The organism is Burkholderia sp. NLJ2, assembly GCF_049487195.1.
Classification (GTDB): domain Bacteria; phylum Pseudomonadota; class Gammaproteobacteria; order Burkholderiales; family Burkholderiaceae; genus Burkholderia; species Burkholderia pyrrocinia.
The window spans coordinates 1,089,745-1,205,087 of the sequence record NZ_CP137809.1 but is presented as its reverse complement, the minus strand read 5'-3'; the positions used below and the strand labels follow the sequence as shown (position 1 = coordinate 1,205,087).

The following is a 115,343-nucleotide window of genomic DNA, read 5'->3' as shown; positions in this document are numbered from 1 at the left end:
GACACCCAGCATGCCGATCGCATCGAGCCGGTCGGCATCCTGCAGCGTTTTTGCTTCCAGCGTCACCGGCGCGACACCGGCCGAAAAACTATGCGCTTCGACCGCATGCGCGACAGCGTCGATCTTCGCGTCCGGCCAACCCAGCGACTTCAACACCAACCGGGCCTTGTCCGCCGACAGACGCGATGCCTGCGCCCGAAGCGGAGCGTTCTTCTCTACCGACACGCAGTCGTGCAGCAGTGTCGCCGCAAACAGCACTTCAGCGTCTCCGCCCTCCTCGGCATGGATCGCCGCCGCGTTCTTCCACACGCGTTGCAGATGCGATGTGTCATGGGAGCCATCGCCATTGGCGTCGTTCCAGTGAGCCAGCAGGGTCTCGGCCAAATCCTGAAAGGGGGCAAACGCGGGTGTCGTCACGGCTGCGGGTGTTTAAAGAGGGGATGCCGATTATCGCCTCAAGCGCGACGAGGCACACGGTTTGCGGTCTATCCGGCGTATCGAGCAAACCGTTACCTCCGGCGGAACCCGATTGGCTTATAGTGCGGAGTTCCCATGCGACGAGGAGATCCGCGATGAAACTGCAGGCCAACGGTCCGTTCGAAGTCAAGCTGAATCCCGAATCCCTGAGCAGCGTCGCGGAAAATACCGGGCTCGGCCGCATGTCGCTCGACAAGCAATTTCACGGCGACCTGGAAGCCGTCAGCCACGGCGAGATGCTCGCGTTTCGAAGCAGTGTTCAGGGGTCCGCGGGCTACGTCGCGATGGAAACCGTGCAAGGCACGCTGGGTGGCCGCCAAGGCAGTTTTGTGCTGCAGCACAGCTCCACCATGACCCGCGGGCAGCCGAAACAATCGATCACCGTCGTACCCGATTCCGGGACGGGGGAATTGCTGGGGCTCTCCGGCTCGATGATCATCAACATCGACAACGGCCAGCACGCGTACACCTTCGACTACGAGTTGCCGGAATCGCCGCAGTAAATCGACACACCATGGGGCCGCCAGACGGTAACGTGTTCCGGCCTCTCGCTTGCCATACGGAAAGCGGCTTCGTTCGTCAGCACGTCACGAAAGCATTCGACATCGACAATCCGGCTGCGGTCGCACGCACCAATACGTCACGCGACAGCCTCGTCACGCAGCCGAAACTGCGCGACCGCCGCGCTCAGCCGTGAACCCTGTTCGTCGAGCGACAGCGCCACGGCCGCCGCCTCCTCGACCAGCGCGGCATTGCGTTGCATCGTCTGCTCCATCTGGATGACCGCGGCGTTCACCTGCTCGATGCCCGACGACTGTTCCTCGAAGGCGTTGCTGGTTTCGCTCATGATCGCGTTCACGCGCTCGACCGCGCCAACGAGTTCGGCCATCGCCGAGCCGGCCAGCGTGACGAGGCCGCTGCCGTCTTCGACGCGTCGCGCGGAATTGCCGATCAGATCCTTGATTTCCTTCGCCGCCGACGCGCAACGCTGCGCGAGCCCGCGCACTTCCGTCGCGACAACCGCGAAACCGCGCCCCTGCTCGCCGGCACGCGCGGCTTCGACGGCAGCGTTCAATGCGAGGATGTTCGTCTGGAACGCGATGCTCTCGATCACGCCGACGATGCCGGAGATCCGCGCAGAGCTGCGCGAAATCTCGGACATCGTCTCGACGACGCGCTGCATCGCATCACCGCCGCGCGACGCGATGCCGGCCGTGCCCTCCACGTACGTGCGTGCATCGCGCGCGTTGTCCGCATTCTGGCGCACCGCCGCCGTCAGCTGCTCGACGCTCGCCGCCGCCTGCTGCAGCGACACGGCCTGCTGCTCGGTGCGCTCGGACAGGTCGACGTTGCCGCTCGCGATCGTGCGCACGTCGCCGACGATCGTCTCGGTGCTCGCGCGCACCTGACTGACGGTGTCGACGAGACCGTCCTGCATCCGCTTCAGCGCATTCAGCAGATAGGCCATCTCGTTTGCGCCGGGAATGACGACCGTTCCGGTCAGGTCGCCTTTCGAGATTTTTTCGAACTGATCGACCGCGAGATTGATCGGTTCGATGATCGCCTTCGCAAGCACGCGCTGCGCAAAGAAGCCGACGACGAGCGCAAGTACGGCGACCGCCGCCATCCCCCACACGATCCGGTGGAAATGAACGCCGGCCGCATCGTAACGGGCTTTTTCGCGCGCGACCTGGAACGATTCGAGCGCGTCGATCGCATCCTGGTACGCGGCGAACAGCGCGGGTGGCGCGGTGCGCTGCGTGTCGAGGAAGTTGAACGCGTCGTCGCCGTCGAGTTGCGACAGCGCCTTCAGGAACACACGCTCGAGCAACGCACGACGGCGACTCTGCAGCGTATCGAACAGCGCCTGCTCGTCGGCGTCGCGCGCGTGCAGGCGCGTGTAGCCGTCCAGTTCGTCGTTGCTCTGCTTGAGGAGCGCATGGAGTTGCGCGAGTTCCGCCTTGCCCGACTGGCCGGCGCTGATGATCTGCGCGACGTCGCTCATCCGTTCGCGCAGCACGAGCATCCGCTCGGAACTGGTCTTCAGGTGTAGCAGCGACGCGGTGTCGTCGCGGTACATCGCCTCGAGCGAACCATTGCTCACGTAGAGGCCGGCGATGGATGCGCCGACCACCAGCACGAGCAGCACGGTATAGCCGGCGATGGTCGCGACGAGTCCGCCACGGATGGTGAATTGTTTTCGCATGACGTTCCCTTGCGCAGGCCACGCGCGGCCTGCGGCGGATGTGGATTCCGGATCACGAAAGACGAGCGCTGCGTCGCAACATGCGCAACATGCGGCACGTGGGCTACGAACGGGTTAACGGCGGGGTCGGCGGGAAGGTTTTATCTGCACGCGACGCGAATCTTGACGATTGCGACAGATTGGGGAGCGGAAGATGCATGTAGCCGGCGCGTTCGCTGTCGGGCGCAGCCGTGCCGGCGGGGCCCGGTGGGTGGAATTCGGGCAACTGCGGACGGAAAGCGCAACCTCCGGGTCGTGCCCTGCGCCGCAATCATCGGCTATCCGTCGTTGGCGAGCCTTGAACGGATCTCGTCAACCGGGAGGTCGCGCTGGTGTGTGGCAATCTGCCATGTGTTTCCCCACGGATCCCTTACCATCGCGCGCCTGTCGCCGTAGGGCATGTCGGCTGGAACTTCGAGCGAGATCGCGTTCGCTGCAATCGCTCGCCGATAAGTCGAATCGGCATCTTCGACATAGACGTACAGAAATGCCGGCATCGGATCGCGCAGGCCGTCTCCGCCGCTGACCATCACGACAGAATCGCCGATCCGGATTTCGGCGGGCAGCCCGGCGCGGAATTCGCCCTGTGCGTGAAACACCGTCCGGATGAATTCGATCAGGTTTTCCGGATCCCGGACGACGATTCGGGGCGTGACGGTATGCCATCCATCGGGCTGAAATGTGGCCATGATGCACATCCTCCGACGAGATTTCCGGGGGTATTGTCCTCCGGGTACCGGAGGTCTGCAAAGGGGCGGCGGCGGTCGATTGCGTTTGTCGGCGACCGGCTGCGGATTCAACCGGGCGATGCAGTGGCTCGACATCTTATGCTGCACTCCTTAGCGAAGTGCAGCAGCAACCGCCTCGTCGACTTGCTGCGCAAAGCGCGCATCGACATCGGGCACCGTGAAGCCAATCGATAGTTCCAGATACGCGTCGCCTAGCACCAACTGAACGAATGTCGCTGCACGCAATGCAGCAGTCGATTCGTCAAATCTCTTTCGCAGAATTTTCGCGGCGAAGGCACGCACGACCTTTGCGCCATTTTCGTAAAACACCTGACCGAGTTCCGGAAGACGCTCGGCCTCCGCAACGATGGCCCGGTAAAGCCGCAGATTGTCCTGCGCGATGAGGATTTGGGCCAATGCCCATCCCAGTTCGCGCAACTCGTCTTCGGGTGAGCCATCGGATTGCGCGTCCAGAGCGCCGGCAAGAACGCCACCCACCTGAGCGCACATCGAGGTCACCAGACCAACGAAGAGTGCCTCCTTCGACTTGAAGTGGCGGTAGACCGTCTGTTTGCCGACGCCAGCGGCCGTAGCGACGTCGTCCATTGTTGCCAGGCCGAAACCCTGGCTTAAAAACACGGTTTTCGCACCATCGAGGATGGCGGACCGCTTGCGGCGTTGCAGCGGGCTCAAGTCGGGGACAGTGGAAGTGTTCATGCCCGATAAATAACAGATCGCTGAATCGTTGACAAGACTGACCAGTCTCGTCTACATTGGCCAAAACGAGACTTATGAGTCTCGTTTTGTGACCTGTCGACTTCGTGGGCACTCATCGAGGAAAACACTATGGAACTGTTCATTACAGGTGGTACGGGCTACATCGGGCAAGCGGTCGTGCGCAAGGCAATCAGCCTCGGCCATCAAGTGACAGCGCTGGTGCGCGACGACAGGTCGGCGGTCGCGAGCGCGCTGGCACGTCTCGGCGTGAAACTGCATGCGGGAGACTTGCGTCAGCCACAGTCCTTTGCTGCGACTGCCGGGGCCGCTCATGGCGTTGTGCACATGGCGTCGACCAACGATGCTTCCGCCGCCGCTGCTGACGAGGCCGCGGTTGACGCGATGCTTGCCCATTTGCATCCGGGAGCGGCGTTCGTTTACACATCGGGCACGTGGGTCTACGGCAATACGGAGGGTAAGCCCGCGACTGAAGCATCGGCGCTGAACCCGACACCACTCGTAGCCTGGCGGCCCGCAGTGGAGCAACGCGTGCAGGCGCTGGCCGCGCGCCGTTCGATTGCCGCGGTGATCCTCAGGCCGGCGATGGTCCACGGCTACGGCGGCGGCATCTTCGGCATGCTTGCCGGCATGGTCCGTCAGACCGGCAATGTGAGCGTCGTCGGCGATGGTCGCAATCATTGGCCTGCCGTGCACGTCGATGATCTCGCCACGGCCTATCTGAGCGCGGTGGAGCGGTTGGCACGCAGGGACGATCGAGTCAACGGACAGATCTTCAACGTGGTCGCGGAAGATGCCATTGCGGTTGCCGAAATGGGCGAAGCGATTCGTGCCTCGGTCGGCGCCGACCGCGTCGAATTCTGGCCGCTCGACGACGCTCGCAAATCGCTTGGCCCATTTGCCGACGCACTGGCGCTCGACCAGACGGTAAGCGGCCAGCATGCCCGGCAAGTACTTGCATGGGAACCCCACGGCCCAGGCCTGATTGCGGACCTCTCTGCACAGAAGCACTTTCAGCAACGCAACGGAGCATGACGATGGCGTTAAACCCTGCATCTTTTGAATCGATTCTCGCGACGATCGTAGCGGTGCTGTTCGTGGTTGCTGGAGTGGTCAATCTCGCAGGACGCGGCACGGTGAAGCGCAACTTTGCACGCTGGGGTTACCCGGCATGGTTTCGGTTGCTCTGTGGCGCGCTCGAGCTGTTCGGTGCAGCACTTCTTTTGGGACAACAAACCAGAGTCTTTGGCCTGACGCTGGCCGGTGCGATCATGATCGGCGTGCTATTCACGTTGCTACGAAATCGGGAGCCATTCCGGCATCTCGCCCCGGCGCTGATCTTCTCGGCTCTCATTGTGATTACGGTGGCAATCCGCAGTTGAAGCGTTCTCGCCATCAGGTGAGCGAGCCCGGGACGCCAGGCCTGCAACGCACATTACGTTTGGCAAAGGTCCGTTGTTGAGAGCGACGACCGTCGTTTGTGGGTCGGCAGCCAGGAACGGTCGGTCGACAGTGGTGCCTGAATTGCACTACCGATTTCTAAAGGGCTAGGAGGTCGGCGTCTTGCCAAACGTTCCCGCAATCTTCCACAAGGAGGAAACGCCAACCGGCCGGCGATGCCAGCCCATTGATTGCGATGCTTTCCGTGCAGCGGCACGAAGAAGTTGGGACCTTCGGAAAATATTTCGCCAGCCCAGATGAATCAGCCGGTAGTTCCTGGATCTGTGTTGACGCGCATAGCATTTATTGGACGGACGCCATCTTTCACGTTTAGCAACACACTCACTTTCAGGCGCATGTCGCAATCAGCAAAGGGAGCGTTGAATCGCCAACATACGGCGCGTTGCTCTTCAATTGATGGTCGATGCATTTGATGGCAGTACAGCCAGGATCCGTAGGTTACTGTGCGTCGCGGTCGAAATTGACGCCGCGCAGTTGAAGTGTTTTACATACTCGGTCCAGCACGGCGTCGTTATCGCGCGAACCAACGAAGTAGCGCTCATTGCCCAGTGCGTCCAAACCGGACTGGAATGCATATATTGGGGAAGTTTCGTTCGTCACTGTTCCTTCGAGGTAGTAGCTGTACTCGTTATCTCGATCTTTGACGGAATAGATACATGGGTTGTCGTCGAGCCATAAGGCAAGAGCTTGCGAGACACGATAAAGCGATGGATATAGCCTTCTCAGGGAACTTGTTCGGAAATGTATTTCGCCAACAGTCCATAACGCTTCGCGTGCGATACGAGGGTGAACGACCGTAACGATTGGCGATTTCTCGGCATCGACGGATCCGTCGGTCGCATGACGCAGCTCGCCAAGGTGAGAAAAGTACAACACCGTATGGAGCGCAGTGGCCACTTCGAACGGCGGTTCCTTCAACGCCCTGAACCAATTCAGCACCGCAGCGCCATCGGCCGGGTTGGCAATGAAACGATAGGACGTACCCATATAGTGTCACGTCGGGAAGAAAGGCCGATGTTATCAAACGCGACACCAATTCACGATCAAGACCGGCGAATATCTCCTTTCGAGCGATACAATTGACCGCTCCGGATCGGAAGCAACGTTGCAATGATCCGACGTCGACCGACTGCTCCAGGCCGTTCAGAACCATCGACCAGTTCAGGCACGGCCCAACCTGCACACCATGCCAGGTATGGCACACAGCCATGCAGGGCCACATCGCTTCGCCCACAAAACCGCCCGCCCGGTGAAACAGTTACAAGTTAACCATTGACGCTGACACTACCCGGCGGTTAGTGTACGGCCCTGAAGTTCAAGAAGTTCGATTGCTGTTCATCAATTGATCGCCCCTCAGCGGTATTCGTTGTCCTCTCCCTCCTTGATGCTTCTCCCGCTCTTGAACAGAGCAAATTTTCTTATTTTTTTCTCAAGGATTCTTCATGGATACCGGTATCGTCAAGTGGTTCAACGACAGCAAAGGCTTTGGCTTCATCACTCCGGACAAGGGCGGCGACGACCTGTTCGCTCACTTCTCCGAAATTCGGGCCGACGGTTTCAAGACGCTGGCTGAAAATCAGAAGGTGAGCTTCGAAACGAAGCAAGGCCCGAAGGGTCTGCAAGCGGCCAACATCAAGCCGCTGTAAAGTTTGAAGGACCCGGCCTCCCGAAACGGACGCCGGGTTGCAGCGACATCCTCGCGGAGCGTTGTCTCCCAAAGTTGGCGCGATCGCTCATAGCTGCATCGGTTTGTTCAGCAGCCTGCCAAGCGCCACACGCCTCGTTGCACTTCATTCTCCCCTCTGGCTGCAAGGCCCTTTTTTCGCATTCCGACTGCTTCAGATTCGGCTCGCAATGGCTTTGAATCGGCGCATCCGTGCACATTTCGCACGGCACGCGCGCATTCGCACATCATTAAAATTAAAATGCACACCAAACGAATTCAACAATACAACGGCTATGCCGTCCAACCCTCGGCGCATCGTTTGCCCGACGGTAGTTTTTCATCCAACCTGCTGCTCGAACGCACCGACAGCTCGCGCGCCGAAGGCCGCTACCAGTTCTATTCGCTCGATTACTTCAAGAGTGAAGCGCAGGCGCTGCAGCACTCGACACGCTGGGCACGCAACTGGGTCGACACGCGCGGTTAAACGCAACGCCCCGGTACCGGACGCCCAACGCAGATGAGGCACCCGGGCGCGCACGACACAGCGCGCCCGAACGTCGCGCGCGATCGATTCGTTACCTTCCGATTCGATCCGCGCGCTCGGTTCGAACTTCCCAACCTTCCCTTTCGACGTCGCCGGCGACGATTCGGCTGCGCACGTGCCCCGGAAAATCGACCTAAAGAACGCGCTCCAGCGCGTCGGCGAACCGGGTAACCGCACCATCGACGTCATGCAGTTTTTCCAGACCGAACAATCCGATGCGGAAGGTCTTGAAGTCTTCAGGCTCGTCGCATTGCAGCGGAACGCCGGCGGCGATCTGCAAGCCGACATCGGCGAATTTCTTGCCGGATCGAATGCCGTCGTCGTCCGTGTAGCAGACCACGACACCCGGCGCCTGAAAACCTTCAGCCGCCACGCTCCTGAAACCTTTGTCGGCCAGCAGCGCGCGAACGCGCGTGCCGAGCTCGAGCTGTTCCGCTCTCACCTTGTCGAAGCCGTATGCGTCGGTTTCCTTGATCACGTCGCGCAGCGTCGCGAGACTATCCGTGGGCATCGTCGCGTGATACGCGAACCCGCCGTTCTCGTACGCTTCCATGATCTGCAGCCATTTGCGAAGATCGCACGCGAAGCTGGTGCTGGTGGTCGCATCGATTCGTTCGCGGGCGAGCGGGCTGAGCATGACCAGTGCGCAGCAGGGTGACGCGCTCCAGCCCTTTTGCGGCGCGCTGATCAGCACATCGACGCCGCTGGCCTGCATGTCGACCCACACCGTGCCGGACGCGATGCAATCCAGTACGAACATGCCGCCGACCGCATGCACGGCGTCGGCCACCGCGCGCAGATACGCATCGGGCAGCATCATCCCGGATGCGGTTTCGACATGCGGCGCAAAGACCAGATCCGGCTTCTGTTCCCTGATTGCGGCGACCACTTCCTCGATCGGAGCCGGTGCGTAGGCGGCCTGCCTTCCCGGTTCGACCGGACGCGCCTTCAGCACCGTCGTTTCAGACGGAATGCTGCCCATGTCGAAAATCTGCGACCAGCGGAAACTGAACCAGCCATTGCGGATGACCAGACACTTCCTGTTCGTCGCGAACTGCCGGGCGACGGCCTCCATGCCGAACGTCCCGCTGCCCGGGACGACGACGACCGCCTTCGCGTTGTAGACCTTTTTCAGGGAAGCGGAAATGTCGCGCATGACGCCCTGAAAGAGCTGCGACATGTGATTGATCGATCGGTCGGTGTAGACCACGGAATATTCGAGGAGCCCGTCGCGGTCAACGTCGGGAAGTAGGCCTGGCATGGTCGTCTCCGGTTAAAGATGAACAATGGCGTCAGGGCGAGCAGTATCCGTGACGGGGTACCGCTGCACCGATGCAAATTCGTTTTTTTCTTGACGAAAGCCGATTCTAACGAAGGCCGCCCGCAACCTGGCGCATATTTTGTCCGCTCTCCGGCACGCGCATGACGTTGCGCGGCCGCCGGCCTGAGCGAAGCGCCGGCGGCAAACCGGTCGTGCAGTCACGACGCCAGGCTACGCGCCGACGGCCCCCGTCTCGTCATACGCCACGATACTCAACCCTTCCGTCGCATCCGGCGCGACGAAGTACCGTGTGATCTGCTCGAACTCGGCATCGGACGCCTGGAACGGATGCTTCCCTTGCGCATTGCGCACGCGCAGACGCGCCTTGCAAACCGCATCGCCGACATCGAGGTAATGCAGTCGATGGCCACAGCCGGCGGCCTGCGAAAGCGCGTGCCCCCATGCGCGCGCAGCGACGGTATTGAACGGAAGATCGAGAACCACCGAGACGCCGGCCTGCAGCAAAGCGCGGACGTGATCGACGATCACATCCTTGATGCGCGTTGCGCAGCGGACATAGTCGTCGATCGACAGAATCTCGCCCGGATAGAGGCGAGCAAGCCAATCGTCTTCGCTGATCAGGATGGTCCGTTCGGCGCTCGCGAGCGTCGCGGTCAGCGTCGATTTTCCGGATGCGATCTTGCCGCATACCATGTGGAGCATGACCGCATCGTTCGATGCTGTCGCGTGATGCGTCGTTTCAGTCTGCAATTCCAGGCGCTCCATCGATTGCCCAGAAAGCAAAAACCCGCCTTCCGGGCGGGTTGTGATCACATGCATTCAGTCGATGGCTACCCCGCCGGCAAAAGTTCGGCGCGAATAATCGAACGGGTGTGCAATCGGTTCATGCGAACCAGCATAGCCAACTGCCCGATCGCGAGCAAGCGGGTTCGAGGCCACGGCCGCGCGACAACGTGATCACGTCATTCTCCCAACGCGTCCGCGTCACGCCGCGTCATCGCCCTCCTTCGGAAACACCCCCTTGCTCATCGCATCCAGTTGCCGGACGATCTCCGAGCGCAGCTCGGCCGACACCTCCACACTGTCGAGCAGTTCCGAAATCCACAGCCCGTCGGCCGCGAGCCGGCAGATCATCAGCGTCGCCGCCCGCTCCAGCGGCACGGGATCGGGCCGCGACCATTCCCGCATCGGCACCGACCAGCGTGCGCGCGTTTCCTGCTCGGTAATCATCGACGCGACCAGCACGCGCAGCACATCGGTACTCGCCGCCGGATTGGCCGCGTCGAGCACCGCATGCATATACGCGCGCGCCGCCGCGCCGTCGCCGTCGGAATCCGCCGCCGTCCGTGCGGCCATCTGCGCGGCGAACCGCTCGGTCGCCTGCCCGAACAGCGCATCCAGCAGCCCCTGCTTGTTCGCAAAGTGATACTGCAGCGCGCCTTTCGTCACGCCGGCACGCTCGGCCACCGCGTCGAGCGTCAACGCGGCCACGCCGTGATGCATCGCAATCTCGGATGCAGCCGCCAGCAACTGCGCACGCACCTGATCCGGCGCTTTTTTTCGCCGCACGCCGGCAGCGGCGGCAGCCACCGGCGCCGATGATCCTTCGGACGCCCGTGCGGCGGCCGTTCCAGCCGGTTCGACAGGCGCGGACGCGTCGTGCGGCGCGGGTTCAAGGCGTTTTTTCATGGTGCGGATGTTAGCACCCGGGGTCTCGATATAAACATTCCGGCTGGATGGTATGATCCGCCGCATGAACAAACCCACCCCATCCCCCTGGTCCGCGCTCGACACCGCCATCGCCCGTGGACGCGACGCGCTCGTGCGTCTTCAGCAGCCCGACGGCAGCTGGTGTTTCGAACTCGAATCCGACGCGACGATCACCGCGGAATACATCCTGATGATGCATTTCATGGACAGGATCGACGACGTCCGCCAGGAGAAGATGGCGCGCTACCTGCGCGCGAACCAGCGGCTCGACACGCATGGCGGATGGGCGCTGTACGTCGACGGCGCGCCGGACGTGTCGTGCAGCGTGAAGGCGTATTTCGCGCTGAAGGCGGCCGGCGACAGCGAACACGCGCCGCATATGGTCCGCGCGCGCGACGCGATCCTGACGCTCGGCGGCGCGGCGCGCTCGAACGTGTTCACGCGCATCCTGCTCGCGACGTTCGGCCAGGTGCCGTGGCGCGCGGCGCCGTTCATGCCGATCGAATTCGTGCTGTTCCCGAAGTGGGTGCCGATCTCGATGTACAAGGTCGCGTACTGGGCGCGCACGACGATGGTGCCGCTGCTCGTGCTGTGCTCGCTGAAGGCGCGCGCCCGCAATCCGCGCAACGTGTCGATCCGCGAGCTGTTCGTCACGCCGCCGGACCAGGAACGTCGCTACTTCCCGCCCGCGCGCGGCATGCGCAAGCTGTTCCTCGCGCTCGACCGCACGGTCCGCCATATCGAGCCGCTGATGCCGAAACGCCTGCGCCAGCGCGCGATCCGCCATGCAGAGGCATGGTGCGCGGAACGCATGAACGGCGAGGACGGGCTCGGCGGCATCTTCCCGCCGATCGTGTACAGCTACCAAATGATGGAAGTGCTCGGCTACCCGGACGATCATCCGCTGCGGCGCGATTGCGAAAACGCGCTGGACAAGCTGCTGGTCACGCGGCCCGACGGCAGCGTGTATTGCCAGCCGTGCCTGTCGCCGGTGTGGGACACCGCATGGAGCACGATGGCGCTCGAGCAGGCGCGCGGCGTGGCGGCGCCGGAAGCCGGCGAGCCGGCCGGCGCGCTGCGCGAACTCGATGAACGCATCGCGCGCGCGTACGACTGGCTGGCCGAGCGCCAGGTAAACGACCTGCGCGGCGACTGGATCGAGAACGCACCGGCCGATACGGAGCCGGGCGGATGGGCATTCCAGTACGCGAACCCGTACTACCCCGACATCGACGACAGCGCGCTCGTCGTCGCGATGCTCGATCGCCGCGGCCGCACGCATCGCAACGCGGACGGCACGAACCCGTATGCGCCGCGCGTCGCGCGCGCGCTCGACTGGATGCGCGGGCTGCAGTCGCGCAACGGCGGCTTCGCGGCCTTCGACGCCGACTGCGACCGCATGTACCTGAACGCGATCCCGTTCGCCGATCACGGCGCGCTGCTCGATCCGCCGACCGAAGACGTGTCGGGCCGCGTGCTGCTGTGCTTCGGCGTGACGCAGCGCGCGGACGACCGCGCGTCGCTCGTGCGCTGCATCGACTACGTGAAGCGCACGCAGCAGCCCGACGGCAGCTGGTGGGGCCGCTGGGGCACGAACTACCTGTACGGCACCTGGAGCGTGCTGGCCGGCCTCGCGCTCGCCGGCGAGGACAAGTCGCAGCCGTACATCGCCCGCGCGCTCGACTGGTTGCGTGCACGGCAACATGCGGACGGCGGCTGGGGCGAGACGAACGACAGCTATATCGACCCGATGCTCGCCGGCACGAATTCCGGCGAAAGCACGTCGAACTGCACCGCATGGGCGCTGCTCGCGCAGATGGCATTCGGTGACTGCGAATCCGATTCGGTGAAGCGCGGCATCGCGTATCTGCAGTCGGTGCAGCAGGACGACGGCTTCTGGTGGCACCGCTCGCACAATGCGCCGGGTTTTCCGCGCATCTTCTATCTGAAGTATCACGGCTATACCGCGTACTTCCCGCTGTGGGCGCTCGCGCGTTATCGGCGGCTTGCGGGCGCTGCGTCGTTACCGGGCTCGACCGCGCGCGGTGCGATGGCAGTGGAGGCAACCGACACGGCGGTCGCCTGAGCGACGCCGCGCTCGACAGGATGACGCTCCCGAAACCGCGCTCGTATGAGATCGCGCGACTCGAGAACCGGCTCCGGCAACAATCGAAATCCGGCAGCTGACCGGGCCGGCCCGTCGATCTGCGAAGATGTCGGATGCAGGACCGTTTGTCGCCATGGAATCGCCCGGGCGCGCCGCCGGCGCGCCCCACTCCACCCAACTCGACGAAGCATGCCCATCATGATCGACGTTTCATCCATCACCGACGCGCTCGCCCCGAGTGGCGAGCCGACGCAGTACCGCGTGTCGCCCGAGAAGCTGATTTCGGGCGATCCGCTGCAAACGCTCACGCCCGGCTTCGCGAGCCCGTGGGGCCGTTTCTCGACCGGCATCTGGGAAAGCACGCCGGGCTGCTGGCACGTCGCGTACACCGAAGCGGAATACTGCGAGATCCTGGAAGGCACGTCCGTGATCACCGACCTGGAAGGAAACCGCAAGACCCTGCGTGCCGGTCATCGTTTCGTGATTCCGCCGGGTTTTCGCGGCACCTGGGAAGTCGTCGAGCGCACGCGCAAGATCTTCGTCGCGTACGACGAGCAACCGCCCGAGTAAGCGGCGGCGCATCGTCCGCCGACGAAAATTTACCGCGCTCCGAGCGACTCGAGAATCCCGTACGCGGCCTTCACGCGGTCCTCGATCGGGAAGCTGCGGTTCGCGAGCATCACGATCGCGATCCGCTTCGCGGGAACGAACGCGACATACGTGCTGAAGCCGTTGGTCGAGCCCGTCTTGTTGATCCACGTGTCCGGGTTCGGCGCGAGCGGCGGTTTGATTGCGCTGGCCGGCGTCGCATTGAACAGCATCTTCGGCGCGTTGCCTTCGAGCAGCGTCGGCAGTGCGACCGGATACGGATACTGCTCCCAGATCAGGTCCTGCGTCATCGGCCCTGCGCGGAAATAGCCGGTGTGCGTGCGCGCGATCGCGCGCTGCAGCCGCGGCGCCGTGTCAACCAGCCCCATGTTCGCCTGCACGAAACGCAGCAGGTCGGCCGCCGTGGTCCGCACGCCGTACGCCGGCTGCCACAGCATGCCGCCCGTCATCCGGATCGGCTTGCCATCCTGCGTATAGCCCTGCGCATAGTCGGCCGTGCGCGCGTCGGGCACGTTGATGTACGTGTGCGTCATCCCGAGCGCGGGAAAGAGCCGCTGCTCCATCAGCACCGAAAAATCGCGGTTCATCGCTTTCGCGGTGAGCCACCCGAGCATCCCGATCGCGACGTTCGAATACGTGCGGCGCGTGCCCGGCGCATACGCGGGCTGCCACGCGTCGAGATAGCGGATCAGGCCCGCGTCGTCGCGAATGCTGTCCGGCACCTGCAGCGGCATGCCGCCGGGCGTGTGCGTCCCGAGCTCGAGCAGCGTCACGCCGCCGAACGGCTTGCCCTGCAGCGCGGGCAGGTACTTGGCCGCAGGATCCGCGAGCGACAGCTCGCCGCCTTCCTGCGCGTCGGACGCGAGCGTCGCGGTCAGCGTCTTGCTGACGGAGCCGATTTCGAACAGCGTGTCGCCGGTGACGGGCTTGCCGGTTTGCGTCGACATCACGCCGTAGTCAAACACGTAGGGCTTGCCGTCGGCGACGACGCCGATCGCCATGCCGGGAATGGCGAACTGCTTCATCAGCGGCGCGACGTGGCGGGTCACGGTGTCGTGGATGTCGTCCTGCGTGACGGCTGCCGCGCGGCCGGCCGTGGCGGTGGCGCACGCGGCGACGAACAGGGTCGCGGCGAAGCGTGTCGCGTTGAATCGCATGGTTGCGGTTCCTTTGATATCGGATGGTTGCATGAGCAACAGGCTCGTCCGCACCGCGCGAAGATCGCGGCGCGGACGAGCCTGTCGAAGCAGAACTATCCGCTGCAAGCCGTTCGTCAACAATCGACGATATGTTGCGAGAGCCTAAAGAAAAACTTATGCGATACGCAGCGCGACGGATCGCCCGCTGCAATCGCGGGCCGTTCGCATATCAGCCCGCCAGCCGGTCGAGGAAAGCCAGCATCGCCGTGTTGAATCGCGCGGGCCGCTGCAGCGGCGCGAAATGGCTTACGCCGGGCAGGATCGTCAGCGTCGCACCGGGAATCGTGCGCGCCAGATATGCCGCATGCTCGGGCCGGATGAATTCGTCGTGCTCGCCCTGCACGATCGTCACCGGCACGGCGATCGCCGCGAGATCCTGTGCACTGTAATCCGGTTGCGTGCGCATCATTTCGCTGACGGCCGCGACGAATGCGTCGAGCTGGTCCGGCGTCGCGGACAGTTGCGCGTAGTCCTTCCGGTGCCGCGCGAAGCAGCGGTCGATCAGCGGGCCCGGCACCATCTCCTTCGTGCCGCCCGGGTCCATGTTGCACGCGAAGAAGAACACGCCGGCCACGCGCTCCGGCGCGCGGGCCGCCAGCACGAGCGCGATGCACGCGCCGTCGCTCCAGCCGACGAAGCGCGCGCGGTCGACGTGCAGCGCATCCAGGACCGCGAGCACGTCCGACGCCATGCGTTCGTAGGAATAGGGTTGGTCGTCGCGCGTGCTGCGGCCGTGGCCGCGGCTGTCGACCAGGATCGCGCGGTAGCCGGCCGCGAGCAGCGCCGGCACCTGGTTGCCCCAGTTGCCGCCGTGGCCGAGGCCGCCGTGCAGCAGCACGACCGGCGGGCCGTGGCCGAACGACGCGTGCCAGATGCGCGCACCGTCGTGTTCCAGCCATCCTTCGGTATCGGCCGCCGGCAGCGGCGTGCCGCCGTGCGCATCGAAGCGGACGAGTTCATCGTCGTCGAGTTCCGCATTCATCGTTCTGCCGTCCTTTCGAGGGAGACAAGCTTGCGATTGTAATGCGTGCGGCCGACGCGACCATGACGGCCGAGCGCGGCCGGAAACCGTCAGGCCTGCGTCGACACCAGCCCGCCTGCCGACGAACCGCCTGCCTTCTCGATCGCCGCGGCGAGCTGCGAGATCGCCGTCGCCAGTGCCCCCGAAATCGCGCCGGCTTCCGCGCTCAGCGATTGCTGCTCGATCGCCGCGGCCGGGTCGTCCTTCGCGCGCTGCGCGGCGCTCGCCATCTGTCGCTCGATCGTGGCGAGCTGCTTCTGCAGCCGCTCGATCAGCGCCTTCAGCTGGCTGACCGCCGGGTTCTCCGACGATGCGCCCGATGCGCCGAGCGTTTCGCCGGTACCGCCGGCCGAACCCTTCGTGCCGGCGGTGCTGGTCGTGCTGGTCGTGCCGCCGGTGCCCGTAGTATCCGTTGCGCCGTCGGCGGACGCTGTCGCAGCGGGCGTGGCCGATGCGGCGCCCTGCGTGTTTGCGGTGACGCTGCCGTCCGCCAGCGGGGATCGCGCGGTCGTGGAAAAATCGATCTGCATCGTGTCGGTCCGTGTGTCGGTAAACGAATCGTGACGGGGTGGCGTGAAATGCCTTCCAACTCGTTTACGGCATTCGTCACACGAAACTTGAGTATCGGGGTCGGACGGATTCTGCGGTCAATCGCAGCATTCAAGTCGCGAAAGGGCCAGATTGTCAGCATGGCGGCGCTGGTAAAATTGTTGCTTCGCCGGCCGGATTCGCGCGTCGACAGCGCCTCACGGCACGATCGCGCAGGCCGCCGGTTTCGACTCCTGCCCTTCCGGGTGCGGCACGTGACGCGTGCCGGGCCGAGGTCGCGGCTTCGCGGGTCACTCTCTCCGTCCGCCTTCGTGCACCGCTCGCCGGGTCGAGCGGCGAACGCCGTGCGGCGCGCTTACTTCATACGCATTCGAGGAACACACGATGGCCCGCATCGGCGCCTTCTGCATTACGACGTGGCTTGCCGCCGCGATTCTCTACTTCGGCCAGCACTCCGTCGCGATGATCGCGCTCAGCGGTGTCGTCGTATTCGGCGGGTTCGATCTGCTGCGTCCGTAAGTACGCATCGCGACGACGGCACGCACGCTGCTCGCCCGACATCACGGGCTTGAATTCGGGTCGTTCAGTCCGGCGCGGCACGTCGTCTTCGATCGCGCGGCGACACCGCGCCGGCTTGCCGGATTTCCGACTACGTAACGGGTGGCAGGCCATCCGGCAAGAAACGCCCGCGGCGCGTCGAGCGGCCGGCATCCGGAGACCGGCCGGCCCGAATCCACCGCGGCGCACGCACGGTGCGGAACCGTGCGTGCGCCCGGCCGCGTTCATCGCGCGCCGGCCTGGCGTATCCGCATCGCGTCGGACGAACCGCTGGCCGTCATGCGTGTGTAGTCCGCGTTCGGCCCGGACGGCGGCGTCAGGTTGTCGGCGGCCGCCCATTGCGTCGGTGTCGCGGACAGCGCGTAGCGCATCGTTCCGCCATTGGCGATCGTGCCCAGCGGCAGCCACGAACCCGCGTAGTCCGCGCCGTTGACCTTCAGCGACTGGATATACGCGAACGTCGGGCGCCCCGAGCCGTCCATCGCCACCTGCTTGTCGCTGTCGAGCCGCAGCGTCTTGCCGTTGCCGAGCCAGACGGTGATCCCGCTGAACTGCGGCGTGGACAACGCGAGCCCGGCTTCCGACGGAATGACCGGGAACATGCCGAGCGCCGCCCACACGTACCAGCTCGACGTCGCGCCCATGTCGTCGTTGCCCGGCAGCCCGTCGCGGCCGGTCGTGAACGCCTTCGACATGATGATCGGGAGAACGTACTGTGCGCCGCTCGGTTGCCCGGCCCAGTTGTACCCCCACTGCGACTGGAACGACGGCTCGTTGCCGATGTACAGGTTGGTGGACGATTCGCCGCCGTTCAGATCGCCGGAGCTCGGCACGGTCGAGAACGGCGTCGCGATCGCAAGCAGGTTGTTCAGCCGCGCGACGGCCGCCTGCTTGCCACCGATCGCGTCGATCAACGCGGTCCAGTCCTGCGCGAAGGTCCAGAAGTAGTTCGGCTCCGTCGATTCATGGAACGAACCCGGCACGAGCGTGCCCAGCGTGCCGGGCGCCGAACCGGCCGGCGGCGCGTTGCGCGCGGCGATCACCTTGTTCGTGTAGTCGAAGATGTTGCGCCACCACCCCGCCCGCGTGTACAGCGTGCCAATGTTGTCCGGCGTCACACCGACCGACGGCGCGTTCAGCACGTCGGCCGGCAGCGCCTGCAGGAACGCGGCCGCCGAGCGGTCGCTCAGCACGCGCTCGATGGTCGCGGACGACGAGTGACCGTCGTCGCTTTGCGACAGGTAGTGGGCCGTCAGGAAACTGGCGAGCCCCGCCGCGCTCGTGCGGTCGTTGCATGCGCTCGACGGATCGAACACGGACTGCTTCGTCAGCCGTGCGGCCGACACCAGATCGAAATCGGTCGCGCCGAACTTGTACGCGCCTGCAATCACGTTCAGCGCGTTGTCGCCCGCCATCGGCGTCGAGTCGTCGCTGCCATCGACCCAGTGCGGGAAGGCGCCGCACTGCAACGCGTCGACGACGAGCGATTGCATCATGTCGCTCGATTCCTTCGGCGCGAGCATCGCCAGCAGTTGCGCCTGCGACCGGTATGTGTCCCACAGCGAGAAGCCCGTGTAGTGATTGCCGGTGCCGCCGACGGATCCGTCGGCGCGCCGGAACGCGTAGTCGCCGACCCTGGCCGTCGCACGCGGCGGGATAGTTCCGGTCTGGTCGACCGACGTCGGATAGCTGCCGTCCGCGTTCCTCGGCTGGCGCATGCTGCGGAATTCGCCGTTCGAGTCGCTGTACAGCGTCGGCGTACCGAACACGCGATAGAGCGCGGTGTAGAACTTCGTGAGGTTCGCCTTCTGCGTTGCGTCCAGCGATGCGGGATTCGCGGCCTGGTCGACCTGGATCGTGTTGAGGCGGTCGTTCCACAAGCCGGAAGCATTCGTGCGCGCATCGTCGAACGCGAGTTTCTCGCCTTCGTCGCGCAGGTTGCGCTGCGCGTTCCCGACGCTGACCGACGAGACCGCGACCTTCACGGTCACCGTCCGGTCCGCGTCGGTCAGGTCGAACTGCAGCGTCGCCGCGCCGTTGCTGGCGGTATTCACCGACGACGTGCCCGTCTGCCTGCGCAGCGGCTTGTCGAAGGTCGCGTAGAAATACACGGGCGCATTCCACACCGTGCCGTACGGCGTGCAGAACGCCGGCGCCACAGCCTGCCCGCTCATCGACTTGCCGTCGCTGGCAATCGCCAGCGCGACGTTGTTGGCGGTGACCTTCGTGCTGCCCGAATCGCTGTTGCCGTTCAGCTTCGCATCGATCGAGAAGAAGCCCTTGTCCTTGTTCGTGTACGTGAATCGCGCGATGCCGGAGCGTGGCGTTGCGCTCAACTCTGTCACGATGCCGTTCGCGAGGCGGACCTTGTAATACCCGGGTTGGGCCGTTTCATCCGCATAGTTGTACCCGACGCCGATCGGCCGGCCGCCCGACGCAACCGCCGTCGCCGCATCGGTCGGCAGCATCGCGACCGCACCCTGCCCCGGACAGCCGACGCCGCTCAGGTGCGTCACGCTGAAGAAGTCGATCGTGCCACCCGACCCGCCCGACGACAGGTAGCCGCCCGAGCCGTTGAAGTTGTAGCGCGGCGTGTTCGGCCCGAAGTTCACCATGCCGAACGGCACCATCGCACCGGGGCTCACATTGCCCGCGTAGCCGGAGTCCGCATTGACCTGCGTGCCGATGAGCGGGTCGACGAACTGCGTCAACTGCATGTTGGTGCGCTTGGGCGGCGCCGGTTGATCGGGCCGAGACGGTTGAGACGGCCCCGAAGTCGATGGCGGCACGGTCGACGGTGTATCTCCCGCGCCATTGCTGGTTGTCGTAACACTGTTCACGTCGTCGCCGCCACACGCGGCAAGCGCTGCACAAGTCAGTGCGGCGACGAGCAAGAATCGTGGATTTTTCATTTTTTCGATTAGTACCGTTAATTAAAACGATTAATCCGTCGCCGACGACATTCCGGTCCGCCGCCAGCCTTGCGGCCCTGCGCAGCACATCGACGCGGCTCGGCGCAGGCTGCCCCAATCGACGTCGCGCTGACTTTCACATGCGAACACCTGGCGACGATCGTTGCTTTCGCAACCGTCTCCATCTCCTCCTGTATCCGGGATACGTCACAAGCTTCCCAGTGGCTTACAGTGCCGCAACGACTGTTTATTCACCACAAGAAGTTTCCCGAATTTTCAGTTTGTTTAACTAAACAAATCGGAGTTAAGTGGCCGTGGGTATCAATTGCGCCACTTGCTGCGTTGCAGCGGCGTCGAAGAGGGTCGCGCATCGACAGGCGCCCGGAAAATCCGGGCGCCACATGAACTCACGAGATGTAAGCGACCAGGCGCCCCGCGCGTCAGCGCGGCAGCGTCCTCAACGAAGACGGCCCGCCGGTCAGCGCAATACGCTTGCCCGTATCGCGCAGCTTGCCGCCTTCCACCGCATAAAGCGCCAGTTGCCGTTCGACGTTGAACTGCACGATCACGTGCCGGCTGTCGGCGGTAAACACGATGCCCTGCGCGGCTTCGCCGCCGGGCAACTCGCTGGTCTTCACGGCCTGCCCGTCGCGGATCTCGAACAGCAGCACCTTGCCGAGCTTGTGGCGGCCCGGATTGTCGGGCGTCAGGTTCGAGCCGTCCATCGCCTGCACGGCGATCCACTTCCCGTTCGGCGAAATCGCGACGCCTTCCGGCAGCGACGGCACCGTCAGGTACTGGACCGCGCGGAACGGCACGCGCGACACGTCGATCAGCGCGACCGTATCGGCATCGCCCGCAAGCGTGCCCGTATAGCCCGGCAGCCCCGCGAGCCCGACGTTGCTGACGACGGCCCAGCGGTTGTCGCTCGACACGTCGATCGTGTAAGGCGCGACGCCCGTGCTCAGGCGCGTGCCGCTGTCGGTCACCTTGCCGTCGTCAACGTTCAGCACCGCGACACCCTGCTCGTCGCGCAGCGACACGAGCGCATGCTTGCCGTCGTGCGTGAAGCTGATCCCCGCGAGCCGTTTCTTGCCGATCTTCAGGCTGCCGTCGAGCGTTGCTTGCGTGCCGTCGATGCGCAGGATCGATACGCTGCCGTCGACATTGGCAACGAGCGCGAGCCGGCCCGAGCGGTCGATCGCAATCCCTTGCGGATGCGTGCCGAGTTCGATGCGCGTGATCTCGGGCGGTGCGGCGTCGAGCTTCACGACCTGCAGGAACGTGTCGTACACGAGCTGCTTCGCGGCCGTGTCGTAGCGCGTCGGCGCGCCGACCAACGCGAGCTTCGCGTCGGGCGTGATCGCGACGGCCTGCGGCGGCCCCTGGATGCCGTTCTCGACGTCGACCTGAAGTGCGACCTTCGGCGGGAACGTGCTGGCGTCGAGCAACGTCAGCGTGTCGGCGGGCGGTGAAGCGAGGAACGTGTCGCGGCCCTCGACGCGCTGGTACTTGCCGTCGTTGCCGGACACGATCCAGTCGGCGGCGTGCACGGCGACGGCCATCGTGGCGAGGGTCAGCGCGGCGAGCAGGCGCGCGCTGCGCAGGCGGAAAGGATTCGAATGCATGAGCGGTCGGTTCTCCGGATCGGTTGCGGACGCAATGGATTGCACCACCCTGCTGCTCGACGGGTCGATGCCATCGCATGATGCCCGAAAGCGCGCCAATCCGGCGTCTCGCACCCCGTTCCGTCAGGCCGCCAGTTACGTGCCCCGCTCCCACCGATCGACGACATCGAGCGGATACACGGGCCGCGCAAGCCGCTCGTAGCGAAACAGCCCGTAGTCCGAGCCCGTCACGCCGCGGCTGTCGCATTCGACCAGCGCGGCTGCGATGGGTACGAACACCGGCCGGCAATACATCCGCGATTTCAGCAGCAGGAAGCGCGCGCGACGCGGATCGACGCCGACGCTCTCGAACACGCCGAGATCCCATGGCTCCTGCGTGCGCTCGGTGACGACGAGCGTCGCCGCGCCGATGTCGAGCACGGCCGTGCGGCCCATGTAGGCGCGTTGCCCCGTGTACGTCGGCCCCGTGATCACGTATTCGCCGTCGGTGAGCGCGCGCACGACACCTGTCGCGCGGAATGGCTCACGCCGCACGCCGCCGTGCGACGGCAGCCGGTTGCCGACCGGCACCGTGACGGTTGCGCCGACGCCCGCATCGATCAACGCCGCGACGGCTTGCGGATCGCACAGCGGCCCGCTGACGATGCCGTCGAGCCCCTGCGCGAGCGCTGCTTCGAGCAGGTCCATCGTGTCGCACGGGCCGCCCGACATGCAGTTGTCGCCGTGATCGAGCATCAGCACCGGGCGATCCGCGCCGCGCGCGAGCGCCGCGGCCTGCGCGACCGATTCCGCGAGCGGCGCGCTGCGGTACACGAACGCGTCGCGCGCATCCCAGATCTGCCGCGCGATGCGCTCGGCCACCGCATCGGCCGCGGCCCGGTCGCCGTCGGCGACCACGACGACGCTGATGCATGGCGCGGGAATATCCGCGAGCGAAAAGCCGGGCAGCACCGATACCGCGAGCATCCCGTCGGCCTCGGCCGCGCGCGCGGCCTCCACCGCGCGCCGCATCGCGCCTTCGGCGCTCGCGCTGAGCAGCGTCGACGTCATCAGCGGCGGTCGCCGCCATGCGAGCACCGGCCGTGCACGACCATGAAGCCGGTCGAGCAGCACGCGCGCCGCGTGCTCGCCCGTCTCGTACATGTCGACGTGCGGATAGGTCTTGAAGCTGACGATCACGTCCGCGTGGTCGATCATCTTCTGCGTGACGTTCGCGTGCAGGTCGAGCGCGACCGCGATCGGCGCGTCGGGCAGCGCCGCGCGCACGCGCGCGAGCAGGTCGCCCTCGCCGTCCGCGCTCTGCTCGGCGACCATCGCGCCGTGCAGGTCGAGCATCACCGCGTCGCAGCCGGGCGCGGCCGCGACGATCGCCTCGCAGATCGCCGCATACGCATCGGCCGCGACGGGCCCGCTCGGGTTCGCGGCCGCCGACACCGGCGTCACGATTTCAGCGCCTTCACGCGCGGCCGCATCGAGGAACGCGGCCATCGCGGTACGCATCCCGTGGTTCGCGCGATACGCGTCGTCGCCCCAGTCGGGGCCGTTGCGGCCGAACGCGGCGAGCGGCGTCGGCACCGGCGAGAACGTGTTGGTCTCGTGGTTCATCCGGGCGATCAGGATCTTCATCGCGCGTCACCTTCCGCGATCCCGGCAGCGCCCAGCATCGCCTGCAGCAGCACGTTGCAGCCGGCTTCCAGATGCACCGGATCGGCGTCCTCGATCTCGTTGTGGCTGATCCCGTCCTTGCACGGCACGAAGATCATCGCGGTCGGCGCAACGCGCGCGAGATACACGGCGTCGTGGCCCGCGCCGCTGATCACGTTCATCGACGACAGCCCGAGCGCGCTCGCGCCGGCGCGAACCTGCTCGACCAGCGTCGTGTCGAACGGCTGCGGCGGGAAGTACACGACCTGCTCGACGTCGATCCGCATGTCGGCCGACGCGCCCAGGTCGGCGCACGTCGCGCGCAGTTGCGCATCCATCGCCGCCAGCGTCGCGTCGTCGGCCGCGCGCAGGTCGACGGTCAGCGTCACGCGGCCCGGAATCACGTTGCGCGAATTCGGATGCACGTCAACCCAGCCGACCGTGCCGCGTCCGTGCGGCGGATGTGCGCACGCGATGCCGTTCACCGCGCGCACGAGATCGGCCGCAACCAGCAGCGCGTCGCGTCGCAACGCCATCGGCGTCGGGCCGGCGTGCGCCTCCATCCCGTGTACGGTCACGTCATACCAGCGCTGCCCGAGCGCACCCTCGACCACGCCGATCGTCGTATCGTGCGCCTCCAGCACCGGCCCCTGCTCGATATGCGCTTCGAAATACGCGCCGACCGGATGCGCATCGCGCCCATCGCCCGCATAACCGATCGCGACCAGCGCGTCGCGTACCGACACGCCATCGCGGTCGCACTGCGCAAGTGCATGGTCGAGCGTGAACGCGCCCGCGAACACGCCGGAGCCCATCATCACGGGCACGAAGCGCGAGCCTTCCTCGTTGGTCCAGACGGCGACCTCGAGCGGCGCACGCGTGCGCACGCCCGCGTCGTCGAGCGTGCGCAGCACTTCGAGGCCCGCGAGCACGCCGTAGTTGCCGTCGAACTTGCCGCCGGTCGGCTGCGTGTCGATATGGCTGCCCGTCGTCACCGGCGGCAGGTCGTCGCGTTCGCCCGCACGCCGCGCGAAGATGTTGCCGATCGCATCGACCCGCACCGTGCAGCCGGTTTCCTTCGCCCATGCGACGAACAGGTCGCGCGCATCGCGATCGAGTTCGGTGAGCGCGAGGCGGCACACGCCCCCCTTGTCGGTCGCGCCGATCCGCGCGAGACGCATCAGGCTGTCGCACAGCCGCGCGCCGTCGACGCGCAAGCCGGACGCCGCGACGGCCGGTGTCGAATCCTGAACTTGCATCGATGGAATTCCTCGCATTGAAAGGGTACGGCGCTTACGCGACGCCGACGCCCAGGTAACGGTCCTTCACCTCGTGATCGGCGGCGAACGCCGCGTTGCTGCCTTCGTAGACGATCACGCCCTGTTCGATCACGAAGTGGCGGTCCGCGAGCTGCGTGCACACTTCGAGGTTCTGTTCGACGAGCAGGATCGCGACGCCGGCCGCCTTGATCCGCTTCAACTGCTCGACGATCTCCTCGACGATCACCGGTGCGAGCCCCTCGACCGGCTCGTCGAGCATCAGCAGCCGCGGGTGGTTCATCAGCGCGCGGCCGATCGCGAGCATCTGCTGTTCCCCGCCCGACAGCTGCGCGCCGCCGTTGCGGCGGCGCTCCTTCAGGCGCGGAAAGATCCGGTAGATGTCGTCGAGCTGCCATGGCGAATCGCGGCGCGCGCCGAGCCGCAGGTTTTCCTCGACCGACAGCAGCCGGAAAATCCCGCGATGCTCGGGCACGAAGCACAAGCCGCGCGCGGCGATCCGGTGCGCGGGCTGCCCGGACACCAGCCGGCCCGCGAACGTCACCGTGCCGCCGCTCGGCGCGACGACGCCCGCGATCGTCTTGAGCGTCGTCGACTTGCCCGCGCCGTTGCGGCCGAGCAGCGTCACCGTCTCGCCTTCGTTCACGTTCAGCGAAAGGCCCTGCAGGACGTGGCTCTTGCCGTAGCAGGCATGGACCTCCTTCACGTCGAGCATCATGCGCGGCCTCCGGTGATCATGTTGCCGAGATACGCACTGCGCACGCGCTCGTCGCCGCGAATCGCGTCAGGCTTGCCCTCGACCAGCACGCGGCCCTGCTGCATCACCGTGATCGTGTCCGAGATGTCCATCACGATTCCCATGTTGTGTTCGATCAGCACGACCGTGTAGTCGTCGCGCAGGCCGCGGATCAGCGCCTTCATGTCGTCGAGATCGTCGATCCCCATGCCCGACGTCGGCTCGTCGAGAAAAATCGCGCGCGGCCGCGCCGCCAGCGCCATCCCGACCTCGAGCCGGCGCTGCTGGCCGTGCGACAGCACGCCGGCCGCCGTGTCGGCGAAGCGCTGCAGGCCGAGCCGCTCGAGCACGTCGTCGACGATTCCGTCGTGCGCGAGCGGGCCGCGCGGCGGCGTCCACGGATTCAGCGCACGCCGCGATTCGACGCCCTGTGCGGCAACCCGCAGGTTCTCGCGCACGCTCAGGTTCGGAAACAGGCTCGTCACCTGGAACGAGCGTGCGATGCCGCGCCGCACGCGCTTGTGATCGGGTTCGCGCGACACGTCGTGACCGTCGAACAGGATCGAGCCCGACGTGATCGGCAGCGTGCCCGTCAGCGTATGGAACAGCGTCGTCTTGCCCGCACCGTTCGGACCGATCACCGAATGCACGGTGCGCGGCATGATCCGCAGATCGACGCCGCCCAGCGCCGTGAACTTGCCGTAGCGCTTGACGACGCCGCGCGCCTCGAGAATCGCTTCGCTCATTGCTGCTCCCTGGCATCAGTCGCCGTGCCTTCGGTGCGCCGCAGCTTCGCCGCGACGCGTTCGCCCAGCCCCCACAAGCCGCGCTGCATGAACAGGCTGACCGCGATCAGCACGAGGCCGAGCAGCAACAGCCAGCGCGGCCACAGCGTCGACAGCCAGTCCGCGAACAGCACGTAGAACGCCGCGCCGAGCACCGACGCGAACAGGTTGCCCGTGCCGCCGATCACCGTCATCACGAGGATCATCTCGCTCGTGTGGTAGTCGATGTTCGACAGCGGCGCGATGCCCGTCATCAACGCGTGCAGCGCACCCGCGAGACCCGTGACCGCGCCCGAGATCACGAACGCCGCGAGCTTGAAGCGCTTCACGTCGTAGCCAGCCGCCGCCGCGCGTGCCTCGTTGTCGCGGATCGCGAGCAGCGTACGGCCGAACACCGAGCGCGACACGCGCAACAGCAGCCAGAACACCGCGACGAACAGCACCGCGACGAAGCCGTAGTAGCGCCACGGCGAATCGAGCGAGACGAGCGGATGCCCGAACGCGGCGAGCGCGGGACGCGGGATGTCGAGCAGCCCGTTGTCGCCGCCCGTGACGTCCGGCGTCGTATAGGCGAGAAAGTAGAACAGCTGCCCGAACGCGAGCGTCAGCATCACGAAGTAGGTGCCGCGCTGCCGGATCGAGAACCAGCCGACGAGCGCCGCCGCGACGGCGCCGAGCACGGCGGCCGAGAGCAGCGCGACGCTCACCGACGCGACGCCGCGCGTCAGCACGAGCCCCGCTGCATAGCTGCCGAGCCCGAAGAAGATGCCCTGCCCGAACGACAGCAGCCCCGTATAGCCGAGTAGCAGGTTGCAGCCGAGCGCGGCGAGCGCGAACACCAGCACCTCGGTCGCGAGCGAGCCCGAGCTCAGTGCGATCGGCAGCACGCACACGACGGCCACCGCGAGCCAGCCCTCCGGGCGTTGCAACGCAGCGCGCAATGCCGGCGCGCGCTGCGAGGCTGCCGCCCCCGGCGGCAGCGGTTTCGACGATTCGATCATGCGGCCCTCCCCAGCAACCCGTTCGGACGCAGCAGCAGCACGGCTGCCATCGCGACGTAGATCATCAATCGCGCGCCTTCCGGCCACAGCGTGCTCATCAGGCTCTGCACGATGCCGACCAGCAGCCCGCCGACCAGCGCCCCGAGAAAATTCCCCATCCCGCCGACGACGACCACGACGAACGCGACGCCGAGCGCCTCGATGCCCATGAACGGATCGACGCCGCGGATCGGCGCGGCAAGCACGCCCGCAAGCGCCGCCGTCGCCGCGCCGAGCGCGAACACGAGGCTGAACACGCGCGTCACGTTGATGCCGAGCAGCGATACCATCTCCGTCGATTCGCTGCCCGCGCGCACCGTACTGCCGAGCCGCGTGCCTTCGAGCACCCACCACAGCAATGCGGCGAGCACGGCAGTGAAGCCGATCACGAACAGCCGGTATTTCGGGTAGACGAAGCCGCCCCAGATCACGACGCCGTTCAGCGCGTCGGGCGGCGGCACGTTGTCGCCGAGCGGGCCCCATGCGAGGATCGCGCACTCTTGCAGCACCAGTGCGAGCCCGACCGTCGCCAGGATGTGGAATTCATGCTGCTGCGCGTACACATGACGCAGCACGAGTTTTTCGACGCCCCATGCGAACGCGCCGACGACGAGCGGCACGACCGCGAGCGCGACCCAGAAATTCGCCGACCATTGCAGCGCCTGGTAGCAGAGATACGCGCCGAGCAGGTAGAACGCGCCGTGAGCGAAATTCACGAAGCGCAGCAGGCCGAACACGATCGACAGGCCGACGGCGAGCAGGAAATACAGCATGCCCACGCCGATGCCGTTGACGATCTGCAGCAGATAGACGTTCATGGCTTCCGTGTCGGAAAGGAAGGTAACGGACGTCCGCGGCGCACGACGGCCGCGGACACATACACTACGTCACGCGAGCTTGCAGCCCGTCTTGTCGACCGGCAGGAACGACTGGCCCGAGCTGACGATGTCGGCATAGTCGTCCGCGCTCTTCATCCTGCCCTTCGGCTTGCCCTTCAGCAGGTAATAGTTCTTCAGCACCTGGTGGTCGGCCTTGCGGATTTCTTCCGGGCCCGTGAGGCCGTCGTACTTCATGCCCTCCATCGCCGCGACGACCTTCTTCGGATCGGCACTGCCGGCCTTCACCATCGCGTCGAGCAGGATCTTCGAGCAGATGTACGAACCCGCGAGGCTGTAGTTCGGGTTCGCCTTGAACACGGCGTTCGTGCGCTTCACCAGGTCGCGGTTCAGCGGCGAATCGATGCCGTGCCAGTACTGCGCGCCGAAATACACGCCGTCGCAGATGTCGGGCCCGAGCGCCTCGAACTGTTCGAGGCCCGATGCCCACGCGAGCAGGATCGTGCAGTTGCGCTTCATCCCGAAGCTGACGGCCTGGCGCAGCGTGTCCGACGATTGCGAGCCGAAGTTCAGGATCAGCAGCACATCCGGCTGCGCGGCCGCCGCGTTCGTCAGGTAACCGCTGAACTCCTTCTCCGCGAGCGAGTGGTAGCTGTTGCCGACATGCTCGATGCCCTTCTCCTTGAAGATCGCTTTCGCGGCCGACAGCAGGCCGTCGCCGAACACGTATTGCGGCGTGATCGTGTACCAGCGCTTCGCCTTCGGCAGCATCTGGATCAACGGGCGCACCGTCTGCTCGATTGCGCCGAAGGTCGGCACCGACCAGCGGAACGTCGCGGCGTTGCAATCCTTGCCGGTGATCTCGTCCGCGCCGGCCGTCGTGATGAACACGCCGTCCGCCTTCTGGATTTCCTTGCCCATCGCCAGCGATTCGGACGACAGGATGCCGCCCGCGAAAAAGCGCACGCCCTTCTGCTGCGCGATCTCCTGCACGCGCCGCACGGCGGTCGCGGGCTTGCCCTCGGTGTCGAGCGCCGTATAGGCAAGCGGCGCGCCGAGCACCTTGCCGTATTGCTTGACGGCGAGCTGCATGCCGAGATCGGCGTACTTGCCGTTGGCGGCGAACGGCCCCGACATCGGCACCGGGCATGCGAGCTGGATGGTCGAACCCTGCGCGAACGCGGCACGGGACGACATGCTGCCGAGCGCACCCGGCACGGCCGACAGTGCGGCCAGTTTCAACAGTTCTCGGCGATTCAAGTTGACGCTCCTGATAAAGGGGGACACACGCGATGCGACCGACTGCCAAACCGTGCCCACGCCCTGCAGGATGCGCGCCTCCGGTTGATCCTATTTATCATGATAAATAGAATGAACCTGATGCTAGAGTTGATCAAAATTGGTGTCAATCAGGCAAAATTCCGTACCCCGCGCCGGAACGGATCGTCGACGATGACGTGGCGCGCAGTCAGACAAAGGAGTCGTGAAGATGGTCATGGACCGAGCCAGGGCGGGCCTCGCGGTCGAAATCAAGCAGCCGAAGCGGGCCGACCTCGTCGCCGAGGAGATCAAGCGGCTGATCACCGAGAAGGACCTGAAGCCGGGCGACCGCCTGCCGCGCGAAGCCGAGCTGCAGCAGCTCTATGCCGTCAGCAAGAGCACGATCCGCGAGGCGCTGAAGTCGCTCGAGGTGCAGGGGCTCATCAAGGTCACGACGGGGCCGTCGGGCGGCGGGATGGTCGTCGAGGTGCCGCTCGACCGCACGCTGCAGCTCCTGCAGAACTACCTGTTCTTCAAGGACGTGACGATCGACGACATCTATACGGTGCGAAAGCTGCTCGAACCCGAGCTGGCGGCGGGCGCCGTGCCGCACCTGACCGAGCGCGACTTCGCGGCGCTGGAGTCGAACATCGCGTGTTGCGACGGCGCGTCGGGCGTGCACGACCGCGGCCACATGCTGCGCCAGCGGCAGGAGGACACGACGTTCCACGACATCCTCGCGGCCGCGAACCCGAACCCGTTCCTGCGATTCAGCTGCGAGCTGATCAACGAGATGATCCGGCAGTTGATCGAATTCCGAAACGATACGCCGCTCGTCGAGCACAAGCGCTTCGGCGAAGCGAACGTGTCGATCCACAAGGCGATCCTGCAGGCGGCACGCGAGCGCGATGCCGAGCGCGTCCGTGCGCTGATGGTCGAGCACATGACCGAGGCGCCCAAGCATGTGAAGCGGATGAAAGGCAAGCTGCGCGGGCGCCTGATCCTCGACTCGGAGATCCGCAGGCGGGCCGCCGCTCACGTTGCGGGATCCGATGCGGCTGCAACGGATCCCGAAGAGGGCTGATCGTCGGCAAACGCGGCGTTGATTCAAGGCCGACCGCTTCGCGGCGGCCTGGATACCGCTACCGCGCGATGAATGCCGATGACGCTCCGCTCCGGGCCGTAGCGGCCGAACGCCACGAGCGGCGTCGGCACCGGCTGGAACGTATTCGTCTCGTGGTGCCCCCGGGCGATCGGGGTCTTCAGCGCGCGCCGCTCAAGCGTACCCCGTCGTGCCCTTCGTCTCCAGATACTCGACGAGGCCGAACTCCGCATACTCGCGCCCGTTGCCCGAGCGCTTGTAGCCGCCGAACGGCGCGGCCGGGTTCCATACCGGGTAGTTGATATGGACATTGCCGACGCGCAGCCGCGCCGCGATCCGGCGCGCGCGTTCGAGATCCTTCGACTGCACGTAGGCCGCGAGCCCGTACACCGACTCGTTCGCGAGCGCGACGGCCTCGTCCTCGGTCCGGTAGGTCATGATCGACAGCACCGGCCCGAAGATTTCCTCGGTCGCAATCGTCATGTGCGGCGCGACGTTCGAGAACACCGTCGGCCGCGCGTAGAAGCCGTCGCCGAGCCCGTCCGGCCGCCCGGGGCCGCCGGCGACGAGCGTCGCGCCCTCTTCGATCCCGAGCCGGATGAAGTGCTGGATGCGGTCGAACTGCGTGCGGCTGACCACCGGCCCGATGCCCGTCTCCGGCGAACGCGGATCGCCGACGACGGTACGCTCCGCCTCGCGGCGCGCGGCCTGCTCGGCCAGCGCCAGATGATCGGCATGCACGAGCATGCGCGTCGGCGCATTGCACGACTGGCCGCTGTTGCTGAAGCAGCTGCGTACGCCGCGCGTGACCGCATCGTCGATATCGGCGTCGGGCAGGATCAGGTTCGGGCTCTTGCTGCCGAGCTCCTGGTGCACGCGCTTCACCGTATCGGCGGCCGCCTTCGCGACCTCGACGCCCGCGCGTGTCGAGCCCGTGAACGACACCATGTCGACATCCGGGTGCCGCGACAGCGCGTCGCCCACTTCATGCCCGTAACCGTGCACGAGGTTGAACACGCCGGGCGGCACGCCGGCTTCGTGCAGGATCTCCGCGAACAGGATCGCGCTGAACGGCGCGATCTCGCTCGGCTTGAGCACCATCGTGCAGCCGGCCGCGAGCGCCGGCGCGACCTTGCACACGATCTGGTTGATCGGCCAGTTCCACGGCGTGATCAGCGCGCATACGCCGATCGGCTCGTGCGACACCAGCAGCGAATCAGTCTGCGTGCTGAAGCGGAACGACTGCAGCGCGCGGATCGTCTGCTCGAGGTGTGCGGTGCCGACCGCGGCCTGCATCGCGCGCGCGAACGCGATCGGCGCGCCCATCTCCTGGCTGATCGTTTGCGCGACTTCTTCGTACCGGCGTCGATAGATCTCGAGCACGCGCTGCAGCAGCGCGACGCGCTCGGCCACCGACCAGCGCGAGTACGTGTCGAAGGCCTGCTTCGCGGCATCGACCGCGCGGTCGACGTCGGCCGCGCCGCCGATCCTGAGCTGCGCATACGGCCGCGCGGTGGCCGGGTCGATCACGTCGATCGACCGCGCATCGATCGGATCGAGCCACTGGCCATCGATATAGGACTGTTGTGACGTTCGCATCGAATGCTCCTGTTATGAGGATGCCGGCTCAGCGCATCGCACGCGCATAGGTGTCGACGAGGATGTCGCGAATCTGCGCGACGAACCACACGATCTCGTCGCGCGACATCACGAGCGGCGGCGAGAACTGCACGATCGGCGTGCCTTCGTGATCGACGCCCGCACGGCACAGCAGCCCCGCGTCGAAGATCGCGGGCGCGAGCAGCGTCGACACGAACGCCTGCGCGCTGATGCCCGCCGCCCAGCGGCGCGCGACTTTGTCGGTCACGAGTTCGAGCGAGTAGTGGTAGCCGTCGCCGCGCACGTCGCCGACGCACGGCAGTTCGAGCAGGCCGTCGAGCGTCTGGCGGAACACCGCTTCGTTGGTGCGGACGTTCTCGAGCACGCCTTCGCGTTCCATGATCGCGAGGTTCGCGAGCGCGGCCGTGCATGCGACCGGATGGCCGCCGTACGTCGCGCCGTGCAGGAACATTTGCTGCGGGCCGTCGAGCACCGTGTCGACGACCGCGTCGCTCGCGATCACGCCGCCGAGCGGCACATAGCCCGACGCGATGCCTTTCGCGAACGTGATGATGTCCGGCTTCAGTCCGTAGCGCGCCGACCCGAAATATTCGCCGAGCCGCCCGAACCCGCAGATCACTTCATCCGCGACGAGCAGCACGCCGTGCCGGTCGCAGATATCGCGCAGCCCGGCCGCGTAGCCCGCCGGCGGCGTCAGGCTGCCGCCCGCGTTCTGCAGCGGCTCGACGACGATCGCGGCGACCGTGTCCGGCCCTTCCTGCACGATCAGCGATTCGATCTCGTCGAGCAGGTGACGCGTGAACTGCGCTTCCGTCTCGCCCGCCGGGCGGCCGTAGCGCTTCGTGTTGCCGACATGTCGCACGCCCGACATCAGCGGCTCGAAATGCTTGCGGAAGTTCGTCATTCCGTTCAGCGCGAGCGCGCCGAACGACGTGCCGTGATACGCGACGCGCCGCGCGATGAACTTGCGCCGCTGCGGCTCGCCGCGCGACTGGTGATACTGGCGCACCAGCTTGATCGCCGATTCGTTCGACTCCGAGCCGCTCGACGTGAAGAACACGCGGTTCAGGCCGTCCGGCGCGAGCGCCGCGAGCTTGTGCGCGAGCCGGATCGCCGGTTCGTGCCCATAACCCCAGTTGGTTGCGAACGGCAGCCGGACCATCTGCTCGCGGATCGCATCGCCGATCTCCGCGCCGTGGTTGTAGCCGACCTGCACGCAGTACAGCCCGGCCAGCGCATCGAAATAACGCTTGCCGTTGCGGTCGACGAGCCAGCAGCCTTCGCCGCGGTCGAACACGGTCAGCGCGTGGTCGCGATACGCATCGGCATGCGTGAAGTGCATCAGCAGGTGGCGCTTGCCGAGCGCCTGCAGGTCCGCATCGAGATTGACGTCAACAGCGTTCATGGGTCGTTCCTCCTTCAGGGTTTCAAAACCGGCAGTGCGCGGCCAGTCATTCAATTCATCGACAGCGTCGGCGCGGGGCGCGTGAAGCCGCGCGTCAGCCACACGAGCTGGCAGAGCCCGAGCGCGAGCCAGCCGATGCCGACGTAGAACGTCTGGCGCGACAGTCCCGACCAGAGCCACACGTTCATTGCGAAACCCATTGCAGGCATCACGCCGAACGTGATCCAGCCCGCGACATGGCGGTGCTCGGGCCGGCACAGATAGCTGCGCATCACGCACAGGTTCACGATCGCGAACGCGACGAGCGCACCGAAGCTGATCATCGTCGACGCGAGATCGAGCGAGATGAACAACGCGGACAGCGACACCACGCCGACCGCGAGCGTCGCGCGCACCGGCGTGCGCAGCCGCGCATGCAGGTGGCCGAACACGCGCTCGGGCAGCACCTGGTCGCGGCCCATCGCGAACAGCACGCGCGTCACGCTCGCCTGCCCGGCCATCGCGCTCGCGAAGCAGCCGGCCACGTACACCGCGACGAACAGCGCCGACAGCGTGCCGCCGCCGATGCGCCGCATCAGGTCGATGCTGGCCGAATCGAGATCCTTGAATGCGTGCCAGTCGGGGAACACCACTTGCCCGATGTATGCGATCAGCATGAACAGCAGGCCGCTCGCCAGCGTGCAGAGCAGAATCGCGCGCGGGACCGTGCGCCGCGGCTCACGCGTTTCCTCGGACAGCGTGGTGACCGCATCGAAGCCGAGAAACGACAGGCACAGGATCGCGGACCCGGCGAAGATCGCGCGCGCATCGCCCGACGACGGCAACGCGACGGCCATCGACAGTCCTTCGCCGCTCGCCACCCGCGCCGATGCGACGACGAAGATCGCGATGAACACGAGTTGGCTCGCGATCAGGATCAGGTTCACGCGATTGACGAGCCGGATGCCGACGATGTTCAGCCCGGTGATCAGCGCGATGCTCGCGACGATCCACACGCTGGCCGGCACCGCCGGAAAAATCTGCTTCATGTAGATGCCGATCGCGAGGTAGCTGATCATCGGGATGAACAGGTAATCCATCAGCAACGCCCAGCCGACCATGAAGCCGGCCGACGTGCCGAAGTTGCGGCTCGCGAACGTATAGGCCGACCCGGCGCTCGGCATCAGCCGCGCCATGTGGCCGTAGCTGCGCGCGGTGAACAGCATCGCGACCAGCGTGACCGCATACGCGGCCGTCAGGTGCCCGTTCGTCTCGCTCGTGACGATCCCGTAGGTCGTGAACACCGTCATCGGCAGCATGTACGCGAGGCCGAAGATCACCAGCGTCGACAGTCCGAGCAGATGCGGCTTGCGGCGTCCGTCCGCGTCGTCTCGATGCACGCGCGGCCCGATGTCATTCATCGCGGCGACTGATGCGGATCGACCTGGCCTGTCGTTGTCCATGCTGTCCTCACGTGGGTGGCTTCCATGACTTCAACGCTCGTTCGCGCGGTACTGCCGGCGTGTCACGATTCGAAGAAAGTGTGGTGCGCCAAAAAATCGAGGACGAATGAGAAAAGCGGACGTAATCGGGGGATATTTCCGGACGTGTTGCCGCGCATCGCGCCGCCCGGTCGTCAAGGATGCTGTGCCGCACTGGCGTTTTGCGGACATTCCGGCTATGTTCTACACGAACCCGTCGCCCCGTCAGCACCATGGATAGCAGGTCTCATCGAAACCAGAGCAGGGCCGAGCACAGCCTGCGTTCGTCGCTCGGCCTCGCGCGTCCGGCCGGACGCCAGGAAGACATTCCGGCCACCGTCCACGCGATCGCGGTCGCGCTGGACGAGTGCCGCGTGCGGCATATCGACAGCGCCGCGCTGCTCGAAGGCACGGGTCTCGGCGCGGACGAAGTCGCGTCGCCGAACCTGCACGTGAATCGCGGCCAGGAACAGCGCTGTTTCAGCAACCTGCTGCGCTGCAGCGGCGTGCCGTCGATCGGGCTGTCGATCGGCGCGCGACTGCATGTGTCGACGCTCGGGCTCGCCGGTTACGCGATGCTGATCAGCGGCTCCGTGATGCAGGCGTTCCGCTGCATGAGCCAGTTTCCGCTGTTCATGGGGCTGTACTTCGATGTGCGTATCGACGCGCACGCGGACGGCATGAGCGTGACGATCGGCCGCTACAACGGCGAACCCGATCTCGAGGTGTTTCAGGTCGACATGTGCCTGGCCAGCCTGCGCCTGATCGTGTCCGATCTCGTCGGCAAGCCGGTCTGGCCCGAGCAGTTGCAGCTCGCGCGCCGCACGCCGCGCAACGCGGCCGACTACACGCGTCACTTCGGCTGCAAGGTCGCGTTCAATGCGGGCGACAACCGTCTCGTGTTCACGTCCGTGAACGGCACGGAAGCGCCGCGTCTCGCGAACGAAGTCAGCTTCAATGCACTGCACGGCCAGTGCGAGGCACTCGAACGGCAGTGGGCCGCGTCGGTCGGCACGCGCTTCGCCGATCGCGCGAAGGAGCTGATGGCGCGCGACCTCGCGCGCTTCAAGTCGATGACGGCGCTCGCGGACGCACTGCACCTGACGGAGCGCACGCTGCGCAGACGGCTCGACAAGGACGGCATCACGTTTCAGTCGCTGCTCGATGAAGTGCGCCACGACGAAGCGGTGCGGATGCTCGACGATCACACGCTGACAGTTGCGGCGATCGCCGAACGTCTCGGCTACAGCGAACCGCGCAGCTTCCGTCACGCGTATCGGCGCTGGACGGGCAAGACACCGCGCGCCGAGTCGGACAGGGATGCGTGAGCCGGACCGGTTATGGCTTCATTGCCGGCATCAGGACTTTTTGCACACCTAATCCATGACCAGCGTCTGAATGGAATCGGGCCGACATTTCGGTCAATCGACAACCCGGAAACGCGTATTGATCGCTTGTCGAAAAATCCGAAACCCGGGATGAATATCGCATTGAATCGACTCGCGTAGAATGCCCGCAACAATCAACCCGAACGGGGCCACGCTCGAATTCCGCCCGCACCGGCGCAATGCGAAAGCAACCCGTGGCATCCGCTGACGTTGCGGCGCAATCGGCCGAGCGTAACCGCGACGATCGTCGACCGACGAAGCCTCCATGAGTAAACCGATCCTGTACCTCCTCGCCGGCAACGGCAGCGCGGCCGACTGGTGGGACGATGCACTGCCCCACTTCCGGCGCTACCGACCCGTGCCGCTGGAGCTGCCGGGTTTTGGCGACAACCCCGCGCCGCCGTGCGAAGACCTCGCCGCCTACGCGCAAGCGCTGCTGGACGCGACCGAGCCGGGCCACGCGATCATGGCGGTCGGCGTGAATGCGCTGCTGGTGCTGCACGCGTTGCAGCGGCGCCCCGGCCACTTCAGCCGCAGCGTGCTGCTCGCGCCCGTCGGTGCATTCCTGTGGGAACGGCGCCTGCCAAAACTGATGGCGCCGAAGCCGCTGCGCAAGACCATCCACTGGCTGCTCGCGCACTACCCGACGCTGTTCGCACGCAAGTTCTCGAACCAGGCCTGGACGCGCGCGCAGTACCGCCGCATGGGCGCCGGCTACGCGCGCTGCCGCGCGTTCCTGCCGCACTGGGATCTCGTGCGCGCCGATACCGCGCTGCCGCTGCTCGAATGGGTTACCGATCGCATCGAACTCGTGTGGGGCGACCAGGACAACGTGCTCGGCGTGCGCCAGGCCGCTGCGTGGTCGGCCATCCTTGCGCGCGCCGATCTCACCGTCACGCTGCAGGCTGGCTGGGGACACTATCCGTGGATCGATGCGCCGGCAACCTTCGCGCAGTGGCTCGAAGCAGGCGACATGGGCTTCGTCGCGCACACGAAAGGCGGACGCCTGACGCTGGCCACGATGGCCGGGCTGCCGGTGCCGCCCGCGCTGTCGCTGACCCGCGCCGACGACCCGCGCCTGCCCGGTTTTCTCGCGAGCCAGCCCGATGCCGAGTGGGCGATCCGCTCGTCGAGTCATGGCGAAGACCAGGCCGATGCGGCCAATGCCGGCCTGCACACGACGTTCCTGCGCGTACCGGCGTCGCAGGCGGCCGCGCGCGTGGCCGAGCTGCTCGACGGCGGGCTCGAGGAAGCGGTCGTGCAGCGCTTCGTCACGCCCGTGCTGTCCGGCATCGCGTTCGTGCGTCATCTCGCGGTCGAAGTCGAATGGGTGCAGGGCCACCTCGAAACGCTCGCCGACGGACAGGCGAGCCCGCAGCGCGCGATCCTGTCGCGGCTCGGCGAGCCTTGGCAGAGCGGCACGTTCCCGACCGCGCACGGGTTGAGCGCGACGCAACTATGGACCTTCCTGCAACGCGTGCTGCGCGCGTTCCATTACGTGCCGGGCGATGTCGAATGGGCATGGGATGGCACGCGACTGTGGCTGCTGCAGTACCGTCCGATCAGCAGCTACGGCTGGCACCGGCACCTGACCTCGGCCAACATCGCCGAGATCCTGCCGCCGCAGCCGAGCCGGCTGGTCGAGTATGCGCAACGCCGCGCGGCCGGCAGCATCCCGGCCATCATGGCGCGCTGGGATACACGCGTGCTGCGCGACAACGAACCGTTCACCGCGCTCTATGGCGGCGCGTCGTACATCAACAATGACCTGTTCCTGGCGCGACTGGCCGACTGGGGCGTATCGGCCGGCAACTACAGCGGCGAGATCGGCGGCGCGACGCCGCCGCTACGCTGGCGACCGCTGCGCCTGCTGCGTTCGCTGCCGGTGTTCTGGCGCATGCTGCGCGTCGCGCGCGGGCATCTGCCGACGCTCGAGCGCGGCTTGCGGCGCTTCGACCGGGAACTCGCAACGCTCGTCGAGCAGCGCGCCGACGGCCGGCAACTGGCCGACTGGTTCACGCGCTTCTACGTGTTCGTCGTGCAGGGCAACCTGTGCATCGCGGCATCGCTCGCCAGCAGCGGCGGCGCACTGTGGGGGCGCCCGCCGACCGTATATGGCCGGCTCGACGACAGCCCGCACCGCTTGCCGTGGGAAACCGATCCGGGCACCGCGCGGCCGGCGGCCACGGACCTGCCGCTGCAGGCGTTTCCCGACTGGCCGCTGCCGGTCCGCGTGCTCCACACGCTCGGCGCACCGGGCATGCGCGGCTGGTATCTGCAGGTGCGCGAGTGGTATCGCGACAACCTGATGCGCGTGTTCTTCCGCCTGCATCATGCGATGCCGGCCGCCGATCGCGACGCGTGGTTCGCGCCCCATCCCGAGCGCCGCGAACGCAACGGCAGTTTCTGGCAGGACGGCAGCGAAGGCACCGACGAGGCGACCGGCTTCATGATCTATCCGGGCGACACGCAGGGCGTGCTCGGCCACGACATCCTGCTGGAAGACACGCTCGACCCCGGCCGGCACGCGCAGTATCAGGCCGCGCGCGCCGTGATCGCGCGGATGGGCGGCCGGCTGTCGCACGGCGCGACGCTGCTGCGCGAACTGCGCAAGCCGTCGGCCGTGCTGCCGCGCGTCGACGCGGCGTGGGTCGGGCGCGAAGTGCGGCTCAGCGACGGCCGGCTGACGCTGGTCGAACAAGCGTAGCGCGCGCCGCCCGCCGTCGTGTTGAAGGGGTTGGCGCCGGACGCACTGGAACAGGCGATTGCGGGGATGGAAGCGCTGTCGCGGAACGGGCTGCGCTACCCGCTCGCGCAGTACGGCATCCCGCAGGACGTGCGCGCGGGAATGGAAGTCAGCTATCCGAAACGACGTGACGCGTGACGCGTCGCGGCTGACGAAAGCCGGAATCGACGCTCAGCGCTGCGGCGTGCGGACTTTTCCGTCGACCTTCAATATGCGCCGGTCGTGCGCGGCCTCGTATTCGACCGTCTGCGCGGGCGTGACGGCGCCGTACGACCGGCCGTTCACATAAACGGTGCCGTCCCGCAGTTCGACCCGATCTCCGTCGACCGTCGCGGTGGCCCGCTCACCCTGCAACACCGCGCCCGAGCAACCGGCGGTCGAAAAGCTGCGGACCGACGTGCCCGGCGTCGGGGCGTTCCCGCCCTGGTCCGCCGCATGCGCCGCGCTGCAGGGTGGCGCATCCATGCTGCCGGCAGCGTGGAGCGATCCGCCACTGATGCCGCATCCGGCAAGCAACGCAATCGTCATCGGCAACAGCTTGTTCATGGTGGTCTCCGTGGTCCGTAGACCTGGATCGACAACGATGCATCATGTCCGGTTAATGGCCCGCGGTTGCGCAACCGGATCGACGATCGGTCGCCCCCCCTGCCCGCAGGTCGACCAGATGCGCCAAGTATGCCTCCACGTCACGGCACTCCGCCATCCGCCATCCGCGTCATACCACGCACGACCCAAAACTGCCGGCTCGTTCAGGCCCCTTGAGCGGCTTCGACGCCTCCCCCCGAAGGCGACTCAGGTGCCACCGCTTCACCGAAAATCCGCCTTGATCAAGTTGCGACCCGCAACTATTATTGATTGCGACACGCAACCTTTTCGGGCAGACACCATGGATCTCATCGACGCTCCCGCCAAGCCTCGCGAAGCGACCATCCTCGAGCTTCGCGACTTCTCCCGCAAACTGGTTCGCGAGCTCGGCTTCATGCGCGCCACGCTGGCCGACAGCGACTGGGCGCCATCGGCCGTCCACGCGATCCTCGAGATCGGGATGGCGCCCGGCATCAACGCCAGGGATCTCGGCAATATCCTGCGCCTGGACAAATCGAACACGAGCCGGCAACTCGCGCGGCTCGAAGCCGCCGGTATCGTGGAGCGCCGCGTGTCGAGCGAGGATGCGCGCGCGACCGAGCTGACCCTCACCGCCGAAGGCAAAAAGCTCCGGAAACGAATCGACCAGTTCGCGACGGACCAGGTGTCGAATGCGCTGCGTCGCATGATTCCGGCCGACCAGCAGGCGCTGCTGCGTTCGCTCGCACTGTATGCCGATGCGCTCGCGCAAGACAACGCCGCCAAGGCGCCCGCTACGGCGCCCGATGCGCCGCAGATTCGCGAAGGCTACCAACCGGGCTGCATCGGCGACATCGCGAGCCTCCACGCGCGCTTCTATGCGGAGCACTGGGGGTTCGGCGCCTTTTTCGAAAAGCGCGTCGCAACCGAGCTTGCCGAGTTCGCGGGCGCGCTGCCGGCCGACGGCAAGGCGCTTTGGCTCTGCCAGGAAGACGGGCGGACGCTCGCGTCGCTCGCAATCGACGGAGACACGGCGACCGGCGTCGCGCATCTGCGCTGGTTCATCGTGAACGACGCGTTGCGCGGGTCGGGCATCGGGCGCCAACTCATGACGCAAGCCATGCGCTTCGTCGATGAGCGGCGGTTTCGCGAGACTTACCTGTGGACGTTCAAGGGCCTCGATTCGGCGCGCCATCTGTACGAGTCGTTCGGCTTTACGCTGACCAGCGAGTCCGCGGGCACGCATTGGGGAACCGAGGTGGTCGAGCAGCGTTTCAGCCGGCTCGCGCCAGGGTGCTGATTTTCAACGGCGGTTTGCGCTCAGGCTACGCTTGAGCACCTGATCGGACACCTCCCACCGGCATGTCGCGCTCGACTACGGCTGCAACGACCGCGATCGTGTCGCCGATCTTTACGAGTCCGGGAAAATGCCGTGCCGCCACGATCCCATCCCGCCCGGCCCGGTACTCCACCGGCGGAACGCCGGTCCGACCCGTGTGATAAATGCGAGCCAGGATGTCACCGCACGCAACCGTATCGCCAAGGTCGCGGCTCATCTCCAGCAGGCCGTCGTGCTCGCTGGTCGTGTAACACGATCCGTCCGGCATATCGAGGAGTGTCGTCGTGCGCATGTCCTTACCCGATTCCCCATCACCCTCGAGAACGCCCGCACAGCGCAAAAAGCCACGCACGCCCCGGTCGGCAATAGCCACGCTTTTCGCAGTCGATGCACCGCCGCCGCCGAGTTCTGTCGACACGAACACCTTGCCGGCCTCTTCGACTGCGGTGTCAAACATCCCGACACTGTCAAGTTCAAGAAGCCGCATCGAATATGGGGCCCCGAATGCGTGCATCGCGGCTTCGCAGCGTGCCTGCTGCGCCTTGTCTTCGAGCACGTGAATCGCTGCAAAAGGCACGAAATCGAGCGTGCGCCCGCCAGCATGAATATCGAGCACGTAATCGGCAAGCGGGAGCAAATAGCGCTGAAAGTAGTCGGCGATTTTCTCCGTTACCGTGCCGTCAGGCTTGCCGGGAAAACTGCGGTTCAGGTTCCCCGCGTCGATCGGCGACGTACGTGTACCAGCCCGAAATGCCGGATAGTTCATGAACGGTACGATAATGACTCGCCCGCAAACGTCTCGCGCCTGAAGCTCGCTTGCCAGCTTTGCCAACGCAACCGGACCTTCGTATTCGTCACCATGGTTACCGCCCGTGAGAAGGACGGTTGGTCCTGTGCCCCGCTTCACGACCGTGACCGGGATCATGACTGCACCCCACGCGGAATCGTCTCGTGAGTACGGCAGCCTCAAGAACCCATGTTGCTCGCCATCGGCGTTGAAATCCACAGTGGGGGTAATTGGCGAAGCCCGCATCGGGTTGCTCCTTGATCAAACGTTTGTACGGCGTCTTACGGTAGATCGAGACTCCGTAGACGGTAAGTTGAATGCTGTGCGAAATGGCACGCTTCCGGCTTGCAGCGTTATTCAACGAACACAAGGTGCCTGGATACCGTTGCATCGACGGTGCCCGGGCGGCCCTCGTTCGCACAGCAGTCGACTCACGATGCTGGGGGAAGTCGATGGGGCGTGAATAGCCCCATCGACTTCCCCCAAGCACGCGTCAACCCGGAATAAATCAGTCCTTGACGAAGAGCTTTCGCGGAACATCGCACAGACAGGACGAGCCTGTCGGCGTAATTACGATGCTCTCGGTAATTTCCAGCCCCCAGTCCTCGAACCACAGGCCCGGCATGAAGTGGAAGGTCATGCCGGGTTCCAGCACTGTTTTATCCCCGACGCGCAGGCTCGTCGTGCGCTCGCCCCAGTCCGGGGGATAGCTCATCCCGATCGGATATCCAACGCGCCCGCCCTTCTGAATGCCATGCCGGTTCATTACGGCAAAGAAGGCTTTTGCGATGTCCTCGCACGTATTCCCCGGCTTGGCTGCGTCAAGCCCGGCCTCAATGCCTTCGAGCACCGCCTTTTCTGCGTCCAGGAATTTCTGCGGAGGCCGGCCGATATAGACCGTTCGCGACAGCGGGCAGTGGTATCTCCTGTACACCCCGGCAATTTCGAAGAAGGTACCTGCACCGCGCTCGAACTTCGCATCGTCCCACGTCAAGTGCGGAGTGGCAGCTTCGATTCCGGTCGGCACGAGCGGCACAATCGACGGATAGTCTCCACCGAAATCGTCGACCCCGCGAATCGCCGTCGCATAAATTTCGGCGACCAGATCGTTCTTGCGCACCCCCGGTTCGATCAAATCGAGGATTCGAGCGTACATCTTCTCCAGGATGCGCCCGCCGATCCGCATGTATTCGAGCTCCGTTTCCGACTTGACCGCCCGTTGACGGTTAACCAGTCCCGTCGCGTCCAGCCATGTATTCCTCGGAAGATTCTGCTGCAGCGCCGCCAGCGAGGCCGCGGAAAAGTAAAAGCTGTCCATTTCAAGCCCAACAGCCAAACCTTCCCACTGACGCTTCGCAATCACCTCTCGGGCAAAGTATTCCATCGGATGCAAGTCACGCTGGACATACTCCTCCGGATACGCGACCAGTGAAGAATCGGTCATGTAGGTGGTCGCTTTGGCGCCGTTCAGATCGATCCCTCGACCGAACCAGACGGGTTCGCTATCCATCGACACAACCACACACTGATGGTTGTAGAACGAATAGCCGTCGTACCCCGAGAGCCAACCGATGTTGGCGGGGTCGGCAACGATCAGCAAGTCCATGCCAATCGCGGCCATCGCGGCGCGCACTTTTGCCAAGCGAGCCAAATATTCCGTGCGATCGAAATACTTCCGAAGTTTTGGAAATCCGGCGCCGCCAGAGATCTCGCTCATTGATAAACCCTCATAAGAATTCATTCGTCGCCTCGATATTCGCCACCGAAAAACCGACTGCGCGAACGCCCCCTCCTCATGCCATGCTTCAGGATTGACAACCAATGTCCGGGAGTGCGTCCCTCCCCCCTCGCGGACAGGACCACTTACATCGTCACTTGATCGGCGAACGTCTTCTTTCCGCCTTGATACCGGAAGATCGAGATCACGCCGTTCCGAAGGTCTCCCTTCGCATCGAACCTGATTTGCCCCGTGACACCCTGGTAATCCGTGGCCGGCATCGCACTCGTAATCTTGGCAGCGTCGGTCGAATTCGCGCGACGCATCGCGTCAACGATCATATACACGGCGTCGTACGTGAACGGTGCGTAGATCTCCATGCCGTGCCCAAAGCGCTTTTGATACTTGGCCTTGAACGCACCGCCGCCCGGCATCTTCTCAGGCGCCGTGCCCGGTTGAGAGCACACGACGCGGTCAACCGCGCTCCCTGCCAGTGCGCCCAGCCGGTCGGAGCATACGCCGTCGCCGGAAAGAATCGTCGCGCTCAACCCCAGTTGCGCCGACTGTTTCGTGAACGGCCCGCCCGTTGCGTCGAGTCCGCCGAACATGATTGCATCAGGTTTCTCACCCTTGATCTTCGTCAGAATCGAGCGAAAATCGACGGCCTTATCGTTGGTTGCGTCTCTAGACAGCACGGCGATACCGAGACCTTTAGCGGCCTTCTCGAACTCGTCAGCCAAGCCCTGGCCATACGCCGTCGCATCGTCTACGATCGCGACCGTCTTGATATTCAACGCCTTGCTTGCATAGTTTGCCAGCGCGGGACCTTGTTGCGCGTCGGTCGCCACCAGGCGGAAGACGTCCTTGAAGCCCTGTCGCGTCAGCGCAGGATTGGTCGCCGACGGCGTAATCATCGTGATTCCGGCATCGCTGTAGATTTTCGATGCCGGAATGGTCGTACCGGACTCCATGTGGCCGACGACCGCCACGACCTTTTCGTCGACGAGTTTCTGCGCCACCTGAGTCGCCGTTCTCGGGTCTGCACCGTCGTCTTCGCTGTCGAGCTTCAGGATGACCTTCTTGCCTCCGATGACGAGACCTTTCGCATTGATCTCCTCGACCGCGAGCCTCGCACCGTTCTCGTTATCCTTGCCCAACTGAGCGACCGGCCCGGTCAAGGGAGCGACGTGGCCAATCACTACGGTTTCATCGGCCAGCGCCGGTGACGAATAAATCGCTGCGATGGCGGACGACGCCAGCGAAAGTGCCATGACGCACGAAATGGATTCGATTTTGCGCATAATTACCACCCGTTATTAACCTGACTAACCAAGAAACAGCGTTGCCGACGCACATACAAGGCAGGCATCACTGCATCACCCAATTGAAGGCGTTTGATCTGAACGCAATCAAAATCAAACGACCAACTCACAACTGATATTTTTTATATTGGCGACAATATTTACGCGGCCTCGAAATATCTACGCCACCTGGACACCTTCCTTGTTTCACTCGTCCGCGACATGACCTGCCGCGGCTCAATCGGCTTCATCAAGCTTTCGGCTGCCGGACACCCCGTGTGAAGATGAACCATCCAATCGAAGGTGGTCGATTGCCGAGAAAGCAGAAAGGCCATGACCTCCCCTTCCGACACGCGGATTGCGTGCCAGCATCCCGGGCGCACACAGGTTCCCTTGCCGATTGGAATTTCAAAAGCCCTGATTGAATCGATGTCGGGCCCGCCGGCGTCATTGCTCGTAGCGACGATCTGGATCAGCGGTCCAGTCAGCGGCACCACCGCCTGCTGAGTCAGCAAGCGCGTCTCCATAGTGCGCACGATCGCGCCGTCATCGCTGAAGTTGCTCCAGACGATTTCCGTCTCGTGCGGCGCTCCCGTATCGAACAGATGCTCCCGCCACATCGACATCGTCGCGTCTTTGAAGAAAGGCACGTCGGCAGTCGAATCCATTGCTTTTCCCAACACCCAGCCAAACGGCGAAAACGACTCGGGTGTCAGTTCCTCGACAGTAAGCGGCGATGCTGCGCTCATTCTTGCTCGTTGAATTCCCGGACCACGTGTCGTCGGCCGGTTTGATTGAAACGGCACTGCAGTGAAGTGCCATCGGAACGAGACACCAAACTGAACGGTTTGGCGACGCGAGGAACCACCCTCACTTCTTCGTCTCCCTTGATCGAGTTGATATCGAATGGAGAGAGTGTCCATCGGCAATAAAAGCGCAATACCGCATTTGATCGCTACGCCGCGCAGAGAAGCTGCAAATTTCCTAGCAACACGCACAAATTCTGCGGCCGCTCGATTTCGAGAAAATTGTCGGAAGTTTGACTGGCACGGCGCCGTGCACGCCTAGCCGGAGGACGCGAATCGTACGAAAAAACGGATGTCAGCCAACCACTTCGAGCGGAAAGCGCCGCCGCCGCCCCGCCGTGGTGAAAAGCTGCATGACGGCAGGAACATCGCCGGAATTCAGCGTCGCGATTAAATCAAATGCGCTTTTTCGGCGACACACCGACGCTACGATGCATACATCGTTTGACGAGCTTATGGAGACACGTCGTGAAAGAGTTGGCAAGAAATGCCCTGGCTTCGCTGAGCCGCCCGGACCTGGTGGAGCACCGGTCCTACGTAAACGGTTCGTGGAAAACGGGTCAATCGAAGCTGAACGTTATTGATCCGGCCACCAGCGAGATCATCGCTCAGGTGGATCTGTTGCCTGTCGACGCAGTCGACGCTGCCATCGCCGCGGCGCAAGCTGCGTTTGATGGCTGGCGCGACCTGGTTCCGACCGCACGTGGCGCGATTCTTCGCAAGTGGGCCGCCCTTCTGCGCAGCAATTCCGAAGACCTTTCGACCATCATGACGTCGGAGCAAGGCAAGCCGATCAAGGAATCGCGTGGAGAGATCGAGTATGCCGCGAATTTTCTCGACTGGTTCGCGGCAGAAGGCGAACGCACCTATGGCGAGACGATTCCGAGTCATCTCGTGGGTAGTCGGCTGACGGTAACTTGGCAGCCGATCGGGGTGACGGCAGCGGTCACGCCGTGGAACTTTCCGATCGCGATGATTACGCGGAAGGCAGGCGCCGCACTCGCCGCAGGTTGCCCGATGATCGTCAAGCCGGCACCGGAAACGCCGCTGTGCGCATTGGCCATCGCCAGGCTGGCTGACGAAGCGGACGTGCCGGCGGGCGTGTTTCAAGTCCTCAATGGCGACGCCTCCGACATGTCCAAGCGTCTCCTCGAAGCGCCAGAAATCCGCGCCTTCAGCTTCACGGGCTCGACCAACGTGGGACGAATTCTGCTGCGTCAATCGGCAGAAACGGTCAAGAAGGTTTCGATGGAACTGGGCGGCCACGCACCGTTCATCGTCTTTGATGACGCATCCATCGGCGCCGCGGTGAAGGGCTGCATCGATGCGAAGTTTGCGACGTCCGGTCAGGATTGCCTCGCGGCGAACCGGATCTATGTTCAGCGCCCCGTCTACGATCAGTTCGTCCAGGCGTTCTCGGCCGCTACCCGCGAGTTGACGGTCGGCCATGGACTCGACCCCGCCTCCGACATCGGCCCGATGACTCGTCCGACCGTGTCCGCGAAATGTCGCGACCAGATCGGACAGGCAGTCAGTGCGGGCGCCCGCATTGTCGCGGGTGGCGGCTCTTCTCCGCTAGGGCACCAGTTCGTTCCTCCGACGGTTCTCGCCGACGTTGCGGACGACATGGATATCGCAAAGGAAGAAACGTTCGGCCCGGTAGCGGCAATCCTGCCGTTCGACACCGAAGCCGAGGTACTGCAACGTGCAAACCATTCCGAGTACGGGCTCGCCGCCTATGTCTACACGACCAGCCTGAATCGAGCGATGCGAATGTCCGACCGACTCGAGTACGGCATGGTGGCAATCAATACACCGAAATTCACGGGGGCGCCGATTCCGTTTGGCGGGTGGAAGCAATCTGGCCTCGGGCGCGAAGGATCGCGCTACGGGTTGGCCGACTACATGGAGCAGAAGTACACCTGCTTCGGCAACTTGAAGGACTAAGGAGATAGTTATGGATATCAAGAAAATTTCGGAGATGGATCGCAATTCGGTCCTTCATCCGTTCACGCAACTTCACGACTTCGCTGCCGGCAAGGCCGGGGATCCCACGATCGTTGAAGGCGGCAAGGGGATTCGCATTCGTGACGCCGAAGGCCGCGAATACATCGACGGATTTGCGGGTCTCTACTGCGTCAACGTCGGATACGGTCGCGACGAAGTTGCCGAGGCAATTGCCCGGCAAGCGTACAAGCTTGCCTACTACCACACCTACGCCGCACATACGACCGAAGAGCTTGCCAAACTGTCCGACCGCCTCGTCAAGATGGCGCCGGGCAAGATGAGCAAGGTGTTCTACGGCCTTTCCGGCTCCGACGCCAACGAAACGCAGGCGAAGCTGGTGTGGTACTACAACAATCTTCGCGGGCTGCCGAAGAAGAAGAAGATCATCGCGCGCGACCGCGGATATCACGGCTGCTCGGTCGTGTCCGGCTCGATGACGGGCATGAGCTTTTACCACGACTACATGGACCTGCCGGTCTCCGGCATTCTCCGTACCGGTGTGCCCCATCATTACTGGGGTGCCAATCCGGGCGAAATGGAGCTCGAATTCTCGGCGCGCCGTGCTCGCGAACTGGAAGAACTGATTCTTCGTGAAGGCCCGGAAACGGTTGGCGCGTTCATCGCTGAACCCGTCCTGGGCACGGGTGGCATCACCCCGCCGCCGGAGGGCTATTGGACGGCCATCCAGCAGGTTCTCGCAAAGTATGACGTGCTGCTGATCGCAGACGAGGTCATCACGGGCTTCGGTCGCACCGGCGCGATGTTCGGTTCGCAGAAGTACGGGATCGAGCCGGACCTCATCACTGTCGCGAAGGGCCTCACATCGGCGTACGCACCGCTGTCGGCATGTATCGTCGGCGAGAAAGTCTACGACGTGCTCGACGCAGGTGCACAGAAGGTTGGCGCGTTCTCGCATGGCTATACGTATTCGGGCCATCCGATCGGCATCGCAGCCGCGAATGCGGTGCTCGATATCGTCGAACGCGAGGACATCCCCGGCAATGCCGCGACCGTCGGCGAGTATTTCCAGACAGCGCTGAAGGAAGCGTTCAGCGATTCGCCGATTGTCGGCGAAGTGCGTGGTGTCGGCCTCATGGCTGCGGTGGAATTCGTCGCCGCCCCGGCGACGAAGCAACGCTTCGATGCGCAACTTAAGGTCGGCGCACGCGTGTCGAAGGCGGCGCGCGACCGCGGTCTGATTGCTCGTGCGATGCCGCACGGCGACATCCTCGGCTTTGCTCCCCCGCTCACGATTACCAAGTCGGAGATCGACGACATCGTTGGCATTGCGCGTCAGGCCGTCGGGCAGATTGCAAACGAACTGGCCAAAGAGTCGACGCACGTCTAAATCCCACTGACGGAAAAGCTCCTTTACATCTCGTGATGTGGAGGAGTTTTCTTTTATACCGCGAGCCGCCGGCATCGGCTCGCGCGCCATCTCACGTCCTCACGGTTCATCGAATCTCTGATACCCGCGGGCGAAAAGCGGCCGTCGACAAGATTCCTGGCTTCTGTTCTCACAGTTGCGGAAGTCTCACACTTCAAGCGAACCGAATCGAGTTCGCATCAGAACAAATTCAATTTTATAGAAGCAACAGGAGGCATTTAATGAGAGATGAGACAAGGAGCGAGCTTGATCACCCGAATCCTGTCATCGACAATTACTCGATCAAAGACGACTGGTTCAGTTCACACGAAACCGGTTACGAAAAGAAGCTGAAGCCTAGACACATCCAGATGATAGCGATGGGCGGGGCAATCGGTACCGGGTTGTTCCTGGGTGCCGGCGGCCGCCTGCAAAGCGCCGGCCCCGCTCTGGCAGTGGTCTATCTCGTTTGCGGAGTGTTCGCCTTCTTCATCATGCGTGCACTCGGGGAACTGGTCATGTATCGGCCGACCACCGGAAGCTTCGCGTCCTACACTCGCGAGTTCATGGGCGAGCATGCGTCATTCGTTGCCGGCTGGATGTACTACGTGATCTGGGCGGCCACCGGAATTGCGGACATTACTGCCATCGCGATATACGTCAAATACTGGTCGGTCTTTTCAGACGTCCCTCAGTGGTCAATTGCCCTGGCAGCGCTTACTTTTGTGTCCATCACGAACATGATCGGCGTAAAAGTGTTCGGTGAGATGGAATTCTGGTTCTCCATCATCAAGGTTAGCGCAATCGTCCTGTTTCTTGTCGTTGGAACCGTCTTTCTCGCAAGCGGCCATCCTGTCGGTGGACATGCACCCGGGCTCAACCTCATCGCCGGGAACGGTGGCATTTTCCCTCATGGCATTGTGCCGGCCGTATTGATTGTTCAGGGTGTCGTGTTCGCCTATGCCAGTATCGAACTGGTCGGCGTCGCAGCCGGTGAGACAGAAGATCCTCGCAAGGTTCTCCCCAAGGCGATCAACAGCGTGATGTGGCGGATCGCGCTCTTTTATGTCGGATCAGTTGTGCTGCTCGTCACCCTTCTGCCCTGGACTGCCTACAACGCGCATGAGAGCCCGTTCGTCACGTTCTTCAGCAAACTCGGCGTGCCGTATGCCGATAGCATGATGAATGTGGTCGTGCTCACTGCGGCACTATCGAGCCTGAACTCCGGCTTGTACTCGACCGGTCGGGTTCTGCGGTCTCTGGCAATGGGCGGATCCGCGCCTCGTTTCGTCGCGAGAATGAGCACCAAAGGCGTGCCTTACGGCGGCATCGTGATGACAGTCGGGCTCATCGCGATCGGCATTCCTCTGAACTATATCGTCCCGGCGCAGGCGTTCGAAATCGTCCTCAACATCGCGTCCATCGGCGTCCTCACGACCTGGGCCTCGATCGTGGTGTGTCAGATCCTGTTCCGACGCGCCGTCAATCGTGGGGAGCTTTCCGGCGTCTCATTCCGCATGCCCGGCGCACCGTTCACTTCGTGGATGACCCTGGCATTCCTTGCGGCCGTGCTGGTCTTGATGGCGTTCGACTATCCCGACGGCACGATGACGATCGCGTTGATCCCCGTACTCGCCATCGGCCTGGCATTCGGTTGGCGCGTCGCCAAGCGACGTGCGAAACCCTCGACGAGCCAACACGTAAAACTGAGGATCCAAGGTCAGGATAGCGTCTGAATATTTGCACCGCGCTGTCATACCCGAGATCAATCGATCCCGGTTTCGCCGGTTCCGTCGCGCCGCCTCGCCTCTGCGTGGCGGCGCATCTTTCAGTCCGGCGCAAGTGAAGGCATCGGCAGAGTAAAGCCTGCTTTAACTCGATCCATCACGACCATCGTCTTGAACGACTTTATGTCCGGGTTTTCGTAGAAAAACCGTCGGGTGAAGAGCTCGTAGTCTTCCATATTGTTCGCCGTCAACACCAGGACGAAGTCCGCATCTCCGGTAACGTAGAAGCCGCTCATCACTTCTGTCGTGTTGCAGATTGCCTGCTTGAAACGATCGACTATATCGGCCCGTTCGCGCTCCAAAGAAACGAGCACCAGCATCGTCACGTTCCGGCCGATCGCCTTGGGCGACACGATGGATACGTCCGCTTCGATCACCCCGTCCGATCGCAACCGCTTCAGGCGACGCTGGACCCCTGTCGCAGACAACCCGACCTTTTCCCCAAGCTCTTCGCTCGTCAAGCGATTGTTACGTTGTACGAGGTCGAGAATGCGAGCGTCGATTTTGTCGAGATCCATGGTCATCACGATGCAGCCATTAAGCGGCCCACAGAATACAGGAAGCGCCGTGGTGCTTCCAGCACGCCAGTCGATCCGGCACACCTGCCCAGGTGTCGCGGATCCGTTGCCAGTAAGCAGAGACGGGCAACTGCCGCTCCTCGACCGTTTCGGCGATGACGCCGTCAGCGCTCCGCGTCATCATCGCCCATTTTGGCGGGATTGGTCGGTGCAATGGTTTGTCGCCCACAACCATGCGACGCGGCAACGGGCCAACGCCGAATCCACACTCGCCGACTTGAGGCGGACCACACAAAATGAAACGCCTGACAGCAATCCGCGCGACGGTCCTTCGCAAGACGCACGTGCACACCACCGGCATCGCGCAGATACACGCGCAGCGCATCGATCATGCCGGAGCATGCGTCGCACCCGTTCACTGGATCAGATGAAGTCAATGTGCTTTACCAACCCCAGGAATCCAGCCTGAGCCAGGAACCGCCGTTCTGATCGATAAAACCCAGGAAGCAATTGCCTCGACAATCGCTGACCATACGAGGGGAAAGACTGCATTCACAAGGCGATTTTGGCAACGCGCGCGCAGTCCCATCTGAAAACTGCGCGCAGCGCCGCCTTGCCGCACTCTTCAATGAGCAGGGCGCAAGTCATGCCGATCTGCACCCTTGCCATAGCATGGCATCGGTCGTCGTCCGTCGAAGCTCATAGAAATTTGAACGCTCTGTATCATTGCCCCGCTTCCAATCGCAACTCGAGTTGGCTCGTCACCGACGTCACGCCGGATACCTGGCGAGCCGCGTCCACGGCGACTTTCTCTTGCGACTCGTCCGTTATCAATCCGGTCAGTGTAACTTCGCCCGTCTTTGCCTTGGCAAATACAGTGATTGCCGCGCCGCCGATACCACGCGCCCTAAAAATTGCCTGACGGACCGTCTTTGCGAACGCGCGGTTCGCTGCGCGCTCGGCCTTCTTTGCTGCGTGAGGCGACATTGCCGATTGAGTCGTTTGCGGGGCAGGCGTATCGGATTGCGCATCGCACATAGCAGATGAAAGCGCAACGAACCCTGCAACAACGATCATGAAACGCGTCTTCATTATCTTCTCCTCGACGAAAGCGAAACGGAAACTGCAGATTGGTGAACGCTGGAGTGCTGCGTTCGGTATTGCGCTTGAATGGTTCCCTCGAAATCCGGCCGACAGGCATCACTGCCTTGCACTTGAATCGAATCCAGTTCCATCTCGTCAGCTCCTGGTACAAGTGAAAACGTCATACTCAATTGATCAAGAAACGTCCTGATCTTCGCGTCCACGAACTGCCTCGACACATACATTGCATAAACGCCAAGCATCCTCTGGTGATATTCCGGAAAAACCCTGATAAGTCGGCCGCTTCGAAGGTCGTCGATGACCGCATGGATTGCCAATGATCCGATACTGCGGACGATGCTCAGCAACCAGGCACGTGCATCAACACCCTGAAACCCATCGATAAACCTGAATGCCATGACATACGTCCTCTGAACGACGTTCTGTGCATCCTGGTCGTTGTGGGTCAACCATCTGGCGCCACCGCATGCGGAATTCATATGAGGCATTACCAAGCTTTCAAAACGCCTTACATTAGTCTGTTCATTCATGTTGAACTCGAATTGTCAAAGCATCACGAGCCGTGCCCGACCGTTAGATGACCATCGGTGCACGCCTTTTATTCCGCACTACCGGTTGTGCACTGCGCGCTTTGGTATTCCCACGTGCAACGTCAAGCCACGAGCTTCCTCGAGCGTCGCCTGGTATGCGGGTATGGACCGACTACACGACCGCGCCGGGGATGCAAGCTGCCATTCGCATCGCCTTTCCTGCCCTTGCGAGGATTCCTTTCTGTATGACAACAGGAATCCCGGTACAGGCTACGATTCCTGAATCGCCGCCGAGTTATACAGCTATGCCACGTGCTCTGCGGCGACACTGCATTCTCCCTACTGCCGCCTGCCTCCGACCGTGTCCACTCACGACCGGTTCGCGGCAGTGACGCGCCTTACGCGCTCTGACTCCGTGGCAGGTACTTACGCGCAGTCGTGACGACCAAGCATCTGGAGACCAACAACCTACCGGTGTACATGCGTCGTTCGAGCATCATCTTCAGAACCCGAAGTTCTCGTGATCGCCAGCGTAAACTCCGGCACGGAGCGCACCACCGCGCCCGCAGCAGTTCAGCCACTTCGAGATGATCGGTGGGAATAAATACGCCACAAAGCCAGTCTCCCGTTCGTCGCATCGCAGTTCACGTTACAAACTGATCTGGTGAGCGAGATTCCCCCATCGCATTATTCTCAAAATAGTGAGGCTCTCATGTCCCGTACCATCAATCGCGCTTACGGACGATTTGCCGTCGTCATGCACTGGTCCATTGCGGTATTGATCCTGTTGAACTTGTCGATCGGACTCTATATGGACACATTCCCGCACAACTCGACGCGCTTCAACAGCATCTTGTTCTATCACGCATCGATCGGCAGCCTGATCTTCATGCTAACGGTACCGCGTCTACTATGGCGCCTGACACATACACCGCCATCACTCCCTTCCAGCATTCCGAAGTGGCAAGCCCAATCTGCGAACGTACTGCATTGGGTGTTGTATCTGCTACTGTTCCTTGTGCCTCTGGCAGGTTACGTGCACCGCTTAGCAGGCGCGCATGCGGTAAGCTTCTTTGGTTTGGTGAATTTGCCAGTCTTCATCGGTCGCGACGAGCCCTTGCGATTGTTGACCGACACGTTGCACCGCGCGTTGGTACTCACGCTTGCTCTCTTGCTGGTTTCGCATATTGCCGCAGCCATGAAACACAAGTTCGTAGACCAGGACGGGGTTGCCGAACGCATGGGAATTTGATCCACATGTGCTGGATCGGGTGGCCCTCCGTTCCCGGCATAACCCTATCTTCATCGCCGTCGAAATTGACGAATCATCCAGTCCAGCCAACTGATAGATTGTGCCGTGATGGCCACTACCGCCAGTGCTTTCGTGAAATGCCGATGATGGAGATGACCCGCTTTCGCGGACACGATCTATCCTGTCAAGGAGGAGGTACTGATCCGCTTGGATTTCTCGGACAGTGCCGTTCGCCGGTTACGTGCGCAGACTGGCGAGCGCACATCCGGTCAGGTCTTTTAGTTTGATGGAATTGCTGATCTTCATCGACCTGACGTACTTTTGCGTTTGCTGACTGACACGCCGCACCGCAGGCGGGTCCTGACGTTTGCGCTCTTGCCGATTGCACATATCCCTCCGTTGAAACACACGTTCATTGAACGCGACGAAGTTGCTGCGCGCATGGAAATTTGATCTACGGAAACTTCGCGGGAGGCACTCCCTCGCACCTTATATCCAGTGTTTGCTGAAAACGGCAGTTCCATCCCTTGGCCACGGATGAACCCGATTCCTCGATCGCATTGAGAACGCCAACGAGATCCCGCTACGACTCCCCCTGACCCTTCCTGGCTCTCCTCCCATCGTCGTCCATCCGCGTATCCCTCCGGTCTCCTGTTGTCTGACTAAAATACCGCCGAGTCGGCCTGTTCATCCCAACGATATGCTGAATTCTGCGCACGAAATTGGTGCCACAAGCGTTCTTCTTTTTATACGTACGCGCCGACACTTTGAATCGAACTGATCAGAGGACGTCACTTCGCTGACGTTGAACGTCGCCTCCATACCATGCGGCTGGGACGAATGTGTGGCAGAGGATGGAGTGACCAGTGCCGTTGATCTGCTCCAGCAACTTGCCAGACGACCCGATCGCCAACTGCTTCATTTTGACCTGCGTCGTTGGCAACTTTGGGAATAAGAGGCACCCGCTCCCGGTATACCGTGGTGTGAGCACGCCAATGACGACTACGGCGTTTCTGGCCCCTCACATTGAAGTGAACAGAGAAAAGAGAAGCCGGTTAATTTCTCCCGGCGCTTCATGATACGAACCCGCAACTTTCATAACGTTAAATCGGAGTCCGAAATGAATAAGCGAACTATGAGTATCGCCCTGATTCTCGCCGCAGCAGCGGGTATTTCGATCAATGCTCACGCTCAGGAAAAGACCCGAGCGCAGGTACGGCAGGAGTTGATTGCAGCCGAACGCAATGGTCTGAATTTCGTGAGCGACACGTCGTACCCCGACGTTGCGCCGATCTTTGAACGGCAAGTCGCTCGGCTCAAGCAGCAAAACAGCGACAGTGGAATGGGTGTCGCAACAACAGGCACAAGCAATGCCGGCCGCATCAAACGGGAGACACCTCCTTCATCTCTGTCAGCCTGCGTTGGACCTGTCAGCTTCTGCACTATTTATTCCGGATCCTGAGCCACGCGGCAACGTTCTTCACCAGTTCCCCGGCAAACCGGGTCCCTTGTTGGAAGGAGTCAAGATCATGAAAAAGCTCGCCTTGCTGGCGTTGACGCTCACCGCGCTCGTCAGCTCTTCAGTGACTTTTGCGCAGTCCACGTCCGCTCCACTCACCCGAGCGCAGGTACGTGCCGACCTCATCAGGATCGAACAGGCTGGATACAATCCGTCGGCTAACGACGACTCAACCTATCCTGCGGATATTCAAGCTGCGGAGGCGAAAGTGGCCGCGCAAGACGCTGAACAGCAAGCCGCCACCCCCCAGCAGCAAAAAAGCGACAGTGGCATGGGCGCCGAAATGAACGGCGCAAGCGATTCCGGCCGCATCAAACAAAAAATGACTCCCCCGGATCCGTCGACCTGTGTCGGACCTGCTAGCTTCTGCAATGTTTATTTCGGCTCGTGAGCCACACGTCACAGAGCCTCGTCAGAAGCAGTTTCATACGCACCGCGTGCCAACCTCTCGTGTGCCGTGTCAGCTTGCCGGGCATGGCACGACGAGGAAAATTCGTCGAAGTGCAAGCTCGTGGACAATGCAGATGACCATGATCCTTCACTTGCCGTGCACACGTTTTCTGCTGTACCGATACGAAGTTGCCGTTGTCGACGGTACCGTTGGCCTACTCTGGAGCCATACGAAACTGGGCAGCATGGCGAGTGTCTTCTACAGGGGTTCTTGAGTCCGTATCGCTGATCGGCTGCCTTTCATTCGAGCATCATCGATGCATGCCCGGCAGCCGTTCGAATCCAGGAATATCTGAACCCAACCGACAGTCCTGCAAACAAGAACGCACGAAAAAAAGGGGCGAATAGGACATCAGCGGCATAGCCCGAGCATCGGGAATGTCAGTTATCCTCGACGGCAAGATCGGCCAAGAGGAATACCGGAGCGTTTGCGGTTCATTATCGGTGTTGCAGCGATTTGCCGAGGCAGTATGTCACTCCAAGGCGAGCTCGAAAGGTAATCCGGAGTGTGTACGACAGTCCGACTGCCACGCATGAGAAAAGCTGTGCAATGCTCACAGTATGGCAGGGCGGTTCTCGCCACTCGGTAGCTGCCGTACTACGCATGCGACAAGCAGGACGTCGGCGGCAAGACGTTGGATGCATGACTAGACACGCGCCGCCACAACCTCGGGCTGTCCCCGAATTGACACTCAACGAATTGCACCTGATCGAGAGGGTTAAAAGCGGAATATGTCGCGCTTTCCCAGTTTTCATAGATTGCGACCGACGGGGGTGCGATCAGTTCGGCTCGCTAGCGGATTGGTACTGTTTACCTATGTCGGGACGCATCTCCTGAATCACTCGCTGGGCAACATCTCACTTGCGTGGCTGGAGCGTGGTCTGCTCGTGCAGAAGTTCATCTGGCAGGGATGGCTTGGAACGGGTGTGCTGTACAGCGCACTGGTGACACATTTCTTCCTGGGTCTGTGGGCTCTGTATGAGCGGCGCTCTGTGCACTGGAATCGGGGTGAGGCAGCGCAACTCGTCCTCGGATTGTGTATTCCGCCGTTGCTGGCGAACCATCTCGTCAATACGCGGGTCGCATTTGCCGCGTTCGGCCTGAACAAGGGATACGCGCAATTGTTGTACTCGTTCTGGATCACTTCGCCGTTCTTCGGCCAGGTGCAACTGATGCTGCTGGTGGTCGCCTGGTCGCATGGGTGTTTTGGTGTCTGGTATTGGTTGCGGTTGAAGCCGTGGTTTGGGGCGTGGCGGAGCGTGCTACTGAGCATCGCCGTACTGCTCCCGGTACTCGCCCTGCTAGGCTTCCTGCAAGGCGGACGCGAAGTGATCGCACTCGCTCAGGATCCCGTCTGGCGCGCAGCAGCGACCCGATCGACGATTGTCGGGACAGGATTGCAAAATCTCTGGCTCGCCGATCTGCGCAGCGACTTTTTGCTTTTCGATGGTGGCGCGCTGCTATTGGTATTTGGAGCGCGGCTGCTGCGCACAGTCCGGGAGCGCCGGCGCGGACGACTCTGCATCTTGTATCCGGACGGGCGCAAGGTATTCACGCCGCTCGGATTTTCGGTGCTGGAAGCCAGTCGGATGGCCGGCATTCCCCATGCCAGCACATGCGGTGGCCGTGCCCGATGCACGTTGTGCAGAGTACGTGTGCTCAGCGATCTGCCGCTGCCCACGCCATCCGCGGCGGAGCGGCGCGTCCTGGAGCGACTGGGAGCTGACTCGCAGACAGTGCGGCTCGCTTGCCAGCTACGGCCAATCCACGATCTCTCAGTGTGGCCCCTCGTCCCGCCGGCCGCGTCCACGGCTTTCCTGCCGCAGCGTCAGCAGGACGTCACGCCGCAAGAGCGCTTCGCGGCGTTCATGTTCGTGGACATGCGGGGCTCCACACAGCTTGCTGCGGCACAACTACCGTTCGACAGCATATTCGTAGTCAGCCGCTTCCTGAGCGCTGTCTGTGCCGCGGTGGTCCAGGCGGGCGGAATGCCGAATCAGTTCATGGGGGACGCCGTGCTCGCGATCTTCGGCTTACACTGCGAGCCAGCCATTGCTTGTCGCCAGGCGCTCCGTGCGGTGCCGTTGGTGGCAGCCAACATTGATCAGCTCAACGCTGTGCTCGAGCAGCAATTGCAAACACCCATACGGTTTGGCATTGGATTGCATTGTGGTAAAGCGGTAATGGGTGAGATCGGCTTTCGCGAACACGCGACATTCACGGCAATTGGCGACCCACTGAACGTGGCTTCAAGACTCGAGGAACTGACAAAAGAACTCGGTTGCGATGCTATCGTCTCCGAACAGGTATTCCAGCGTGCCGGTGTTTCGGCGGCAGACCTGCCGCGACTTGATGCACAACTGAAGGGGCGCGACGACCCGGTGCCTGTCCGCGTGCTGTCCAAGGCGTCCCAGATGCCCCAGGCCTGACAACCCTTCTCGACATTGCGCGGCACGCTGGCGAATGACGATGCATGAGCGTCACCCGGATAGTCCACAGTGCGCGTGCCGCGTTGTGCCGGCTAGGAAGCGGGATGCGCTCGCAGGTCCGAGATGAAGCCGTTCAGTTCCATGTCCCCGGCATCGGTAATTGCCCAGTAATTCATTCCTCCAGTACTCCAGTGCGCGAGGTGATAGCCCTGCCGCTGGTAGATATGAGGCATGGCGCCCGCGTCGTCGCCCGGCCATACATAGAGATTGATCGGATGCAGCTTGTACCGGTACACCATCACGGCCACCGGCCGCCCATTCAAGTAATCCAGCCGCCCACCGACCAGCGGATATCCCTGCTGCGCCAGATCGACCACTGGCGGCGCAAAGTCCAGCTTGCCGTCAAACCACGGCTTGACCGTGTGCCGGTCGGTTGAAATCACATCAGACAGATGATTGAACTGCAACGAGCGGATATGGTTGTCCACGAGTTCCTGACTCAGACGCGTCTCGCCCGACGGCACCGAAAGGAACAACCCTGCGCTCCACGTCAACGCGACCACACTCATCACCATCGCGCCGACCGGCGCCCAGCCCAATGCCCCGCCGCCACTGCGCGAACCGAATCGCTCAACCAGTCGTTGCCAGAGCGATGGCCGTCCCGGCAACGCGGCCTTGATACGCTTAGCCAGTTCCGCGGGCGCCTCAAAACGCAAATCCGCCTGCCTTAGCTGCACACTCACCTGGCGCTGTTGCGAGTAGTCCCGCTGACACTGCTCGCAGCCTGCCATATGGCGCTCGAATTCAAGCGCCTCGGACAGGCTCAATTCCTGGTCGATATAGCCGGGCAGCAGTTCGAAGGCCTGGTCGTGATCCATCACGCCTCCTGATCCGTCGGGGCGAGAAGCGCCGCAAGTTGCTGGCGCCCGCGTCCGAGGCGCGACATCACCGTCCCCATCGGGATGTCCACAATCGCGGCAATTTCTTTGTACGACAATTCCTCCAGCTCCCGCAGCACGATTACCTCCCGGTATTCCAGACGCAGACTCTGCAACGCCCTGTGCACCCGCTTCCGGCTCTGGCTGCGTATGAGCATTGCTTCAGGACCATTGTCGTGATCAGCGGTACTCGTCTCAAGGCTATGCATATCTTCCTCAAACTCCAGCGTGTCCGGTGCGTGGCCCCGGTTCTGCTGATACCAGGTGTAGAACGTATTGCGCACAATGCGCAACAACCAGGCCCGGGCATCGTCGCCGTGGAATCCACCAAAAAACCGAAACGCGCGCAGATACGCCTCCTGCACCACGTCCTGGGCATCCTGGTCGTTGTGCGTCAGCCATCGCGCAACATTGAAGGCCGAATTCATGTGAGGTAACAGAAGCTTCTCAAAGCGCTGCGCGCTGACTGGATCAGCCATTGTGAAATTCCTGCAGTAACCACATTCCGTGACCGACAGTAATCTAACCGTCAGTACGTCGTTTTTATTCCCCGACGGCCACAATCACCTCGTATTACTCTGGCGTAGCGCGCGGAGGTCATGTGATCGATAAACATGCGCGGACAAATCTTGGGGAAAAGCCTCAGCTGACGCAGATTCATCGAGCTAACCAAGCTTGCCGCCCCGAATTATCTCCGGCTTGAGCCGCCAGTCAAGTGCTCCCTCTGCTCGATCAGGTGCACTATCCAACACCCCTCGCTCAGCCCCCCCCATACCGGCTGGCGGTACCCTAGAGCGCGGGCAGACAGATGAGTGATTGCATAGACTTCTGCATCCGCGCCGAAGGTCACAGTCCCCTCGGCGAGAGCCGGGATTCGCGAGTGGTCCGATGTTAGAGACGTCTTGGTGAACGACGCCTTACCAACCAGTAGCCAAACCGAATCCGCCACGGCCCCCGCAAACCGACCACGCCTGGCTTCGAGAAACCGCGGGTGACCTGTACACGCTACCCGTTACTGTCATGGCGCGGGCTTCGTCTGCACTTTCGGGTTTCTTCCGGTCAGCGCATCCCGTTCCGCTTGATGTTTGACCGCCAGTCTTTGTTCCGCCGCCTGAATGTCATCCGGGTAGTAGAAGTCATTGGGAACGGGGCGATATCCCACTGCCTCCAGTTCCTTGAGTTCCTGACGCACTTCTGCGCGGGTGATCTGATGGATACCGGGCTCCGTCGATGTTTGCGCGTACACACAGGCTGACGTTGCCATCAGCGCCGCGCTCACTATGAATGAACCACGCGCGGATTGGCCAACAAGCCAATTAAGCGAATTCGATTTCATGTCGCTACTCCTTCGTTTTCGAGCGCGTGATGTCCACAGTCGACTTGACTCCAGCGCACGACGCTCTACACGGGTAAACCATTGAACCGGGATCCTTATTCCCCTACTCTCCTACACAGCCCGCGGGAATATCCAGCGACGGAACAGAGTCTGCTCATTGCATATCGAAAGACTGTACGAGGCCGGCAGCGAAGGAACCTGACATGCAAGACGTTTTCGCGAGAGCAGGCGCGTCGCGAGTGCTGACGGCGTAGTCTGCGCGATGGAGTTCATAAACGGTGTGCCCGAACCACAGGAAACCCGGCATGGCACAGTCTGCATTCGTGGTCACGGTTCCCGAAGCGGAATCGCTTGTCGCGCCGCTGCGCGAACGTTTCGACGCAAGCGCCGCGCTTGGCGTGCCTGCCCACATCACAGTACTGTTCCCGTTCATGCCCCCCGACGACATCACACCGTCCGTGCTCGCCGATGCGCAAGCGTCGTTAAGCACGGTCGCCGCGTTCTCGTTCACGCTGGCAGATATCGGACGCTTTCCGCAAAGTACCTATCTGTCGCCGACACCAGCCGAACCGTTCATCTCGTTGACCGCCGCTCTTGCCGAATGCTTTCCGTCGTTCCCGCCGTACGTAGGCGAGCATCGAAGCGTGATACCCCACCTCACGGTTGCGCATGGCGATGCGCGGCATGCGCAAACCGCTGCGGATGAACTCGAAAAACGGATGCGCGCATCATCGCCGCTGCGCGCAATGTGTCGTTCTGTCACCCTGCTCGAGAACGCTGGCGGCCGGTGGAAAGCGTTGCACACGTTCCCACTCCCATCCATGCCGTTCTAGGCTGTCGACGCAAAATTCCCGCCCCGTAAACAAGGACGCCCGGCATGCTCGAACGTCTCGCGGCCATCGCGCGCTGCGCGGCTGTCACAGCACCTGCCGCCGTTGCCGCAAATTCCGGATAATGTCGGCCCCGAACATTTCACATGACAATGGATCGCCTCATGACCCGCGGAGTCTCCATCACCGGCCGCACGCTGGATCGCGCCGAATTGCTGCTGCTCGTCGAAGGCTCGCCGACGCCTCTCCATCTGGAGGACTGCGACCTCGAAGGTGCGGACCTGTCGCGCCTGGATTTGCGAGGCGCGCGATTCGAACGATGCGTGCTCGCGGAAGCGTCGTTCGTCGGCGCGACGCTGGCGCAGACATCGTGGATCCGGTGCCGGGCCCGCCAGGCCAGCTTTGCGTCGTCGGACCTCGAGGACGCCGTGTTCCAGTCGTGCGATCTCAACAATACGAGTTGGCGACGCAGCAAGCTCGGCTCGGCGCGCTTCAACGAATGCCGGCTGACCGGGGCCGATTTCGAGGAATGCAAGTCGCTCGGCCTCGAATTCGAGAACACGTTGCTGGTCGGTGCAAGCCTGCGGCGCTTCTCGTTCCGGAAGACCCGGCTCGTGTCACTCGATTTCTCGAACGCCGATCTCGCCGGGGCGGACTTTCGCGACGCCGTTTTCGAAGGCGGCAGCCTGCGCAATGCGCATCTGAACGATGTGAAGTTCGAGGGTGCCGACCTGCGCGACGTGGATCTGAGCGGCACGCCCAAACTGCTCGCGTCCGGCGCCCTCCGCGGCGCGACCGTCTCCTACGACCAGGCGGCCATGCTGATCGAGAATCTCGGGATTCGGGTCGCGTAACGGTCGCGTAACGGGCAGGCAGACACGTTCGCGCCCAGTGGATCGCCGCTCGGCGGCAAAGGGCACAAACCGTCGAATATTCTCATCACTTCCGAAGCACGGCGGCCGCCGAAAGCCATCTCGCGAGCGCGATACGCGTGCCGTCGCCCCTCCCCATCGGCATTCGAATCACTAGGGAAAATCCGGAGACATCCTTACAGCGATTTACCTGATGATTCACGGGAGCGTCATGTTTCGGCGATTCCGCTCGATGCAGAGCTTTCAATTCGCGTCATGAAGCCGTTGCCGCCGCGCGGCAAACGCGATGACCGAAGCTTGCAACGGCGGCCGTCGGCGAATCGTCAGGTGTTCAATACTTTCAACAACCCGGTCGAGAGTAATCGTGAGAATCCGTGGCCCGCTGGTGCGGTGGAGACGAGGCGATGCGCGAAACCTGCGCGCCGCGATCTCGTCTTCCGACGACAGTGACGGCTGGCAAAGTCCTCGCCTGCCTCTGTCGATCTACACCATCCTGTCCCGCCGTTCCGTTCGCCGTCACAACGCCGTCGCCGCACGCGCGTACGTCGCGATCCATACCGACGACGTCGCATCGCTGCTGCCGTAGCGCTTCGCCTCCTTTCCCTTTGTCCGTTGAACCCGCTCGCCGTGTCGCCTGACCGGTGAAGGGATCGGCTCGCGCGTCGTTTTCGTGCGAGCCGATCCATGTTCAAACGGACTCCTGATCGTCGTGCAGCGCCATCGCTCGCTCCCAGTGCCGGTTACGCACGCCTGCTCCATCCGATGAACCGTCGCGCAACGCCCCGCGAAATGCGGATCGACACGCGCACCGATATGGAAAACGTCATCATGAGGATCCCGATGCCTCGCCGCGCCCTTGCAACCGCCGCCGTCCTGTCGGCCGCCGCGTTCGCCGACGCGAACGCCCACGCAGCCGGCGAACTGAACATCTACAACTGGTCCGACTACATCGCGCCGGACACGATCCCCAACTTCCAGAAGCAGACGGGCCTTCACGTCCACTACGACAACTACGACAGCGACGACACGCTGCAGGCGAAACTGCTGTCGGGGAACTCCGGCTACGACATCGTCGTACCGACGTCGAACTACATGGCCAAGCAGATCCAGGCGAGCGTCTACCAGCCGCTCGACAAGTCGAAGCTGCCGAACCTGTCGAACCTCGATCCGCTGCTGATGAAGATGGTTGCCGACGCCGATCCGGGCAACCGGTATGGCGTGCCGTGGGCATACGGCACCGACGGCATCGGCTACAACGTGCAGGCCGTGAAGAAGGCGCTCGGCGACAAGGCACCTGTCGATAGCTGGGCGCTGGTGTTCGATCCGGCCAACATGGCGAAACTGAAGAGCTGCGGCGTGTCGTTCCTCGACCAGGCCGTCGACGTGTTCGCCGCGACGCTGCAGTACATGGGCAAGGACCCGAACAGCACGAACCCGGCCGACTACCGCGCCGCGTACGAGGTGCTCAAGAAGGTGCGCCCGTATATCACGCAGTTCAACTCGTCGGGCTATATCAACGATCTCGTGAACAACGACCTGTGCGTATCGTTCGGCTACTCGGGCGACGTCGGCATCGCGCACCGTCGCGCCGCCGAAGCGAAACGCCCGTACGAGATCCGCTTCGCGAATCCGAAGGAAGGCGGCCTGCTGTGGTTCGACATGATGGTGATCCCGAAGGACGCGCCGAACCGCGACGCCGCGCTGAAGTGGATCAACTACCTGCAGGATCCGAAGGTCAACGCGGGCATCACCAACGCGGTCTTCTATCCGACCGCGAACAAGGCCGCGCGCCAGTACGTGAAGCCCGCGATCGCGCGTGACCCGTCGGTGTATCCGGCCGACGAGGTGCTGAGCAAAATGACGCTGCTCAAGCCAATGCCGCCCGAGATTTGCCGGCTGCAGAACCGGCTGTGGGCGCAGTTGAAGACCGGGCGCTGAGCGGCGCAGTACTGAACGGTGCCTCCGGTGGCTTGCTCGCGCCGGAGGCACGCTTGCATCCGAACCGGTGATATTGCGCGCCAAAGGCCGACAACGCGGAACACGTTTCGCAGCGGGAGAGAATCCGTCGAAGCCGATCGCGCGAACTATCGCAGCGCCTGCGCCACCTGCGCCTGCTCCGGCGCAAACGCGTCTTCCACGAACCGGATCACGTCATCGAGCGACGACGTGCATGCGGCGCCGACAGCGAGTTCCCGAAAAGCGCCGTCCGGCCCGAAGCAGACAAGAGGCTTGTCCCAGCGCCGTGCGAGCGAAATCTCCTCGGCCGTGCCGTGCCCGCCCGGCAGCGCGACGATCAGGTCGCTGCTCAGCACGTTCACGTAGTTGCGGTTGATCGTCTGCGGATCGGCGCCCGGTTCACGGCGCGGCAGCGGCGTGAGGATCGGGATCTCGACGAACGGATGCGGATAGCCGTCGAGCGGCACGAAGCCCGCGAGCGGATCGGCCTGCGTCGGCAGGATGCCGATCGATCGCCCGGCCCGCCCCGGCACGCCGGCGAACGCGCGCGCGACCGCCAGCATCACGCCCTGCCCGCCGCCCGTCAGCAGGTTGAAGCCGGCCTGCGCGAGCCACGCGCCGAGCGGTTCCGAAAACGCGAGCCACGGTTCCTTGCCCGAGCCCATCACGCCGATCGTTCTGTTCCTTGGTTGCATCGTGGTTTCCGGTGAAGTCGTTGCAGGGTGTGCGATCGCATCGGGTTCCGACCGCAAAGGGCCCGCGCCCGCCGCGCTCATTCGAGCTCGACGCCCTTGAGCTCGGGAATCAGGAACAGCGTCGCGACCATGTCGAGCACGTAGAGGCCGGCGAGCATCGCGATGGCCGTCTGGAACGAGTAGTGCGCGGCCAGTGCGCCGACCGCGACCGGACCGAAGCCGCCGACCGCGCGGCCGATATTCCACAGCACGTTCTGCGCGGTCGCGCGTGCGGCCGTCGGATAGCCTTCGGACATCAGCGTCCCGTAGCCGCCGACCATCCCGTTGACGAACATCCCCATCAGCGCGCCGGCCCACAGCATCGCCGTCGGGTCCGACAGCCGCGCGTATGCGATGACCGTGACGACCGAGCCGAGCTGGTACAGCAGGAACGTCGGCTTGCGCCCGATGCGGTCAGCGAGTTGCCCGAACACCCATACGCCGATCATCATCCCGACGACGGTCGCCGCCGTCCACAGCCCCGACTTCGTCAGCGAGAAGCCCATCTGCTTCGACAGGAAGGTCGGCAGCCAGATCATGATCCCGTAGTAGCCGAAGTTCTGGACCGAACACAGGATCACGATGCCGAGGCTCGTGCGCGCGGTGCGGCCGTTGGCGACGAGCATGCGGAACGCGTTGGACGTCGGCTGCGCCGCGCGCTGCACGAACGCTTCCGGCTCGTGCAGCCGGTTGCGCATGACCCATGCGAGCAGCGCGGGCAGCACACCGACCACGAACATGCCGCGCCAGCCGATGTGGAGCAGCAGGAACGGCGTCAGCAGCGCGGCCAGCAGCACGCCGGCCTGCCAGCCGAGCGCGACGTAGCACGACACGCGTGCGCGCTTGCTCGCCGGCCATGCTTCGGCCGCGAGCGCCATGCCGATCCCGAACTCGCCGCCCAGCCCGATGCCCGCAATGGTGCGGTAGACGAGCAGATCCTGGAAGCCGCGCGCGAACGCGCACAGGCCGGTGAAGATCGCGAACAGCAGGATCGTCCAGGTCAGCACGCGCACGCGCCCGTAGCGGTCGCTCAGCGCGCCGAACACGATGCCGCCCGCGACGGCGCCGATCAGCGTCCACGTGACCAGCGCGCCGCCCTGCCCGGGCGTCAGGTGCAGCGCCGCCGTGATCGCGGGCAGCATGAAACCGAGGATCAGCAGGTCGAAGCCGTCCATCGCATAGCCGATCGCCGACCCGGCCAGCGCTTTCCACGCGTACGGGCCGACCTGCTCCACGCGCGGCGCCGACGGGCCGCCGAGCGCCGAGGATTTGATGTTTGCTGCCATGGTGTCCTGCCACGAAAGTCCGGCGACATTCTAAGGCCTGTGCCCGCGCGCGACGGGCTGGCGAACGTGCCGGTGCGCGGCGCGGTACCGGCTTGCGTCGGCGCCCGTTCCGGTCCGTCAGGCGCGCGTTGCCGACGATGGTTCAGGATGCGCCGCGCGCCCGCTTCCGGGACGGAGAGCGGGAATCGGCGGGCAATGAACGGGAAAGCGGCGATCGGGTGTCGGCGGCAAGGCGGCGATGTCGCGATCAGGCCGGAAACCGAACGAAAGACATTGTGCTGGCGGGGTGGTGCCGGCCGGCCCGCGAGCGCGAACCGGACGGCGCCGGGCGGCCGCGCGGCGCGGCGGGCTTCAGCCCTGATCGTCCCCGGGCCACCAGGTCTTGGCCTCGCGGTCGACGATGAGCGCGTCGAGATCCTTGCCTTCGAGCCATTTCGGCCGCGGGCCGCGGCCCGACCACGAGCGGCCGGTCGTCGGATCGTAGTACTTGGCAGGCGCCTTGCGTTTTCGCTGGACGATATAGCCGAGCGCGCTCAGCACTTCCTGCTGCGTAATTCCCAAAAGCTCGACCTGCTCCTTGAAGGCCGCGAGCGCGGCCTGCTTCTCCTTTTGCTTCGCGTCCGACAGCTTGATGTTCAGGTCCCGAAGTTGTGCTTCGAGTTCCTGCAGGGCCTGGGTCATGTATTCATCCTCTTTGGGCATGTTTTTGCAAATAGCTCCGATGCGCGAACCTACCACGAAGTTCCGCCGATCGGTGCTGTCACATATGCGAATCGTTTGCCTGAGCCGGCACCGTTTGCGCGACGCGCACGAAACGACGTCGCGCGTCAAAAACAGACAGGGCCGGGCCGGCAACGCGCGGCACGCCGCATGCGAACGCACGGCGAACGGCTGCGGCAAGTCATGCGCCGCGCCATGGCACTGGCGCGGCATGGCGCGAATGATAACAGTGCGCGGCTTCGCGTTGCAGGAGTTGCAGCCCGGAGCCTGAACGACGTGCCGTTTGCCCGCCGAAGCCGATGCCTGCCCGAGCACCTTAATGCCCGACGCCCTCGACGTCCCACGCGACCCGGTCGAACAGCGCGCGCAGCTTCGCGCCGCGCGCCGCGTTCAGCGCGGCCGCATGCGCGACGCGTCCGGCCAGATGCGCGCGGAAATCCGGATGCGCGTCGCGGTTCTGCGACACTGTGCCGTTAAGCATAAAGTGGCCTGAAAATAAGGCATAACTTGTCCGTCAGGACACGTTTTCCGATTGTCTACGCTTGATGTAAAAAGCATAAACTGACCTAACGAGAAAAAATAAAGCATAAAATGAAAAAACGCACATTTCCTTTATAATCAATACATTACACACAACCACTTCAGCGAAGCGGCTCGTGCCAACAAGGGTTAACCAATATTCGCTTGACTTCAGAGCTCGACGAAACTGCCTGCCAATGGAGACTTACGGTGATCTGGATTCGCATCCATTCTTGAGAGAGAAAACCGTGAAGTGCAAAATCATTCAGGTTGGAAAGCGACGCGACGGTGGCTACCGCTATTGGTGTTTGGCGCATCATGCAAACGCAACAGCAAAGTACGGCGTTCCTGCCCCTGTTTACGTTGCGGCAAACGATCGACCAATCCCAAAATCTGCCACGCTCGACCTTGACCTGTCGCACTTTTCCGGGGGTGTTGCCCTATGGGGATCCGTTCCGGCCGTGTATGACACGACACGCTGTCCGACCGACCGAGGTATCCATGTGCATGCCAGACGTGCGCAAGGCGATATGAAGGAGATTGACCGGACCTACCGGAAGCTGCGCCTCCGGTTTGCCACCGACCTCATCTCGGGCGAGTGGACGGAAGTCGACGAGGTGGACGCCATCAACTACATGGTCTCCTGCGTATTTGGTTACGCTACCCGTCCAGTCTTCTGCGCGCATTGTGGCTTCGCACATTTGGACAGGGATTGGTTCGCAGTCCCCCCCCATCGGCGCCACCAATGTCATGGATGCGGCCTTCAATTCTCCGACGTGGTTGCTCGTGGACATCGGGGACTACGTACGCGCCAATGCGCTCGATGAAGCGAATGCCGAAATGCTGCGGGCACTACCCAGCCACATGCGACCGACAGACGGAGCCACCGCGTTTGACTGGATTTCTGCTCAGCTGGCAATGAAAGGAATGACGGAAGAACTCGAATTCGCACGGCGGGACGGCGAGGTCTGCGGCGACAGTGCGCTCGATGCGTTGCACTGCCTTGAGGAAGCTGCAGTCGGGCGGCATGTCGAGAGGACCGGGACGCTCGTCGCTCGGGTGTATCGCGACGCCGCCATGAAGGACCATGCCGCTCACTGAGCGGCCAGGACGCTGGGCTCAACACATCCTCTGGAAACCACACACGGAAGGGCCGCCACCAGGGCAGGAACGCTGGTGGCGCGTACCCACTCCGGCTCGCCTAAGTCTGGTTGCCTGACTCGCACAGATATGTTCTGAAGCCACCAAATTCGTACGGATTGCAACAGCAACGAGTGACCTGTGCCCTCTTTGGTTCGCTGCAGTTGTCCCACCGACAGCTGCCCTGGCTCACGAAAAGTGCAATCCGCACCCCTTTTTACTTTACTGATTCGCCGACCACGCCCGTCAGCGCCAATCGTCTCGACCGTTGCGTCACTGATCAACCGGCCGCCCCATCAGGTTAGCAGCACACCACGTCGATTATTCGGCATCCGACGCCTGTCCTCGTCCGCTGCGCGCTTAATCGCGATTGCCAGTTCAACGATCGACAACTGATAGGCATCGTTCCGATGACGCTTCAGCAATTGATAAATGCCCCAGCCCACGGCACACACTGCTGCCACCCCGGCTGACGCGGTGCCGATCAACGAAGCCGTCTGGATGCCATGATTGATCACGTATTGCCCGACCACCGCCGGATCGAATTGATGTTTCAATAGGAACCCACCGCCCACCGAGATCAGCGGCCCCCAAACCCGACCGATCTTGGCCAGCCCCGCCAACCCTCGAACCCGATGCGTCAGATACAGGCGCACGTCTACCAGAGCGACCTCCGAATAGCCGACCAGTTCTCTGGCGTGCCGTGCATCCTGTTCCGCCTTGCGCCGGTAAATGTCCGAGCGCGGTGCCCGCGTCAGGCCGCGCTTTTGCTCCCACCTCTCGATCCATTGCGCGCGAATCTGGCAGAGCAGCCACGGCAGCGACAAGATTTGACTCAGCGAGCCGACGATAAACCCGGTCCATCCAAACGTGCGAGTCGTCGGCAAACCACATGTTTTCCACGCCAACATGACGCACATCACCCCTAAGCTTACGGCAATGCCAATGGCGATCCGGGTCGCCCAACGCTCCCACCACAATTGACGCGTGCTCTTGTCCTGATCACGGTGATACGGACTGAAAACGACCAAGCGCTCCAGAATTGCTTCGAATTCTTGCATGGCAACCTCGTCAGACCGGCGAATTAAATCAGCTTTCCGACATCATCGAATCGAACGTCGAGCATCCAAATTAAGCGATTGGGGGATCGACCGTAAATCGATTCTGGCGGCCCGTGAGACCGGACGTTCATAGCTCGTTCTGAATATCCGGAAAATTTTCGGCGACGCAAATCTCTGTCGCATCGTGCCGTCGGTGGATAACTCAGAGAACAACGCTGTAAGGTTACAACAGCGGTGTCGAGCATGACGCCTAGGCATTCTGACAAAACATTGCGGTAAGCCGTGCACGTGGCGTGCTGAGAGGAATTAAACGCGGAAGTTGTCCACCGGCGGAAAGTTCGTGACCGAGCAGCTTGTCCAATAACCCCAGTGTGCCCTCCACACATCGATCAGGTCGATTCCGAGTGCATAGTCTACGTTCGCGTAGAGCCCGCCGGGCATCGCCGATGCATTCGTGTAGCGGATGCGCGTCACTTGCGCCCAACCGCGATGGCTGACCGCACCGACGGACTGGCGGGCCCGCTGCATCTCCGCCGCAAACTGGTCCTGCTTGATGCGAGCCTTCACGAACGCGGCCGCATCGCTCCACACCGCGCCGTACTGGCCGGCGTCGAGCTGCTTGAACACGGCATCCGAGTCGCGCAGCAGGGTGTCGGCCGATTCGCCGGCGGATTGCGCGTGCGCGCCGATCGCGATCGAAGCGGCGGCGCAGCCGATCAGCCATTTGGCGCGGGTGACGGGCGTGCGTGCGTTCATGTTGGAGTCCGGAAAGGGCCGCGCGTCACGCGTCGCGATAGAGGGTGGCAATCGCGTCGGTATAGGCGGCGACGTTCTCGGGGTTATAGATGCTGACCGAACTGAGCACGTGCTTCGATTGCTCGCGGTAGGCTTCCAGGTTCGCGTCGTGCTCGGCGAATGCCTGCAGCAACGCGCGGCCGCCGGCCTGACAGTCGAAGTCCGGATAGAAATACCCGGCCTTGCCGAGGAACGGCGAGTTGTGGATCAGCGGATAGTCGCCGTACAGCAGCTCGTAATACAGGTAGTTCTGCGCGTTTTCCCACGTGTGCGACACCACCGCATCGCCGTACGCGGCCATGAACTCGTACACCGCATAACGGCTTTCGAACGTCGTGATGCCGTGGTTCACGATATCGAGGCTCTTCGCGAAGTGGACGAACGTTGCGTGCTCCTTGATGTGGATCGTGTTGCACACGCGCACGAATTCGAGGAATTGCGGATTGGCACGGTATGCCTCTTCCGTGACCAGCATCGGGATGATGCTCGTCTTCACCATGCAGATGTTCGGCCCGAACATCGTCACGCGCCAGCGCGGCTTGCCGGGCTGATAACCGAACGACAAACCGGCACCGAGCGTCGCGCGCGCCTTGTCGAACAGCATCGGATGCCAGATGTGCGGCACGATCGTGACCGGCGCACGCAGGCCCGTCTGGTAATAGTGCAGGCACGAGCGCTCGAATTCGGGAATCGTCCACACCGCGTCGTACGGTGCGCCTGAGAACAGGAAGCCCGACGGCTTGTCGAACATCGCGCGTTCGATGTCGATCACGTAGTCGTTGCCGACCCGCATCGTGACGACCTTGCCGCCGTGGTCGCGGAACGCGCGCAGGTAGTCCGCGCCGAACTGCGCGCTCATTTCGATCAGCACGTCGCAGCGTTGCAGCGCGTCGTCCATCGACAGCAGCGGCACGTCCCATTCGCCGAGCATCATCTGCGGATCGGCGACCTGTTCGCCGCCGTTCACCATCACCGCTTCCGCGACGAGCGGCGACTGGCGCAGCAGCAGGATCAGCAGCAGGCAGTTCTGGAAGATGCCGTTTTCCCACAGCGACTGGCCGGCGCCGCGCACGAACAGCGACACGCCGACGACGAGGCGTTGCCCTGAACCTGGTGCCGGGCGAGCGTTTAACCTTGCCATGTATTCCTCAAGTTTGAGCGACTTCACGTGAATGAAATATTCGACATCGATGGCGCCGCCCGCCTTGTCACGAAGAGGCTCCTGATCCGAATGAACCGGCCATTGTCTGGCCATTGAGTCGCCCAAGTACCACAAAACACTGAAGGAACTTCACCGATATATTCGTATGACCGGAATTCATTCGCATCACGTCGGTCAGGCCATCGTGCAAGCCCGTGGCGATTGCGGAATGTCTTCCATACAACGCGCTTGACAGCCCAAACGCATAGGCAAGCCTCGCATCGTCACGGGTCATTTTTTCGTCCCGCCGATCCATCAATGCATCCGCGATACGCTCGAACTGCTGCATCGATTTTTCTATCGATCCGACGGTAGGGCACTCCGCCATTCGTAATCGCCCCGGCCTGCCAGTGTGGTAACCCTGCACCCATTGCGCCCCGGACAACGCGGCCGTGCGCAACCCGTCAACGCCTTCTATGCCTTCCACCACCACCTGTCTTGCATGGTCTCGGGCGCGGGCCACCATTTTTTCGAACCGATTGCGCTGCACCAGGTCACAGCCGTCGGTCGGCAACATGCGACCGGCGATCTTGATGATGTCCGGCGAAGCGATCCGGGCGCCATTCTCGACGCTGAATCCATCGCCGAAATCGTCCACGGCAATGCTGCAGCCCATGCGCTGCAGGCGCTCGACGAACACACGCCCCGACACGGGCGACAGTTGCGTGGTCTCGGTAATCTCCACGACGAGGCGACACGCAATATCGGGCCTGCTCTCGAGCAGCAGGAGAATCGATTCCCACCACTGAATTTCATTCGCGCTCTGCGCGGAAATATTGACGCCCAGGCGCAGGTCGACGTTCGACTCTATGAACTCGATAGCCATGCCAACGACGTAGCGGTCGAGGAAACGCATCAGTTCTAGTCGTTCAAGACTGGGAATGAACGCCGACGGATACGCGATCGGATGATCGTCCGCGCCGAAAATCCGCACCAGACATTCGTGATACAACACCTGTTCACCGTCCTGCACGCTCACGATCGGCTGAGCACACAGCATCACCCTGCCTCGAGCGATCGCCGCCAGCACCATGCCGGCGGCCCTCATGTCCGAATCCGCGTGAAGCCTCGCATCTTGATCGAGAGCAGGTTGCATCAGCACCTTTACGCAGTAGCTCATGCCGCCTCCATACGGCCGCATGATGACGATCTGCCTACCTCGCCGGGCGCTTGACCGGCATTGGAATCCGACACGCATGTGCTCCGGTTCAGGCAACGAGGCGCGCGACGAACGCGTCCAGGTTCGCCGGGTTATCGATCGAGACCGACTGCAACAACCGGTCGGCTTTCGCGCGATAGTCGTCGAGCCGCTCGTCATGATGCAGCCAAGCATCGTGCAGCGCGTGGGCGCCTGCGACGGAATCGAAGTCCGGGTAGTAGTAACCGGCGTCGCCGAGCAGCGTCGAGTTATGAATCAGCGGATAGCCTCCGTACAGCACGTCGTAATAGAGGTAGTTCTGCGGATTTTCCCAGTGATGCGACACGACCGCATCCGCGTGACGCGCCATGAAGCCCGGCAGGTCCATGCGTGGCTCGAACGTCGCCTTGTGCTGGCGCACCAGATCGAGGCTATTCGCGAAGTGCACGAAGGTCGGATGCGCCTTCATGTGCATGGAGTTAACGACAAACAGATGTTGTACCGCATCCGGATGCGCGCGATAGAACTCGTCGCACGCAAGCATCGGGTAGTGGCACGACTTCACGACCGAGATGTTCGGCTCAAGCGTGGCGAGACGCCATGGGCGGCGGCCCGTCCGATAGCCGAACATCATGCCTTCGCTCTCCAGCGCGGCGATGCGTCGATCGAGGAAGTACGGCGACCACAGATGCGGAATCGTATAGACCGGCGCGCGAGTGAGCGCGCGCAACAGCGGCACGTCGATCTTCTGCGACTTCTCGAGCACCCACACTTCGTCGAACTGCGTGCCGTTGAAGATGTGGCCCGACGGTTTGTCGAAGATCGGGGTTTCGGCGAGACCGCTGTAAGTATGGCCGACGTAGCACGCGACGAGCTTTGTGCCGAGCGCCTTCACGTACCGCATCCATTCGACCGGCAACTGCGCGCCCATCTCGATCACGACGTCGAGCTCGTGCGTGACATCAGTTGGCTTCACGAGCAGCACGTCGAGTCCGTCGAGATCGAGACCGGTCGGAAGCGCGTTGGCGTCGCCGCCGTTCAGGAAATAAACAGTGCCGACGCGGTCCGAGCGCTTCAACATCATCGCGAGGAATGCGATGTTCTGGTGAATGCCGTTTTCCCAGATCGCTTGGCCGTCCCGTGCAAACAACGAAATGCCGACGGCTAGGCTCGCGCCATCACGATTTCTGCTGGGGCGATGACCGATCATTGGCTGCATCAAAAATTCTCTCGTAACAGTAGATATTGGGTCACTACCCCTGAGGGCAACGCCGATTTCTACGACTACGCACTAGGTAAATTAACAAGCGACGTACGATGGGTTGTCAGAACTTTTTGGTCTGACTTCCCATCGCGTTTCACACGGGATACGTAACAAGATCTCGATTTTCGGCTCTCCGAGCGGCAGCATGAATGCCGCGCCCAGAGAGTCAATCACCGATTTACCACTGGTACGAGACACCTGCCCCGTACGTACTGCCGCTACTGCTGATCCCGACGCCAAGCTTCGCCTTCAGGTTGTCGCTGAATCGCACCGATACGCCAAGTGCAGTTGCCGCGTAACCTTGGTAACTCCCGCTCCCAATCCCGACGGCGATCGTTTTTCCAGGATCCACTTCCGGAATCATGGTCAATGCGGTTGCCGCTGCAACACCCGAGTACGCTCGACGTGCCACTTCGTTGACGCTCGACTGGACACGCCACAGTTGGTTCATGTTGGCGGCGTCCGTTCCGTCGATCCCTGGTGCCACGTTTGTCAAGCGACGTTCGTGCCCAGGAGAACCGAAGGAAACGGTATTCGGCTGTGTAGCTACCGAACCTGCACCAATTGCAGCGGAATTCGGTGCGCTGGCCGTACTGCCTTGCCCCACTGCCAACGTATTGAGCCCCGAAGCCGTTGCCGCTTGGCCCAACGCGGTTGAGTTGTCGCCGGTGGCGGCCGCAGCCTGACCATTCGCCTTGGAGTTTTTACCGGAGGCAATCGCACCTTGCCCTTCGGCCGTCGAGTTTTCCCCAGAGGCGGTTGCGCCTTGTCCCAGTGCGGTCGAATTTGCCCCTGAAGCGCTAGCTCCTTGGCCAACCGCCGTCGAATTCGGCGCCGCCGACGCACCTGTACCAATCGCAGTACTGCCATCGGTCGTCTGCGTTTTGATCGACGTCAGCGGTGCGACGGCAGTGGAAAGCGATGCCAAAGCGTTGTCGGTTGTGGACAGTCCAGTCGAAAGCGAGGTGACGTTGCTATTCGTCGTACTCAATCCCGTCGACAGCGACGTAACGCCGCTATTGGTCGAACTGAGACCGGTCGACGTGGATGTCGACAACGACGCCACGCTACTGTTGGTCGTGCTCAAGCCAGTCGACAACGAGCTGACACTTGTCGAGGTGGACGTCGACAACGAGGTCACGTTGCTGTTGGTCGTGCTCAACCCAGTGGACAGTGAGCTGACACTCGTCGAGGCAGATGTCGACAACGACACCATCGTGCTGTTTGTCGTACTCAGCCCCGTCGACAACGAGTTGATCCCGGCTGAGGACGATGTAGACAGCGAAGCAATCGCGCTGTTGGTGTTGCTCAGACCGGTGGACAGAGAGCCGATACCGGTCGAGGTCGACGTGGACAGCGACGTGATCGAGCTGTTGGCTGTCGAGATCCCAGTCGAAGCCGAGGTCGACAGCGAAGCGATGCCCGTCGAGGTCGATGTGGACAGCGACGTGATCGAGCTCGTAGCCGACGACAACCCCGTCGACGTCGAGGTCGACAGTGAGGTCACCGTGCTATTGGTCGTGCTCAGGCCGGTCGACAGCGAGGCAATGCCGGTCGAGGTCGATGTGGACAGCGACGTGATCGAGCTCGTAGCCGACGACAGCCCCGTCGACGTCGAGGTCGACAGTGAGGTCACCGTGCTATCGGTCGTGCTCAGGCCGGTCGACAGTGAAGCGATGCCCGTCGAGGTCGACGTGGACAGCGACGTGATCGAGCTGTTGGCCGACGACAGCCCCGTCGACGTCGAGGTCGACAGTGAGGTCACCGTGCTATCGGTCGTGCTCAGGCCGGTCGACAGTGAAGCAATGCCGGTCGAGGTCGACGTGGACAGCGACGTGATCGAGCTGTTGGCCGACGACAGCCCCGTCGACGTCGAGGTCGACAGTGAGGTCACCGTGCTATCGGTCGTGCTCAGGCCGGTCGACAGCGAGGCAATGCCGGTCGAGGTCGACGTGGACAGCGACGTGATCGAGCTCGTAGCCGACGACAACCCCGTCGACGTCGAGGTCGACAGTGAGGTCACCGTGCTATCGGTCGTGCTCAGGCCGGTCGACAGCGAGGCAATGCCGGTCGAGGTCGATGTGGACAGCGACGTGATCGAGCTGTTGGCCGACGACAGCCCCGTCGACGTGGAGGTCGACAGTGAGGTCACCGTGCTATCGGTCGTGCTCAGGCCGGTCGACAGTGAAGCGATGCCCGTCGAGGTCGATGTGGACAGCGACGTGATCGAGCTGTTGGCCGACGACAGCCCCGTCGACGTGGAGGTCGACAGTGAGGTCACCGTGCTATCGGTCGTGCTCAGGCCGGTCGACAGTGAAGCGATGCCCGTCGAGGTCGATGTGGACAGCGACGTGATCGAGCTCGTAGCCGACGACAGCCCCGTCGACGTGGAGGTCGACAGTGAGGTCACCGTGCTGTTCGTCGTGCTCAGGCCGGTCGACAGCGACGTCACCCCGCTTTGGGCCGTGCTGATCCCCGTCGAGGCCGACGTCGATAGCGAGCTTAACTGACTATAGTTCACTGCGTCGGTCGGGTTCACCCCCGCTGCCACATTGGTCAGCGTGACGGGCGTCGTTGCGCCCACCCCACCCAACGTAACGGAAGAGTGTCCAGGGTTGTCGTACTGCACCGAATTCGCGACACCGGTCGACAACGAAGTGATTGCTGCCGAGGTCGACGTCGACAGCGAGCTCACCGAGCTGTTCGTCGTGCTCAGGCCAGTCGACAGCGACGTCACGCCACTTTGGGCCGTGCTGATCCCCGTCGACGCCGAGGTCGACAGCGAGCTCACCGAGCTGTTCGTCGTGCTCAAGCCGGTCGACAGCGACGTCACACCGCTTTGGGCCGTGCTGATCCCCGTCGACGTCGAGGTCGACAGCGAGCTCACCGAGCTGTTCGTCGTGCTCAAGCCGGTCGACAGCGACGTCACACCGCTTTGGGCCGTGCTGATCCCCGTCGACGTCGAGGTCGACAGCGAGTTCACCGAGCTGTTCGTCGTGCTCAGGCCGGTCGACAGCGACGTCACACCGCTTTGCGCCGTGCTGATCCCCGTCGACGCCGACGTCGACAGCGAGTTCACCGAGCTGTTCGTCGTGCTCAAGCCGGTCGACAGCGACGTCACACCGCTTTGCGCCGTGCTGATCCCCGTCGACGCCGAGGTCGACAGCGAGCTCACCGCGCTGTTCGTCGTGCTCAAGCCGGTCGACAGCGACGTCACACCGCTTTGCGCCGTGCTGATCCCCGTCGACGCCGAGGTCGACAGCGAGCTCACCGCGCTGTTCGTCGTGCTCAAGCCGGTCGACAGCGACGTCACACCGCTTTGCGCCGTGCTGATCCCCGTCGACGCCGAGGTCGACAGCGAGCTCACCGAGCTGTTTGTCGTGCTCAGGCCGGTCGACAGTGACGTCACGCCGCTTTGGGCCGTGCTGATCCCCGTCGACGTCGAGGTGGACAACGAGTTCACCGAGCTGTTCATCGTGCTCAAGCCGGTCGACAGCGAGGTCACACCGCTTTGGGCCGTGCTGATCCCCGTCGACGCCGACGTCGACAGCGAGCTCACCGCGCTGTTCGTTGTGCTCAGGCCGGTCGACAGTGACGTCACGCCACTTTGGGCCGTGCTGATCCCCGTCGACGTCGAGGTCGACAGCGAGTTCACCGCGCTGTTCGTCGTGCTCAAGCCAGTCGACAGCGAGGTCACGCCACTTTGGGCCGTGCTGATCCCCGTCGACGCCGAGGTCGACAGCGAGCTCACCGCGCTGCTCGTCGTGCTCAGGCCGGTCGACAGTGACGTCACGCCGCTTTGGGCCGTGCTGATCCCCGTCGACGTCGAGGTGGACAACGAGTTCACCGAGCTGTTCGTCGTGCTCAAGCCGGTCGACAACGACGTCACGCCACTTTGGGCCGTGCTGATCCCCGTCGACGCCGAGGTCGACAGCGAGCTCACCGCGCTGCTCGTCGTGCTCAGGCCGGTCGACAGTGACGTCACGCCGCTTTGGGCCGTGCTGATCCCCGTCGACGTCGAGGTGGACAACGAGTTCACCGAGCTGTTCGTCGTGCTCAAGCCGGTCGACAACGACGTCACGCCACTTTGGGCCGTGCTGATCCCCGTCGACGCCGAGGTCGACAGCGAGCTCACCGAGCTGTTCGTCGTGCTCAAGCCGGTCGACAGCGACGTCACACCGCTTTGCGCCGTGCTGATCCCCGTCGACGTCGAGGTCGACAGCGAGTTCACCGCGCTGTTCGTCGTGCTCAGGCCGGTCGACAGTGACGTCACGCCACTTTGGGCCGTGCTGATCCCCGTCGACGCCGAGGTCGACAGCGAGCTCACCGAGCTGTTCGTCGTGCTCAGGCCGGTCGACAGCGACGTCACACCGCTTTGGGCCGTGCTGATCCCCGTCGACGCCGAGGTCGACAGCGAGCTCACCGAGCTGTTCGTCGTGCTCAAGCCGGTCGACAGCGACGTCACACCGCTTTGCGCCGTGCTGATCCCCGTCGACGCCGACGTCGACAGCGAATTCACCCTGCTGTTGGTTGTGCTCACACCAGTTGACAGCGACGAAACTGAGCTATTTGTGCTACTAAGCGATGTAGAGAGTGATGTGATCGAGCTGGTCGCAGCAGTGGCGGCACCCACAGCTGTAGAGAGGCTAGTCACACTCGATCCGACTGCTGTTAACGCCTGATTTGTTGCGTAAAGCTGAGATCCATTGACCGCATCAGTGCTCGCAGCGGCAATCTGCCCTGCGGCGACATTAGTAATTGTTCTTTCTGCGCCAGTAGCGCCTACACTCACCGTCGAACTGGGCGTTGTACCGGCGAAACTGTATGTCGTTCCGTTCAGCGTAACACCCGTGGTAGCCACTGCAGCGGAAGTCACCGATCCGGACCCGAGAGCAACAGCATTGGTGTTCCCAGCACTTGCACCGAAGCCGATAGCGGTGCCCCCATCTGCGGTGGCGGTAGCGGTCGAGCCGATGGCAGTGGCATTTGTACCCGAAGCCCATGCCCTGGCCCCCAATGCGGCCCCATAGACGGCCGCATAGCTCGCATATCCAACAGCAGTGCCCGGCTGGAAAATGCCACCCGTCGCGGCTCGAGAGTCCGCGCCAGCCCCCCCACCAATCGCCACATCATAGTTTGACCACGCGTTGGTCGCAGCTCCATTCCCGCCAATCGCAATGCTTCCGGGTCCCTGAGCATTAGACATATATCCGCCCGAGTATTGAGCGAATGCGACCTGGGACGCCAACATCAGCGGCACCGCCACAATCGCGATTGCTGCCCGCTTACTAGGCTTTCCACGTGCCGAATCAATTTCCGAGGCGGCTACCCAGGCTCCAAGCGCCTCATTCCAAATTGTTCTGTAACTCTTATTCATTAAATTACCCCACCGTCATTTCATAAAAAAACACCGCCATAGTCCAGCCCGATATTTGTTAGACAAATAATATATAGGGGACCTGACGAACTAACGGTGAGTAAAGCGCAATCGGTAACCCACCAGTTAAGAAGTATTTTCCCGTCGATCGCCGCAGCCAGCGCTGAATTCTTGTCACGAAACCGCCCCACAACTGGGCATGAATGTCACTTTTGGTTAAAGCCACATCGACAGAATCCCGACGACAACGGTCGCCACGGGTGAATGAAAAATGGAAGACCACGGTGTGGAAATAGGCATGGTAATGGCGGTACATCAACATGCCGCACACAATGCCCGCCCGAATACGTTCGAATCGCGACGACTCTTTCCCACGACGAACTAGCTGGAACCGTTAAGAATCGCTTATCGAGCAAACCGCACTATTCAGCCTTGATATAGAGACGCCGGCTACCATACGAGATGAAGCGTCCACCTCGCATTCACCTCACGTTATTCAAGCCGATTTTTTGGGTGCCGAGATGGTTTGGCACAAGAAGCAGTTTCTGGAACTGAGGTGGCGCCAAGCGGCGTGTTCGCTCTCAAGAAGCGCATACCCAGAGAATTTTCCTGATAAGGATGCAATGCAACCCGAGCCGACGATCACCATTCCGTGCGAACGTTCGAATGACATCAAATCGACTAGCCCTCGCGGCATTTGACACTTTTACCAATGCCCGACAACCAACACATGAAAATTAATCAACTCGAGCATGGGAACCAACAGAGTACGATGAAGCCGTACCACTTCGCATGCGCTAACCAACAGCAACCCAGAACACCGATCGGATCGAAAGCAGATTTACTTTTTCCGAAGATCCTGAATAGTTAATAAATCTGTAGTCACCGATAACCAGATTATGAACGTCCAGGAACATGTACCACAGGCCGCCTACATCCGACCGAACCAGGGAGCTGAACGTCAAAAAGGTGTGTTTTACGTGTAATGCTCGACGCACGGGAACGATCACATATTATTCCAATACGGCACAATTCAAGATAACCACAGTGAGCAGATTTACAGCCAGAACAGCCTGTTAAGTCGCGCCCCAGAATCCATAAACCGGACCTTTACCGCAGCATGGAATATTTAAATTTAATTGGCAATTTTTAATTGTCACATCAAAGCAAAGCCAATCCAAACTATAAAATCAACAACTCTCAAGCTTATACCCGACCGAGAATACCGACCTCAACATCAATCCATTTTCATTATTCAATTTCAATTTATTTCGAACGCGGTACATATGAGTATCCAATGATCGCGAGACCATATCGCCACCTTGCCCCCACACGGCCTCGATCAAATATTTTCGCGGCACAATTCTCCCGATATTTCGAAACAGCAGAACAATAATATCCATTTCCTTTCTTGTCACACGAACGGGATTTCCATTAATGTAAATACAAGTTCCGGTATTGGGTATGAGATACTCGCCCACGCGAATTGAGAGGCCATCCCCACGGGCGAGAAACGTCCGTCGCACAAGCGCATTCACCCGGGCAACCAATTCGACTCGCCCAACCGATTTCCTTATGACGTCGTCAGCACCAGAATTTAGCGCTTCCGCAATTTTTTCCCCCGCAGAATCATCCACCAAAACAGCGACCGGTATCTGCGGGCCAATATTCGCGCGAATCCAATGGAGCATGTTGGACGCTGATCCATTCGGGAAGATCCATGCCAAAATTACAAAATCGAACATCGTCTGCTGCAACAGGCGCACCGCATTTTCTCGGCTTTCCACAGCCGTCACCTCACATCCATGTTCTCGCAAAACGGTCGGTATAAGACAGCTCACTCCGTCACCATCAACCACCAAAATTCTCATGACTTCAAACCATTTACGAATAAAACAACCGGCCAAGAGGAAATATTCTCATGGCGACCACCATAGCCTGCACTGAATTTTTGTCACAAAAATGCCCCGCAATCGGGCATAAGCATCACTTTTGTTTAGAGCACCCAATGGCAGCCCAAGCAACGCGTATAGATTGATGCGATTGACCCAGGAACTGTCACACCAGACTGGACAATCCTGTTCGGATCCGACGGCAAGCTGAAGCCTCTATCCAGAATTCATCTTACGCTAACCTCGCCCAAGCTCTGGACGCTCAGCAGTGAGCTTGACGTCAGAAACAGTTTCCAGATTCAAGGCAATTATGAAGGAACGATACGGTGCACTTTCTGTCCTGCGCCACCGTTAACCCATATTTAAGTTCTTTCAAAAACGGCTGCATAAGCACTTCCGTTTTCTTCACCTTCAATCAACGAAGATCTTGCACACTGAAACCATCATGAATTTCACGCACCAACAAAACCTGCGATCCGAATATCGACCCTTCTCACTATTCCGAGTCGGCTTCATCTATAACAAAATCTCCCCTGTCCCTACCCTTGATCCAGTGCGGTTCACGCCCTACTCCGGACCACGTACTGCCCGTGACAGGATCGAAGTATTTTGCCTTTCTACGCTTTCGAGTTCCCGTTAATTCTGATTTGAATATGTCGCGCTCTGTGATTCCAAATACTTTGACGCACTCCACGATCTCGGCAAGAACGGAATCAAACAGCCGCCTTCTTTCCATGTCCAGCTGCAATTCCAGTCTTGCTTTCATCTCCAGGTAATTTTTCCAAGACTCCATCATAGTCACAATTCGGCCTCAATTCTCATACATCCCGGTCCACTATTAAATCCACGATCGAAGCGTGTCGATATCGACTCACGGCAAGACAGGATTCACGTCGACACTCCCACCTGCTGAACACTGCGAAATTAAAAATCATCGACCGACAAAGTATTGGTCCGCCTGCCGCCTTACTCTGGTCCAGATTTTCAGCAAACCCGTATCGCAAAGATTTTCCGATAAATGAAATCGTCGCGTTTAACGACACACCGGCCGACACCGACTTCCTCCGCCGTCGCAGAGCGTCGGCCTCAGCGGCAACGCCCTACTGTCGTGGAATCTGGATCGACGGCCGACACTTGCTTAAATTGGTCAGGATTCTTGCACATCGAAAAATCGGCATGACCCACAAACACGTGGCCGCCGGAAAGCCTTCGCGCATGATCGCGGCGTTGGTTTGCGAATCATTGTCGCTGCAATTTCGCGGCGTCTTAGTGTCAGCCAACGACGACTGAACAACAATCAGTCATTTTTTGGCGATTCGTTAGCTTCCCTTTATAATATTTGCATGGCTCTTACACGTGTTACCGTCAGACAATTCGAGGCGTTTCTCGCCATTGTCGATCTGAACAGCATCGCCGGTGCGGCGACACGGCTTGGCCTGACATCCTCAGCTGTAAGTCAACTGTTAGCTGAACTGGAGCGCGAACTCGGCTTTCGGCTTTTCGATCGCACGACACGGCGCGTGGATCTTTCGTCTGCGGGCAGAGACTTCCTGTCGTCTGCCGAATCCGTACTCCGCCATCTGCATTCTGCAGAGCAAGCCGCAAGCGATATCCGCAACCGCGCGGCTGGCATCGTCCGTGTTGGCGCACCGCTCGTTCTGGCGAGTACGGCATTGCCAGTTGCCATTGCCGACTACCGAAGCCAACAGCCGAAGGTCGTCGTACGCCTGATCGATACCAGTGTCGACCAGTTGGTAGATCACGTCGCAAATGGCGACGTTGACTTGGCTGTGGGCCCCGACAAAGCTACCGGCGAGCGCGTTGAACGCGAACCGCTCTTCCCTAGTCCGTGGGTCCTGTGGTGTGCGCCGAGCCATCCGCTTGCACGTCGTCGGCGGATACTTTGGCAAGATCTCCGCGGTCTGCCAATAATCGCGACTAGTCGCGACCATGAGGCGAGCGTGGATCAAATGCTTGCTGACCGGCCCACTCACTCTCGGATTGCTCCGATGGAGGTGGTCGACAACGTCACAACTGCGTTCGGTCTTGCCGCACAAGGACTCGCTGTTACGCTGACACCCGACTATGTGAAACCACTAGCACGCACCTTCGGTCTGACGATGCGCCGAGTGATCGAACCGGAGACGATCCGCGAGGTATGCATTTACCGGCCTGTGACCCGAGCGTTGTCACCATCTGCAGATGGTTTCGCACAGTTTCTCGCTGAGCATCTGAAAGTCTGGAACCGCAAAACGCAAGCGAAATAGCGCGTGTTTGGAAACCTATCGAACGTGCTTTGCAGTCGCTGACTTACCGCGGATGTAAACCACGATCCGCCAGATGAAATCATTTGTGATGGACATATCGAATCAACGGTCACTGAACCCAGATGAACGGGACTCGACCACTTTCCGACATAGGAGAGTCGGTTACGGGCATCCGGTATTCCCTTCGATGCTCTCGAGCTGGTCGCTTCCCAGGGCGGCAAGCGCCTCGTGTAGTCCGTGGTCGAATCTGCCCTAACGGTTAAAGGCTTCTGCCGAGTTTGTGACATTGGAAGACGCGCTGGAAAGATTAAGCCGCTACGTTCCCGGCCTTACTGGTCGAACGCATTACGGCGATGGATGGCAGTTCAGGGCCGTTCGATGCCCGCGAAGGTTCGCAGGACTTTGATCGCATGGGCCGTGGGGTCGTGTCGTGGATTGCCTATGCCGTGCGAAGTTGGTTCGGTGGTCACGGCGTTCCAAAGTCGATCGTGGTTGCCTGCGGCAAAGTCGACAAGGACATCGCGGACAAAAGTGTCACGTGCGGCTTGCTCGCTGCTTTGTCCGGAGCGCTGCTGGCCAACAATGCCATACATCTCCGTACCGTGTACCGCGTGCGCACCCTCCACAGGGCCAATGCTGAGCAGGCGGGCATTTCCGCCTGCGGCGGCGTGGGCAAGCGCCGCACGGGCGGCGGGCAGGGTGTAGATGTAGTCGGTGAGTAGAGCCCCGCGAACCTCAACCGGAGCGCGTCCATTGACATCGTAGGCAGCGACGATGCGCCGGGCACGGCTGCGAGGGATGCGCGAATTCCTGACAAGCTCTTCGACAAGGTTATCGATGCTGCGGGGATCGAAGCTCTCAGTCGCATTGATGACCCACCAATCCGCCTCATTCGTCGCCGTGCTGAAGAGGATATCGACATCGCGGTGACGCCCAGATTCGAGGACACGCAGCGGGGTGTCGGCGAGAACGGCCCCGGGCTGCGAGCGGTCGTTCACGATACCGATCGTCGTGTTGTCGATGCCGTTTCGATCGCCAATGTCACGCGGGCCGACCCTGGTGAGCGTCTCGGCTAGGAGCTTTGCATCCAGAGTGAGCAGCTGTTCGGGAGCATTTGCGATGCCGAGTTCAGTAAGAAAGGTATTTGTGAGTTCTTCGGCCCACCAAGCCGGAACTATCCGGGATGCTCCCCCGGAGAACGCAGCGAGGCGCTGGTAAAGACCGTCGGCGGCCGGCGCGGCAAGGAGTCCGATCGCGGAGAACGCGCCTGCGCTGTGGCCTGTGACTGTTACGTTTTTAGGGTCTCCGCCGAAGCGAGCGATGTTCTCCCGCACCCACTGAAGCGCGGTGATGATGTCCTGCAGGCCAAGGTTGGTGGCGTCCGCGAACACCCCTCCGTACTGGGAGAGCGAGAGCCACCCAAACGGGCCGAGTCGATAGTTCAACGATACCCCGATAGCGCGGCCGGTGGCGGCAAGGCCCGAGGCATTCGAGGTGGTCTGGGTATTGGACCCCATCTCAAACCCACCACCATAGATGTAAACGATGACAGGGAGCGGTTTATCGCCGGCGTCTTCGGGTGCCCAGACGTTCAGGTTCAGGCAGTCCTCACTCAGTCCATTGTCGGCTTCGAGCCAGCTGGTGTCGCCGGCTTGCAGCGGGGCAGGTCCCTTCCTGTCGTAGGGCAAGCCCGGGTTGAACGGCAGCAGATTTGGCCGACGAAAGCGTTCTGCGGTGGCGTAGGGGATACCCAGCCAGGATCGGGTTGTTTGAGTATGCGTATTAGTCATGTTCTGGACCTTTCGTTGATGGATTATTTTGCGTAGGGTTCGGGGAAGGCGTCGGCTGGATTACCGCTTTGCAGCTGCGCCCAGCAGCGAAGCCTCCCAAGAATATTTCGCTCGTAGCCGCACGTTGTGAGTTCGTAAAAGATTTGACGAGGCATATCTTCGGGGAAGTAGTTCGCGTCAGAGAGGCCTGTCTCGGTGTCGAGGTCGTACTGGTGGTTTTTGCGCAGCCCAAATCCTTCATGAGGCGGGTCGGGGCATTGAGAATGTGCGCAGGTGACGATCCTATCGTCCGGATCTCAGCTCCCCCAATACAGGCCTTTCGACGCGCTGGAGAAACCAATGACCCTCAATGCGGGATCCAGTTTGCTCATCCTCACTGGCAAACCATTAACCAGTTCGAGCATGAACCTATTACGGTGATCGCGCGCAAGCGCCGCGGACAGTGCTGCCAGCGCTGCGGCGATGACCTCTGTCTGTGCTTCATCGTCCGGGTCGATATAAGTGAACAACTGACGACCACCCTGGGACAGGTAAAGCACAAGATGGCCACGATCGATGACAACGAAGGCCCCCGCTCTTCGGGCAGGCCGCACCTGAGAATTATGGGACGGCCAGGGAAGAATGGTCCCAAAAGGATTACCCGGATCTACGGCACTGAGCGCGATGGGCGTCGGCACTAGTGGAACCGCCTCGGCCAGTTCACGGAGTCGGTCCACCGTTGTCCGCTCGGCGAACTGAGCCGCCCCAAGTCCAAGCACGAACCGACCTCGTACCGTGCGCCCGGTGTCCTCCATGCCTCGTAGCACCGGCTGCAATGCCGCAAAACCGCCGGGAACGTTTTCCGTCACTGCGACATTTCGCGTCACCATTGCGTAGCGATCCAGCAGCCCTTCGGTCCACGCGAGCGCGCGCACGGTACTGGAGAGTGGCTCCGCGCGCAGCAACGACCATCGGCCCGCCAAGGTGGGCGCATTGAATGTCGCGAGCCCAAAGTGGAGTTCTCCGGAAACTGCAGATTGGGCAGTTGACGGGAGGCCACGCAGGCCACGCCGCCTGCGCGAAGATAGTGCGCGGGGCCGAGAGCGTTGTGAGCCCAAGGCGAACGCACGCAGCGGCGTCCACGTGTCATTCGTGATGCGACCTATCCAGACGAGGTCCCATAGGGCTGCGTGGAAATCCTCCGGCAGCACGCCAGACGCGTCGTGATGATCGGAATGTTCCCCGGCCAGCTTCATCTGCACCTGCGCAGCCAGCTGGCGCGCAAAATATGCACCTCCATCGGCAAGCAGGTCGAGAATCGTATGGTGCAGGGGCGATAGATCCGCGGGGGCGGAGGCATCTGACGCCATGGGCAGAGTTTCGGAGGCGTACTCCTGGAGATGGAGAGCCACCAGGCCATCATCGTTACCCTGCCTGCCGTGGCCCGACCACAAAACCGCACCGCTGGAGAGGAGGCCATCGAGTATGCCGGGCACGTAATCACGTACCCGAGCGGGCAGGATCTGCCGTTCCCACACGGACACGAGCAGCGGCGCCCCGGCGAACTGCTCAATGACTTGCAGCACGCCCTCCTGACCTTCCAGCGCACCGCATGCGGGGCCCCAGTTCTTCATGGCTGCACTCGCGGCCGAATTCGCAACCAGTCCTTGCCGTTCGAGCAGAAGACGCGCATAGGCATCGCGGGGCACCGGCTGGACGGCTTCGCGGGCCGCCTGCAATGACCGGATACGCAAACGCCGAAACACCTCGTCGGCCACCCATTCGCGCTGTGCGAGCGGTCCGGAATCTCCGCTTACCTCACCGGAGGCGTTCGCGCTGCGCCCTACCCCGAAGCGACCGGAGAAAAGCTTGCCCTGTTCGACAATCTGCCGCAGCGCGGCCTCGGCCACCGACGCCCCGAGGCCGAAGGCCGAGGCCACATCGCCTGTCGTGAACGGACCGCGAGTGCGCGCGAAACGCGCGACCAGATCGCGCAGCGGCTCGACTGTGGGCTCCAGGAACGCCGCCGGCAGCCCGCCCGGGAGGTGCACGCCAAGCGCATCGCGCAGCCGACCGGCATCCTCGATGCTGGCCCAGCGCTCACGCGTGCCGATCCCGACACGAATCACACGCCGCTCGGCCTCGAGGCTGGTGAGGAAGGAGACTGATTCGTCAGCCTCACTGTCCAAGCGCGCGGCAACGTCCAGCGTACATAGTGGCCCAAGTTCGCGCAGCAGGTCGGCCACCCCCTCCTTGCCCCTGGCTCTGTAGCTAGGAGCCAGCCGCTGCAACTCTTGATCTACCTGGCCTATCACCAAGGGATCGAGCACTTCGCTCAGATCGACCTGCCCCAGAAGCTCACTCAGCAAGGCACTATCGAGCGCAAGCACCGATGCACGGCGTTCAGCTATCGGCACGTCCGTCTCGTACATGAACTGTGCGACATAGCCGAACAGCAGGTCGGTTGCGAAAGGAGATGGCATCTCTGTGGTGACCTCGACTAGCCGCACCGCACCTGTGTCCAGGCGACGCACGAGCGTATCGAGTGCGTCGAGGTCGTACACGTCCTGCAAGCACTCGCGTGCGGTCTCGATCAAGATCGGGAACTCCGGATAGCCCCGTGCGATCTCCAGCAATTGGCCGGCGCGAAGCCGCTGTTGCCACAGCGGAGAGCGCCGGCCGGGCGTTCTCCGTGCAAGCAGCAGCGCGCGCGCAGCACACTCGCGAAACCGCGCGGCAAACAGCGCAGAGTCCCCCACGGCTTCGGCAACGGTGCGCCGCAGCTTGTCCGGATCGAAGAGGAACAACTCCGCGCCGGGCACCCGGCCCATCTCTGGGATGCGTACCACGATGCCATCGTCACTGGACACCACGGCCGGATCGACATTCCAACGCTCGCGGACGCGCTGGGTAATCGCCAGCGCCCAGGGCTCATGGACCCGACGCCCATAGGGCGAATGCAGGATCAGGCGCCAGTCACCGAGTTCGTCGCGGCATCGCTCGATGACCAGCGTGCGATCGGTGGGTAGCACCCCCGTCGCGGCGCGCTGCTCGTCCAGCAGCGCTGTCATGTTGGCAATCGCGTTCCCGTCCAGACCGATGGCGTCCAGACGCTTGCGCATATCCGGGCCGAGGAAGGGTGCGGCGCCGGCCCCGGCAACGTTCGATTCGAGCTGGCCGAGGAAAGCACCAATGGCCTCGCCCAGCTCGGCCGGGCGGCCAATGCCGTCACCGCGCCAGAACGGCAGGCGAGCGGAGCGGCCCGGAGCCGGGTTCACGATCACTTGGTCGCGGGTGATCTGCTGGATGCGCCAGGACGTCGCTCCCAAGGTGATGACATCATTGACTCGCGACTCATAGACCATTTCTTCGTCGAGCTCACCCACGCGACGCGAGCCGGCACGCTCTTCGCCTTCGGGCAGAACGACGCTGAACATGCCGCGATCGGGAATGGTGCCGCCGCTGGTGACGGCTAATTGCTGTGCACCGGGGCGCGCCGACAGCTGACCAGTCTGCCGGTCCCAGACCAGTCGTGGGCGGAACCCGGCAAAATCATCGGAGGGATAGCGCCCTGCCAGCATGTCCAGCGTGGCATCGAATGCGGTGCGCGGAAGGGTACGATACGGCGCCGAGCGACGCACGGTGGCATACCAGGCGTCGACATCAAGGGCCTGCATCGCGACGGCGGCGACCGTCTGCTGGGCAAGCACATCCAGCGCATTGCGCGGCGGGTCGATGGCCTCAATTCGGCCAGCCAGCATTGCGTCGACGATCACGGCGGAATCGATCACATCGCGTCGTGTGCGCGGATATACGAGTCCAGCGGAAATGCCTCCAACCTGGTGCCCGGCGCGCCCGACACGTTGCAGAGCACTGGCGACCGACGGTGGTGCGGATACCTGAATCACCAAGTCGACCAGCCCCATGTCGATACCCAGTTCTAGGCTGGAGGTGGCGACCACGCAGCGCAATCCACCGGATTTGAGCGCTTGCTCGATCTCGGCGCGATGCTCTTTGGAAACCGACCCGTGGTGAGCTCGGGCGATCGTAGCGGTAACACCAGCAGCTCGCGCCTGGGTGCTGCCCGCCGACGATGCGTACTGCATCGACGGGTGGCCATCCACTGTGGCTGCAGGTGGTTCGGCACCTGCAAGTCCTGCAATATGCGCTTCATTGAGGCGCGCCGTGAGACGCTCTGCCACGCTGCGGGAATTGACAAAGACGATAGTGGCGCGGTGCGCGAGCACCTGGTCCAGAATGCTGGCCTCCACGTGCGACCAGATAGAGCCTGGCCGGCCATCGCGCGCTTCTTCACCGGATTCACGCCCAGGGACGTTCGACATGTCTTCGACCGGCACCACGATGCGCACGTCAAGGTGACGGCTCGATGGCGGCGCCACGACGGCGACAGGACGATCGCCCCCCAGGAACTCAGCCATCCGCTCCATGGGGCGCACGGTGGCCGACAAGCCGATGCGCTGCGCTGGAGCCACCAGCAGCGCGTCCAGTCGCTCCAGGCTCAACGCCAGATGCGAGCCGCGCTTGGTACCCGCCACCGCATGAATCTCATCGATGATGATGGTACTGACGTCGCGCAGCACTTCGCTCGCCCGGGAGGTCAGCATCAGGAAAAGCGACTCCGGCGTCGTGATGAGAATGTCGGGAGGGCGCCGGACGAGACTGACGCGATCAGTGGCAGGGGTGTCGCCAGTGCGCATGCCTACCGTCAGTATCACATCGACGTCGCCGCGGCGGCGACGCTCCTGCATAACGCCCTCCAGGGGCAAGGCTAGGTTGCGCTGAACGTCCGCGCCTAAGGCCTTGATAGGCGAGATATAGAGCACACGTGTTTTAGTAGGTCGTCGCCGGGAGTTGTCCGGGGGGGCGGAAGCGACCAATGCAGCCTGCTCGCTAAACAGCCGATCGATGGCATGCATAAAGGCGGCCAGTGTCTTGCCCGAGCCGGTAGGTGCAATGACCAGCGTGTGGTGCCCCCCACCGATTGCTGTCCACGCGGCATCCTGCACGGCCGTCGGCGTACCGAACGTGGACAGGAACCAGCTACGGGTGGCTGAAGTGAACTGGCCGCGCGATAGAAATCCTTTGGATTGAGTCCTGGATGCCACGAGAGCGTCAGTCCTTCGCAACTTTGAGGGCGGCGCTCCACGCCCGCTGTGCCCACTCGCGCAGCTTCCAGCGATCCTCGATCACGTCCACAGGCACTTCCCGGTACGATTTGAGCGCATGATCGTGGCCATCGACGACATAACCCAGCGCGCGGGAGCCTGCCGCCTCATATTCGGCACGGTTTGAATCGTTCACCTTGAAATACAGAGAACCCATCCAGACCATTGCAAACACAAGCTCGTCCCGATATAGCGCGACGGCGCCAAACAGTGGCTTTGTCGTGACTGGCGCCCAACCGGAGAGCTCCTCCGCGTAGTGAGCGGCCAACTCTCTGCTTTGCTTAGTGAGTTTGGTCATTTGTCGCTCCTGTAAATTGAGAATATCGACCGACGCTATTTGCCGGGCCGTGCCATATTGCGAAGCGCCGGTGTGAACAACACTTCAGTCTGCGGGCCTTAAGCGTTTAGGCACTGCTTTGAGCGCTAGGTGGTAGGACTGTTCTACCAGTTCTCTCACCACTTCCCGGGTCAGCCCTCTGCCTCCTTCGACGGACACCCAGTGAAGTTTGTCGAGATATCGCCCGGGCGTCACGTTCTGGTACTGCTCGCACAGAACCTCGATCTGGCTCGGCTCCGTCTTGACCGTGATGATCGGCTCACCGGGATCGTCTGTGACGATGAGGAAGACTTTGTCGACGACCTTGTAGACGTCGAGCTTTTCGACAAACGGCCGGCCATGGCTGACCCCAGGCAGCGCATTCGCAAGACGACGCGCCAGAGGCTGTAATTCGCGCCTAGAGACGCTTTCGTGTGGCGACTGGCTCTGACGCCCGACATCACGGATACATTTTCGCGGCAGACTCGCCTGAACCAGCGAGTACGACTCCTTGATCTCCCGCTGCAGCAGATCCTTCGTGATGGCCCTGCCCGCGACGATGGACAGCCAGTGCCGCTTGCTCATGCGACAACCTGCGGAGATTTCCGCATATTGCCCCCGCAGAATCGCCCCCCGGATGGGATCCGCCTTCACGATGACAGTGGCCGTGCCGCCCACCTCGGTGATTAACATAAATACCTTGCCGTGCAGCTTGTATGTCTCCCAACCCGCCCCCATGGACTCATCGGCCGTGACGCCCACGAGCGATCGCGCAAACGTATCGGCGACGCGAGAGAGGGTCTGCGCATCCATGGCAGGATCTTGAAGGGGAGCGTCCGCGAACTCAGCGGACGCTGGCCCGGACGTAGGCGCCGATCTGCCGGACCGCTTGCCCCGCCTCGGGGAAGCTGGTGACGAAGAATGGCCAGGTGTGGACCATCCCCTCACCCTCAATCAACTCGGCGCTAACGCCTGCTTCACGCGCCTTGTGCACCAAGGCTGTGGAGTCGTCCAGAAGCACCTCCGCCGTACCCACCAACACGAGCAGCGGCGGTATCCCTCTCAGGTCCGCCCGCAGCGGCGACACTAGCGCGTCAGTGTCACTCGCCTTGGTACCGATATAGTGCTGACGGCACTGATCGAGGAATTTGCGGGTGATGACCGGGTCATCCTGGGCTTTGGTGACATGGGACTTGCCTTGGAGCGTCAAGTCGGTCCAAGGGGAGAGAAGGACTGCAGCGGCAGGCAATGGTTGATTACCATCGCGCAGCGACATGAGCGTAGCCAGCGCTAGACCGCCACCTGCAGAATCGCCGATAACCACAATCCGGTCGGAAGCGATGCCTTGGGCGAGGAGCCACGCATAGCTGCGTTGCGCGTCTTCGAGCGCTGCTGGGAAGGGATGCTCGGGCGCGAGACGATAATTCACCGTCAGTGCGCGAAAGCCGCAGACCCGGCAGAGCTCAGTGACCAAGTTGCGGTACATAACAGGGTTGCCAGCCACGTAGCCGCCGCCGTGCAGGTAGAAGATGACCTGTGACGAGTCGCACCCTTCCGGTTCGACCCATTCGGCGGGCACGCCCGCTGCGTCAACCGGCCGAATCGCGACGTCAGGCACGGCGGACGGGTCGCCGGCCAACGCATCGAAAGCGGCCCGCAGTTCTCCAATGTCAAATAACTGTTCAAACTGTGCGGGGCTAGCACGCAGTTGCCTGACGAAACTCTGAAATTGCTGACTCAATGGCACTCAACTTCTCCGAATCGTTCAATCGGGACGTCTAACAGTGGATGCGGTGAGCACTTGGACTGGCCTAGCGACGTCGACGCCCCTTTTGGGGCACGGTCCGTGATCACAGAATTCATCTACGGCCTAAAAACTGCAATTATGTGCCATGCGCAGCATTTTTTTTTGATAAAATGACAATTTTATTGCACATATCGGACACTCCATTGGATGCAAGGACAAAAGAGGTACTCGATGAGTGCGACGGCCCGACCAGCCGTAGAGCGCCTGGCCTATAACGCAGCTAGACCCTACCCGTATGATCTCGAGGTGTTCCGTTTGTCGGATCTCAAGCGTCGCTCGACGGTGCAGGCCATGCGCAAGACGTACTGCTACGAGTTCTACATGTTGATCTGCGTGACCGAAGGGCAATGCACGCAGTTTGTAGATTTCGAGCCGGCGGCGTGCAGCATGGGGACATTGCTCACGCTGCGTCCGGGCCAGGCCCACAACTTCGGAAGCGATGAGGGTTGGGATGGCTGGATGGTGCTGCTCCGTCCGGAGTTTCTGCTGTCGGAGCAAGCTGCGCGGGATAAGGCCGAAAGAGTGCCAGTCCTGGATCGCCTGCCTGGTCGTATCCGCCTTGATCCTTCAGACTTGGAGAGGGCCGCGCAGGATATCCAGCGTATCCAGGACGATGCTCTGCTAGGGACGGCGAAAATGCCTGATGGCCAACTGAGCGTCGAGGGGGGCGACGTGTCGGCAAATTGCCTGAACGCCGACGTGCACGCGTTGCTGCGTTACCGCTTCTACGCCCTACTTACGTGGCTGGCTGTCCTGCACGGACGGGACCACGCACCTGCGTTGCAGCATGCAGGCATGTCGCTGCGGTTCCGGCAGTTCCAGGAATTGGTGGAACAGCGATTCACGCAGTGGAGCCAGGTGAACGACTATGCCAACCACCTTGGGTGCACCGAGAAGAGCTTGACGCGGGCTTCGCTGGCAGCGCAAGGCATCAGCGCCAAGGCATACATCACTAGGCGAATCGTGCTGGAGGCCAAACGGTTGCTCACACACACCGACCTACCCATCGGGCTACTGTCCGACCGGTTGGGATTCGAGGGAGCGGATCGATTCTGCAAGTTCTTCAAGCGGGAAACCAACTCTACGCCGAAGGACTTCCGAAAGCGCGCCGGCACTGCCTAATTCCTTAGAATACCTATCATTGAGCAGAAGCGACGGATTCTTGTATCTGTGCGGCTACCTGAGCGAACTGCTCTCGCTATCTCCATCGCACCGGATGGTTGCTGACACTCAGATACCCTGCCCCGTCCCTGTCACGGCCGGCCTTCATCAAGGGTGCTACGCACCTCATATCCAGCGGCTGTACGATTTCGCAGCGTTCAATTACGCTGGACGAGCGGTGAGAATGCATCCCCGATAAGGCATAACATGGCCCATCGTGAAATAAGGCATAACCTGTCCAGTTGGCCACTTTATGCTTAACGGAACAGACACCGGTCCGCTCCGGATGCAGTTGGTCAGGATGGCCTTCAGGAGATCGAACTCATCGCGCGCCAGATTCGGATGACGGTTGACGACCACGCCGGCCAGTTGCTGCCGCGTGCCGCGCCGCATCACGCGGGTCTTGCGCAGTTGCAGCGCGAAGCCCTCCTCGAGCGCGATCGCGGCGACCCTGACCTGCAGCCGCTCGACGTCGCGCGCGAGCGCGCCGCCGCCCGAAAACGCGAGATCGTCGGCATAGCGCGTATAGGTCGCATCGAGCGAACGCGCGAGCGCGGCGAGCCGCATGTCGAACCGGAATGCGCTCAGGTTCGCCAGCGCCGGCGACGTCGGCGCGCCCTGCGGCAGATGCCGGTTGCGGTAGCGCTGCCGGGCGATCCAGTCGAGCCGTTCGCGCAGGTCCGGCGCAAGCAGCCGCGCCGACGGCACCCGGTTGGTGCACAGCCCGGTGAGCGTGCGCGCGACTTCGGCCGGATATCCGAGCGTGACGAACAGCGCATGGACCCGTGCGGCACGCACCGACACGAAGAAATCCGCGAGATCGAAGCGGACGACCACGTCGCGATCCGCGTGCGGCGCCGCAAACGACACGATCCCGCGCCCCTTGCGAAAACCGTGTACCGCGCCGTGCGGCGCAATGCGATCGAGCAGCCCGTGCAGGATGCGGCGCTGCGCTTCGCGCAGCCGCCCCTTCGGGATCTCGACCACGCGGCACCCGCCGCTGCGCTTGTCGACCGCAACGTAGGTGTAGTGATGCAGCGGCGTTGCGCTGCCGCGCGCGTCAACGCGCCAGCGGTCGGACAGCCAGTCGAGCTCCGGCACGCTCACGCCGAGCCAGCCGGCGAGATCGCCGGGCGTCGCCCATTGCGGCACGTCGCAGCCGGCGAGCGGCACCGGCAACGGCCGCTGGACCGGCGGCCGCCGCACGACGCGGATCACGGCCGGCCGATCGTCGCCGTACCACGCGCGCACGAACCCGGGCGCATCGGCCAGATTCGCCGCCAGCGCGTCGCTGTCGGTATCGGCCCAGTTCGCGCCGAAGCGCGCGAGCGCGGCATCCGCGACTTCGTGCGTCCACGGCGGCGCAGCGCCGAGCACGGCCGTCATCCGGGCGATGACGCCATCGCGTTCGGGCGATCCGGCCAGCATCGCTTCGGCAATCGTGCGAACGGTATCGAACAGGGATACGTACATGGAAATCGATGGGCGGGACGATGAGCCAACGTGACTGGTGCTGCGAGAGCCGCGGTTGCGCAACGCGCAACGTCCGCTCTTGCGACGCATCGGGGTATCGAGCTCATCCACGGGGTAGCCCCGTAGTCCTGGAACATCGGCTGCCTGTTCCGGGCGTGTGCTTGACCCACCGCCCCGCGTCGCGACTTTAAAGGCCGGGCATGCAGGATGTCAAACCCGGCGGCAGGCCGGCAACACGGGCCGCGCGTGGCGCCCGATCCTACAGCACCTGCGGCGCATCGCGCAGCACGGTGCGCAACGCGGTATCGAACGGCGTCGCGTAATCGATCCCGAGTTCGCGCACGCGCGATGCGTCCAGATGGCAATCGTACGGGCGCGGCGTCGCGTCGGCCGGCGTGTCGATCGGCGCGAGCGATGCGTCGATGCCGAGCGCGGCCGCGATCCGCTGCGCGATGTCGTACTTCGTCATCGGCTCCTCGCCCGACCAATGACGGATGCCCGTGACGGACCCGCCCGCGAGATGCCGCAGCGTCAGGTCGCGGATCACGTGCGCGACGTCCGGCGTGTAGGTCGGATAACGAATCGCCCATGCGTCCATGCCGACCGCGTCGGCACCCGGGCGCGCGGAAGCGACGATCGCGGGAACGAGGCTCGTGACGGCCGATTCGCTCCAGTCGGCGATCGGGCCGTAAAGCAACGGCAGGCGCAGCACGCACGAAAGCGGCGACGCGGCGAGCAGTGCTGCCTCGCCTTCCAGCTTCGTGCGGCCGTAGATGTTCAGCGGATTCGGAGTGGCGTCTTCACCGTACGGAGCGGCCTTGCCGTCGAATACGTAATCGGTGGAGATGCCCAGCGTCCATGCGCCATATCGAGCGGCGAGCGCGCCGATGCGAGCCGGGGCGGTGACGTTGATGGCGCGCGCCGCGGCCGGGACGCGTTCGCAGACGTCGGGGCGGCGTTCGGCTGCGCAGAGGATGACGGCGGCCGGCTTGCGGGTTTCGAAGAGGTGTTCGAGGGACGGCTGGTCGAGGGCGTCGAGTCGGGCGATGTTTTCCGGTGGCAGCGCGAGAAGTCTTGCGCCTGCGCTGTGCGGGTTCCGGATGGTCGCGAGCAGCGTCAGCGACGATTCGCAGGCCAGGGACGCGGCAATCGCTCGGCCAAGCAGGCCGGAGGCGCCGATGAGGAGAATGGTCGGGAGTTCGGGCGATGAGGTTCGGCTTGGCATGGGCGGCGATTCGGGTGACGTGGGGAAGCGCGAGGTCGCGTTCGGCGTTCGAGACCTGGTCGTTCGGAGGATAGCGGAAAAGGTACGCACTCTCCGAAACCGCCTCACCCCATCCATCGCCAAAAAAACGAGGCCCGGTGCGCATCCGCGCACCGGGCCCGTCACACCGGACAGAAACTTCGCGCTGCTTTACTTCCGGTCGAACGAATACCGCCCCGGCCCGGTCAGCGCGAGCAACAGCAACCCGCCGATGATGCTCACGTTCTTGTAGAAGTTGATCATCGCCATGTACTGGTCCATTCCCTGCAGCGCCCAGTAGCGATGGCCGATCAGCGCGGTCGCGAGCGTATAGGCGGCGAACACCAGCGCGAGCGGACGCGTATAGAAGCCGATCGCGATCAGCGCGCCGCCGGCCAGCTCGACCGCCACCGCGATCGCGGCCGCCAGCTCGGGCGCCGGGTTCCCCGTCGACGCCATGTACGCGACCGTGCCCGAGAAGCCGCTCAGCTTCTGCCAGCCGAACAGCACGAACAGGATCATCATCAGCACGCGAGCCGCCAGCAGCAGCTCGTCCTTCTTCGACTCCAGCGAAATGTAACGCATAGCAATCACCCTTGAATTGACGGTTTGATGCATCCGCTGCCGATACGCGCCGAATCGGCGAGCCAGGCCGGCAACGAACCACTCCTCGCACGATCGGACAACGGACCGGCCGGCCCGTCGCCGAAGAATCCGCCCGGTCGCGCCGCTCCTGGCGCGCCCCGGATCGGTTCTGGCGAAGCACGGAACGAAGTCTACTGTCTCCTCATGAATCATCAATCCTTCATAAGGCGATTCGCCGTCTCTTATTAGTGGACAATCTGGCGCAACGAGGCCGTTACACAGTGGCTGACGAGGCAGCGCCAACGATTCCCGGTCCCGCTCGATTCAATCCGTTCTCGTGTTTCCGGATCAGGAAAACTGCCGGTTTCTTCCGGTTCACCTTATCCAATCGATATTGTTTTCGCCAATTGACACGTACCAGTCACAACAACGCGTCTCGACAGTTATATAGCGGCACGTTCGACGCGCGACTCAAACGCCGTCGCTTCGGTCCTGAAATTCGACCGCCTTTGCAATCTGCGAACGATCTTTTTTCGAGCAGAGACACATGGCCCGGAAATGCGGATTGGCAAACGAAAACGTTTCACGTGCATGCAGCCTGATGTCGCGTGTGGCGATGGATCGTCTGCCGGACAAGGCTCATGGCTCGACACCGGCCACAAAAAACGCCTGCCCCACGCAGCTGCTTCGCCTGATGTTTAGCGACATGAGCGAAAAATTCCTCATCAAACATTCATGCTTTCAGCAAGTTTTCAATGACAGCAAAAATCCCTGAATAAATACAAATAAAATCATGTGTTTACACTGAAAGATTGCAGACTCTCGCCACGCATTCGCCCGCCCTACTCTCGCTTACAGTTTTCTCAAGAAACATTACAAAAAATTACCAATTAATACCGGTTTAAATATACGATGGCGCACCGATTCGTTCTTACGTTTCCCCGACGCCTCCCGTGAACCCCGGAATGCGTCGCGCGGGAAGCGGCATGCATGCGAATCGCGACGAGGCCACCCGGATCACCGCAAGCGGACTCGACAGCCGTTCGTCACAGGATCGCCATTCAACCGGAGTTCACCCATGCCAACGAACACGCCCGTGAACAGCGGCGCAAACGCGAACAGCCTGATGCAGCAGGCGGCGCAATCGATCATCAACGGCTCGACCGGCAATCCGTCGATGGACGTCGGTACGCTCGTCAAGACGCTGGTGAATGCGAAGACGGCCGGCCGGGCCGCGACGCTTGCCGCGTCGCAAGCGAACGGCAGCACGCGGATTTCCGCCTTCGGCGCACTGTCGTCGGCGCTGGGCGCGCTCGAGGCGGGCCTCACGTCGCTGACGAACGGCGGGCTGCAGTCGACGTTCAACGCCGTCGCGAGCGGCAAGGGCCTGACCGCGACGGCCGGTGCGGGCGCGGTCGCCGGCACCTACACGATCGGCGTCACGCAGGTCGCGACCGCGCAGGCGCTGTCGTCGGCGGGTTTCAACGGGACCAAGGCGCTCGGCACCGGCACGCTGACGCTGTCGCTCGGCAGCCAGTCGTTCAAGGTCGAGGTCGGCAGCACGAACAACACGCTGTCGGGCATCGCGGCCGCGATCAACGCCGCATCGAACAATCCGGGGATCAGCGCGACCGTCATCAACGGCACCGACGGCGCGCACCTCGTGCTCGCGTCGTCGAAGACGGGCGCGGCGAACGCGATCAGCGTCGCGGTCGGCAACGTGGCCAACGACAACGGGCTGTCGAGCCTCGGCGTCACGTCGACGGCCGACACGGCCGGCGGCGCATCGAAGATCGAATCGGCGAACAGCGCGTCCGCGTGGAAGCAGAGCGCCGTCGCACAGGATGCGAAGTTCACGATCAACGGGATCGCGTCGGCCAGCGCGAGCAACGCGGTGTCGGGCGTGCTGACCGGCATCACGCTGAACCTGTCGGCGGCCGCGGTCAGCGCGACCGACACGCAGACGCTGACGGTCAGCACCGACACGAAGTCGCAAGCGGCGACGATCACGAATTTCGTGAACCTGTACAACACGGTCGTCAAGACGATGGGCGCGCTGACGAGCTACACGCAGGGAGCGAACTCGCAAGGCGCGCTGATCGGCGATTCGACGCTGCACACGATCCGCAACTCGCTCGCGTCGATCGTCGCGCGCGGTGTCGACAGCGGCGCCACCGAGAAGGGCAACGGGCACGCGAACCTGCTGTCGATCGGCATCAAGCTCGAGAAGGACGGCACGCTGAACGTCGACAGCGCGAAGCTCGGTGACACGCTGTCCGCGAACCCGACGGCGGTCGCGCGCCTGTTCAACCCGACGAACGGGATCGGCACGCGCCTGACCGAGCAGATCACGCAATTTACGAAGAAGAGCGGAATGATCGACGTGCGCACGACCGCACTGAACGCCGATCTGAAGCGCATCACGCAGCAGCAGTCCGATCTGTCCGACTACGCCGCGCAATTGACGAAGCAGTACCAGGCGCAGTTCACGGCGCTCAACACGCTGATGGCCAAGATGAACTCGAACACGCAGTACCTGACGCGGCTGTTCGGCGGCGCAAACAGCAGCGGCACGCTGGCGAAAAGGTAAACGGCCGGGCATAGCGGCGACCGCTTAGGCGGTTCCCGCGCAACGGTTCGAGCGGTTCGAGCGGTTCGAGCGGTTCGAGCGGTTCGAGCGGTTCGAGCGGTTCGAGCAGTTCGAGCAGTTCGAGCAGTTCGAGCAGTTCGAGCAGTTCGAGCAGTTCGAGCAGTTCGAGCAGTTCGAGCAGTTCGAGCAGTTCGAGCAGTTCGAGCAGTTCGAGCAGTTCGAGCGACCGCGCCGCCGAACCGCGGTGCGTTACGTACCGCCTGGAAGCGCTCACGCGCGGCGGTGTACAAGCGCTTGCGGTTACTTCATCAGGCCACACGATCGCGGCACGCAGCGCGCACGCGGCGTGCCCGATACGCGCGTGCCGTCAGCCCAGCCCCTCGACACGGTCCGCGAACAAATCGATCGCGCGCGACACCTGACGCCCGAAATAGCCGGGCCGCTCGCGCTCGTATGCGCGCAGCAACGTCGTGCATTCGCGCTCGGCCCAGCGCCAGACCGGGCCCTGCTTCGCGAACACCGGATGATCGTGCAACTCGGCCGGCACCGCGTGCTCGTCCTCCCAGCCCCAGAAATACGCCTGGTACGCGCGGGCGAACGGCATCCCCAGATTGTTCGCGACGGTCTCGTCGTGGCGCAGCGTGAAGTCGACGATCTCCTTGCGCACGCGGCCGCCGACGTCGTCGTGGCGCGCTTCGATCCAGCAGTGATAGCGCGCGAGGTGCGACAGATGCCGCGCGGTGCGGCGCCGCTCGCGCGTCGTGCACAGCGCGTACAGGTTGCCGCCGCCGAAATCCATCACTTCGCCGCCCGCGAACGGCCGGTAAGGCTTGCCCGTCAGCAGCGTCAGCACCTGCGCGCCGACGATCGCGTAGTCGGCACACCGCATGTAACCGCTGCGCGTCGTCGCCTCCGATACGCTCCGGTGGACGACCTCGTCGATCACGGCGTGCAGCATGGCATCTACCGGCGCCGCCAGGATCGGTGGCTGGCTAGTCGTCGTCACTGGTTGCATCGGAGGCGAATACGGGTTCAACGGTTCATCGGTAAAAAACGCTCCGCGGTATAATATTACTAATCGTTACAAGAACCGATAGAAGGATTGAGCAAATTTGTGTGCTTTTGTCGTGGGGCGCTGGAGCGTGCCGGACAGGCCGGCGGACGCCACGGAAGCAGTACGCAACGCGGTAGACAGACGTGCGTCGGCACCGCGCTCGCGGATCGCGGGCGATTCGATTTTGTGTGGCGGTGGATGAAGGCCGGACGGCGTGTCGGCCTCGTGTCGGCCTCGTGTCGGCCTCGTGTCGGCCTCGTGTCGGCATTACGCCGCGTTGCGTGACAACGGGCACCGTACCCGTCCCGGCCGCCTGCCATTGCGGCGCGGTCGCGAGCAGGTGGCATCGCCGCCACCTGACGCAATCGGGAATCCCGGTGGTTGTATCGCATTGCGCACCCGGCATGAACGCGGCGCCGGGTTCACACCATCCGGGACGTTGCAGATACACCGTTAACACGGCATCGCGCGACGCGTTCGCAACGCATCGCGCGACATCGATTTTTCTTGCGACAAACCTGCGCGCCTGCCGCACGCTTCTTGATGAAACAATGCGACAGCGACCGCATGCGCGGCACGCCATCCCGTCGCGCGCCGCGTGCTCCACACGGCGCGCCGCATCCGCTATTGCGCAGCGATCCGCCGGCGGAAATGCTCGGTACCGGCCACGATCTTGTCGAGCACCGCGTCGAGCGCCCAGAATCGTTCGCGCACGTCGTAATCGATCGCGCGGCATTTGATCGACCCGAAGGTGCCGATCCGCTGATGGTAGAGCTTCGCGAGCGCCGGGTAGCCCAGCGCTTCCGACACCGCCGACACGACCAGGAACGTCGACAGTTCGTCGGCCAGCGCCGGGTTCGTGTCTCCTTGCGTGCGCAACCACCGGTAGAGATCCGGATGGAAGTTGGTGAATACGCCGTTGAAACCCGCCGACCCTGCCTTCATCGCGTCCCATGCAATCGCGGCGTTCGCGTTCAGGATCTTCAGCGGCGATCCCGCGGCGAGCGCGACCCGCCGCTTCACGGTCTCGAGGTCGCAGCTCACGTCCTTGAGCATCACGAACCGGCCCGTGTCGATGCACGCGCGCAATTCGTCGTCCGACAGGAGCCGCCGGTAAGGCGCCGGGCACTCATACAGGCCGAGCGGCAAATCCGACGGCAGTCGCGCGAGCAGCTTGTGAAGATGGTCGAGCAACGCGGCGCTGCCCTTGCGCTGCGGATCGAGGCGGTTGGTCACGAGCACGACGCCCTGCGCACCCGATTCGGCCGCCGCGCACAGCTCGGCAACCTGCGCGTCGAGATCGTCGCTGATGTGCCCCGATGCGACGACGGGCACGCGCCCGGCCACCCGCTCGACCACGAAACGCGCCAGTTCCGCGCGTTCGGCAAGACTCAGGAACTGCATCTCGCTCGATTGCGCGACCGCGAACAACGCATCCGAGCCGTGCGCCAGATACCATTCGATGAGCCGCTCGAGCCCTGCGTAGTCGATCGCGCCGGCGTCGTCGAACGGCGTCAGCATCACCGGTACGATCCCCTCGATGGTCACGCTCGATTGCTGCTGGTGTTGCATCTGTTTCTCCTTCCTTCAGTGAATACGTGGCAGGCTGCGTGCTTGGTGCCTGTTCACGCTAAGCCGGCAGCGCTCCGGACGCGGCATTCGCGGCCTGCTCCGGAATCGGCTTGCGCACCAGCAGCAGGTAGGCCATCGCGCCGGCAAACGCGATCGCCGCGGCGGTCAGCAGCGCGGGCACGAACGACCACTTCTGCGCAATGATGCCCGTCAGGATCGGCGCGAGCGCACCGCCGATGAAACCGCCGAAATTCTGGATCGCACCGAGCGATGCGACGCGGTTCGGCGGCGCTGCCGCGGTCGCGAGCGCCCACGAACTGGCCGATGCCGCGTTGGCGAGAAAGATCACGACCGAAATGCATGCGAGCGCAACCGCATTGCTCTGCACGAGCGCGGCCGGGATCGTGAATGCGACCATCCCGAGCATCGCGACCACCACCGCATTGCGCCGGCTCACGACCGGCGAACGGCTGCGACGCGTGACCACGTCCGACAGCCACCCGGCGACCAGCGAGCCGACGAACCCGCACAGGAACGGCACCGACGCGGCGAATCCGGTACGGATCAGGCTCATGTGCCGCTCCATCGTCAGGTACCCGGGCAGCCAGGTCAGGTACACCCAGTTCAGGTACACGGAACCGAAAAAGCCGATCAGCATCCCCCAGGTCGTGCCGTGCGAGAACAGGCTGCGCCATTCGCCGAAAGTCAGTTTCGGCGCCGCGACGACGCTTTGCGCATCGGCATCGAGATAGCCGCGCTCGTCCGCGGTCAGTTGCGCGCGCACCGGATCGCGGTACAGCGCAAACCAGACGACGGCCACGACGAGACCGAGTGCGCCCGTCGCAATGAACGCCCAGCGCCAGTCGAACGACGCAACGACGATCGACAGCAGCAACGGCGCGAGCGCGGTACCGAGCGGCGACGCGGCGTTGAAAATGCCGGTCGGCGTGCCGCGCGCACGCAGCGGAAACCAGTTGCTCACCACCCGCGCGGCCGACGGGAACTGCGGCGCCTCGCCGATACCGAGCACGATGCGCGCGACGATGAACCAGCCGAAGGTAGACACGATGCCGCCCGACGCCTGCGCGAACGACCAGACGATCAGCCCGATGCCGAGCAGCCGGCGCGGACCGATGCGGTCGACGAGCCCGCCGACCGGGAACTGGCACAGCGCATAACTCCACGAGAACGCCGACAGCAGCAGCCCCATCTGCGCGAGCGACAAGCCGAGATCGCCCCGGATCGCCGAGCTCGCGACGGCCAGCGTGCCGCGATCGAGATAATTGACGATGCCGCTCGCCATCAACAGCGCGAGCGCGATGCGTTGCCCACGCCGGATACGCGGCGGCGCGTGCGGAACAGATTGGTTTTCGCTCATTACGTTTGTCTCCATGTCACTGGTATCGGCCGGGTCCGGCCATTCCGTCTCATGCGGAATTCAGGTATCCATATGTGTCACTTCTTCGCGCGTCGGGATCGAGGTCTGCGCGCCGTAGCGCGTGACGCTGATCGCGGCCGCACGCTGACCGAAGCCGATCGCGTCGTCCATCGACGCGCCGCTCGCCCGCGCCGCCGCAAACCCGCCGACGAACGTGTCGCCTGCCGCCGTCGTATCGACGGCGACCACCGCCATCGCGCGATGGCGACCGTTCCCTGCGCTGCCGCGCCAGCACACACCGCGCGCGCCGAGCGTGACCAGCACGTTGCCGACGCCCTTCGCACGCAGCGCATCGGCGGCGCGCACGGCCGACGCATCGTCGCCGACGGCGATGCCGGTCAGCGACTCGGCTTCGGTTTCGTTGACGACGAGGTAGTCGATCCGCGCCAGCAATGCGTCGAACAGCGGCTGCGCAGGCGCGGGATTGAGCAGCACCGGCGTGTGGTGCGTGCTCGCACAGGCAATCGCGCGCGCCACGGTCGCGATCGGCACTTCGAGCTGGCATACGAGCAGCGCCGCGCCGGCGATCGTTTCGCGCGCTGCGTCGATCCGGTCGGCATCGAGGCACGCATTCGCGCCGGGCACGACGACGATGCTGTTCGCGCCGCCGTCGTCGACCGTGATCGCGGCAACGCCGGTCGTCGCGCCGTCGATGCGATGCAGGTGCGTCACGTCGATCCGTTCCGCCGCCAGCGCGCCGTGCAGGCGGGTACCGAACGCGTCGTCGCCGACGCAGCCGATCATCGCGACCGGCGCACCCAGGCGCGCGGCCGCGACCGCCTGGTTTGCCCCCTTGCCGCCGTGAACGGTCTGGAATTCCGTGCCGAGCAGCGTCTCGCCCGGCACCGGCAGGCGCGGCGCACGCGTGACGAGGTCGATGTTCACGCTGCCGACGACAGCGATATGCGATGAACGGGCACTGTTCATTTTGCAATGTAACCGCTTACATTTGAGGCGGACAAAACGGCCGGGAAGGCCGTCGTCGATGAAAATTCCGCGATGCGGATGAAGTATGGGTCTGACATAATACGGAACAGCATCAAGATAGCGCTTACATTCTCACAGGATCGAATCGGGATGCAAGCGGGACCACCATGAATCGAGGGTAAACAATGACGGTTTGGACAGCGCATGGCGTCGGCAACACCGCCACACCGGGAGACGGCCGATGAGCACGCCCCCGCCTCGTGGCGTCGCGTCGCGTGCGCGACGCGGCAGCGGCCGCTCGGTGCTCGGTGATGTCGCGAAGCTGGCCGGCGTGTCGACCGCGACCGTCTCGCGCGTCTACAACGATCCCGGCAAGGTGTCGGCCGACGTGCAGCAGCGCGTGCGCGACGCGGCGCGCGCACTGAACTGGATTCCGAACGCGGCCGGCCGCGCGCTCGCCTCCACGCGCACCCACATCACCGGCGCGATCATTCCGACACTCGACGACCAGGTGTTCGCGTCGCAGGTCGCGGGCATGCAGACGGTCATGGCGGAGCACGGCATCACGCTGTTCCTCGGCTGCTCGAACTACGATCCCGCGCAGGCGCTGGCGCAGGTGCGCGCGATGCTGTCGCGCGGCGTGGAAGCCGTGTCGCTGGTCGGCGAAGCGTATCCGCCGGAACTGTTCGAACTCCTTGCGATGCACGGCGTGCCGTACGTCGTCACGTACGCCTATCGCGACGACAGCCCACACTGCTGCATCGGCTTCGACAACCGCGCGGCGTTCGCGCGGCTCACCACGCACCTGCTTGACCTCGGCCACCGCGATTTCGCGATCATCATGCAGCCGTCGGCCGACAACGATCGTGTGCAGGCCCGCCTGCGCGGCATTCACGACACGCTGGCCGCGCACGGGCTCGCGGTGCGCCCGGTGCATCAGCACGAAGGCGCGGCCACGATCGCGTTCGGGCGGGCGAGCCTGCGCGCGATCGCCGACAGCGACGCGGCGACGCGGCCGACGGCCGTGATCTGCGGCAACGATGCGCTCGCGCTCGGCGCGTTGCTCGAGGCGCAGGCGCTCAGCATCGACGTGCCCGCGCAATTGTCGATCACAGGGTTCGACGATATCGCGCTCGCGCGCGAAATTCAGCCGCCGCTGACGACGATGTGGGTCGACACCGATGCGATCGGGCGCCAGGCCGCGCATGCGTTGCTCGACGCGCTCGATAACGGCGCAACGGGGCCCGGTTGTGCCGTCCTGCCCGAGTTGCGCACGCGGGAATCGGCCGCGCCGCCGGCGCAGGCTCGCGCGCCACGCAAAAAATGAAGATGCGTCGGACGACGCCGGCTGCTTACTGCATCACGTCGATCGGCAGCGTCCTGTCGAGATTGTCGTGCCACGCCTGGATCGTCTTCGGCACGTTTTTCTTCCACGCCTGCGCGTTCGAGTAATAGCGCATCCGAACCTTGTTCTGCGCGTCGAACACGAGCAGCCCGATCCACAGATCGGTGCCGCGGCTCATCACGATCGCCGCATTCGTCGTCGCGATGCCGCGCACCCAGTACGATTTCACGCGCGCGTTGAGCCCGTCGAGATCCTTTTCGTCGGCGCTGGTGTTGACCATGTCGACGAGCGTCGAGTAGTCGGCGCCAAGCAGCTTGTGCGCGGTCGTGTTCTGCGCCGCGTCGGTCACGACCTTGAGGCTCAGCAGGTCGGCCCGCGGCTTGGCCTGGAACTGCGACGCGGTCACGTAATCGCCCGCGTAGACGACGCCCGCGCCGGCGCCGCAATCGAAATCCGCACCCTGTTGCGTGACGCGGATGCGTCCGCCCTTCCGGTCGAAATCGAGCCGGCACTTGTCGTAGCGGTAGGTGCCGCTGTCGCCGTGCAGCACGATGTCGCCGTCGAGCCCGCCGGTATTCGCGCCGTTGTTGGCGCTCAATTCGACATGCAGGCGAGGCGCGGTGCCGGTCAACGTCAGCACGCCGCCGAACGACGGGTTGTCGCTCGTCAGATACCACGTCTGCTGCCAGCGGTCGGCGGCAAGCGGCGTGCCGTTCAGGCTCGCGAGCCGTTCGCGATAGCGGTCGCCGAGGCACGGCGCATCGTTGCCGCACTGGTCGCGCTGCTTGAGCCACTTCAACTGCGCGGCCTTCAGCGCGGCCGTATCGCCGCCTTTCGCAAGCGCCTTCTTCCACGCGGCCGACAGGTCGCCGTCGAGCTTCGACAGCGCGGTGTCGGCACAGATTGTCTTCTCGGTCGGTGAAGCGGCCTTCGCGCAGTCGAAGCCGGCCGCATGCGCGGCAATCGGCAACAGCGTCAGCAGCGCGGCCGTCGCGACGGATCGCAGGCGCGTATGCCGCGCATCACATGCGGGAGTCGCGGCTTGTCCGCGCGCGTTCGATCGGTTCTGGATGGTCATCGGCTTGGATCGTCGCTGGGTCGCGTGCCTGTAGAAGCTACCTGCACGCGACATTCGAGGTAAAAGCGCCCGGCCCGGCATGGACGCATGCCGTCGCCCGCCGAAGCGTAACCCGATTGCGCCACGCCGATCAATCGACGTTCGATGTCGGCGCAACCGTTCCGGCAGCCACGCTGCGCTGCACGATGTCGTCGCGCAATGCGGCTTCCGCGGCGCATCGACGATCCCGATGAACACCATTGCGCCTTCGCCTTCACCTTCGCCATCGTGTGCGTGTGCGTGTGCGTGTGCGTGTGCGTGTGCGTGTGCGTGTGCGTGTGCGGGTGCGTGTGCGGGTGCGTGTGCGGGTGCGGGTGCGGGTGCGGGTGCGGGTGCGGGTGCGGGTGCGGGTGCGGGTGCGGGTGCGGGTGCGGGTGCGGTGCGGTGCGGGTGCGGTGCGGTGCGGGTGCGGCAGGCGGCGCCTGCACGGTACCCACCGTCGAAACCGGTTACGGTGCGAGCAGGCGTCAGCCGTCGAACGGCACCAGTTCGTAACTCGTGCTCCGCCCGCCGGACGACGAGCGACGCAGCACACCGCGCTCGACGAGTTCCGTGATGTCGCGCAGCGCCGTGTCTTGCGAGCACTTCGCGAGGGCCGCCCATTTGGTGGTCGTCAGTTTCCCTTCGAAGCCGTCGAGCAAGCGATTCATGACCTTGACCTGACGTTCGTTCATCGCGAAGCCCGCACATCGCTGCCAGAAGCGCGCCTTGACCAGGACCGCGTCGAGCGTCGTGTGCGCGTGATCGATGGCCCTGCCGAGCGCATTCAAGAACCACGCGAGCCATTCCGTGACATCGAGCGAACTGCGCTGCGTCCGCTCCAGCACGTCGTAATACGCGTTGCGCTCACGCTGGATCTGCGCCGACAGGCTATAGAAGCGCTGCGGACTCCGATCGGCGCGCGCGAGGACGAGATCCCCGAGCGCTCGCGCGATACGGCCGTTGCCGTCGTCGAACGGATGGAGCGTGACGAACCAGAGGTGGGCCAGGCCGGCCCGGATCAGCAAGGGCTCGACCGGCGCGGCATTGAACCAGGCGAGAAAGCGCGCAACCTCGCCGGTCAGGCGCGCGGCCGGCGGTGCTTCGAAATGCACGCGTTGCCGGCCGATCGGCCCGGACACCACCTGCATCGGCCCGCTCGCATCCGTACGCCATGCACCGACCGTGATCCGCGACATCCCCGAATAGCCGGTCGGGAAAAGGGCTGCATGCCATCCGAACAAACGGCTTTCGGTGACCGGTGCCGCCGAATGGGTCGTCGCATCCAGCACCATGTCGACCACGCCCTCGACGTGGCGATCGACCGGCGCTTGCGCACCGATATCGACCCCGAGCCGGCGCGCAATCGACGATCGGACCGATGCGACGTTCAGGTTTTCGCCCTCGATGGCGCTGGTCTTGACGACGTCCTCCGTCAGCGCGACCAGGCTCGCCTCGTCCCGCAGCGCCAGGCCGACATCCGCCAGTCGCCCGGTCAGCATGCCTTGCGCACGGCTGACGTCGGCGACGGACGTGGCAAGTGCCGGGAGGTCGAAGCGCCACGCAGGCCAGTCGGCCAGCTCCCAGATGAAGGTGTAATCTCCGCTCATGATGCGGAGATTATCCCATCGATTCGCCGCATGACTCAATATTCCCCGCAAATTCTGCGGAGAATAGCCCCTCCATTCACCGCACGCCGCCCGCTACCGTCGCCTGCCCGCCCCGCCCTTCGCCGCTGGCGCGACCTCCCCGAGCCGCTCCGCGAGAAACCCGATGAACGTGCGCAGCGTGACGAACCCTTCGCGATGCTGCGGAAACACCGCGTTGAGCGTGATCGGCGACGGCGCATACGCGTCGAGCACCGGCACGAGCGCGCCGCTGTCGAGCGCCGCGCCGACGATGAAGTGCGGCAGCAGCGCGATGCCGAGCCCCGCGATCGCCGCGTCGCGCACGACTTCGCCGTTGTTCGCGACGAGCGGCCCCTGCACGTCGAACGTGCGCGCCGCACCGTCGACGCGGAATTCCCAGCCGACGCGCCGCTCGCGCCCGTACAGCAGGCACGTGTGGCCGGCGAGATCGGCCGGCGTCTCGGGCGTGCCCTGCCGCTTCAGATAGGCGGGGCTCGCGCACGCGATCATCCGCCACGCGCCGAGCGGGCGCGCGATCAGCGACGAATCCTCGAGCGAGCCGATCCGCAGCACCAGATCGAATCCCTCGCCGATCAGGTCGACGCGCCGGTCGGTCAAGTCGAGGTTCAGCCGCACGGCCGGGTGCGCGGACAGGAATTCGGCGATCAGCGGCGACACGTGCGTGATCCCGAACGACAGCGGCGCGCTGATCTTCAGCGAGCCGTGCAGTTCGGTGCTGCGCACCGACATTGCCTGCTCGGCGTCGGCGATCTCCGCGAGGATCCGCTGCGCCCGCGCATAAAACTCCTGCCCCGATTCGGTCACCGCGAGATTGCGCGTATTGCGGTGCAGAAGCCGCACGCCGAGCGACGCCTCCAGCGCCATCGTGCGCCGGCTGACGAACTGCTTGGACAGCATCAGCTGGTCGGCCGCCGCCGTGAAGCTGCCCGCGTCGACTGTCGCGACGAAGATCCGCAAGTCGTTGAGTTCCATATTGTCCACTCCATAGCGACAGTCATTATCTCCGCAGCCATTTATTTGTCAAATCGATTGACCTAAGATTCATCTCAACGAACGGCCGGGCCCACTTCCGAGGTCCGGCGACTTCAAGGACAAAAATCATGATCGAAATCCGTGCAGCAAACCAACGTGGCCGTGCGGAGCATGGCTGGCTCAGCTCCCGTCATACGTTTTCGTTCGCGAATTACTACGATCCGAAGCAGGTCGGCTTCTCCGACCTGCTCGTGATCAACGACGACCGCGTCGCGCAGGGCGGCGGCTTCGGCACGCACCCGCACCGCGACATGGAAATCCTGTCGTACGTGCTCGACGGCGCGCTGGAACACAAGGACTCGATGGGCACCGGGTCGGTGATCGTGCCGGGCGACGTGCAGTTGATGAGCGCGGGTACGGGTGTGCGCCACAGCGAGTTCAACCACTCGCGGGAAACGCCGGTCCACTTCCTGCAGATCTGGGTCGGGCCGGCCGAAAAGGGTGCCGAGCCGCGTTATCAGCAGACGAATGTCGCGGCCGACGACAAGCGCGGCAAGCTCACGCTGGTCGTGTCGCCGAACGGCGACGCCGGTTCGCTGAAGATCCGCCAGGACACGCGGATCTATGCAGGCCTGTTCGACGGCGATGAACGCGCTACGCTGGAACTGGCACCGGACCGCTTTGCTTACGTGCACGTTGCACGCGGCAGCGTGACGGTCAACGGCGTGACGCTCGGCGAAGGCGACGGCGCTCGCATCCGCGGCGAACAGGCGCTGACGTTCGCCGACGGCAACGATGCCGAAGTGCTGGTGTTCGACCTGCGTCCGGTCGACGTGACGGCCGAGTGGGCATGACGCCCGTTCGGGAAACCGGGCCCCGCTGAAAGCGGGGCCCTTTTAATCGGAGATTCGCAACATGGCCAAGGTACTCGTTCTTTACTACTCGTCCTACGGGCACGTCGAAACGATGGCGCAACACATCGCGGAAGGCGCGAAATCGGTGCCCGGCGTCGAGGTCGCGCTCAAGCGCGTGCCGGAAACGATTCCCGTCGACCAGGCCAGGGCCATCGGCGTGAAGGTCGACCAGGCCGCACCGGTCGCGACCGTGGACGAACTCCCCGATTACGACGCGATCATCTTCGGCACGCCGACCCGCTTCGGCAACATGGCCGGCCAGATGCGCACGTTCCTCGACCAGACCGGCGGCCTGTGGATGAAGGGCGCGCTCGTCGGCAAGATCGGCAGCGTGTTCGCGTCGACCGGCACGCAACACGGCGGCCAGGAAACGACGATCACGTCGTTTCACACGACGCTGCTGCACCAGGGGATGGTGATCGTGGGCGTGCCGTACGCATGCAGCGGGCTCGTCAACATGAACGAAATCACCGGCGGCACGCCGTACGGCGCGACGACGCTCGCGGGCGCGGACGGCAGCCGCCAGCCGAGCGCGAACGAACTCGAAATCGCCCGTTATCAGGGCAAGCACGTCGCGGAACTCGCGAGCAAGCTCGCGTCGTAACGCGTCGCACCATCCGGGAACCCGCCGGCCGCGCCCGGTCCGGCATTCCCGGAAAGCCGCACAGGAACGGACGGCGCCGTTGCAACCCGGCGCCGTCCGTTCATGCCGTATACCGGCCGGCCGTTACTGCCCGGAAGCCGGCGCGGCGGGCGCCGCGTTCGTCGCGGGCGCCTTCTGCGCGGCGTTTTGCGGATAGTTGCTCTGGTCGTTGGTCAGCCGATAGCCGCTGCCGGTACCGATCGCCTTCAGGTCCGACGCGTGGCGCGCCCGGGCCGCCTTGCGCGCCGCCTTCTTCTGCGCCTTGTCGAGCTGCTTCTGCGTCGGCGCGGACGCCGGATCCTGCGCGTATGCCACTGGCGCGGCGGTCAACAGCAGACCGAACGACGCCGTTACTGCTACTGCCACCGAAACCACGCGAGACTTCTTCATGGCCGGACCTCCTTGTCGATTGTTGGTTGTGAGTCGAACACCGGCACGCACGCGACGACTTGCGAGAACGGCGCCGATGCAACGTTAGCCGATCGCTGCGCAAATGTCCGTGTGCGTTCCTGAATTCTCCCGATAACGGCAGCGATACGTGCATGCCGGGCCACCGTCGTGCCGGCAAGCCATCCGCGCCCATCAGGGAAACCGATAACCCCGGGGCAGCCTGCGCTCAAACCCAGCGCGACAACACCGGCAGCAGGATCGGCACGACGAAGGCCGTCAGCACGCCGTTCAGCCCCATCCCGAGCCCGGCGAACGCGCCGGCCTCCTCACTGACCTGGAACGCGCGCGCGGTGCCGATCCCGTGCGACGCGACGCCGAGCGCGAACCCGCGCACGGCCGGCTCGTCGATCCGCAGCGCGTTGAGGATCCCGCGCGCGCACACCGCGCCGAAAATCCCGGTCGAGATCACGAGCACGGCGGTCAGCGACGGAATGCCGCCGATCTCCGCGGCGACGGCCATCGCGATCGGCGTCGTCGCCGATTTCGGCGCGAGCGACGCGATCGTCTGGTGCGATGCACCGAACAGCGCGGCGATGCCGACCGCCGACACGATCGCGGTCAGCGAGCCCGCGAGCAAGCCGACGAGCAGCGGCAGCGCGGTGCGCCGCAGCTTCGACCACTGCCGGTACAACGGCAGCGCGAGCGCGACGGTCGCGGGGCCGAGCAGGAAATGGACGAACTGCGCGCCTTCGAAATAGGTCGGATACGGCGTATGCGTGATCGTCAGCAGCACGACGATCAGCGCGACCGCAATCAGCACCGGGTTCGCGAGCGGATTGAAGCGCGCCCGCGCATACACGGCCTGCGCGAACAGATACGCGACCAGCGTGATGGTCAGGCCCAGCAACGGGCTCGCGGCGAGGTAGACCCAGATCGCGCCGAGTTTCGGGAAGGCCGTCATTGCGCGCCCTCCGCGGGACCATCCGCGCGGCGTTGACGCCGCAGCAGCGCACGCGTGACGAGCGCCGTCACCGCGATCGCGAGCGTGGTGCTCACCGCCAGCGCGACGACGACCGCGACCGCGTCGCCGCGCACGCGGTCGGCCGACACCATGATGCCGACACCGGCCGGCACGAACAGCAGCGACAGGTGCCGCAGCAGCTCGAGCGCGGTCGGCTCGATCGCGTCGGCCACCTGCGGGCGCAGCATCACGAAGCCGAACAGCAGCAGCATGCCGATCACCGGGCCCGGCACCGGCAGGCCGAACAGATAGGACACGCCTTCCCCGAGACACTGGAAGATCAGCAAGACCGCGAACGCCTGCAGCATGAACCGCTTCTCCGGAAGGTGGCCGCGATACCGCGCGGCCGATATGCCGGCGGCTTGCGGCACCGGCGTGGACGATATGCGCGATCGTATCAACAATGCGCGCGGGCGGGCGCGACGGCGCAATCGCACGATCCTGATTCGACCGTTTCAATCCGGTTGGATCAGGCAAGAGATCGGGCGGAACCGGGCGGGACGAAGGAGCGATGGCGCGCCGCTCCGGACGCCAGGGGTGTCGTCTTTCACCGCGCCTGTCGTCCGCATGCAAAAAGCGGCGGGCATGAGCCCGCCGCTTCGTCGTTCGCACTCGAACGCATCCCAATGCCACCCGGCGCGCTACCTCAGCCGCGTCGCGATTTCATTCGCCAGCGCCTTCGTCGCGGCCTTCGTCGGTGCATCCGCAGCCAGCGCGTTCAGCAGACCGAAATCATGGATCGTGCCGTCATAACGCGTGGTCGTCGCATCGACACCGGCCGCGTCGAGCTTGCGACCGTATGCTTCGCCTTCGTCGCGCAGCACGTCGAACTGAGCGACCTGGATCAGCGCGGGCGGCAGGCCCTTCAACTGCGCGGTGCTCGCGCGCAGCGGCGACGCGTAGATCTCGTTACGTTGCGCTTCGTTCTTCGTGTACGCGTCCCAGAACCACTTCATCATCGGCCGCGTCAGGAAGTGGCCCTGCTGATACGCGTCGTACGAGCCCGTGTTGAAGTTGTGGTCCGTGACGGGCCACATCAGGCCCTGGAAGCGGATCGCCGGGCCGCCCTTGTCCTTCGCCATCAGCGACACCACGGCCGCCATGTTCCCGCCGACACTGTTGCCGACCACCGCGAGGCGGCTGCCGTCGACGCCGATTTCCGCACCGTGCGCAGCCACCCACTTCGTCGCCGCATACGCCTGGTTGATCGCGACCGGGTAATGCGCTTCCGGCGACGGCGTGTAATTCACGAACACCGCGACGGCGCCCGATTGCACGACGAGATCGCGCACGAGGCGTTCATGCGTCGGGAAGTCGCCGAGAATCCAGCCGCCGCCGTGGAAGAACATGAACACCGGCAGCGTGCCCGTCGCGCCCTGCGGGCGGACGATCGTGATCGGCACCGACAAGCCGTCCTGCTCGATCGTGCGGTTCGACACGTCGATGCCCGACAGGTCGACCTTCGCGCCGTTCTGCGCGTCGACCAGCACCTGGCGTGCCTTCGCGGCGCTCAGCGTTTCGAGGCCCGGGCCCTTCTGGCCGTTCAGCACGGCGAGAAACCCGCTCGTCGCCACATCGGGCCGGACAGCTTCGGCGCCGGCGGCAAATGCGGTGGACGCGGTGGACAACGCGGCTGCAACAGCGGCAGCGATCAGCAGCGGCTTGACGATCTTCATGATGAAACTCCTGGGCTTAATCGGTAAATGACGACGAATGGTTCGCAGTACGACTGATCAGACGAGCGTGAGCGTGACGTCGATGTTGCCGCGCGTCGCGTTCGAATACGGGCAGACGAGGTGCGCGCGATCGATCAGCGTTTGCGCGGTATCGCGATCGAGGCCCGGCAGCGAGATCTTCAGTTCGACTTCGATGCCGAAGCCGTTCGGGATCGCGCCGATGCCGACGCTGCCTTCGATGGCGGCGTCCGCGGGGATGGCGATCTTGTCGCGGGCCGCGACGAACTTCATCGCGCCGATGAAGCACGCGCTATAGCCGGCCGCGAACAGTTGCTCGGGGTTCGCGCCTGCGCCGCCCGCGCCGCCGAGTTCGCGCGGCGTGGTCAGCTTCAGGTCCAGGCCGCTTTCGGGCACCGTGGCACGGCCGTCGCGGCCGCCGGTGGCTTTTGCATGGGCGCGGTACAGCACTTTTTCGATCGACATGACAGACTCCTTTTCAATCAGTGAGTGAAACAGCCTTCCAACCCGGGACCGCGCGCCGAAAGCCTTGCCGCCGGCGTCACGCTTGCTTATCTACTCATAGATAGATAAACGTCCCCAAAAAATGCAGGCGGTCGATTCCCTGCTCCGATTATCTATCTACCAACAGATAGATAACAAAACCCAACAAAAGGCGGCGAACCGCCCGACTGCTTGCCCTGTCCGTCAGGACCGGGTTTTCCAGACGGCCTCGACATCCTCGAGACGCGCCCGCGTGTGAAACAGCCGGCTGGCCAGCACGCTGCCCTGGAACGCCGCGTACAACGTGCGGGCCGCCGTTTCGGGCTTGCCGCTGAACTGCAGCGTGCCTTCCTTCGCGCCCTGCGCCAGCAATTCGGCGAGCCAGTTCTCGTTGGCCTTGAAGAATGCCTGCACGGCCTGCCGCACGTTCTCCGGCAACGATTCGATGTCGGCCGCGAGCATCCCGCACAGGCAGATCTGGT

General features: G+C 63.2%; 101 protein-coding genes and 1 pseudogene (2 of these 102 only partly in view). 33 read left to right on the top strand and 69 right to left on the bottom strand.

Annotation, left to right across the window (positions count from 1 at the left end):
• Positions 1 to 417, bottom strand: the 5' portion of a protein-coding gene (locus tag R9B84_RS22035) for an HD domain-containing protein (protein ID WP_423760443.1). It extends 228 nt beyond the left edge of the window; only the first 417 of its 645 coding nucleotides appear in the window; it begins with the start codon at positions 415 to 417; its stop codon lies off the left edge, out of view.
• A gap of 155 nt (positions 418 to 572) precedes the next feature.
• Between R9B84_RS22035 and R9B84_RS22030 the strand changes: the two genes are divergently transcribed.
• Entirely contained in the window at positions 573 to 980 is a 408-nt protein-coding gene (locus tag R9B84_RS22030; protein ID WP_423760442.1) for a DUF3224 domain-containing protein, read from the top strand.
• A gap of 137 nt (positions 981 to 1,117) precedes the next feature.
• Here the strand turns inward: R9B84_RS22030 and R9B84_RS22025 are convergent, their stop codons facing one another.
• From R9B84_RS22025 to R9B84_RS22015, 3 genes are all read right to left on the bottom strand, one after another.
• Positions 1,118 to 2,683 carry a methyl-accepting chemotaxis protein gene (locus R9B84_RS22025; RefSeq protein ID WP_423760441.1) on the bottom strand — a complete coding sequence of 522 codons (1,566 nt, stop codon included), beginning with the start codon at positions 2,681 to 2,683 and terminating at the stop codon, positions 1,118 to 1,120.
• 317 nt (positions 2,684 to 3,000) lie between these two features.
• Complete coding sequence (locus R9B84_RS22020; RefSeq protein WP_423760440.1) at positions 3,001 to 3,411, bottom strand: VOC family protein; 411 nt, start codon at positions 3,409 to 3,411, stop codon at positions 3,001 to 3,003.
• 150 nt (positions 3,412 to 3,561) lie between these two features.
• Positions 3,562 to 4,167, bottom strand: a complete 606-nt coding sequence (locus tag R9B84_RS22015; protein ID WP_423760439.1) for a TetR/AcrR family transcriptional regulator — start codon at positions 4,165 to 4,167, stop codon at positions 3,562 to 3,564.
• A 129-nt stretch (positions 4,168 to 4,296) separates the two neighbouring features.
• On the opposite strand from R9B84_RS22015, the gene R9B84_RS22010 reads away from it, so the two are divergent.
• Both R9B84_RS22010 and R9B84_RS22005 read left to right on the top strand, forming a co-directional pair.
• The gene (locus tag R9B84_RS22010) at positions 4,297 to 5,220 is read left to right on the top strand and encodes an NAD-dependent epimerase/dehydratase family protein (RefSeq protein ID WP_423760438.1); all 924 of its coding nucleotides are present in this window, start codon (positions 4,297 to 4,299) and stop codon (positions 5,218 to 5,220) included.
• Positions 5,217 to 5,567 (top strand): DoxX family protein, encoded by a 351-nt coding sequence (locus R9B84_RS22005; RefSeq protein WP_423760437.1) that lies wholly within the window; start codon positions 5,217 to 5,219, stop codon positions 5,565 to 5,567. The genes R9B84_RS22010 and R9B84_RS22005 overlap by 4 nt, the downstream gene beginning before the upstream one ends.
• 517 nt (positions 5,568 to 6,084) lie before the next feature.
• Here R9B84_RS22005 and R9B84_RS22000 read toward each other — a convergent pair.
• Positions 6,085 to 6,633: a hypothetical protein gene (locus tag R9B84_RS22000; RefSeq protein WP_423760436.1), complete on the bottom strand. Its 549-nt coding sequence runs from the start codon at positions 6,631 to 6,633 to the stop codon at positions 6,085 to 6,087.
• A 455-nt stretch (positions 6,634 to 7,088) separates the two neighbouring features.
• Here R9B84_RS22000 and R9B84_RS21995 point away from each other — a divergent pair, with 455 nt between their 5' ends.
• Positions 7,089 to 7,292, top strand: coding sequence for a cold-shock protein (locus R9B84_RS21995; protein ID WP_011549079.1), 204 nt, complete (start codon positions 7,089 to 7,091; stop codon positions 7,290 to 7,292).
• 279 nt (positions 7,293 to 7,571) lie between these two features.
• Complete coding sequence (locus R9B84_RS21990) at positions 7,572 to 7,796, top strand: hypothetical protein (RefSeq protein WP_423760435.1); 225 nt, start codon at positions 7,572 to 7,574, stop codon at positions 7,794 to 7,796.
• A gap of 193 nt (positions 7,797 to 7,989) precedes the next feature.
• Here R9B84_RS21990 and R9B84_RS21985 read toward each other — a convergent pair whose 3' ends face one another.
• The 3 genes from R9B84_RS21985 to R9B84_RS21975 all read right to left on the bottom strand — a co-directional run bounded on the left by R9B84_RS21985 (position 7,990) and on the right by R9B84_RS21975 (position 10,827).
• A complete protein-coding gene (locus tag R9B84_RS21985) occupies positions 7,990 to 9,117 on the bottom strand; it encodes an aminotransferase class V-fold PLP-dependent enzyme (RefSeq protein ID WP_423760434.1) in 1,128 nt (375 codons plus the stop codon).
• A gap of 231 nt (positions 9,118 to 9,348) precedes the next feature.
• Positions 9,349 to 9,840, bottom strand: a complete 492-nt coding sequence (locus tag R9B84_RS21980) for an AAA family ATPase (protein ID WP_423761025.1) — start codon at positions 9,838 to 9,840, stop codon at positions 9,349 to 9,351.
• A 282-nt stretch (positions 9,841 to 10,122) separates the two neighbouring features.
• Positions 10,123 to 10,827 carry a TetR/AcrR family transcriptional regulator gene (locus R9B84_RS21975; RefSeq protein WP_423761024.1) on the bottom strand — a complete coding sequence of 235 codons (705 nt, stop codon included), beginning with the start codon at positions 10,825 to 10,827 and terminating at the stop codon, positions 10,123 to 10,125.
• A gap of 52 nt (positions 10,828 to 10,879) precedes the next feature.
• Between R9B84_RS21975 and shc the strand changes: the two genes are divergently transcribed.
• Together shc and R9B84_RS21965 are read left to right on the top strand one after the other, a co-directional pair.
• Positions 10,880 to 12,934, top strand: a complete 2,055-nt coding sequence (gene shc / locus R9B84_RS21970) for a squalene--hopene cyclase (protein ID WP_423760433.1) — start codon at positions 10,880 to 10,882, stop codon at positions 12,932 to 12,934.
• A 219-nt stretch (positions 12,935 to 13,153) separates the two neighbouring features.
• Positions 13,154 to 13,525: a cupin domain-containing protein gene (locus tag R9B84_RS21965; RefSeq protein ID WP_423760432.1), complete on the top strand. Its 372-nt coding sequence runs from the start codon at positions 13,154 to 13,156 to the stop codon at positions 13,523 to 13,525.
• 29 nt (positions 13,526 to 13,554) lie between these two features.
• On the opposite strand, the gene ampC is transcribed toward R9B84_RS21965, so the two are convergent.
• The 3 genes from ampC to R9B84_RS21950 form a co-directional block, all read right to left on the bottom strand.
• Positions 13,555 to 14,721, bottom strand: a complete 1,167-nt coding sequence (gene ampC / locus R9B84_RS21960) for a class C beta-lactamase (RefSeq protein WP_423760431.1) — start codon at positions 14,719 to 14,721, stop codon at positions 13,555 to 13,557.
• A gap of 211 nt (positions 14,722 to 14,932) precedes the next feature.
• Positions 14,933 to 15,745, bottom strand: a complete 813-nt coding sequence (locus R9B84_RS21955) for an alpha/beta fold hydrolase (protein ID WP_423760430.1) — start codon at positions 15,743 to 15,745, stop codon at positions 14,933 to 14,935.
• 89 nt (positions 15,746 to 15,834) lie between these two features.
• The gene (locus R9B84_RS21950) at positions 15,835 to 16,314 is read right to left on the bottom strand and encodes a hypothetical protein (protein ID WP_423760429.1); all 480 of its coding nucleotides are present in this window, start codon (positions 16,312 to 16,314) and stop codon (positions 15,835 to 15,837) included.
• Positions 16,315 to 16,717: 403 nt separating this feature from the next.
• Between R9B84_RS21950 and R9B84_RS21945 the strand changes: the two genes are divergently transcribed.
• On the top strand, positions 16,718 to 16,852 hold the full coding sequence (locus tag R9B84_RS21945; protein WP_006405345.1) for a hypothetical protein: 135 nt from the start codon (positions 16,718 to 16,720) through the stop codon (positions 16,850 to 16,852).
• 263 nt (positions 16,853 to 17,115) lie between these two features.
• On the opposite strand, the gene R9B84_RS21940 is transcribed toward R9B84_RS21945, so the two are convergent.
• The 9 genes from R9B84_RS21940 to R9B84_RS21900 all read right to left on the bottom strand — a co-directional run bounded on the left by R9B84_RS21940 (position 17,116) and on the right by R9B84_RS21900 (position 29,009).
• Positions 17,116 to 19,608, bottom strand: a complete 2,493-nt coding sequence (locus tag R9B84_RS21940) for a glycoside hydrolase domain-containing protein (RefSeq protein ID WP_423760428.1) — start codon at positions 19,606 to 19,608, stop codon at positions 17,116 to 17,118.
• A gap of 635 nt (positions 19,609 to 20,243) precedes the next feature.
• Complete coding sequence (locus tag R9B84_RS21935) at positions 20,244 to 21,431, bottom strand: YncE family protein (protein WP_423760427.1); 1,188 nt, start codon at positions 21,429 to 21,431, stop codon at positions 20,244 to 20,246.
• A 135-nt stretch (positions 21,432 to 21,566) separates the two neighbouring features.
• A complete protein-coding gene (locus R9B84_RS21930) occupies positions 21,567 to 23,057 on the bottom strand; it encodes a M81 family metallopeptidase (protein ID WP_423760426.1) in 1,491 nt (496 codons plus the stop codon).
• Positions 23,054 to 24,334, bottom strand: coding sequence for a Zn-dependent hydrolase (locus R9B84_RS21925; protein ID WP_423760425.1), 1,281 nt, complete (start codon positions 24,332 to 24,334; stop codon positions 23,054 to 23,056). Before R9B84_RS21925 ends, R9B84_RS21930 begins: the two co-directional genes overlap by 4 nt.
• Positions 24,335 to 24,368: 34 nt before the next feature.
• Complete coding sequence (locus tag R9B84_RS21920; protein WP_423760424.1) at positions 24,369 to 25,070, bottom strand: ABC transporter ATP-binding protein; 702 nt, start codon at positions 25,068 to 25,070, stop codon at positions 24,369 to 24,371.
• On the bottom strand, positions 25,067 to 25,834 hold the full coding sequence (locus tag R9B84_RS21915; protein WP_423760423.1) for an ABC transporter ATP-binding protein: 768 nt from the start codon (positions 25,832 to 25,834) through the stop codon (positions 25,067 to 25,069). The genes R9B84_RS21920 and R9B84_RS21915 overlap by 4 nt, the downstream gene beginning before the upstream one ends.
• Positions 25,831 to 26,874: a branched-chain amino acid ABC transporter permease gene (locus tag R9B84_RS21910; RefSeq protein ID WP_423760422.1), complete on the bottom strand. Its 1,044-nt coding sequence runs from the start codon at positions 26,872 to 26,874 to the stop codon at positions 25,831 to 25,833. The genes R9B84_RS21915 and R9B84_RS21910 overlap by 4 nt, the downstream gene beginning before the upstream one ends.
• A complete protein-coding gene (locus tag R9B84_RS21905; RefSeq protein WP_059835207.1) occupies positions 26,871 to 27,731 on the bottom strand; it encodes a branched-chain amino acid ABC transporter permease in 861 nt (286 codons plus the stop codon). Before R9B84_RS21905 ends, R9B84_RS21910 begins: the two co-directional genes overlap by 4 nt.
• Positions 27,732 to 27,800: 69 nt before the next feature.
• Complete coding sequence (locus tag R9B84_RS21900) at positions 27,801 to 29,009, bottom strand: ABC transporter substrate-binding protein (protein WP_423760421.1); 1,209 nt, start codon at positions 29,007 to 29,009, stop codon at positions 27,801 to 27,803.
• 229 nt (positions 29,010 to 29,238) lie between these two features.
• Here R9B84_RS21900 and R9B84_RS21895 point away from each other — a divergent pair, with 229 nt between their 5' ends.
• Positions 29,239 to 30,093 carry a FadR/GntR family transcriptional regulator gene (locus R9B84_RS21895; RefSeq protein ID WP_423760420.1) on the top strand — a complete coding sequence of 285 codons (855 nt, stop codon included), beginning with the start codon at positions 29,239 to 29,241 and terminating at the stop codon, positions 30,091 to 30,093.
• Positions 30,094 to 30,285: 192 nt separating this feature from the next.
• Here R9B84_RS21895 and R9B84_RS21890 read toward each other — a convergent pair whose 3' ends face one another.
• From R9B84_RS21890 to R9B84_RS21880, 3 genes are read right to left on the bottom strand one after another with little or no spacing between them, the layout of a single operon-like run.
• Complete coding sequence (locus R9B84_RS21890) at positions 30,286 to 31,710, bottom strand: aldehyde dehydrogenase family protein (RefSeq protein ID WP_423760419.1); 1,425 nt, start codon at positions 31,708 to 31,710, stop codon at positions 30,286 to 30,288.
• 28 nt (positions 31,711 to 31,738) lie between these two features.
• Positions 31,739 to 33,136, bottom strand: coding sequence for an aspartate aminotransferase family protein (locus R9B84_RS21885; protein ID WP_423760418.1), 1,398 nt, complete (start codon positions 33,134 to 33,136; stop codon positions 31,739 to 31,741).
• A 50-nt stretch (positions 33,137 to 33,186) separates the two neighbouring features.
• On the bottom strand, positions 33,187 to 34,578 hold the full coding sequence (locus R9B84_RS21880; protein ID WP_423760417.1) for an APC family permease: 1,392 nt from the start codon (positions 34,576 to 34,578) through the stop codon (positions 33,187 to 33,189).
• Positions 34,579 to 34,829: 251 nt separating this feature from the next.
• Between R9B84_RS21880 and R9B84_RS21875 the strand changes: the two genes are divergently transcribed.
• The 3 genes from R9B84_RS21875 to R9B84_RS21865 all read left to right on the top strand — a co-directional run bounded on the left by R9B84_RS21875 (position 34,830) and on the right by R9B84_RS21865 (position 38,868).
• Entirely contained in the window at positions 34,830 to 35,924 is a 1,095-nt protein-coding gene (locus R9B84_RS21875) for an AraC family transcriptional regulator ligand-binding domain-containing protein (protein ID WP_423760416.1), read from the top strand.
• Positions 35,925 to 36,249: 325 nt separating this feature from the next.
• A complete protein-coding gene (locus R9B84_RS21870; RefSeq protein ID WP_423760415.1) occupies positions 36,250 to 38,691 on the top strand; it encodes a PEP-utilizing enzyme in 2,442 nt (813 codons plus the stop codon).
• A gap of 18 nt (positions 38,692 to 38,709) precedes the next feature.
• Positions 38,710 to 38,868: a hypothetical protein gene (locus tag R9B84_RS21865; protein WP_423760414.1), complete on the top strand. Its 159-nt coding sequence runs from the start codon at positions 38,710 to 38,712 to the stop codon at positions 38,866 to 38,868.
• A gap of 33 nt (positions 38,869 to 38,901) precedes the next feature.
• Here the strand turns inward: R9B84_RS21865 and R9B84_RS21860 are convergent, their stop codons facing one another.
• Positions 38,902 to 39,276 carry a sugar ABC transporter ATPase gene (locus tag R9B84_RS21860; RefSeq protein ID WP_423760413.1) on the bottom strand — a complete coding sequence of 125 codons (375 nt, stop codon included), beginning with the start codon at positions 39,274 to 39,276 and terminating at the stop codon, positions 38,902 to 38,904.
• A 340-nt stretch (positions 39,277 to 39,616) separates the two neighbouring features.
• Between R9B84_RS21860 and R9B84_RS21855 the strand changes: the two genes are divergently transcribed.
• On the top strand, positions 39,617 to 40,594 hold the full coding sequence (locus R9B84_RS21855; protein ID WP_423761023.1) for a bifunctional helix-turn-helix transcriptional regulator/GNAT family N-acetyltransferase: 978 nt from the start codon (positions 39,617 to 39,619) through the stop codon (positions 40,592 to 40,594).
• A gap of 25 nt (positions 40,595 to 40,619) precedes the next feature.
• Here the strand turns inward: R9B84_RS21855 and doeB are convergent, their stop codons facing one another.
• The 4 genes from doeB to R9B84_RS21835 all read right to left on the bottom strand — a co-directional run bounded on the left by doeB (position 40,620) and on the right by R9B84_RS21835 (position 45,187).
• On the bottom strand, positions 40,620 to 41,666 hold the full coding sequence (doeB, locus tag R9B84_RS21850) for a N(2)-acetyl-L-2,4-diaminobutanoate deacetylase DoeB (protein WP_423760412.1): 1,047 nt from the start codon (positions 41,664 to 41,666) through the stop codon (positions 40,620 to 40,622).
• Between the two features lie 262 nt (positions 41,667 to 41,928).
• Entirely contained in the window at positions 41,929 to 43,137 is a 1,209-nt protein-coding gene (gene doeA / locus R9B84_RS21845; RefSeq protein ID WP_423760411.1) for an ectoine hydrolase DoeA, read from the bottom strand.
• A gap of 146 nt (positions 43,138 to 43,283) precedes the next feature.
• Complete coding sequence (locus tag R9B84_RS21840) at positions 43,284 to 44,408, bottom strand: branched-chain amino acid ABC transporter substrate-binding protein (protein WP_423760410.1); 1,125 nt, start codon at positions 44,406 to 44,408, stop codon at positions 43,284 to 43,286.
• A 191-nt stretch (positions 44,409 to 44,599) separates the two neighbouring features.
• Positions 44,600 to 45,187, bottom strand: coding sequence for an ureidoglycolate lyase (locus tag R9B84_RS21835; protein WP_423760409.1), 588 nt, complete (start codon positions 45,185 to 45,187; stop codon positions 44,600 to 44,602).
• A 525-nt stretch (positions 45,188 to 45,712) separates the two neighbouring features.
• Here R9B84_RS21835 and R9B84_RS21830 point away from each other — a divergent pair.
• The 3 genes from R9B84_RS21830 (at position 45,713) to R9B84_RS21820 (ending at position 50,353) form a co-directional block, all read left to right on the top strand.
• On the top strand, positions 45,713 to 47,191 hold the full coding sequence (locus R9B84_RS21830) for an NAD-dependent succinate-semialdehyde dehydrogenase (RefSeq protein WP_423760408.1): 1,479 nt from the start codon (positions 45,713 to 45,715) through the stop codon (positions 47,189 to 47,191).
• Positions 47,192 to 47,201: 10 nt separating this feature from the next.
• Positions 47,202 to 48,599: an aminotransferase gene (locus tag R9B84_RS21825; protein WP_423760407.1), complete on the top strand. Its 1,398-nt coding sequence runs from the start codon at positions 47,202 to 47,204 to the stop codon at positions 48,597 to 48,599.
• A gap of 260 nt (positions 48,600 to 48,859) precedes the next feature.
• On the top strand, positions 48,860 to 50,353 hold the full coding sequence (locus tag R9B84_RS21820; RefSeq protein ID WP_423760406.1) for an amino acid permease: 1,494 nt from the start codon (positions 48,860 to 48,862) through the stop codon (positions 50,351 to 50,353).
• Between the two features lie 92 nt (positions 50,354 to 50,445).
• On the opposite strand, the gene R9B84_RS21815 is transcribed toward R9B84_RS21820, so the two are convergent.
• From R9B84_RS21815 to R9B84_RS21800, 4 genes are all read right to left on the bottom strand, one after another.
• The gene (locus tag R9B84_RS21815) at positions 50,446 to 50,922 is read right to left on the bottom strand and encodes an Lrp/AsnC family transcriptional regulator (protein WP_174417217.1); all 477 of its coding nucleotides are present in this window, start codon (positions 50,920 to 50,922) and stop codon (positions 50,446 to 50,448) included.
• Positions 50,923 to 51,086: 164 nt separating this feature from the next.
• A complete protein-coding gene (locus tag R9B84_RS21810; RefSeq protein ID WP_423760405.1) occupies positions 51,087 to 51,314 on the bottom strand; it encodes a hypothetical protein in 228 nt (75 codons plus the stop codon).
• Between the two features lie 331 nt (positions 51,315 to 51,645).
• Positions 51,646 to 52,014: a BON domain-containing protein gene (locus tag R9B84_RS21805; RefSeq protein WP_423760404.1), complete on the bottom strand. Its 369-nt coding sequence runs from the start codon at positions 52,012 to 52,014 to the stop codon at positions 51,646 to 51,648.
• Positions 52,014 to 52,556 carry a sigma factor gene (locus tag R9B84_RS21800; RefSeq protein ID WP_423760403.1) on the bottom strand — a complete coding sequence of 181 codons (543 nt, stop codon included), beginning with the start codon at positions 52,554 to 52,556 and terminating at the stop codon, positions 52,014 to 52,016. Before R9B84_RS21800 ends, R9B84_RS21805 begins: the two co-directional genes overlap by 1 nt.
• Before the next feature lie 712 nt (positions 52,557 to 53,268).
• Here R9B84_RS21800 and R9B84_RS21795 point away from each other — a divergent pair.
• From R9B84_RS21795 to R9B84_RS21780, 4 genes are all read left to right on the top strand, one after another.
• Positions 53,269 to 53,808 (top strand): cytochrome b, encoded by a 540-nt coding sequence (locus tag R9B84_RS21795; protein ID WP_423760402.1) that lies wholly within the window; start codon positions 53,269 to 53,271, stop codon positions 53,806 to 53,808.
• Positions 53,809 to 54,943: 1,135 nt separating this feature from the next.
• Complete coding sequence (locus R9B84_RS21790; RefSeq protein ID WP_423761022.1) at positions 54,944 to 55,270, top strand: DUF4148 domain-containing protein; 327 nt, start codon at positions 54,944 to 54,946, stop codon at positions 55,268 to 55,270.
• A 67-nt stretch (positions 55,271 to 55,337) separates the two neighbouring features.
• Entirely contained in the window at positions 55,338 to 55,718 is a 381-nt protein-coding gene (locus R9B84_RS21785) for a DUF4148 domain-containing protein (RefSeq protein WP_423760401.1), read from the top strand.
• An 860-nt stretch (positions 55,719 to 56,578) separates the two neighbouring features.
• A complete protein-coding gene (locus R9B84_RS21780) occupies positions 56,579 to 58,207 on the top strand; it encodes an adenylate/guanylate cyclase domain-containing protein (RefSeq protein ID WP_423760400.1) in 1,629 nt (542 codons plus the stop codon).
• A 92-nt stretch (positions 58,208 to 58,299) separates the two neighbouring features.
• Here the strand turns inward: R9B84_RS21780 and R9B84_RS21775 are convergent, their stop codons facing one another.
• The 3 genes from R9B84_RS21775 to R9B84_RS21765 form a co-directional block, all read right to left on the bottom strand.
• Positions 58,300 to 59,085: an anti-sigma factor family protein gene (locus R9B84_RS21775; protein ID WP_423760399.1), complete on the bottom strand. Its 786-nt coding sequence runs from the start codon at positions 59,083 to 59,085 to the stop codon at positions 58,300 to 58,302.
• Positions 59,085 to 59,624 carry a sigma-70 family RNA polymerase sigma factor gene (locus R9B84_RS21770; protein WP_174378042.1) on the bottom strand — a complete coding sequence of 180 codons (540 nt, stop codon included), beginning with the start codon at positions 59,622 to 59,624 and terminating at the stop codon, positions 59,085 to 59,087. The genes R9B84_RS21775 and R9B84_RS21770 overlap by 1 nt, the downstream gene beginning before the upstream one ends.
• Positions 59,625 to 60,163: 539 nt before the next feature.
• Positions 60,164 to 60,481 (bottom strand): DUF4148 domain-containing protein, encoded by a 318-nt coding sequence (locus R9B84_RS21765; protein ID WP_175919935.1) that lies wholly within the window; start codon positions 60,479 to 60,481, stop codon positions 60,164 to 60,166.
• Between the two features lie 305 nt (positions 60,482 to 60,786).
• Here R9B84_RS21765 and R9B84_RS21760 point away from each other — a divergent pair, with 305 nt between their 5' ends.
• The 4 genes from R9B84_RS21760 (at position 60,787) to R9B84_RS21745 (ending at position 64,121) form a co-directional block, all read left to right on the top strand.
• Positions 60,787 to 61,314 carry a 2'-5' RNA ligase family protein gene (locus R9B84_RS21760; RefSeq protein WP_423760398.1) on the top strand — a complete coding sequence of 176 codons (528 nt, stop codon included), beginning with the start codon at positions 60,787 to 60,789 and terminating at the stop codon, positions 61,312 to 61,314.
• A gap of 149 nt (positions 61,315 to 61,463) precedes the next feature.
• Complete coding sequence (locus R9B84_RS21755) at positions 61,464 to 62,165, top strand: pentapeptide repeat-containing protein (protein ID WP_423761021.1); 702 nt, start codon at positions 61,464 to 61,466, stop codon at positions 62,163 to 62,165.
• Positions 62,166 to 62,547: 382 nt separating this feature from the next.
• Entirely contained in the window at positions 62,548 to 62,769 is a 222-nt protein-coding gene (locus tag R9B84_RS21750) for a hypothetical protein (RefSeq protein WP_096476287.1), read from the top strand.
• Positions 62,770 to 63,011: 242 nt separating this feature from the next.
• Positions 63,012 to 64,121, top strand: a complete 1,110-nt coding sequence (locus R9B84_RS21745) for a polyamine ABC transporter substrate-binding protein (protein ID WP_423760397.1) — start codon at positions 63,012 to 63,014, stop codon at positions 64,119 to 64,121.
• Between the two features lie 146 nt (positions 64,122 to 64,267).
• Here R9B84_RS21745 and R9B84_RS21740 read toward each other — a convergent pair whose 3' ends face one another.
• From R9B84_RS21740 to R9B84_RS21730, 3 genes are all read right to left on the bottom strand, one after another.
• Positions 64,268 to 64,834, bottom strand: a complete 567-nt coding sequence (locus R9B84_RS21740; protein WP_423760396.1) for a DNA-binding protein — start codon at positions 64,832 to 64,834, stop codon at positions 64,268 to 64,270.
• Between the two features lie 77 nt (positions 64,835 to 64,911).
• Entirely contained in the window at positions 64,912 to 66,159 is a 1,248-nt protein-coding gene (locus tag R9B84_RS21735; protein ID WP_423760395.1) for an MFS transporter, read from the bottom strand.
• A 351-nt stretch (positions 66,160 to 66,510) separates the two neighbouring features.
• On the bottom strand, positions 66,511 to 66,840 hold the full coding sequence (locus tag R9B84_RS21730) for an H-NS family nucleoid-associated regulatory protein (protein WP_423760394.1): 330 nt from the start codon (positions 66,838 to 66,840) through the stop codon (positions 66,511 to 66,513).
• Between the two features lie 40 nt (positions 66,841 to 66,880).
• On the opposite strand from R9B84_RS21730, the gene R9B84_RS21725 reads away from it, so the two are divergent.
• A complete protein-coding gene (locus tag R9B84_RS21725; RefSeq protein ID WP_423760393.1) occupies positions 66,881 to 67,150 on the top strand; it encodes a hypothetical protein in 270 nt (89 codons plus the stop codon).
• A 45-nt stretch (positions 67,151 to 67,195) separates the two neighbouring features.
• On the opposite strand, the pseudogene R9B84_RS21720 reads toward R9B84_RS21725, so the two are convergent.
• A pseudogene (locus R9B84_RS21720) lies at positions 67,196 to 67,354 on the bottom strand (RNA-directed DNA polymerase); the annotation flags it as partial.
• A gap of 794 nt (positions 67,355 to 68,148) precedes the next feature.
• Between R9B84_RS21720 and R9B84_RS21715 the strand changes: the two are divergent.
• A complete protein-coding gene (locus tag R9B84_RS21715) occupies positions 68,149 to 68,499 on the top strand; it encodes a hypothetical protein (RefSeq protein WP_423760392.1) in 351 nt (116 codons plus the stop codon).
• 335 nt (positions 68,500 to 68,834) lie between these two features.
• Here R9B84_RS21715 and R9B84_RS21710 read toward each other — a convergent pair whose 3' ends face one another.
• The 8 genes from R9B84_RS21710 to R9B84_RS21675 all read right to left on the bottom strand — a co-directional run bounded on the left by R9B84_RS21710 (position 68,835) and on the right by R9B84_RS21675 (position 82,032).
• Complete coding sequence (locus tag R9B84_RS21710) at positions 68,835 to 69,599, bottom strand: hypothetical protein (protein WP_423760391.1); 765 nt, start codon at positions 69,597 to 69,599, stop codon at positions 68,835 to 68,837.
• 306 nt (positions 69,600 to 69,905) lie between these two features.
• Positions 69,906 to 70,355 carry a DUF4019 domain-containing protein gene (locus R9B84_RS21705; RefSeq protein ID WP_423760390.1) on the bottom strand — a complete coding sequence of 150 codons (450 nt, stop codon included), beginning with the start codon at positions 70,353 to 70,355 and terminating at the stop codon, positions 69,906 to 69,908.
• Between the two features lie 25 nt (positions 70,356 to 70,380).
• On the bottom strand, positions 70,381 to 71,535 hold the full coding sequence (locus R9B84_RS21700; protein WP_423760389.1) for a DUF2827 domain-containing protein: 1,155 nt from the start codon (positions 71,533 to 71,535) through the stop codon (positions 70,381 to 70,383).
• Between the two features lie 67 nt (positions 71,536 to 71,602).
• On the bottom strand, positions 71,603 to 72,715 hold the full coding sequence (locus tag R9B84_RS21695) for an EAL domain-containing protein (RefSeq protein ID WP_423760388.1): 1,113 nt from the start codon (positions 72,713 to 72,715) through the stop codon (positions 71,603 to 71,605).
• Positions 72,716 to 72,803: 88 nt separating this feature from the next.
• Positions 72,804 to 73,943 carry a DUF2827 domain-containing protein gene (locus tag R9B84_RS21690; protein WP_423761020.1) on the bottom strand — a complete coding sequence of 380 codons (1,140 nt, stop codon included), beginning with the start codon at positions 73,941 to 73,943 and terminating at the stop codon, positions 72,804 to 72,806.
• A 232-nt stretch (positions 73,944 to 74,175) separates the two neighbouring features.
• The gene (locus R9B84_RS21685; RefSeq protein ID WP_423761019.1) at positions 74,176 to 79,374 is read right to left on the bottom strand and encodes a YadA-like family protein; all 5,199 of its coding nucleotides are present in this window, start codon (positions 79,372 to 79,374) and stop codon (positions 74,176 to 74,178) included.
• A gap of 1,190 nt (positions 79,375 to 80,564) precedes the next feature.
• On the bottom strand, positions 80,565 to 81,245 hold the full coding sequence (locus R9B84_RS21680) for a response regulator transcription factor (RefSeq protein ID WP_423760387.1): 681 nt from the start codon (positions 81,243 to 81,245) through the stop codon (positions 80,565 to 80,567).
• 517 nt (positions 81,246 to 81,762) lie between these two features.
• Positions 81,763 to 82,032 carry an H-NS family nucleoid-associated regulatory protein gene (locus R9B84_RS21675; RefSeq protein ID WP_423760386.1) on the bottom strand — a complete coding sequence of 90 codons (270 nt, stop codon included), beginning with the start codon at positions 82,030 to 82,032 and terminating at the stop codon, positions 81,763 to 81,765.
• Between the two features lie 577 nt (positions 82,033 to 82,609).
• Here R9B84_RS21675 and R9B84_RS21670 point away from each other — a divergent pair.
• Positions 82,610 to 83,533, top strand: coding sequence for a LysR family transcriptional regulator (locus tag R9B84_RS21670; RefSeq protein WP_423760385.1), 924 nt, complete (start codon positions 82,610 to 82,612; stop codon positions 83,531 to 83,533).
• 365 nt (positions 83,534 to 83,898) lie between these two features.
• Here the strand turns inward: R9B84_RS21670 and R9B84_RS21665 are convergent, their stop codons facing one another.
• The 5 genes from R9B84_RS21665 to R9B84_RS21645 form a co-directional block, all read right to left on the bottom strand.
• Positions 83,899 to 85,323: a carboxylesterase family protein gene (locus tag R9B84_RS21665; protein ID WP_423760384.1), complete on the bottom strand. Its 1,425-nt coding sequence runs from the start codon at positions 85,321 to 85,323 to the stop codon at positions 83,899 to 83,901.
• Between the two features lie 296 nt (positions 85,324 to 85,619).
• Positions 85,620 to 90,428 (bottom strand): ATP-dependent helicase, encoded by a 4,809-nt coding sequence (locus R9B84_RS21660; protein ID WP_423760383.1) that lies wholly within the window; start codon positions 90,426 to 90,428, stop codon positions 85,620 to 85,622.
• Positions 90,429 to 90,435: 7 nt separating this feature from the next.
• Positions 90,436 to 90,786, bottom strand: a complete 351-nt coding sequence (locus R9B84_RS21655) for a TfoX/Sxy family protein (protein ID WP_423760382.1) — start codon at positions 90,784 to 90,786, stop codon at positions 90,436 to 90,438.
• An 84-nt stretch (positions 90,787 to 90,870) separates the two neighbouring features.
• The gene (locus tag R9B84_RS21650; protein WP_423760381.1) at positions 90,871 to 91,617 is read right to left on the bottom strand and encodes an MmcQ/YjbR family DNA-binding protein; all 747 of its coding nucleotides are present in this window, start codon (positions 91,615 to 91,617) and stop codon (positions 90,871 to 90,873) included.
• Between the two features lie 31 nt (positions 91,618 to 91,648).
• Complete coding sequence (locus R9B84_RS21645) at positions 91,649 to 92,551, bottom strand: alpha/beta hydrolase (RefSeq protein WP_423760380.1); 903 nt, start codon at positions 92,549 to 92,551, stop codon at positions 91,649 to 91,651.
• Between the two features lie 231 nt (positions 92,552 to 92,782).
• Here R9B84_RS21645 and R9B84_RS21640 point away from each other — a divergent pair, with 231 nt between their 5' ends.
• Positions 92,783 to 93,733, top strand: a complete 951-nt coding sequence (locus R9B84_RS21640) for an AraC family transcriptional regulator (RefSeq protein ID WP_423760379.1) — start codon at positions 92,783 to 92,785, stop codon at positions 93,731 to 93,733.
• Between the two features lie 201 nt (positions 93,734 to 93,934).
• Here R9B84_RS21640 and R9B84_RS21635 read toward each other — a convergent pair whose 3' ends face one another.
• The 3 genes from R9B84_RS21635 to R9B84_RS21625 form a co-directional block, all read right to left on the bottom strand.
• Positions 93,935 to 95,245: a reverse transcriptase family protein gene (locus R9B84_RS21635; RefSeq protein WP_423760378.1), complete on the bottom strand. Its 1,311-nt coding sequence runs from the start codon at positions 95,243 to 95,245 to the stop codon at positions 93,935 to 93,937.
• Positions 95,246 to 95,504: 259 nt separating this feature from the next.
• Positions 95,505 to 96,470 (bottom strand): dTDP-4-dehydrorhamnose reductase family protein, encoded by a 966-nt coding sequence (locus R9B84_RS21630; RefSeq protein ID WP_423761018.1) that lies wholly within the window; start codon positions 96,468 to 96,470, stop codon positions 95,505 to 95,507.
• 189 nt (positions 96,471 to 96,659) lie between these two features.
• Positions 96,660 to 97,073, bottom strand: a complete 414-nt coding sequence (locus R9B84_RS21625; protein WP_047904525.1) for a DoxX family protein — start codon at positions 97,071 to 97,073, stop codon at positions 96,660 to 96,662.
• A 565-nt stretch (positions 97,074 to 97,638) separates the two neighbouring features.
• Here R9B84_RS21625 and R9B84_RS21620 point away from each other — a divergent pair.
• Entirely contained in the window at positions 97,639 to 97,848 is a 210-nt protein-coding gene (locus R9B84_RS21620; protein WP_423760377.1) for a hypothetical protein, read from the top strand.
• 303 nt (positions 97,849 to 98,151) lie between these two features.
• The gene (gene fliD, locus R9B84_RS21615; protein WP_423760376.1) at positions 98,152 to 99,663 is read left to right on the top strand and encodes a flagellar filament capping protein FliD; all 1,512 of its coding nucleotides are present in this window, start codon (positions 98,152 to 98,154) and stop codon (positions 99,661 to 99,663) included.
• Here fliD and R9B84_RS21610 read toward each other — a convergent pair.
• The 5 genes from R9B84_RS21610 to rbsK all read right to left on the bottom strand — a co-directional run bounded on the left by R9B84_RS21610 (position 99,569) and on the right by rbsK (position 104,654).
• Positions 99,569 to 99,937, bottom strand: coding sequence for a hypothetical protein (locus R9B84_RS21610; protein WP_423760375.1), 369 nt, complete (start codon positions 99,935 to 99,937; stop codon positions 99,569 to 99,571). The two genes, fliD and R9B84_RS21610, sit on opposite strands and share 95 nt — an antisense overlap.
• Positions 99,938 to 100,030: 93 nt before the next feature.
• The gene (locus R9B84_RS21605; RefSeq protein WP_423760374.1) at positions 100,031 to 100,678 is read right to left on the bottom strand and encodes a hypothetical protein; all 648 of its coding nucleotides are present in this window, start codon (positions 100,676 to 100,678) and stop codon (positions 100,031 to 100,033) included.
• A 663-nt stretch (positions 100,679 to 101,341) separates the two neighbouring features.
• The gene (locus tag R9B84_RS21600; RefSeq protein WP_423760373.1) at positions 101,342 to 102,289 is read right to left on the bottom strand and encodes a dihydrodipicolinate synthase family protein; all 948 of its coding nucleotides are present in this window, start codon (positions 102,287 to 102,289) and stop codon (positions 101,342 to 101,344) included.
• Between the two features lie 58 nt (positions 102,290 to 102,347).
• Entirely contained in the window at positions 102,348 to 103,667 is a 1,320-nt protein-coding gene (locus R9B84_RS21595) for an MFS transporter (protein WP_423760372.1), read from the bottom strand.
• A gap of 60 nt (positions 103,668 to 103,727) precedes the next feature.
• Complete coding sequence (rbsK, locus tag R9B84_RS21590; RefSeq protein ID WP_423760371.1) at positions 103,728 to 104,654, bottom strand: ribokinase; 927 nt, start codon at positions 104,652 to 104,654, stop codon at positions 103,728 to 103,730.
• Between the two features lie 241 nt (positions 104,655 to 104,895).
• Between rbsK and R9B84_RS21585 the strand changes: the two genes are divergently transcribed.
• Positions 104,896 to 105,981, top strand: coding sequence for a LacI family DNA-binding transcriptional regulator (locus R9B84_RS21585; protein WP_423760370.1), 1,086 nt, complete (start codon positions 104,896 to 104,898; stop codon positions 105,979 to 105,981).
• A 25-nt stretch (positions 105,982 to 106,006) separates the two neighbouring features.
• On the opposite strand, the gene R9B84_RS21580 is transcribed toward R9B84_RS21585, so the two are convergent.
• The 3 genes from R9B84_RS21580 to R9B84_RS21570 form a co-directional block, all read right to left on the bottom strand.
• Entirely contained in the window at positions 106,007 to 107,077 is a 1,071-nt protein-coding gene (locus tag R9B84_RS21580) for a lysozyme inhibitor LprI family protein (RefSeq protein WP_423760369.1), read from the bottom strand.
• Positions 107,078 to 107,583: 506 nt separating this feature from the next.
• Positions 107,584 to 108,705 (bottom strand): Fic family protein, encoded by a 1,122-nt coding sequence (locus tag R9B84_RS21575; protein WP_423760368.1) that lies wholly within the window; start codon positions 108,703 to 108,705, stop codon positions 107,584 to 107,586.
• Positions 108,706 to 108,798: 93 nt separating this feature from the next.
• Positions 108,799 to 109,716, bottom strand: a complete 918-nt coding sequence (locus R9B84_RS21570) for a LysR substrate-binding domain-containing protein (protein ID WP_423760367.1) — start codon at positions 109,714 to 109,716, stop codon at positions 108,799 to 108,801.
• A 128-nt stretch (positions 109,717 to 109,844) separates the two neighbouring features.
• Between R9B84_RS21570 and R9B84_RS21565 the strand changes: the two genes are divergently transcribed.
• Both R9B84_RS21565 and wrbA read left to right on the top strand, forming a co-directional pair.
• Complete coding sequence (locus R9B84_RS21565; RefSeq protein WP_423760366.1) at positions 109,845 to 110,570, top strand: pirin family protein; 726 nt, start codon at positions 109,845 to 109,847, stop codon at positions 110,568 to 110,570.
• Positions 110,571 to 110,631: 61 nt separating this feature from the next.
• Positions 110,632 to 111,234: an NAD(P)H:quinone oxidoreductase gene (gene wrbA, locus R9B84_RS21560; protein WP_423760365.1), complete on the top strand. Its 603-nt coding sequence runs from the start codon at positions 110,632 to 110,634 to the stop codon at positions 111,232 to 111,234.
• Positions 111,235 to 111,357: 123 nt separating this feature from the next.
• Here the strand turns inward: wrbA and R9B84_RS21555 are convergent, their stop codons facing one another.
• The 6 genes from R9B84_RS21555 to R9B84_RS21530 all read right to left on the bottom strand — a co-directional run.
• A complete protein-coding gene (locus R9B84_RS21555) occupies positions 111,358 to 111,663 on the bottom strand; it encodes a hypothetical protein (RefSeq protein WP_423760364.1) in 306 nt (101 codons plus the stop codon).
• A gap of 226 nt (positions 111,664 to 111,889) precedes the next feature.
• Positions 111,890 to 112,624, bottom strand: coding sequence for an LrgB family protein (locus tag R9B84_RS21550; protein ID WP_065503922.1), 735 nt, complete (start codon positions 112,622 to 112,624; stop codon positions 111,890 to 111,892).
• Entirely contained in the window at positions 112,621 to 112,992 is a 372-nt protein-coding gene (locus R9B84_RS21545) for a CidA/LrgA family protein (protein WP_423760363.1), read from the bottom strand. Before R9B84_RS21545 ends, R9B84_RS21550 begins: the two co-directional genes overlap by 4 nt.
• Before the next feature lie 333 nt (positions 112,993 to 113,325).
• Positions 113,326 to 114,360 (bottom strand): alpha/beta hydrolase, encoded by a 1,035-nt coding sequence (locus R9B84_RS21540; protein WP_423760362.1) that lies wholly within the window; start codon positions 114,358 to 114,360, stop codon positions 113,326 to 113,328.
• 57 nt (positions 114,361 to 114,417) lie between these two features.
• Positions 114,418 to 114,843, bottom strand: coding sequence for an organic hydroperoxide resistance protein (locus R9B84_RS21535; protein WP_423760361.1), 426 nt, complete (start codon positions 114,841 to 114,843; stop codon positions 114,418 to 114,420).
• Between the two features lie 222 nt (positions 114,844 to 115,065).
• On the bottom strand, positions 115,066 to 115,343 hold the end of the coding sequence (locus R9B84_RS21530) for a TetR/AcrR family transcriptional regulator (protein ID WP_342312253.1). It continues 289 nt past the right edge of the window; only the last 278 of its 567 coding nucleotides appear in the window; the start codon falls outside the window, past its right edge; the stop codon is at positions 115,066 to 115,068.

Coding starts and splice junctions, on each gene's coding strand:
- R9B84_RS21740 (WP_423760396.1), bottom strand. CDS start 64,834: ATGCAACCAAGGAACAGAACGATCGGCGTGATGGGCTCGGGCAAGGAA.
- R9B84_RS21735 (WP_423760395.1), bottom strand. CDS start 66,159: ATGGCAGCAAACATCAAATCCTCGGCGCTCGGCGGCCCGTCGGCGCCG.
- R9B84_RS21875 (WP_423760416.1), top strand. CDS start 34,830: ATGGATAGCAGGTCTCATCGAAACCAGAGCAGGGCCGAGCACAGCCTG.
- R9B84_RS21575 (WP_423760368.1), bottom strand. CDS start 108,705: ATGAGCGGAGATTACACCTTCATCTGGGAGCTGGCCGACTGGCCTGCG.
- fliD (WP_423760376.1), top strand. CDS start 98,152: ATGCCAACGAACACGCCCGTGAACAGCGGCGCAAACGCGAACAGCCTG.
- R9B84_RS21840 (WP_423760410.1), bottom strand. CDS start 44,408: ATGGCACTTTCGCTGGCGTCGTCCGCCATCGCAGCGATTTATTCGTCA.
- R9B84_RS21640 (WP_423760379.1), top strand. CDS start 92,783: ATGAGTGCGACGGCCCGACCAGCCGTAGAGCGCCTGGCCTATAACGCA.
- R9B84_RS21985 (WP_423760434.1), bottom strand. CDS start 9,117: ATGCCAGGCCTACTTCCCGACGTTGACCGCGACGGGCTCCTCGAATAT.
- R9B84_RS21965 (WP_423760432.1), top strand. CDS start 13,154: ATGATCGACGTTTCATCCATCACCGACGCGCTCGCCCCGAGTGGCGAG.
- R9B84_RS21715 (WP_423760392.1), top strand. CDS start 68,149: ATGGATGCGGCCTTCAATTCTCCGACGTGGTTGCTCGTGGACATCGGG.
- R9B84_RS21940 (WP_423760428.1), bottom strand. CDS start 19,608: ATGCAGTTGACGCAGTTCGTCGACCCGCTCATCGGCACGCAGGTCAAT.
- R9B84_RS22010 (WP_423760438.1), top strand. CDS start 4,297: ATGGAACTGTTCATTACAGGTGGTACGGGCTACATCGGGCAAGCGGTC.
- R9B84_RS21745 (WP_423760397.1), top strand. CDS start 63,012: ATGAGGATCCCGATGCCTCGCCGCGCCCTTGCAACCGCCGCCGTCCTG.
- R9B84_RS21580 (WP_423760369.1), bottom strand. CDS start 107,077: ATGACCATCCAGAACCGATCGAACGCGCGCGGACAAGCCGCGACTCCC.
- R9B84_RS21705 (WP_423760390.1), bottom strand. CDS start 70,355: ATGAACGCACGCACGCCCGTCACCCGCGCCAAATGGCTGATCGGCTGC.
- R9B84_RS21910 (WP_423760422.1), bottom strand. CDS start 26,874: ATGATCGAATCGTCGAAACCGCTGCCGCCGGGGGCGGCAGCCTCGCAG.
- R9B84_RS22015 (WP_423760439.1), bottom strand. CDS start 4,167: ATGAACACTTCCACTGTCCCCGACTTGAGCCCGCTGCAACGCCGCAAG.
- R9B84_RS22025 (WP_423760441.1), bottom strand. CDS start 2,683: ATGCGAAAACAATTCACCATCCGTGGCGGACTCGTCGCGACCATCGCC.
- R9B84_RS21785 (WP_423760401.1), top strand. CDS start 55,338: ATGAAAAAGCTCGCCTTGCTGGCGTTGACGCTCACCGCGCTCGTCAGC.
- R9B84_RS21935 (WP_423760427.1), bottom strand. CDS start 21,431: ATGCATTCGAATCCTTTCCGCCTGCGCAGCGCGCGCCTGCTCGCCGCG.
- R9B84_RS21655 (WP_423760382.1), bottom strand. CDS start 90,786: ATGACCAAACTCACTAAGCAAAGCAGAGAGTTGGCCGCTCACTACGCG.
- R9B84_RS21775 (WP_423760399.1), bottom strand. CDS start 59,085: ATGGATCACGACCAGGCCTTCGAACTGCTGCCCGGCTATATCGACCAG.
- ampC (WP_423760431.1), bottom strand. CDS start 14,721: ATGCGATTCAACGCGACACGCTTCGCCGCGACCCTGTTCGTCGCCGCG.
- R9B84_RS21990 (WP_423760435.1), top strand. CDS start 7,572: ATGCACACCAAACGAATTCAACAATACAACGGCTATGCCGTCCAACCC.
- R9B84_RS21980 (WP_423761025.1), bottom strand. CDS start 9,840: ATGCTCCACATGGTATGCGGCAAGATCGCATCCGGAAAATCGACGCTG.
- R9B84_RS21945 (WP_006405345.1), top strand. CDS start 16,718: ATGGCCCGCATCGGCGCCTTCTGCATTACGACGTGGCTTGCCGCCGCG.
- R9B84_RS21825 (WP_423760407.1), top strand. CDS start 47,202: ATGGATATCAAGAAAATTTCGGAGATGGATCGCAATTCGGTCCTTCAT.
- R9B84_RS21765 (WP_175919935.1), bottom strand. CDS start 60,481: ATGAAATCGAATTCGCTTAATTGGCTTGTTGGCCAATCCGCGCGTGGT.
- R9B84_RS22020 (WP_423760440.1), bottom strand. CDS start 3,411: ATGGCCACATTTCAGCCCGATGGATGGCATACCGTCACGCCCCGAATC.
- R9B84_RS21805 (WP_423760404.1), bottom strand. CDS start 52,014: ATGAAGACGCGTTTCATGATCGTTGTTGCAGGGTTCGTTGCGCTTTCA.
- R9B84_RS21800 (WP_423760403.1), bottom strand. CDS start 52,556: ATGAATGAACAGACTAATGTAAGGCGTTTTGAAAGCTTGGTAATGCCT.
- R9B84_RS21690 (WP_423761020.1), bottom strand. CDS start 73,943: ATGATCGGTCATCGCCCCAGCAGAAATCGTGATGGCGCGAGCCTAGCC.
- R9B84_RS22000 (WP_423760436.1), bottom strand. CDS start 6,633: ATGGGTACGTCCTATCGTTTCATTGCCAACCCGGCCGATGGCGCTGCG.
- R9B84_RS21885 (WP_423760418.1), bottom strand. CDS start 33,136: ATGAACGCTGTTGACGTCAATCTCGATGCGGACCTGCAGGCGCTCGGC.
- R9B84_RS21630 (WP_423761018.1), bottom strand. CDS start 96,470: ATGCCAAGCCGAACCTCATCGCCCGAACTCCCGACCATTCTCCTCATC.
- R9B84_RS21565 (WP_423760366.1), top strand. CDS start 109,845: ATGATCGAAATCCGTGCAGCAAACCAACGTGGCCGTGCGGAGCATGGC.
- R9B84_RS21975 (WP_423761024.1), bottom strand. CDS start 10,827: ATGAAAAAACGCCTTGAACCCGCGCCGCACGACGCGTCCGCGCCTGTC.
- R9B84_RS21595 (WP_423760372.1), bottom strand. CDS start 103,667: ATGAGCGAAAACCAATCTGTTCCGCACGCGCCGCCGCGTATCCGGCGT.
- R9B84_RS21770 (WP_174378042.1), bottom strand. CDS start 59,624: ATGGCTGATCCAGTCAGCGCGCAGCGCTTTGAGAAGCTTCTGTTACCT.
- R9B84_RS21555 (WP_423760364.1), bottom strand. CDS start 111,663: ATGAAGAAGTCTCGCGTGGTTTCGGTGGCAGTAGCAGTAACGGCGTCG.
- R9B84_RS21810 (WP_423760405.1), bottom strand. CDS start 51,314: ATGATCGATGCGCTGCGCGTGTATCTGCGCGATGCCGGTGGTGTGCAC.
- R9B84_RS21605 (WP_423760374.1), bottom strand. CDS start 100,678: ATGCAACCAGTGACGACGACTAGCCAGCCACCGATCCTGGCGGCGCCG.
- wrbA (WP_423760365.1), top strand. CDS start 110,632: ATGGCCAAGGTACTCGTTCTTTACTACTCGTCCTACGGGCACGTCGAA.
- R9B84_RS21905 (WP_059835207.1), bottom strand. CDS start 27,731: ATGAACGTCTATCTGCTGCAGATCGTCAACGGCATCGGCGTGGGCATG.
- R9B84_RS21730 (WP_423760394.1), bottom strand. CDS start 66,840: ATGACCCAGGCCCTGCAGGAACTCGAAGCACAACTTCGGGACCTGAAC.
- R9B84_RS21995 (WP_011549079.1), top strand. CDS start 7,089: ATGGATACCGGTATCGTCAAGTGGTTCAACGACAGCAAAGGCTTTGGC.
- R9B84_RS21665 (WP_423760384.1), bottom strand. CDS start 85,323: ATGACTAATACGCATACTCAAACAACCCGATCCTGGCTGGGTATCCCC.
- R9B84_RS21755 (WP_423761021.1), top strand. CDS start 61,464: ATGGATCGCCTCATGACCCGCGGAGTCTCCATCACCGGCCGCACGCTG.
- R9B84_RS21700 (WP_423760389.1), bottom strand. CDS start 71,535: ATGGCAAGGTTAAACGCTCGCCCGGCACCAGGTTCAGGGCAACGCCTC.
- R9B84_RS21820 (WP_423760406.1), top strand. CDS start 48,860: ATGAGAGATGAGACAAGGAGCGAGCTTGATCACCCGAATCCTGTCATC.
- rbsK (WP_423760371.1), bottom strand. CDS start 104,654: ATGAACAGTGCCCGTTCATCGCATATCGCTGTCGTCGGCAGCGTGAAC.
- R9B84_RS21880 (WP_423760417.1), bottom strand. CDS start 34,578: ATGGACAACGACAGGCCAGGTCGATCCGCATCAGTCGCCGCGATGAAT.
- R9B84_RS21915 (WP_423760423.1), bottom strand. CDS start 25,834: ATGAGCGAAGCGATTCTCGAGGCGCGCGGCGTCGTCAAGCGCTACGGC.
- R9B84_RS21545 (WP_423760363.1), bottom strand. CDS start 112,992: ATGCTGCAGGCGTTCGCGGTCTTGCTGATCTTCCAGTGTCTCGGGGAA.
- R9B84_RS21725 (WP_423760393.1), top strand. CDS start 66,881: ATGCGCGAACCTACCACGAAGTTCCGCCGATCGGTGCTGTCACATATG.
- R9B84_RS22030 (WP_423760442.1), top strand. CDS start 573: ATGAAACTGCAGGCCAACGGTCCGTTCGAAGTCAAGCTGAATCCCGAA.
- R9B84_RS21860 (WP_423760413.1), bottom strand. CDS start 39,276: ATGAACAAGCTGTTGCCGATGACGATTGCGTTGCTTGCCGGATGCGGC.
- R9B84_RS21930 (WP_423760426.1), bottom strand. CDS start 23,057: ATGAAGATCCTGATCGCCCGGATGAACCACGAGACCAACACGTTCTCG.
- R9B84_RS21680 (WP_423760387.1), bottom strand. CDS start 81,245: ATGAGAATTTTGGTGGTTGATGGTGACGGAGTGAGCTGTCTTATACCG.
- R9B84_RS21890 (WP_423760419.1), bottom strand. CDS start 31,710: ATGCGAACGTCACAACAGTCCTATATCGATGGCCAGTGGCTCGATCCG.
- R9B84_RS21925 (WP_423760425.1), bottom strand. CDS start 24,334: ATGCAAGTTCAGGATTCGACACCGGCCGTCGCGGCGTCCGGCTTGCGC.
- R9B84_RS22005 (WP_423760437.1), top strand. CDS start 5,217: ATGACGATGGCGTTAAACCCTGCATCTTTTGAATCGATTCTCGCGACG.
- R9B84_RS21835 (WP_423760409.1), bottom strand. CDS start 45,187: ATGAGCGCAGCATCGCCGCTTACTGTCGAGGAACTGACACCCGAGTCG.
- R9B84_RS21570 (WP_423760367.1), bottom strand. CDS start 109,716: ATGGAACTCAACGACTTGCGGATCTTCGTCGCGACAGTCGACGCGGGC.
- shc (WP_423760433.1), top strand. CDS start 10,880: ATGATCCGCCGCATGAACAAACCCACCCCATCCCCCTGGTCCGCGCTC.
- R9B84_RS21670 (WP_423760385.1), top strand. CDS start 82,610: ATGGCTCTTACACGTGTTACCGTCAGACAATTCGAGGCGTTTCTCGCC.
- R9B84_RS21795 (WP_423760402.1), top strand. CDS start 53,269: ATGTCCCGTACCATCAATCGCGCTTACGGACGATTTGCCGTCGTCATG.
- R9B84_RS21955 (WP_423760430.1), bottom strand. CDS start 15,745: ATGAATGCGGAACTCGACGACGATGAACTCGTCCGCTTCGATGCGCAC.
- R9B84_RS21855 (WP_423761023.1), top strand. CDS start 39,617: ATGGATCTCATCGACGCTCCCGCCAAGCCTCGCGAAGCGACCATCCTC.
- R9B84_RS21950 (WP_423760429.1), bottom strand. CDS start 16,314: ATGCAGATCGATTTTTCCACGACCGCGCGATCCCCGCTGGCGGACGGC.
- R9B84_RS21815 (WP_174417217.1), bottom strand. CDS start 50,922: ATGGATCTCGACAAAATCGACGCTCGCATTCTCGACCTCGTACAACGT.
- doeA (WP_423760411.1), bottom strand. CDS start 43,137: ATGAGCGAGATCTCTGGCGGCGCCGGATTTCCAAAACTTCGGAAGTAT.
- R9B84_RS21760 (WP_423760398.1), top strand. CDS start 60,787: ATGGCACAGTCTGCATTCGTGGTCACGGTTCCCGAAGCGGAATCGCTT.
- R9B84_RS21635 (WP_423760378.1), bottom strand. CDS start 95,245: ATGTACGTATCCCTGTTCGATACCGTTCGCACGATTGCCGAAGCGATG.
- R9B84_RS21625 (WP_047904525.1), bottom strand. CDS start 97,073: ATGCGTTACATTTCGCTGGAGTCGAAGAAGGACGAGCTGCTGCTGGCG.
- R9B84_RS21895 (WP_423760420.1), top strand. CDS start 29,239: ATGGTCATGGACCGAGCCAGGGCGGGCCTCGCGGTCGAAATCAAGCAG.
- R9B84_RS21650 (WP_423760381.1), bottom strand. CDS start 91,617: ATGGATGCGCAGACCCTCTCTCGCGTCGCCGATACGTTTGCGCGATCG.
- R9B84_RS21685 (WP_423761019.1), bottom strand. CDS start 79,374: ATGAATAAGAGTTACAGAACAATTTGGAATGAGGCGCTTGGAGCCTGG.
- R9B84_RS21870 (WP_423760415.1), top strand. CDS start 36,250: ATGAGTAAACCGATCCTGTACCTCCTCGCCGGCAACGGCAGCGCGGCC.
- R9B84_RS21790 (WP_423761022.1), top strand. CDS start 54,944: ATGAGTATCGCCCTGATTCTCGCCGCAGCAGCGGGTATTTCGATCAAT.
- doeB (WP_423760412.1), bottom strand. CDS start 41,666: ATGCGGGCTTCGCCAATTACCCCCACTGTGGATTTCAACGCCGATGGC.
- R9B84_RS21550 (WP_065503922.1), bottom strand. CDS start 112,624: ATGACGGCCTTCCCGAAACTCGGCGCGATCTGGGTCTACCTCGCCGCG.
- R9B84_RS21695 (WP_423760388.1), bottom strand. CDS start 72,715: ATGAGCTACTGCGTAAAGGTGCTGATGCAACCTGCTCTCGATCAAGAT.
- R9B84_RS21710 (WP_423760391.1), bottom strand. CDS start 69,599: ATGCAAGAATTCGAAGCAATTCTGGAGCGCTTGGTCGTTTTCAGTCCG.
- R9B84_RS21675 (WP_423760386.1), bottom strand. CDS start 82,032: ATGAAAGCAAGACTGGAATTGCAGCTGGACATGGAAAGAAGGCGGCTG.
- R9B84_RS21540 (WP_423760362.1), bottom strand. CDS start 114,360: ATGAAGATCGTCAAGCCGCTGCTGATCGCTGCCGCTGTTGCAGCCGCG.
- R9B84_RS21535 (WP_423760361.1), bottom strand. CDS start 114,843: ATGTCGATCGAAAAAGTGCTGTACCGCGCCCATGCAAAAGCCACCGGC.
- R9B84_RS21920 (WP_423760424.1), bottom strand. CDS start 25,070: ATGATGCTCGACGTGAAGGAGGTCCATGCCTGCTACGGCAAGAGCCAC.
- R9B84_RS21600 (WP_423760373.1), bottom strand. CDS start 102,289: ATGCAACACCAGCAGCAATCGAGCGTGACCATCGAGGGGATCGTACCG.
- R9B84_RS21585 (WP_423760370.1), top strand. CDS start 104,896: ATGAGCACGCCCCCGCCTCGTGGCGTCGCGTCGCGTGCGCGACGCGGC.